The 114,306-nt window shown below is 73.9% G+C and carries 97 protein-coding genes, 1 pseudogene and 1 riboswitch (1 of these 99 only partly in view); of the genes and pseudogenes, 67 read left to right on the top strand and 31 right to left on the bottom strand.

The annotated features are described in order from the left end of the window. From pyrR to ACIGW4_RS25630, 14 genes are all read left to right on the top strand, one after another. On the top strand, positions 1–169 hold the 3' portion of the coding sequence (pyrR, locus tag ACIGW4_RS25695) for a bifunctional pyr operon transcriptional regulator/uracil phosphoribosyltransferase PyrR (RefSeq protein ID WP_123450343.1). It extends 395 nt beyond the left edge of the window; 169 of the gene's 564 nt are visible here — the last part of the coding sequence; the start codon falls outside the window, past its left edge; its stop codon occupies positions 167–169. An 83-nt stretch (positions 170–252) separates the two neighbouring features. After that, entirely contained in the window at positions 253–1,233 is a 981-nt protein-coding gene (locus ACIGW4_RS25690) for an aspartate carbamoyltransferase catalytic subunit (RefSeq protein ID WP_123450341.1), read from the top strand. Positions 1,234–1,235: 2 nt separating this feature from the next. Next, positions 1,236–2,522 (top strand): dihydroorotase, encoded by a 1,287-nt coding sequence (locus tag ACIGW4_RS25685; protein WP_123450339.1) that lies wholly within the window; start codon positions 1,236–1,238, stop codon positions 2,520–2,522. After that, positions 2,519–3,100 (top strand): hypothetical protein, encoded by a 582-nt coding sequence (locus tag ACIGW4_RS25680; protein ID WP_123450337.1) that lies wholly within the window; start codon positions 2,519–2,521, stop codon positions 3,098–3,100. The genes ACIGW4_RS25685 and ACIGW4_RS25680 overlap by 4 nt, the downstream gene beginning before the upstream one ends. Then, positions 3,097–4,239, top strand: coding sequence for a glutamine-hydrolyzing carbamoyl-phosphate synthase small subunit (carA, locus tag ACIGW4_RS25675; RefSeq protein WP_123450335.1), 1,143 nt, complete (start codon positions 3,097–3,099; stop codon positions 4,237–4,239). The genes ACIGW4_RS25680 and carA overlap by 4 nt, the downstream gene beginning before the upstream one ends. Beyond that, entirely contained in the window at positions 4,232–7,540 is a 3,309-nt protein-coding gene (carB, locus tag ACIGW4_RS25670) for a carbamoyl-phosphate synthase large subunit (RefSeq protein WP_398714128.1), read from the top strand. Before carA ends, carB begins: the two co-directional genes overlap by 8 nt. Positions 7,541–7,613: 73 nt before the next feature. Beyond that, entirely contained in the window at positions 7,614–8,723 is a 1,110-nt protein-coding gene (locus ACIGW4_RS25665) for a quinone-dependent dihydroorotate dehydrogenase (RefSeq protein WP_123450331.1), read from the top strand. Then, positions 8,720–9,556: an orotidine-5'-phosphate decarboxylase gene (pyrF, locus tag ACIGW4_RS25660; protein ID WP_123450329.1), complete on the top strand. Its 837-nt coding sequence runs from the start codon at positions 8,720–8,722 to the stop codon at positions 9,554–9,556. Before ACIGW4_RS25665 ends, pyrF begins: the two co-directional genes overlap by 4 nt. A gap of 297 nt (positions 9,557–9,853) precedes the next feature. Further along, positions 9,854–10,177, top strand: a complete 324-nt coding sequence (locus tag ACIGW4_RS25655) for an integration host factor (RefSeq protein WP_030693098.1) — start codon at positions 9,854–9,856, stop codon at positions 10,175–10,177. Between the two features lie 73 nt (positions 10,178–10,250). After that, positions 10,251–10,814, top strand: coding sequence for a guanylate kinase (gmk, locus tag ACIGW4_RS25650; RefSeq protein ID WP_123450327.1), 564 nt, complete (start codon positions 10,251–10,253; stop codon positions 10,812–10,814). 28 nt (positions 10,815–10,842) lie between these two features. Continuing rightward, positions 10,843–11,115: a DNA-directed RNA polymerase subunit omega gene (gene rpoZ, locus ACIGW4_RS25645; protein ID WP_005319902.1), complete on the top strand. Its 273-nt coding sequence runs from the start codon at positions 10,843–10,845 to the stop codon at positions 11,113–11,115. A gap of 111 nt (positions 11,116–11,226) precedes the next feature. Then, the gene (gene coaBC, locus ACIGW4_RS25640; protein WP_185094486.1) at positions 11,227–12,438 is read left to right on the top strand and encodes a bifunctional phosphopantothenoylcysteine decarboxylase/phosphopantothenate--cysteine ligase CoaBC; all 1,212 of its coding nucleotides are present in this window, start codon (positions 11,227–11,229) and stop codon (positions 12,436–12,438) included. 278 nt (positions 12,439–12,716) lie between these two features. Then, positions 12,717–13,925 carry a methionine adenosyltransferase gene (gene metK, locus ACIGW4_RS25635; RefSeq protein ID WP_123450324.1) on the top strand — a complete coding sequence of 403 codons (1,209 nt, stop codon included), beginning with the start codon at positions 12,717–12,719 and terminating at the stop codon, positions 13,923–13,925. Positions 13,926–14,019: 94 nt separating this feature from the next. Continuing rightward, positions 14,020–16,149 (top strand): primosomal protein N', encoded by a 2,130-nt coding sequence (locus tag ACIGW4_RS25630; RefSeq protein ID WP_399583023.1) that lies wholly within the window; start codon positions 14,020–14,022, stop codon positions 16,147–16,149. A 244-nt stretch (positions 16,150–16,393) separates the two neighbouring features. On the opposite strand, the gene ACIGW4_RS25625 is transcribed toward ACIGW4_RS25630, so the two are convergent. Then, positions 16,394–16,912 carry a hypothetical protein gene (locus ACIGW4_RS25625; RefSeq protein WP_123450320.1) on the bottom strand — a complete coding sequence of 173 codons (519 nt, stop codon included), beginning with the start codon at positions 16,910–16,912 and terminating at the stop codon, positions 16,394–16,396. A gap of 229 nt (positions 16,913–17,141) precedes the next feature. Between ACIGW4_RS25625 and fmt the strand changes: the two genes are divergently transcribed. The 7 genes from fmt to ACIGW4_RS25590 all read left to right on the top strand — a co-directional run bounded on the left by fmt (position 17,142) and on the right by ACIGW4_RS25590 (position 23,925). Further along, a complete protein-coding gene (fmt, locus tag ACIGW4_RS25620) occupies positions 17,142–18,074 on the top strand; it encodes a methionyl-tRNA formyltransferase (RefSeq protein WP_123450318.1) in 933 nt (310 codons plus the stop codon). 70 nt (positions 18,075–18,144) lie between these two features. Further along, positions 18,145–19,557, top strand: coding sequence for an RsmB/NOP family class I SAM-dependent RNA methyltransferase (locus tag ACIGW4_RS25615; protein ID WP_398712913.1), 1,413 nt, complete (start codon positions 18,145–18,147; stop codon positions 19,555–19,557). 150 nt (positions 19,558–19,707) lie between these two features. Further along, complete coding sequence (gene rpe, locus ACIGW4_RS25610) at positions 19,708–20,391, top strand: ribulose-phosphate 3-epimerase (RefSeq protein WP_041128223.1); 684 nt, start codon at positions 19,708–19,710, stop codon at positions 20,389–20,391. Between the two features lie 134 nt (positions 20,392–20,525). Continuing rightward, positions 20,526–21,575 carry a sugar-binding transcriptional regulator gene (locus ACIGW4_RS25605; protein WP_185094737.1) on the top strand — a complete coding sequence of 350 codons (1,050 nt, stop codon included), beginning with the start codon at positions 20,526–20,528 and terminating at the stop codon, positions 21,573–21,575. A gap of 55 nt (positions 21,576–21,630) precedes the next feature. Beyond that, positions 21,631–22,062: a ribonuclease domain-containing protein gene (locus ACIGW4_RS25600; protein ID WP_123450312.1), complete on the top strand. Its 432-nt coding sequence runs from the start codon at positions 21,631–21,633 to the stop codon at positions 22,060–22,062. After that, positions 22,049–22,417: a barstar family protein gene (locus ACIGW4_RS25595; RefSeq protein ID WP_123450310.1), complete on the top strand. Its 369-nt coding sequence runs from the start codon at positions 22,049–22,051 to the stop codon at positions 22,415–22,417. Before ACIGW4_RS25600 ends, ACIGW4_RS25595 begins: the two co-directional genes overlap by 14 nt. Positions 22,418–22,482: 65 nt before the next feature. Then, the gene (locus ACIGW4_RS25590; protein WP_399583020.1) at positions 22,483–23,925 is read left to right on the top strand and encodes a GuaB1 family IMP dehydrogenase-related protein; all 1,443 of its coding nucleotides are present in this window, start codon (positions 22,483–22,485) and stop codon (positions 23,923–23,925) included. Positions 23,926–24,578: 653 nt separating this feature from the next. On the opposite strand, the gene ACIGW4_RS25585 is transcribed toward ACIGW4_RS25590, so the two are convergent. After that, positions 24,579–25,574 (bottom strand): GDSL-type esterase/lipase family protein, encoded by a 996-nt coding sequence (locus tag ACIGW4_RS25585; protein ID WP_399583054.1) that lies wholly within the window; start codon positions 25,572–25,574, stop codon positions 24,579–24,581. 354 nt (positions 25,575–25,928) lie between these two features. Between ACIGW4_RS25585 and ACIGW4_RS25580 the strand changes: the two genes are divergently transcribed. Both ACIGW4_RS25580 and ACIGW4_RS25575 read left to right on the top strand, forming a co-directional pair. Continuing rightward, positions 25,929–27,416 (top strand): amino acid permease, encoded by a 1,488-nt coding sequence (locus ACIGW4_RS25580; RefSeq protein ID WP_359590885.1) that lies wholly within the window; start codon positions 25,929–25,931, stop codon positions 27,414–27,416. Between the two features lie 10 nt (positions 27,417–27,426). Beyond that, a complete protein-coding gene (locus ACIGW4_RS25575; protein WP_030691274.1) occupies positions 27,427–27,882 on the top strand; it encodes an Lrp/AsnC family transcriptional regulator in 456 nt (151 codons plus the stop codon). 75 nt (positions 27,883–27,957) lie between these two features. Here the strand turns inward: ACIGW4_RS25575 and ACIGW4_RS25570 are convergent, their stop codons facing one another. Next, complete coding sequence (locus tag ACIGW4_RS25570) at positions 27,958–28,512, bottom strand: Repetin (RefSeq protein WP_359590886.1); 555 nt, start codon at positions 28,510–28,512, stop codon at positions 27,958–27,960. A 286-nt stretch (positions 28,513–28,798) separates the two neighbouring features. Here ACIGW4_RS25570 and ACIGW4_RS25565 point away from each other — a divergent pair, with 286 nt between their 5' ends. Then, positions 28,799–29,605, top strand: coding sequence for a carbon-nitrogen hydrolase family protein (locus tag ACIGW4_RS25565; protein WP_123450302.1), 807 nt, complete (start codon positions 28,799–28,801; stop codon positions 29,603–29,605). A gap of 59 nt (positions 29,606–29,664) precedes the next feature. Next, complete coding sequence (locus tag ACIGW4_RS25560; protein WP_398712923.1) at positions 29,665–31,362, top strand: flavin monoamine oxidase family protein; 1,698 nt, start codon at positions 29,665–29,667, stop codon at positions 31,360–31,362. A gap of 13 nt (positions 31,363–31,375) precedes the next feature. On the opposite strand, the gene ACIGW4_RS25555 is transcribed toward ACIGW4_RS25560, so the two are convergent. The 3 genes from ACIGW4_RS25555 to ACIGW4_RS25545 form a co-directional block, all read right to left on the bottom strand. Further along, positions 31,376–32,083: a DUF5995 family protein gene (locus ACIGW4_RS25555; protein WP_399583016.1), complete on the bottom strand. Its 708-nt coding sequence runs from the start codon at positions 32,081–32,083 to the stop codon at positions 31,376–31,378. A gap of 73 nt (positions 32,084–32,156) precedes the next feature. Then, a complete protein-coding gene (locus ACIGW4_RS25550) occupies positions 32,157–33,551 on the bottom strand; it encodes a uracil-xanthine permease family protein (RefSeq protein WP_399583014.1) in 1,395 nt (464 codons plus the stop codon). A gap of 110 nt (positions 33,552–33,661) precedes the next feature. Further along, positions 33,662–34,876: an MFS transporter gene (locus ACIGW4_RS25545; protein ID WP_123450294.1), complete on the bottom strand. Its 1,215-nt coding sequence runs from the start codon at positions 34,874–34,876 to the stop codon at positions 33,662–33,664. A 148-nt stretch (positions 34,877–35,024) separates the two neighbouring features. On the opposite strand from ACIGW4_RS25545, the gene ACIGW4_RS25540 reads away from it, so the two are divergent. Continuing rightward, on the top strand, positions 35,025–36,149 hold the full coding sequence (locus ACIGW4_RS25540) for an ROK family transcriptional regulator (RefSeq protein WP_123450292.1): 1,125 nt from the start codon (positions 35,025–35,027) through the stop codon (positions 36,147–36,149). A 153-nt stretch (positions 36,150–36,302) separates the two neighbouring features. On the opposite strand, the gene ACIGW4_RS25535 is transcribed toward ACIGW4_RS25540, so the two are convergent. Next, the gene (locus ACIGW4_RS25535) at positions 36,303–38,672 is read right to left on the bottom strand and encodes a chitinase C-terminal domain-containing protein (protein WP_399583012.1); all 2,370 of its coding nucleotides are present in this window, start codon (positions 38,670–38,672) and stop codon (positions 36,303–36,305) included. A gap of 244 nt (positions 38,673–38,916) precedes the next feature. Continuing rightward, positions 38,917–39,047, top strand: a riboswitch (FMN riboswitch). Between the two features lie 173 nt (positions 39,048–39,220). Between ACIGW4_RS25535 and ribD the strand changes: the two genes are divergently transcribed. The 10 genes from ribD (at position 39,221) to ACIGW4_RS25485 (ending at position 47,952) form a co-directional block, all read left to right on the top strand. Next, positions 39,221–40,300, top strand: a complete 1,080-nt coding sequence (gene ribD / locus ACIGW4_RS25530) for a bifunctional diaminohydroxyphosphoribosylaminopyrimidine deaminase/5-amino-6-(5-phosphoribosylamino)uracil reductase RibD (protein ID WP_123450289.1) — start codon at positions 39,221–39,223, stop codon at positions 40,298–40,300. A 2-nt stretch (positions 40,301–40,302) separates the two neighbouring features. Then, complete coding sequence (locus tag ACIGW4_RS25525; RefSeq protein ID WP_123450287.1) at positions 40,303–40,911, top strand: riboflavin synthase; 609 nt, start codon at positions 40,303–40,305, stop codon at positions 40,909–40,911. After that, positions 40,908–41,543: a nicotinamide riboside transporter PnuC gene (pnuC, locus tag ACIGW4_RS25520; RefSeq protein ID WP_359590891.1), complete on the top strand. Its 636-nt coding sequence runs from the start codon at positions 40,908–40,910 to the stop codon at positions 41,541–41,543. The genes ACIGW4_RS25525 and pnuC overlap by 4 nt, the downstream gene beginning before the upstream one ends. Then, positions 41,540–42,817 (top strand): bifunctional 3,4-dihydroxy-2-butanone-4-phosphate synthase/GTP cyclohydrolase II, encoded by a 1,278-nt coding sequence (locus ACIGW4_RS25515; RefSeq protein WP_123450282.1) that lies wholly within the window; start codon positions 41,540–41,542, stop codon positions 42,815–42,817. The genes pnuC and ACIGW4_RS25515 overlap by 4 nt, the downstream gene beginning before the upstream one ends. A gap of 40 nt (positions 42,818–42,857) precedes the next feature. Further along, positions 42,858–43,343: a 6,7-dimethyl-8-ribityllumazine synthase gene (gene ribH, locus ACIGW4_RS25510; RefSeq protein WP_053643767.1), complete on the top strand. Its 486-nt coding sequence runs from the start codon at positions 42,858–42,860 to the stop codon at positions 43,341–43,343. Positions 43,344–43,378: 35 nt separating this feature from the next. Further along, positions 43,379–43,660, top strand: a complete 282-nt coding sequence (locus tag ACIGW4_RS25505; RefSeq protein ID WP_399583008.1) for a phosphoribosyl-ATP diphosphatase — start codon at positions 43,379–43,381, stop codon at positions 43,658–43,660. 60 nt (positions 43,661–43,720) lie between these two features. Then, the gene (gene hisG / locus ACIGW4_RS25500) at positions 43,721–44,569 is read left to right on the top strand and encodes an ATP phosphoribosyltransferase (RefSeq protein ID WP_123450278.1); all 849 of its coding nucleotides are present in this window, start codon (positions 43,721–43,723) and stop codon (positions 44,567–44,569) included. Between the two features lie 104 nt (positions 44,570–44,673). Then, positions 44,674–45,126: a PH domain-containing protein gene (locus ACIGW4_RS25495; RefSeq protein WP_398712934.1), complete on the top strand. Its 453-nt coding sequence runs from the start codon at positions 44,674–44,676 to the stop codon at positions 45,124–45,126. A 241-nt stretch (positions 45,127–45,367) separates the two neighbouring features. After that, complete coding sequence (locus tag ACIGW4_RS25490) at positions 45,368–46,879, top strand: hemolysin family protein (protein ID WP_399583005.1); 1,512 nt, start codon at positions 45,368–45,370, stop codon at positions 46,877–46,879. Then, positions 46,876–47,952: a hemolysin family protein gene (locus ACIGW4_RS25485; RefSeq protein WP_399583003.1), complete on the top strand. Its 1,077-nt coding sequence runs from the start codon at positions 46,876–46,878 to the stop codon at positions 47,950–47,952. The genes ACIGW4_RS25490 and ACIGW4_RS25485 overlap by 4 nt, the downstream gene beginning before the upstream one ends. 104 nt (positions 47,953–48,056) lie before the next feature. Here the strand turns inward: ACIGW4_RS25485 and ACIGW4_RS25480 are convergent, their stop codons facing one another. Both ACIGW4_RS25480 and ACIGW4_RS25475 read right to left on the bottom strand, forming a co-directional pair. After that, positions 48,057–49,976, bottom strand: coding sequence for an AAA family ATPase (locus ACIGW4_RS25480; RefSeq protein ID WP_399583053.1), 1,920 nt, complete (start codon positions 49,974–49,976; stop codon positions 48,057–48,059). A gap of 331 nt (positions 49,977–50,307) precedes the next feature. Further along, positions 50,308–50,937, bottom strand: a complete 630-nt coding sequence (locus ACIGW4_RS25475; RefSeq protein WP_123450270.1) for a uridine kinase — start codon at positions 50,935–50,937, stop codon at positions 50,308–50,310. A gap of 224 nt (positions 50,938–51,161) precedes the next feature. On the opposite strand from ACIGW4_RS25475, the gene ACIGW4_RS25470 reads away from it, so the two are divergent. The 6 genes from ACIGW4_RS25470 (at position 51,162) to ACIGW4_RS25445 (ending at position 57,029) form a co-directional block, all read left to right on the top strand. Further along, the gene (locus ACIGW4_RS25470) at positions 51,162–52,565 is read left to right on the top strand and encodes a peptidase C39 family protein (RefSeq protein WP_399583002.1); all 1,404 of its coding nucleotides are present in this window, start codon (positions 51,162–51,164) and stop codon (positions 52,563–52,565) included. Positions 52,566–52,640: 75 nt separating this feature from the next. Continuing rightward, on the top strand, positions 52,641–52,787 hold the full coding sequence (locus tag ACIGW4_RS25465) for an SCO1431 family membrane protein (RefSeq protein WP_123450266.1): 147 nt from the start codon (positions 52,641–52,643) through the stop codon (positions 52,785–52,787). 268 nt (positions 52,788–53,055) lie between these two features. Continuing rightward, entirely contained in the window at positions 53,056–54,228 is a 1,173-nt protein-coding gene (locus ACIGW4_RS25460; RefSeq protein ID WP_399583000.1) for an acyl-CoA dehydrogenase family protein, read from the top strand. A 116-nt stretch (positions 54,229–54,344) separates the two neighbouring features. After that, positions 54,345–54,584, top strand: coding sequence for a hypothetical protein (locus ACIGW4_RS25455; RefSeq protein WP_398712965.1), 240 nt, complete (start codon positions 54,345–54,347; stop codon positions 54,582–54,584). Positions 54,585–54,865: 281 nt separating this feature from the next. Further along, positions 54,866–55,927 (top strand): hypothetical protein, encoded by a 1,062-nt coding sequence (locus tag ACIGW4_RS25450; protein ID WP_399583051.1) that lies wholly within the window; start codon positions 54,866–54,868, stop codon positions 55,925–55,927. A gap of 10 nt (positions 55,928–55,937) precedes the next feature. Then, complete coding sequence (locus ACIGW4_RS25445) at positions 55,938–57,029, top strand: phosphotransferase family protein (RefSeq protein WP_399582999.1); 1,092 nt, start codon at positions 55,938–55,940, stop codon at positions 57,027–57,029. 9 nt (positions 57,030–57,038) lie between these two features. On the opposite strand, the gene ACIGW4_RS25440 is transcribed toward ACIGW4_RS25445, so the two are convergent. Next, positions 57,039–57,407, bottom strand: coding sequence for a hypothetical protein (locus ACIGW4_RS25440; protein WP_123450258.1), 369 nt, complete (start codon positions 57,405–57,407; stop codon positions 57,039–57,041). A 225-nt stretch (positions 57,408–57,632) separates the two neighbouring features. Here ACIGW4_RS25440 and ACIGW4_RS25435 point away from each other — a divergent pair, with 225 nt between their 5' ends. The 4 genes from ACIGW4_RS25435 to fxsA all read left to right on the top strand — a co-directional run bounded on the left by ACIGW4_RS25435 (position 57,633) and on the right by fxsA (position 61,686). Further along, positions 57,633–58,073, top strand: a complete 441-nt coding sequence (locus tag ACIGW4_RS25435) for an Lrp/AsnC family transcriptional regulator (RefSeq protein WP_123450256.1) — start codon at positions 57,633–57,635, stop codon at positions 58,071–58,073. A 66-nt stretch (positions 58,074–58,139) separates the two neighbouring features. Next, positions 58,140–59,777, top strand: a complete 1,638-nt coding sequence (locus ACIGW4_RS25430) for an amidohydrolase (protein ID WP_399582996.1) — start codon at positions 58,140–58,142, stop codon at positions 59,775–59,777. A 465-nt stretch (positions 59,778–60,242) separates the two neighbouring features. Then, positions 60,243–61,019, top strand: coding sequence for a polyprenol monophosphomannose synthase (locus ACIGW4_RS25425; RefSeq protein ID WP_030691310.1), 777 nt, complete (start codon positions 60,243–60,245; stop codon positions 61,017–61,019). A 73-nt stretch (positions 61,020–61,092) separates the two neighbouring features. Next, a complete protein-coding gene (gene fxsA, locus ACIGW4_RS25420; RefSeq protein WP_359590904.1) occupies positions 61,093–61,686 on the top strand; it encodes an FxsA family membrane protein in 594 nt (197 codons plus the stop codon). A 107-nt stretch (positions 61,687–61,793) separates the two neighbouring features. On the opposite strand, the gene ACIGW4_RS25415 is transcribed toward fxsA, so the two are convergent. The 4 genes from ACIGW4_RS25415 to ACIGW4_RS25400 all read right to left on the bottom strand — a co-directional run bounded on the left by ACIGW4_RS25415 (position 61,794) and on the right by ACIGW4_RS25400 (position 65,424). Then, on the bottom strand, positions 61,794–62,168 hold the full coding sequence (locus ACIGW4_RS25415; RefSeq protein WP_015032218.1) for an RNA polymerase-binding protein RbpA: 375 nt from the start codon (positions 62,166–62,168) through the stop codon (positions 61,794–61,796). A 255-nt stretch (positions 62,169–62,423) separates the two neighbouring features. Further along, entirely contained in the window at positions 62,424–63,794 is a 1,371-nt protein-coding gene (locus tag ACIGW4_RS25410; RefSeq protein WP_398712973.1) for an MFS transporter, read from the bottom strand. A gap of 41 nt (positions 63,795–63,835) precedes the next feature. After that, entirely contained in the window at positions 63,836–64,600 is a 765-nt protein-coding gene (locus ACIGW4_RS25405) for a glycerophosphodiester phosphodiesterase (protein ID WP_123450248.1), read from the bottom strand. Beyond that, entirely contained in the window at positions 64,597–65,424 is an 828-nt protein-coding gene (locus ACIGW4_RS25400) for a YitT family protein (protein ID WP_399582993.1), read from the bottom strand. Before ACIGW4_RS25400 ends, ACIGW4_RS25405 begins: the two co-directional genes overlap by 4 nt. A gap of 64 nt (positions 65,425–65,488) precedes the next feature. Between ACIGW4_RS25400 and ACIGW4_RS25395 the strand changes: the two genes are divergently transcribed. Continuing rightward, positions 65,489–66,988 carry a PLP-dependent aminotransferase family protein gene (locus ACIGW4_RS25395; RefSeq protein WP_123450247.1) on the top strand — a complete coding sequence of 500 codons (1,500 nt, stop codon included), beginning with the start codon at positions 65,489–65,491 and terminating at the stop codon, positions 66,986–66,988. A 220-nt stretch (positions 66,989–67,208) separates the two neighbouring features. Here the strand turns inward: ACIGW4_RS25395 and ACIGW4_RS25390 are convergent, their stop codons facing one another. Both ACIGW4_RS25390 and ACIGW4_RS25385 read right to left on the bottom strand, forming a co-directional pair. Continuing rightward, the gene (locus ACIGW4_RS25390) at positions 67,209–69,038 is read right to left on the bottom strand and encodes a hypothetical protein (protein ID WP_399582992.1); all 1,830 of its coding nucleotides are present in this window, start codon (positions 69,036–69,038) and stop codon (positions 67,209–67,211) included. Positions 69,039–69,075: 37 nt separating this feature from the next. Next, a complete protein-coding gene (locus ACIGW4_RS25385) occupies positions 69,076–69,270 on the bottom strand; it encodes a hypothetical protein (RefSeq protein WP_030691317.1) in 195 nt (64 codons plus the stop codon). Positions 69,271–69,743: 473 nt separating this feature from the next. Between ACIGW4_RS25385 and ACIGW4_RS25380 the strand changes: the two genes are divergently transcribed. The 6 genes from ACIGW4_RS25380 to ACIGW4_RS25355 all read left to right on the top strand — a co-directional run bounded on the left by ACIGW4_RS25380 (position 69,744) and on the right by ACIGW4_RS25355 (position 79,357). Next, a complete protein-coding gene (locus tag ACIGW4_RS25380; protein WP_123450245.1) occupies positions 69,744–70,136 on the top strand; it encodes an ankyrin repeat domain-containing protein in 393 nt (130 codons plus the stop codon). A 256-nt stretch (positions 70,137–70,392) separates the two neighbouring features. After that, positions 70,393–71,808, top strand: coding sequence for a HEAT repeat domain-containing protein (locus ACIGW4_RS25375; protein WP_123450243.1), 1,416 nt, complete (start codon positions 70,393–70,395; stop codon positions 71,806–71,808). Positions 71,809–72,109: 301 nt separating this feature from the next. Further along, on the top strand, positions 72,110–73,231 hold the full coding sequence (locus ACIGW4_RS25370; protein ID WP_399582989.1) for a glycosyltransferase family 4 protein: 1,122 nt from the start codon (positions 72,110–72,112) through the stop codon (positions 73,229–73,231). Beyond that, positions 73,228–74,412: a glycosyltransferase gene (locus tag ACIGW4_RS25365; protein ID WP_399582987.1), complete on the top strand. Its 1,185-nt coding sequence runs from the start codon at positions 73,228–73,230 to the stop codon at positions 74,410–74,412. The genes ACIGW4_RS25370 and ACIGW4_RS25365 overlap by 4 nt, the downstream gene beginning before the upstream one ends. Positions 74,413–74,798: 386 nt before the next feature. Further along, positions 74,799–75,767, top strand: coding sequence for an SGNH/GDSL hydrolase family protein (locus ACIGW4_RS25360; RefSeq protein WP_399583049.1), 969 nt, complete (start codon positions 74,799–74,801; stop codon positions 75,765–75,767). Next, positions 75,764–79,357, top strand: coding sequence for a hydantoinase B/oxoprolinase family protein (locus ACIGW4_RS25355; RefSeq protein ID WP_399582985.1), 3,594 nt, complete (start codon positions 75,764–75,766; stop codon positions 79,355–79,357). The genes ACIGW4_RS25360 and ACIGW4_RS25355 overlap by 4 nt, the downstream gene beginning before the upstream one ends. A 13-nt stretch (positions 79,358–79,370) precedes the next feature. Here ACIGW4_RS25355 and ACIGW4_RS25350 read toward each other — a convergent pair whose 3' ends face one another. The 4 genes and pseudogenes from ACIGW4_RS25350 to ACIGW4_RS25335 form a co-directional block, all read right to left on the bottom strand. Then, on the bottom strand, positions 79,371–80,234 hold the full coding sequence (locus ACIGW4_RS25350) for a biotin-dependent carboxyltransferase family protein (protein WP_399582983.1): 864 nt from the start codon (positions 80,232–80,234) through the stop codon (positions 79,371–79,373). Then, positions 80,231–80,851, bottom strand: a complete 621-nt coding sequence (locus tag ACIGW4_RS25345) for an allophanate hydrolase subunit 1 (protein WP_398712987.1) — start codon at positions 80,849–80,851, stop codon at positions 80,231–80,233. Before ACIGW4_RS25345 ends, ACIGW4_RS25350 begins: the two co-directional genes overlap by 4 nt. Beyond that, a complete protein-coding gene (locus ACIGW4_RS25340; RefSeq protein ID WP_399582982.1) occupies positions 80,848–81,612 on the bottom strand; it encodes a LamB/YcsF family protein in 765 nt (254 codons plus the stop codon). The genes ACIGW4_RS25345 and ACIGW4_RS25340 overlap by 4 nt, the downstream gene beginning before the upstream one ends. 59 nt (positions 81,613–81,671) lie before the next feature. Beyond that, positions 81,672–82,073: pseudogene (locus ACIGW4_RS25335) on the bottom strand (MFS transporter); the annotation flags it as partial. A gap of 221 nt (positions 82,074–82,294) precedes the next feature. Between ACIGW4_RS25335 and ACIGW4_RS25330 the strand changes: the two are divergent. From ACIGW4_RS25330 to ACIGW4_RS25310, 5 genes are all read left to right on the top strand, one after another. Then, complete coding sequence (locus ACIGW4_RS25330; protein ID WP_399583048.1) at positions 82,295–82,966, top strand: GntR family transcriptional regulator; 672 nt, start codon at positions 82,295–82,297, stop codon at positions 82,964–82,966. A 109-nt stretch (positions 82,967–83,075) separates the two neighbouring features. Continuing rightward, positions 83,076–84,620 (top strand): hypothetical protein, encoded by a 1,545-nt coding sequence (locus ACIGW4_RS25325; protein WP_399582981.1) that lies wholly within the window; start codon positions 83,076–83,078, stop codon positions 84,618–84,620. A 404-nt stretch (positions 84,621–85,024) separates the two neighbouring features. After that, positions 85,025–85,237, top strand: a complete 213-nt coding sequence (locus tag ACIGW4_RS25320; protein ID WP_148086860.1) for a hypothetical protein — start codon at positions 85,025–85,027, stop codon at positions 85,235–85,237. After that, positions 85,234–86,136, top strand: a complete 903-nt coding sequence (locus ACIGW4_RS25315) for a hypothetical protein (RefSeq protein ID WP_359591964.1) — start codon at positions 85,234–85,236, stop codon at positions 86,134–86,136. Before ACIGW4_RS25320 ends, ACIGW4_RS25315 begins: the two co-directional genes overlap by 4 nt. 57 nt (positions 86,137–86,193) lie before the next feature. Further along, on the top strand, positions 86,194–90,912 hold the full coding sequence (locus ACIGW4_RS25310; protein WP_399582978.1) for a hypothetical protein: 4,719 nt from the start codon (positions 86,194–86,196) through the stop codon (positions 90,910–90,912). A gap of 82 nt (positions 90,913–90,994) precedes the next feature. Here ACIGW4_RS25310 and ACIGW4_RS25305 read toward each other — a convergent pair whose 3' ends face one another. Next, complete coding sequence (locus ACIGW4_RS25305) at positions 90,995–91,249, bottom strand: hypothetical protein (RefSeq protein ID WP_359591966.1); 255 nt, start codon at positions 91,247–91,249, stop codon at positions 90,995–90,997. A gap of 568 nt (positions 91,250–91,817) precedes the next feature. Here ACIGW4_RS25305 and ACIGW4_RS25300 point away from each other — a divergent pair. From ACIGW4_RS25300 to ACIGW4_RS25285, 4 genes are read left to right on the top strand one after another with little or no spacing between them, the layout of a single operon-like run. Then, positions 91,818–94,715 carry a nitrate- and nitrite sensing domain-containing protein gene (locus tag ACIGW4_RS25300; protein WP_399583047.1) on the top strand — a complete coding sequence of 966 codons (2,898 nt, stop codon included), beginning with the start codon at positions 91,818–91,820 and terminating at the stop codon, positions 94,713–94,715. Next, a complete protein-coding gene (locus tag ACIGW4_RS25295) occupies positions 94,712–95,161 on the top strand; it encodes a roadblock/LC7 domain-containing protein (RefSeq protein ID WP_123450214.1) in 450 nt (149 codons plus the stop codon). Before ACIGW4_RS25300 ends, ACIGW4_RS25295 begins: the two co-directional genes overlap by 4 nt. A 10-nt stretch (positions 95,162–95,171) precedes the next feature. Beyond that, positions 95,172–95,597 carry a DUF742 domain-containing protein gene (locus tag ACIGW4_RS25290; protein ID WP_123450212.1) on the top strand — a complete coding sequence of 142 codons (426 nt, stop codon included), beginning with the start codon at positions 95,172–95,174 and terminating at the stop codon, positions 95,595–95,597. Then, a complete protein-coding gene (locus tag ACIGW4_RS25285) occupies positions 95,578–96,183 on the top strand; it encodes an ATP/GTP-binding protein (RefSeq protein ID WP_123450210.1) in 606 nt (201 codons plus the stop codon). The genes ACIGW4_RS25290 and ACIGW4_RS25285 overlap by 20 nt, the downstream gene beginning before the upstream one ends. A gap of 49 nt (positions 96,184–96,232) precedes the next feature. Here ACIGW4_RS25285 and ACIGW4_RS25280 read toward each other — a convergent pair whose 3' ends face one another. The 3 genes from ACIGW4_RS25280 to ACIGW4_RS25270 all read right to left on the bottom strand — a co-directional run bounded on the left by ACIGW4_RS25280 (position 96,233) and on the right by ACIGW4_RS25270 (position 98,777). Further along, entirely contained in the window at positions 96,233–97,390 is a 1,158-nt protein-coding gene (locus ACIGW4_RS25280) for a lipid-transfer protein (RefSeq protein ID WP_399583045.1), read from the bottom strand. Between the two features lie 26 nt (positions 97,391–97,416). After that, positions 97,417–97,890, bottom strand: coding sequence for a Zn-ribbon domain-containing OB-fold protein (locus tag ACIGW4_RS25275; protein WP_123450208.1), 474 nt, complete (start codon positions 97,888–97,890; stop codon positions 97,417–97,419). A 65-nt stretch (positions 97,891–97,955) separates the two neighbouring features. Further along, on the bottom strand, positions 97,956–98,777 hold the full coding sequence (locus ACIGW4_RS25270; protein WP_399582976.1) for a M15 family metallopeptidase: 822 nt from the start codon (positions 98,775–98,777) through the stop codon (positions 97,956–97,958). Here ACIGW4_RS25270 and ACIGW4_RS25265 point away from each other — a divergent pair. Next, complete coding sequence (locus tag ACIGW4_RS25265) at positions 98,776–99,336, top strand: NUDIX domain-containing protein (RefSeq protein ID WP_123450206.1); 561 nt, start codon at positions 98,776–98,778, stop codon at positions 99,334–99,336. The genes ACIGW4_RS25270 and ACIGW4_RS25265 overlap by 2 nt on opposite strands. 40 nt (positions 99,337–99,376) lie before the next feature. On the opposite strand, the gene ACIGW4_RS25260 is transcribed toward ACIGW4_RS25265, so the two are convergent. Next, a complete protein-coding gene (locus ACIGW4_RS25260; protein ID WP_399582974.1) occupies positions 99,377–101,818 on the bottom strand; it encodes a glycoside hydrolase family 31 protein in 2,442 nt (813 codons plus the stop codon). Positions 101,819–102,033: 215 nt separating this feature from the next. On the opposite strand from ACIGW4_RS25260, the gene ACIGW4_RS25255 reads away from it, so the two are divergent. Continuing rightward, positions 102,034–104,007: an acetoacetate--CoA ligase gene (locus tag ACIGW4_RS25255; RefSeq protein WP_359591969.1), complete on the top strand. Its 1,974-nt coding sequence runs from the start codon at positions 102,034–102,036 to the stop codon at positions 104,005–104,007. A gap of 57 nt (positions 104,008–104,064) precedes the next feature. Here ACIGW4_RS25255 and ACIGW4_RS25250 read toward each other — a convergent pair whose 3' ends face one another. Next, on the bottom strand, positions 104,065–105,153 hold the full coding sequence (locus ACIGW4_RS25250; RefSeq protein ID WP_399582972.1) for a CU044_5270 family protein: 1,089 nt from the start codon (positions 105,151–105,153) through the stop codon (positions 104,065–104,067). Further along, positions 105,150–106,103, bottom strand: coding sequence for an RNA polymerase sigma factor (locus ACIGW4_RS25245; protein ID WP_398713001.1), 954 nt, complete (start codon positions 106,101–106,103; stop codon positions 105,150–105,152). Before ACIGW4_RS25245 ends, ACIGW4_RS25250 begins: the two co-directional genes overlap by 4 nt. A gap of 132 nt (positions 106,104–106,235) precedes the next feature. Here ACIGW4_RS25245 and ACIGW4_RS25240 point away from each other — a divergent pair, with 132 nt between their 5' ends. After that, positions 106,236–107,876, top strand: a complete 1,641-nt coding sequence (locus ACIGW4_RS25240; RefSeq protein ID WP_399582970.1) for a serine protease — start codon at positions 106,236–106,238, stop codon at positions 107,874–107,876. 87 nt (positions 107,877–107,963) lie between these two features. On the opposite strand, the gene ACIGW4_RS25235 is transcribed toward ACIGW4_RS25240, so the two are convergent. Then, on the bottom strand, positions 107,964–109,283 hold the full coding sequence (locus ACIGW4_RS25235; RefSeq protein ID WP_399582968.1) for an aminotransferase class I/II-fold pyridoxal phosphate-dependent enzyme: 1,320 nt from the start codon (positions 109,281–109,283) through the stop codon (positions 107,964–107,966). Positions 109,284–109,328: 45 nt separating this feature from the next. Between ACIGW4_RS25235 and ACIGW4_RS25230 the strand changes: the two genes are divergently transcribed. Continuing rightward, on the top strand, positions 109,329–110,618 hold the full coding sequence (locus tag ACIGW4_RS25230) for an MFS transporter (RefSeq protein WP_399582966.1): 1,290 nt from the start codon (positions 109,329–109,331) through the stop codon (positions 110,616–110,618). 23 nt (positions 110,619–110,641) lie between these two features. After that, positions 110,642–111,532, top strand: a complete 891-nt coding sequence (locus ACIGW4_RS25225; RefSeq protein WP_399582965.1) for a hypothetical protein — start codon at positions 110,642–110,644, stop codon at positions 111,530–111,532. A 69-nt stretch (positions 111,533–111,601) separates the two neighbouring features. On the opposite strand, the gene ptsP is transcribed toward ACIGW4_RS25225, so the two are convergent. The 3 genes from ptsP to ACIGW4_RS25210 form a co-directional block, all read right to left on the bottom strand. Beyond that, complete coding sequence (gene ptsP, locus ACIGW4_RS25220; protein ID WP_399582963.1) at positions 111,602–113,272, bottom strand: phosphoenolpyruvate--protein phosphotransferase; 1,671 nt, start codon at positions 113,270–113,272, stop codon at positions 111,602–111,604. Positions 113,273–113,352: 80 nt separating this feature from the next. After that, a complete protein-coding gene (locus ACIGW4_RS25215; RefSeq protein ID WP_123450187.1) occupies positions 113,353–113,802 on the bottom strand; it encodes a PTS glucose transporter subunit IIA in 450 nt (149 codons plus the stop codon). A gap of 284 nt (positions 113,803–114,086) precedes the next feature. Beyond that, on the bottom strand, positions 114,087–114,306 hold a 220-nt coding region (locus tag ACIGW4_RS25210; RefSeq protein WP_359591978.1), incomplete at its 5' end, for a hypothetical protein.

Genomic DNA, 114,306 nt, shown 5'->3' with positions numbered 1-114,306 from the left:
CGCCGTCCAGCTCGCGGTCCTCGTCGACCGCGGCCACCGCGAACTTCCGATCCGCGCCGACTACGTCGGAAAGAACCTCCCCACGTCGCTGAGGGAGACGGTCAAGGTCCAGCTCGCCGAGGAAGACGGTCGCGACACCGTCCTGCTCGGCAGCAAGCCCGCCTCCTAACCGGACCGGCACCCCAGACGGGGCCGGGGCACAGCCCTGCGCACCCGCATGCCCTCACCCTCCCACCACGGAGCGAAACCCCGATGATGCGTCACCTCATCTCGGCCGCCGACCTCACCCGCGACGACGCCGTCCAGATCCTCGACACCGCCGAGGAGATGGCCCGGGTGGCCGACCGGCCCATCAAGAAGCTGCCGACCCTGCGCGGCCGGACCGTCTGCAACCTCTTCTTCGAGGACTCCACCCGCACCCGGATCTCCTTCGAGGCCGCCGAGAAGCGCCTCTCCGCCGACGTGATCAACTTCGCGGCCAAGGGCTCCAGCGTCTCCAAGGGCGAGTCCCTCAAGGACACCGCGCAGACCCTGGAGGCCATGGGCGTCGACGCGGTCGTCATCCGGCACGGCGCCTCCGGCGCCCCGTACCGGCTCGCCACCTCCGGCTGGATCGACGCCCCCGTCATCAACGCCGGCGACGGCACCCACCAGCACCCCACCCAGGCCCTCCTCGACGCCTTCACCATGCGCCGCCGCCTCGTCGGCCGCGACGCCGGCCTCGGCCAGGACCTCGCCGGCAAGCGCATCACCCTCGTGGGCGACGTCCTGCACAGCCGGGTCGCCCGCTCCAACGTCGACCTGCTCCACACCCTCGGCGCCGAGGTCACCCTGGTGGCCCCGCCCACCCTGGTCCCCGTCGGCGTCGAGACCTGGCCCTGCGACGTCTCGTACGACCTCGACGGCGTGCTGCCGAAGTCCGACGCGGTGATGATGCTGCGTGTGCAGCGCGAGCGGATGAACGCCGCCTTCTTCCCGACCGAGCGCGAGTACTCGCGCCGCTACGGGCTCGACGGCGAGCGGATGGCGAAGATGCCCGAGCACGCCATCGTCATGCACCCCGGCCCCATGGTCCGCGGCATGGAGATCACCGCCGAGGTCGCCGACTCCGACCGCTGCACGGTCGTCGAGCAGGTCGCCAACGGCGTCTCCGTCCGGATGGCCGTCCTCTACCTGCTTCTGGGCGGCAACGAGTCCGCCACCACCCCCGCCCGTACCGAGGAGAGCAAGTGACCATGAGCAAGACCCTTATCCGCGGTGCGAAGGTCCTCGGCGGCGACGTCCAGGACGTCCTCATCGACAACGACACCATCGCCGAGGTCGGCACCGGGCTCTCCGCCGAGGGCGCGACCGTGATCGAGGCCGACGGACTGATCCTGCTGCCCGGTCTGGTCGACCTCCACACCCACCTGCGCGAGCCCGGCCGCGAGGACTCCGAGACCGTCCTCACCGGCACCCGCGCCGCCGCCTCCGGCGGCTACACCGCCGTCTTCGCCATGGCCAACACCCACCCGGTCGCCGACACCGCCGGCGTCGTCGAGCAGGTCTACCGCCTCGGCAAGGAGTCCGGCTACTGCGACGTCCAGCCCATCGGCGCCGTCACCGTCGGCCTGGAGGGCAAGAAGCTCGCCGAGCTCGGCGCCATGCACGACTCCGCCGCCGGCGTCACGGTCTTCTCCGACGACGGCAAGTGCGTCGACGACGCCGTCATCATGCGCCGCGCCCTGGAGTACGTGAAGGCCTTCGGCGGCGTCGTCGCCCAGCACGCCCAGGAGCCCCGCCTCACCGAGGGCGCCCAGATGAACGAGGGCGTCGTCTCCGCCGAGCTCGGCCTCGGCGGCTGGCCCGCCGTCGCCGAGGAGTCGATCATCGCCCGCGACGTCCTCCTCGCCGAGCACGTCGGCTCCCGCGTCCACATCTGCCACCTCTCCACCGCCGGCTCCGTCGAGATCGTCCGCTGGGCCAAGTCCCGCGGCATCGACGTCACCGCCGAGGTCACCCCGCACCACCTCCTCCTCACGGACGAGCTGGTCCGCTCGTACAACCCGGTCTACAAGGTCAACCCGCCGCTGCGCACCGAGAAGGACGTCCTCGCCCTGCGCGAGGCGCTGGCCGACGGCACGATCGACATCGTCGCCACCGACCACGCCCCGCACCCGCACGAGGACAAGGACTGCGAGTGGGCCGCGGCCGCCATGGGCATGGTCGGCCTGGAGACCGCCCTCTCCGTCGTCCAGCAGACGATGGTCGAGACCGGCCTCCTCGACTGGGCCGGCGTCGCCGACCGGATGTCCTTCGCGCCCGCCCGCATCGGACGGGCCAAGGGCCACGGACGCCCCGTCTCGGCAGGTGAGCCCGCGAACCTGACGCTGGTCGATCCGGCTTACCGTGGTGTCGTGGACCCCGCGGACTTCGCCTCCCGCAGCCGCAACACCCCCTACGAGGGCCGCGAGCTGCCGGGACGCGTCACCCACACCTTCCTGCGGGGCCGGGCAACGGTCGTGGACGGGAAGCTGGCGTGACACCACTCATCGCAATCGCCGCAGAGGCTGCCGAACAGAAATCGGCGGAGGTGACCGACTGGGCCGGGCGGCTCGGCTGGGTCGCCGGACTGCTCCTCTTCGTCGCCTTCGTGTACTGGCTGATGCGCCAGGGATGGAAGTGGCGAGGCAGCCTCCAGTCGGACCTGCCCGGGCTTCCCACCGCGCCCCCGGCGCCCGGTGAGGCCACACTGACTCTCAGCGGGCGCTACCACGGGTCCACGACCGCCGGGCAGTGGCTCGACCGGATCGTCGCCCACGGCCTCGGCACCCGCAGCCGCGTCGAGCTCACGCTCACCGACGCCGGGATCGAGGTCGTCCGCCCCGGAGCGAACGACTTCTTCGTACCGGCCGCCGCCCTGCGCGGCGCCCGCCTCGACAAGGGCATCGCCGGCAAGGTCCTCCCCGAGGGCGGGCTCCTGATCATCACCTGGGAGCACGGCGGCAAGCAGCTCGACTCCGGCTTCCGCTCCGACCGGGCGGCCGAGCACACCGCCTGGGTCGAGGCCCTCAACTCCATGAACGCCGTATCCACCACGACGGAAGGCATCGCACGATGACGACCTCCACCAGGGGAGCCGCCAAGGTTCCCGCCGTACTCGTCCTGGAGGACGGCCGCATCTTCCGCGGCCGCGCCTACGGGGCCGTGGGGGAGACCTTCGGCGAGGCCGTGTTCTCCACCGGCATGACCGGCTACCAGGAGACCCTCACCGACCCGTCGTACCACCGGCAGGTCGTGGTCATGACCGCCCCCCACGTCGGCAACACCGGCGTCAACGACGAGGACCCCGAGTCCGGCCGCATCTGGGTCTCCGGCTACGTCGTCCGCGACCCCGCCCGCGTCTCGTCCAACTGGCGCTCCCGGCGCTCGCTGGACGAGGAGCTGCGCGACCAGGGCGTCGTCGGCATCCAGGGCATCGACACCCGCGCCCTCACCCGCCACCTGCGCGAGAGCGGCGCCATGCGCGTCGGCATCTTCTCCGGCAACGCGCTCCCCGACGAGGGCACCATGCTCGCCGAGGTCCGCCGGCAGCCCGAGATGAAGGGCGCGAACCTCTCCGCCGAGGTCGCCACCCAGGAGACGTACGTCGTCCCCGCGATCGGCGAGAAGAAGTTCACCGTCGCCGCCGTCGACCTCGGCATCAAGGGCATGACCCCGCACCGGATGGCCGAACGCGGCATCGAGGTCCACGTCCTGCCCGCCACCGCCACCGCCGAGGACATCTACGCCGTCCAGCCCGACGGCGTGTTCTTCTCCAACGGCCCGGGCGACCCGGCCACCGCCGACGGACCCGTCTCCGTCATGCAGGCCGTCCTGGAGCGCAAGACGCCGCTCTTCGGCATCTGCTTCGGCAACCAGATCCTCGGCCGTGCCCTCGGCTTCGGCACCTACAAGCTGAAGTACGGCCACCGCGGCATCAACCAGCCGGTCCAGGACCGCACCACCGGCAAGGTCGAGGTCACCGCGCACAACCACGGCTTCGCCGTCGACGCGCCCCTCGACGAGGTCTCCGAGACCCCCTACGGACGGGTCGAGGTCTCCCACGTCTGCCTGAACGACAACGTCGTGGAAGGCCTCCAGCTGCTCGACCAGCCCGCCTTCTCCGTCCAGTACCACCCCGAGGCGGCCGCGGGCCCGCACGACGCCGCGTACCTCTTCGACCGCTTCGTGACCCTCATGGAGGCCGAGCGTGCCTAAGCGCACCGATATCCAGTCCGTCCTGGTCATCGGCTCCGGCCCGATCGTCATCGGCCAGGCCGCAGAGTTCGACTACTCCGGCACCCAGGCCTGCCGCATCCTCAAGGCCGAGGGCCTGCGGGTGATCCTGGTCAACTCCAACCCGGCCACGATCATGACCGACCCGGAGATCGCCGACGCCACCTACGTCGAGCCGATCACCCCCGAGTTCGTCGAGAAGATCATCGCCAAGGAGCGCCCCGACGCCCTCCTGCCCACCCTCGGCGGCCAGACCGCGCTCAACACCGCGATCTCCATGCACGAGCAGGGCGTCCTCGAGAAGTACGGCGTCGAGCTCATCGGCGCCAACGTCGAGGCCATCCACAAGGGCGAGGACCGCGACCTCTTCAAGGGCGTCGTCGAGGCCGTCAAGGCCAAGATCGGATACGGCGAGTCCGCCCGCTCCGTCATCTGCCACTCCATGGACGACGTCCTCAAGGGCGTCGAGACGCTCGGCGGCTACCCCGTCGTCGTCCGCCCCTCCTTCACCATGGGCGGCGCCGGCTCCGGCTTCGCCCACGACGAGGAGGAGCTGCGCCGCATCGCCGGCCAGGGCCTGACGCTCTCCCCGACCACCGAGGTGCTCCTGGAGGAGTCCATCCTCGGCTGGAAGGAGTACGAGCTGGAGCTCATGCGCGACAAGAACGACAACGTCGTGGTCGTCTGCTCCATCGAGAACTTCGACCCCATGGGCGTCCACACCGGCGACTCGATCACCGTCGCCCCGGCGATGACGCTCACCGACCGCGAGTACCAGCGCCTGCGCGACATCGGCATCGCGATCATCCGCGAGGTCGGCGTCGACACCGGCGGCTGCAACATCCAGTTCGCGGTCAACCCGGACGACGGCCGGATCATCGTCATCGAGATGAACCCGCGCGTCTCCCGCTCCTCGGCGCTCGCCTCCAAGGCGACCGGCTTCCCGATCGCCAAGATCGCGGCCCGTCTCGCCGTCGGCTACACGCTGGACGAGATCCCGAACGACATCACGGAGAAGACCCCGGCGTCCTTCGAGCCCACGCTCGACTACGTCGTCGTCAAGGCCCCGCGCTTCGCCTTCGAGAAGTTCCCGCAGGCCGACTCCACCCTCACCACCACCATGAAGTCCGTCGGCGAGGCCATGGCCATCGGCCGCAACTTCACCGAGGCCCTCCAGAAGGCCCTGCGCTCCCTGGAGAAGAAGGGCTCGCAGTTCACCTTCACCGGCGAGCCCGGCGACAAGGCCGAACTGCTCCGCGAGTCGGTCCGCCCGACCGACGGCCGCATCAACACGGTCATGCAGGCCATCCGCGCCGGCGCCACCCCGCAGGAGGTCTTCGACGCCACGAAGATCGACCCCTGGTTCGTCGACCAGCTCTTCCTGATCAAGGAGATCGCCGACGACCTGGCCGCCGCCGAGAAGCTCGGCCCCGAGCTGCTCGCCGAGGCCAAGCGCCACGGCTTCTCCGACGCCCAGATCGCCGAGATCCGCGGCCTGCGCGAGGACGTCGTCCGCGAGGTCCGGCACGCCCTCGGCGTCCGCCCGGTCTACAAGACGGTCGACACCTGCGCCGCCGAGTTCGCCGCCAAGACCCCGTACTTCTACTCGTCCTACGACGAGGAGACCGAGGTCGCCCCGCGCGAGAAGCCCGCGGTGATCATCCTGGGCTCCGGCCCGAACCGCATCGGCCAGGGCATCGAGTTCGACTACTCCTGCGTCCACGCCTCCTTCGCCCTGAGCGACGCCGGCTACGAGACCGTGATGGTCAACTGCAACCCGGAGACCGTCTCGACGGACTACGACACCTCCGACCGCCTGTACTTCGAGCCGCTGACGCTGGAAGACGTGCTGGAGATCGTCCACGCCGAGACCCTCGCCGGCCCCGTCGCCGGTGTCGTCGTCCAGCTCGGCGGCCAGACCCCGCTGGGCCTGTCGCAGGCGCTCAAGGACAACGGCGTGCCGGTCGTCGGCACCTCCCCGGAGGCCATCCACGCCGCCGAGGACCGCGGCGCCTTCGGCCGCGTCCTCGCCGAGGCCGGGCTCCCCGCGCCGAAGCACGGCACCGCGACCACCTTCGCCGGCGCCAAGGCCATCGCCGACGAGATCGGCTACCCCGTCCTCGTACGCCCCTCGTACGTGCTCGGCGGCCGCGGCATGGAGATCGTGTACGACGAGGCCCGCCTGGAGTCGTACATCGCCGAGTCCACCGAGATCAGCCCCACCCGGCCGGTCCTGGTCGACCGCTTCCTCGACGACGCCATCGAGATCGACGTCGACGCGCTCTACGACGGCGAGGAGCTCTACCTCGGCGGCGTCATGGAGCACATCGAGGAGGCCGGCATCCACTCCGGCGACTCGGCCTGCGCCCTGCCCCCGATCACCCTCGGCGGCTTCGACATCAAGCGCCTGCGGGCCTCCACCGAGGCCATCGCCAAGGGCGTCGGCGTCCGCGGCCTGATCAACATCCAGTTCGCCATGGCCGGCGACATCCTCTACGTCCTGGAGGCCAACCCGCGCGCCTCCCGGACCGTCCCCTTCACCTCGAAGGCGACCGCCGTGCCGCTCGCGAAGGCCGCCGCCCGCATCTCGCTCGGCGCCACCATCGCCGAGCTGCGCGCCGAGGGCCTGCTGCCGAAGAACGGCGACGGCGGCACCCTGCCGCTCGACGCGCCGATCTCCGTCAAGGAGGCCGTGATGCCGTGGTCGCGCTTCCGCGACGTGCACGGCCGCGGCGTCGACACCGTCCTCGGCCCGGAGATGCGCTCCACCGGCGAGGTCATGGGCATCGACGCGGTCTTCGGCACGGCCTACGCCAAGTCGCAGGCCGGCGCCTACGGCCCGCTGCCCACCAAGGGCCGCGCGTTCATCTCGGTCGCCAACCGCGACAAGCGCTCGATGATCTTCCCGGCCCGCGAGCTCGTCGCCCACGGCTTCGAACTCCTCGCCACCTCCGGCACCGCCGAGGTCCTCAAGCGGAACGGCATCAACGCCACGGTCGTCCGCAAGCTCAGCGAGGGCGAGGGCCCCGACGGCGAGAAGACCATCGTCCAGCTCATCCACGACGGCCAGGTCGACCTGATCGTCAACACCCCGTACGGCACCGGCGGCCGCCTCGACGGCTACGAGATCCGTACGGCCGCGGTGGCGCGCAGCGTCCCCTGCCTCACCACGGTCCAGGCGCTCGCCGCGGCCGTCCAGGGCATCGACGCGCTGAACCGCGGCGACGTGGGCGTCCGCTCGCTCCAGGAGCACGCGGAGCACCTGATCGCGGCCCGCGACTAGCAAGCCCGTACGAGGAGGGGGACACCGGCAGGACATGCGGTGTCCCCCTCGTCATGACCTGGAGCGACACCCCATGTACAAGTTCTTCTTCAACCTGGTCTTCAAGCGGATGGACCCCGAGCAGGCCCACTACACGGCCTTCCGCTGGATCCGCCTCGCCGCCCGTGTCCCGGTGCTCCGCACCTTCGTCGCCGCCGTCCTCGCGCCCCGGTACAAGGAGCTGCGCACCGAGGCCCTCGGCCTGCGGATGCACGGCCCCTTCGGGCTCGCCGCCGGCTTCGACAAGAACGCCGTCGCCATCGACGGCATGTCGATGCTCGGCTTCGACCACGTAGAGATCGGCACCGTCACCGGCGAGGCCCAGCCCGGCAACCCCAAGAAGCGCCTCTTCCGGCTCGTCCCGGACCGCGCCCTGATCAACCGCATGGGCTTCAACAACGAGGGCTCCGCCGCCGTCGCCGCCCGCCTCGCCGCCCGCAACCCCGTCTTCAAGACGGTCGTCGGCGTCAACATCGGTAAGACCAAGGTCGTCCCCGAGGCCGAGGCCGCCGCCGACTACGTGAAGTCCACCGAGCGCCTCGCCGCCCACGCCGACTACCTCGTCGTCAACGTCTCCTCCCCGAACACCCCCGGGCTGCGCAACCTCCAGGCCACCGAGTCCCTGCGCCCGCTGCTCACCGCCGTCCGCGAGGCCGCCGACCGCACGGTCACCGACCGCCGGGTCCCCCTCCTCGTCAAGATCGCCCCCGACCTGGCCGACGAGGACGTCGACGCGGTCGCCGACCTCGCCCTGGAGCTCGGCCTCGACGGCATCATCGCCACCAACACCACCATCGCGCGCGAGGGCCTCGGCCTGAAGTCCGACCCCGCGCTGATCAAGGAGACAGGCGGCCTGTCCGGCGCGCCCGTCAAGGAGCGCTCCCTGGCCGTCCTGCGCCGCCTCCACGCGCGCGTGGGCGACCGCCTGGTCCTGGTGGGCGTCGGCGGCATCGAGAACGCCGAGGACGCCTGGCAGCGCATCCTCGCCGGCGCCACCCTCGTCCAGGGCTACAGCGCCTTCGTCTACGAGGGCCCCTTCTACGCCCGCGCGATCCACAAGGGCCTCGCGGCGCGCCTTGCGGCCTCCCCGTACGCCACCCTCGCCGAGGCCGTCGGCGCCGACAACCGAAAGGCCGCCTCGTGACTCTCTCCTTCGGCACCCGCCTGCGCTCCGCCATGGACGAGCGCGGCCCGCTCTGCGTCGGCATCGACCCGCACGCCGCCCTGCTCGACTCCTGGGGCCTGACCGACGACATCGCCGGCCTGGAGCGCTTCACCTTCACCGTCGTCGAGGCCCTCGCCGAGACCGTGGCCGTCTTCAAGCCGCAGTCCGCCTTCTTCGAGCGCTTCGGCTCGCGCGGCATCGCGGTCCTGGAGCGCGCCACCGCCGATCTGCGCGCGGCCGGCGGCCTGGTCGTCATGGACGCCAAGCGCGGCGACATCGGCTCCACCATGGCCGCCTACGCGGAGACCTTCCTGCGCAAGGACTCCCCGCTCTTCTCCGACGCGCTGACGGTCTCCCCGTACCTCGGCTACGGCGCCCTGAAGCCCGCCGTCGACCTGGCCCGGGAGTCCGGCGCCGGCCTCTTCGTGCTGGCCCTCACCTCCAACCCGGAGGGCGCCGAGGTCCAGCGGGCGGTCCGCGAGGATGGCCGCACCATCGGCGCGACCATGCTCGCCCACCTCGCCGAGGAGAACGCGGGGGAGACCCCGATGGGCTCCTTCGGCGCGGTCGTCGGCGCCACCCTCGGCGACCTGTCCTCCTTCGACCTGGACATCAACGGGCCGCTCCTCGCCCCCGGCATCGGCGCCCAGGGCGCGACCCCCGCCGACCTCCCGGCCGTCTTCGGCGCGGCGGTCGGCAACGTCGTCCCGAACGTCAGCCGCGGGGTCCTGCGCAACGGTCCGGACGTGGCCGCCCTGCGGGACTCGGCGCACCGCTACGCGGACGAGATCCGCGCGGCCGTCGCCGGCTGACGCGTCTCCCGGACAATCCGCAGGTGGGAGGGGCGGGGCCGCTCGAAGGTGAGCCGTCTCACCACTTGACGAAATCTTGGCCCAAAACCGGGTCGATATGCCGGAAAAGTCCTGGTCGGTCGATGCTGACCAGGACTTTTCCGCTGTTCTCGCTGACTGGAGCGGCCTTGGCCGCTAGTCTCCGGGGCAGAGCAGGCGTTCAACGGTCACTCCGTTGATCGTTGCTCCACTGGTGTGGGGCGTCCAGGTTCCTCACCGGTCCGTATCCGACAGATCGACATCCGAGGTGACGTAGGCGTGGCTCTTCCGCCCCTTACCCCTGAACAGCGCGCAGCCGCGCTCGAAAAGGCCGCCGCGGCTCGCCGGGAGCGGGCCGAGGTCAAGAATCGACTCAAGCACTCCGGCGCCTCCCTCCACGAGGTCATCAAGAGCGGCCAGGAGAACGACGTCATCGGCAAGATGAAGGTCTCCGCGCTGCTCGAGTCGCTCCCCGGCGTCGGCAAGGTCCGCGCCAAGCAGATCATGGAGCGCCTCGGCATCTCCGAGAGCCGTCGCGTCCGTGGTCTCGGCTCCAACCAGATCGCCTCCCTGGAGCGCGAGTTCGGCAGCACCGGCGCCTGATCCGGTGGCCGGCCCGGCCTCCGATCCGGGACATGCGTCCCGGGCATGCCGGTAAAGCTGGAATAATCGCTGCATGGCAGCAGAGGTACGTCCGCGGTTGACCGTGCTCTCCGGCCCCTCAGGGGTCGGCAAGAGCACGGTCGTCGCTCATATGCGCAAGGTCCACCCCGAGGTCTGGCTCTCGGTGTCGGCGACGACTCGGAAGCCCCGCCCCGGCGAGAAGCACGGCGTCCACTACTTCTTCGTCGCGGACGACGAGTTCGACAAGCTGATCGCCAACGGTGAGCTCCTCGAGTGGGCCGAGTTCGCGGGCAACCGCTACGGCACCCCCCGTGGCGCCGTCCTGGAGCGCCTCGACGCGGGCGAGCCCGTGCTCCTGGAGATCGACCTCCAGGGCGCCCGCCAGGTGAAGGACTCCATGGAGGAGTCCCAGCTGGTCTTCCTCGCCCCGCCGAGCTGGGAGGAGCTGGTCCGCCGGCTCACCGGCCGCGGCACCGAGTCCCCCGAGGTCATCGAGCGCCGGCTGCAGGCCGCGAAGGTCGAACTGGCCGCCGAGTCGGAATTCGACACCACCCTCGTCAACACCTCCGTCGAGGACGTCGCGCGCGAGCTGCTAACGTTGATGCACGTTGTCTGATCTTTTTTCCATCTTCGGAAGGTAGAGCGTGTCCTCTTCCATCACCGCGCCCGAGGGCATCATCAACCCGCCGATCGACGAGCTGCTCGAGGCCACGGACTCGAAGTACAGCCTCGTGATCTACGCGGCCAAGCGCGCGCGGCAGATCAACGCGTACTACTCCCAGCTCGGCGAGGGCCTGCTGGAGTACGTGGGTCCGCTCGTCGACACCCACGTCCACGAGAAGCCGCTCTCGATCGCCCTGCGCGAGATCAACGCGGGTCTGCTGACGTCCGAGGCCATCGAGGGCCCCGCACAGTAAGCACGCGGCGCTTGTAACGCTTGTCACCACAGGCCCGGCGGAACATCCGCCGGGCCTGTGGTGTCTCATGGAGTCGTACGCATCCGAGTGCGGGGAGCAACAGTGAGCGTGGTGGCCGAGCCGAAGGTCGTCCTGGGCGTGAGCGGCGGCATCGCCGCCTACAAGGCGTGCGAGCTGCTGCGCCGACTGACCGAGTCGGGCCACGACGTGCGCGTCGTGCCCACCGACTCCGCCCTCCACTTCGTCGGCGCCGCCACCTGGTCCGCGCTCTCCGGCAACCCGGTCTCCACCGAGGTGTGGGAGAGCGTCCACGAGGTCCCGCACGTGCGGATCGGCCAGGCCGCCGACCTCGTCGTCGTCGCCCCCGCCACCGCCGACATGCTCGCCAAGGCCGCCCACGGCCTCGCGGACGACCTGCTCACCAACACGCTGCTCACCGCGCGCTGTCCGGTCGTCTTCGCCCCCGCCATGCACACCGAGATGTGGGAGCACCCGGCGACCCAGGAGAACGTGGCCACCCTGCGCCGCCGCGGCGCCGTCGTCATCGAGCCGGCCGTCGGCCGCCTCACCGGCGTCGACACCGGCAAGGGCCGGCTCCCCGAACCGGGGGAGATCTTCGAGGTCTGCCGCCGGATCCTCGCCCGCGGCACCGCCGCCCCCGACCTCGCCGGACGCCACGTCGTGGTCAGCGCGGGCGGCACCCGCGAGCCCCTCGACCCCGTCCGCTACCTGGGCAACCGCTCCTCCGGGAAGCAGGGCTACGCCCTCGCCAAGGCCGCCGCCGCCCGCGGCGCCCGGGTCACCCTCGTCGAGGCGAACACCGGGATCGCCGACCCCGCCGGAGTCGACGTGGTCCACGTCGGCACCGCCGTCCAGCTCCGCGAGGCCGTCCTCAAGGCCGCCGCCGACGCCGACGCGGTCGTGATGGCCGCCGCCGTCGCCGACTTCCGCCCGGCCGTCTACGCGCCGGGGAAGATCAAGAAGACGGACGACGGGGGCGCGCCCACGATCGAACTCGTCCGCAACCCCGACATCCTCGCCGAGCTGTCCGCCGACCGCGCCCTGCCCGGCCAGGTGGTCGTCGGTTTCGCCGCCGAGACCGACGACGTCCTCGCCAACGGACGCGCCAAGCTCGCCCGGAAGGGCTGCGACCTCCTCGTCGTCAACGAGGTCGGGGAGCGGAAGACCTTCGGCTCCGAGGAGAACGAGGCCGTCGTCCTCGCCTCGGACGGCGCCGAGACCCCCGTGCCGTACGGCCCGAAGGAAGCGCTCGCCGAAACGGTCTGGGACCTCGTCCTGCCGCGGCTGCGCCCCGCGACCTGACACATCCCCGCCGCCTCCGCGACGCCGCGCAGGGGGGCGTGAACCGGCCTCCAGGAAGGCGCGAAACACCGCCTGACGAGTGATTCGCGCCCCACCCGGATGGGCAGGTCTGCCTTGCCGGAGACCGGTTCCGCCCGCCCACCGGCATTCGCCAGGCGAGACACCTGGTCCATTGCACGACCACGACCGATAGACTGTTCGTGGAACGTCGCGGGGCGCAGCCCCCTGCCGGTCCGCGTCACGAGTAGCCAGCAGCCGCTGCAACCCCAGGGAGCGTTGTGTCCCGTCGTCTGTTCACCTCGGAGTCCGTCACCGAGGGCCACCCCGACAAGATCGCTGACCAGATCAGCGACACCATTCTCGACGCACTGCTGCGCGAGGACCCCACCTCGCGCGTCGCCGTCGAGACGCTGATCACCACCGGTCTGGTGCACGTCGCCGGTGAGGTGACCACCAAGGCGTGGGCGGACATCCCGACCCTCGTCCGGAACAAGATCCTCGAGATCGGTTACGACTCCTCGAAGAAGGGCTTCGACGGCGCCTCCTGCGGCGTGTCGGTGTCCATCGGATCCCAGTCCCCGGACATCGCCCAGGGCGTGGACACCGCGTACGAGAAGCGGGTCGAGGGCGACGAGGACGAGCTCGACAAGCAGGGCGCCGGCGACCAGGGCCTGATGTTCGGCTACGCGTCGGACGAGACCCCCGAGCTGATGCCGCTGCCGATCCACCTGGCGCACCGCCTCTCCCGCCGCCTCACCGAGGTCCGCAAGAACGGGACCATCCCGTACCTGCGCCCCGACGGCAAGACCCAGGTCACCATCGAGTACGACGGCGACAAGGCCGTCCGCCTCGACACGGTCGTCGTCTCCTCGCAGCACGCCTCGGACATCGACCTCGAGTCGCTGCTCGCGCCCGACATCCGCGAGTTCGTCGTCGAGCACGTCCTCAAGCAGCTCGTCGAGGACGGCATCAAGCTCGACACCGACGGCTACCGCCTGCTCGTGAACCCGACCGGCCGCTTCGAGATCGGCGGCCCGATGGGCGACGCCGGCCTCACCGGCCGCAAGATCATCATCGACACCTACGGCGGCATGGCCCGCCACGGCGGCGGCGCCTTCTCCGGCAAGGACCCGTCCAAGGTCGACCGCTCGGCCGCCTACGCCATGCGCTGGGTCGCCAAGAACGTCGTCGCCGCGGGCCTCGCCTCGCGCTGCGAGGTCCAGGTCGCCTACGCCATCGGCAAGGCCGAGCCCGTCGGCCTCTTCGTCGAGACCTTCGGCACCAACACCGTCGAGACCGAGAAGATCGAGAACGCCATCGGCGAGGTCTTCGACCTCCGCCCGGCCGCGATCATCCGCGACCTCGACCTGCTCCGCCCGATCTACTCCCAGACCGCCGCCTACGGCCACTTCGGCCGCGAGCTGCCGGACTTCACCTGGGAGCGCACCGACCGCGTGGACGCCCTGAGGAAGGCCGCCGGCCTGTAGTCCCAGGCAGTACGCGACCGGAGCCCGGTACCCCGTGGGGGTGCCGGGCTCCGGCCGTCCCCGGCTGTCGGTGGGGTCTGGTAGGTATGGGGCTGTGAGCAGCGAGAACGAGAAGTCCGAGGAGCACGAGCAGCTCGCGCTCATCCGGGAGACCGTCCGGAAGGCGAAGGTGCCGCGGGCCAAGCCGCGGACCTGGCGGGGGGCCGCGCTGGCCAAGGAGCTGCCGGTCGCGCGGGTCGTGGTGAACAAGGGGGCGCTCCACCTCGACCAGTTCTTCGACTACGCGGTCCCCGAGGAGCTGGACGAGGCCGCCCGGCCCGGGGTGCGGGTGCGGGTGCGGTTCGGGGCGGGGGCCCACCAGGTCAAGAACGGGCGGCGCGAGGGCGGGCGGCTCATCGACGGGTTCCTCGTCGAGCGGCGGGCCACCTCGGACTACTCCGGGCCGCTGGCCGCGCTCGCCGACGTCGTCTCGCCCGAGCCGGTGCTCGGACCCGGGCTGCTCGGCCTCGCCCGCGCCGTCGCCGACCGGTACGCGGGCAGTCTCGCCGACGTGCTCCAGCTCGCCGTGCCGCCGCGCAGCGCCAAGGCGGAGGGCCGGCCCTCGCCCGCGCCGCTGCCGCCGCCGAGGGCGCCGGAGCCGGGGAGCTGGACGCGGTACGAGCGCGGGTCGGCGTTCCTGGACTCCCTCGCGCGCGGCGGGGCGCCCCGCGCCGTGTGGAACGCGCTGCCGGGACCGTACTGGGCCCAGGAGATCGCCCGCGCCGTCGCCGCCACCCTCGCCTCCGGGCGGGGCGCACTCGTCGTCGTCCCCGACGGGCGGGCCGCCGGCCGGGTCGACGCGGCGCTGACCGAGGTCCTGGGGGAGGGGCGGCACGCGCTGCTCACCGCCGAGGCGGGCCCCGAGAAGCGGTACGCGCGGTGGCTCGCCGTCCGGCGCGGCGCCGTGCGGGCCGTCGTGGGCACCCGGGCCGCCATGTTCGCGCCCGTGCGGGACCTCGGCCTCGTCGTCATCTGGGACGACGGCGACGGCAGCCACAGCGAACCGCACGCCCCCCAGCCCCACGCCCGCGAGGTGCTGCTGCTGCGCGCCGCCCACGACCGGTGCGCCTTCCTGCTCGGCTCCACCAGCTGCACCGTCGAGGCCGCGCAGCTCGTCGAGTCCGGCTGGGCCCAGCCCCTCGTGGCCGGCCGGGACCAGGTGCGGATCGCCGCGCCGCTCGTGCGGACCGTCGGCGACACCGACCTCGCCCGCGACGAGGCCGCGCGGGCCGCCCGGCTGCCCACGCTCGCCTGGCAGGTGGTCCGGGAGGGCCTCAAGAGCGGGCCGGTGCTCGTCCAGGTCCCCCGCCGGGGGTACGTGCCGAGGCTGGCCTGCGAGCGCTGCCGCACACCCGCCCGCTGCGGGCACTGCGCGGGACCCCTGGAGGCCCCCGAGCAGCAGGAGCTGCGGTGCGGCTGGTGCGGCCGCGGCGCCCCCGACTGGCACTGCGCGGAGTGCGGCTCGACCCGGCTGCGGGCCCAGGTGGTCGGGGCCCGGCGGACCGCGGAGGAGCTCGGCCGGGCGTTCCCCGCCGTCCCCGTACGGACCTCCGGACGCGACCACGTCCTGGACAGCGTGCCCGGACGCCCCGCGCTCGTCGTCTCCACCCCCGGAGCCGAGCCCGTCGCCGAGGGCGGCTACGCGGCCGCGCTGCTCCTCGACGGCTGGGCCATGCTCGGCCGGCCCGACCTGCGCGCGGGCGAGGAGGCGCTGCGCCGCTGGATCGACGCGGCCGCGCTGGTCCGCGGCCAGGCCGAGGGCGGCACCGTCGTCGTGGTCGCCGAGCCGACCCTCCGGCCCGTCCAGGCGCTCGTCCGCTGGGACCCGGCCGGGCACGCCCGACGGGAGCTGGCCGAGCGGGCCGAGCTGGGCTTCCCCCCGGTCTCCCGGATGGCCGCCGTGACGGGGCCGCCGGAGGCCGTCGAGGACTTCCTCGCGGCGGCCGGGCTCCCCGCCGACGCCGAGGTCCTCGGGCCCGTGCCGCTGCCCGTCGTCCGCCCCGGCGGGCCCCGCAGGCCGGGCGACCCGCCACCGGGCGAGCAGTGGGACCGGGCCCTGGTCCGGGTCCGGCCGGGCAGCGGGGCGGCCCTCGCGACCGCGCTCAAACAGGCGCGGGCCGGGCGCCTCGCGCGGGGCGGCGGGGATCCGGTGCGGATCCGCGTGGACCCGCCGGACATCGGCTGACGGGGCGCTCCTGGAGACCGGAGGGGCAGCGCCCGAAGCCGGCGGGACGATGCCCTGAAGGCCGGCGGGACGGCGCCCCGAAGTCGGCGGGACGGCGCCCCGAAGTCGGCAGGACGGGGCCCTGGAGCCGACGGGACGACGCCCCGGAGACCGGAGGGGCGGCGCCCGGAGCCGGAAGGCGTCCCCCGGAAACGCCACGGCCGCCCGTCCCCGGTGGGGCGGGCGGCCGTGCGGTGTTCGGCGGTCAGGCGTTGCGCGGGCCGGGGAAGGCCGACGGGCGCGGGTCCTCGCGGAGGGCGGAGCTGCCCGAGGTGGGCTGCGGCGGCATCGAACGGGCGGCGGGGACCGAGGGGAGCGCGCGGGCCACGCCCGGCTCCGCCGCGTGGTCCTGGTCCACGGCCGCACCCGGCTGGGGCGTGCGCCGGGCGCCGTAGCGGCGGTGGACGGCCTGCTTGGTGACCCCGAGCGCGGAACCCACCGCGTCCCAGGAGAACCCGAGCGAGCGGTCGAAGTCGACCGCCGCGGTCACCAGGGTCTCGACGCTGTCCCGCAGCTCCTGGGCGAGGCGGACGGTCGGGGCGGGCGCGCGCCCGTAGACGACGAAGCCCGTGGACGGGCCGGAGCGGCGAGGACGGTAGACATTGCCCAGCTGGGCCGTGAGCGTGCGCAGTGCGTCCACCTGCCGCCGGACCCGCTCGATGTCCCGCACCAACAGATGCAGACTTGCCCGGGCTTGGGCGTCGTGGGTTGCGTGGTCGGCCATGTGAAAGCCTCTCGAACCGGCGTGTGAAGGGGGCGGGCCGCGGAGGGGGAACAGCGGCCCGATTCGGTCAATCTCTCTTGACCAACGCGCCACCGGGAGTTGGGTCACGCTGCGGGGGCGTACACGCATATGCGCGGGGCGCTCGTCCTCCCGTACGCCCCCTCCGTCTCGGCCGCCTAGACTGGTGCGCTGCCCACAACGCCCCCGGAGAGACAGGCAGTCGCCACCCATGAAGCTCGTCTTCGCAGGCACCCCCGAGGTCGCCGTTCCCGCCCTGGACGCCCTGCTCGCCTCCGGGCGGCACGAGGTGGCCGCCGTGGTCACCCGGCCGGACGCCCCGGCGGGGCGCGGCCGGCGGCTCGTCGCCAGCCCGGTCGCCCAGCGGGCCGAGGAGGCGGGCATCGAGGTCCTGAAGCCGGCCAGGCCGCGCGACGAGGAGTTCCTCGCCCGGTTGCGGGAGATCGCGCCGGACTGCTGCCCGGTCGTCGCGTACGGCGCGCTGCTGCCCAAGGTCGCGCTCGACATCCCCGCCCGCGGCTGGGTCAACCTGCACTTCTCGCTGCTGCCCGCCTGGCGGGGCGCGGCGCCCGTCCAGCACTCCCTGATGGCCGGCGACCAGGTGACGGGCGCCTCCACCTTCCTCATCGAGGAGGGCCTGGACTCCGGGCCGGTCTACGGCGTCGTCACCGAGGACATCCGCCCGACCGACACCAGCGGCGACCTGCTCACCCGCCTCGCCTTCGCGGGCGCCGGACTGCTCGCCGCGACCATGGACGGCATCGAGGACGGCACGCTCCAGGCCGTCCCGCAGCCGGTCGAGGGCGTCACCCTCGCGCCGAAGATCCAGGTCGAGGACGCCCACGTCGACTTCGCCGCCCCCGCGCTCCGGGTCGACCGCGTGGTCCGCGGCTGCACCCCGGCCCCCGGCGCCTGGACCGTCTTCCGCGGCGAGCGCCTCAAGCTGATCCAGGTCGCCCCCCTCCCGGACCGCACCGACCTCGCCCCGGGCGAGCTCGTCGTCGGCAAGAACAACGTGTACGCGGGCACCGGCTCGTACGCCGTGGAACTGCTCTGGGTCCAGCCCCAGGGCAAGAAGCCCATGAAGGCCGCCGACTGGGCCCGGGGAGTCCGGATCGCCCCCGGCGAGCGGCTCGGGGCGTAGGGCGCGGGCGGCTCCGCGGGCGACGTAGGCTGGGAGCGTTCGACCCCTCATTTCGTCACGCGGAGCACCTTTGAGCGAGCAGGCACGTCGCCGTCCCCACAAGCCCCACCGGCGGCCCCAGAAGGACCCCGTCCGGATGCTCGCCTTCGAGGCGCTGAGGGCGGTGGACGAGCGGGACGCCTACGCGAACCTGGTGCTGCCGCCGCTCCTCAGGAAGGCCCGGGAGAAGGGCGACTTCGACGGGCGGGACGCGGCGCTCGCGACCGAGCTCGTCTACGGGACGCTGCGCCGCCAGGGCACGTACGACGCGATCATCGCGGCCTGCGTCGACCGGCCGCTGCGCGAGGTCGACCCGCCCGTGCTCGACGTCCTCTCGCTCGGCGCCCACCAGCTCCTGGGCACCCGGATCCCGACCCACGCCGCCGTCTCCGCCAGCGTCGAGCTGGCCCGGGTGGTGCTCGGCGACGGACGCGCCAAGTTCGTGAACGCCGTCCTGCGGAAGATCGCGCAGCAGGACCTGGACGCCTGGGTGGAGCAGGTCGCCCCGCCGTACGACGAGGACGCCGAGGACCACCTCGCCGTCGTCCACTCGCACCCCCGCTGGGTGGTCTCCGCGCTGTGGGACTCCCTGGGCGGCGGCCGCGCCGGGATCGAGCGCCTCCTCGAGGCCGACAACGAGCGGCCCGAGGTCACCCTCGTCGCCCGGCCCGGCCGGGTCACCGTCGAGGAGCTGGCCGCCACGGCCGAGACCGAGCCCGGCCGCTGGTCGCCGTACGCCCTGCGGATGGCCGAGGGCGGCGAGCCCGGCGCCATCGAGGCGGTCAAGGAGGGCCGGGCCGGCGTCCAGGACGAGGGCAGCCAGCTCGTCGCGATCGCCCTCGCGAACGCTCCCCTGGAGGGCGGCGACACCCGCTGGCTCGACGGCTGCGCCGGCCCCGGCGGCAAGGCCGCGCTGCTCGGCGCCCTCGCGGCCGAGCGCGGCGCCTTCCTGCTCGCCTCCGAGAAGCAGCCGCACCGCGCCCGCCTGGTCGAGCGCGCCCTGGCCGGCAACCCCGGACCGTACCGGGTGATCGCCGCCGACGGCACCCGCCCGCCGTGGCGCCCCGGCTCCTTCGACCGGGTCCTCATGGACGTGCCGTGCTCCGGCCTCGGCGCCCTGCGCCGCCGCCCCGAGGCCCGCTGGCGCCGCCGCCCCGAGGACCTGGACGCCTTCGCCCCGCTCCAGCGCGCCCTGCTCACCGAGGCGCTCGGCGCCGTCCGCGTCGGGGGCGTGGTGGGGTACGCGACCTGCTCGCCGCACCTCGCCGAGACCCGGGTGGTCGTCGACGACGTCCTCAAGAAGGTGGGCGGCGCCGAGCTGATCGACGCCCGCCCGCTGCTGCCCGGCGTCCCGGACCTCGGCGACGGCCCGGACGTCCAGCTGTGGCCGCATCTGCACGGTACGGACGCCATGTACCTGGCGCTGCTGCGCCGGACCGCCTGAGTCCCGGCCGTCCGGCCGTTCGATCGCCCGACCGCAATCTCCCGGTCTGTACGGGTCCCGGACTCGTCGCTTCGTACCGAAACCGGTCTGGACCGGATCCGAAACCGCTCAGCGGCAAAGAAGTGCCCAAGAACGTGGGAGGCTTGGCTCATGGCGCAGATCAACCCCAGCATCCTGTCCGCGGACTTCGCCCGGCTCGCCGATGAGGCGAAGGCCGTCGGCGGCGCGGACTGGCTGCACGTCGACGTGATGGACAACCACTTCGTCCCCAACCTGACGCTGGGCGTCCCGATCGTGGAGTCGCTGGCCCGTGCGACGGACACCCCGCTCGACTGCCACCTGATGATCGAGGACCCCGACCGCTGGGCCCCGCAGTACGTGGAGGCGGGCGCCGGCTCGGTGACCTTCCACGTCGAGGCCGCCGCGGCACCGGTCCGGCTCGCCCGGGAGATCCGGGCCAAGGGCGCGCGCGCCTCGATGGCGCTCAAGCCGGCCACGCCCATCGAGCCGTACGAGGACCTGCTCCCCGAGCTCGACATGCTGCTCATCATGACCGTCGAGCCCGGCTTCGGCGGCCAGGCCTTCCTCGACATCATGCTCCCCAAGATCCGCCGCACTCGGGAACTGATCTCCAAGCACGGTCTGGAGCTGTGGCTCCAGGTCGACGGCGGGGTCGCCGAGTCCACGATCGAGCGGTGCGCCGAGGCCGGCGCCGACGTCTTCGTCGCGGGTTCCGCGGTGTACGGCGCGGCGGACCCGGCCGCGGCCGTCGCCTCGCTCAGGGCCCGCGCGGAGGCGGCGACCGCCTCCGCCGCGTGGGCGTGTGGCCACTGAGCCACCGGCGGATGAACGCGGTCCGTCGGGCCGCCGACAGGACTGATCAAGGCCCGCCGGATCTGACAGGATGAACGGCGAGTCCAGAGTGTGAACGACATCGGTATGTGACTTCCGTACGTGAACAGCGGTACGTGAACAGCAGTGAGGAGAGCGCGGTGGCGGGTATGTCGGCGGGACGGTCAGCCCTGCGGATGGGCCCCGCGGAGCTGGTGCAGGCGGCGGCCATGGCCCGCCGCTTCTACCTCGAGGGCAAGTCCAAGATCCAGATCGCCGAGGAGTTCGGCGTGAGCCGCTTCAAGGTGGCCCGGGTCCTGGAGACCGCACTGGAGCGCGACCTCGTGCGGATCGAGATCCGCGTACCGGCCGAGCTGGACGCCGAGCGCTCCGACGCGCTCCGCGCCCGCTACGGGCTCCGCCACGCCGTCGTCGTCGAGTCCCCGGCGGAGGGCGACGACGAGTCGCCCGACCCGGAGAACCTCGGCGAGGTCGCGGCCGACCTGCTCGGCGAACTCGTCACCGAGGGCGACGTCCTCGGCCTGGCCTGGGGCCGCTCCACCATCCACATGGCGGCGGCCCTCGACCGGCTGCCGCCCTGCACGGTCGTCCAGCTCACCGGCGTGTACGACGCCGGGACCGCCGAGCGCGGCTCCGTCGAGGCCGTGCGCCGCGCCGCCCAGGTCTCCGGCGGCGAGGCCCACCCCATCTACGCGCCCATGCTGCTGCCCGACCCGGCGACCGCGGCCGCGCTGCGCAGCCAGACCGGCATCGCGCGGGCCTTCGAGTACTTCGACAAGGTCACCGTCGCCTGCGTCTCCATCGGCTCCTGGGAGCCGGGCATCTCCACCGTCCACGACATGCTCTCCGACGCCGAGCGCGCCCACTACGCCTCGCTCGGCGTCGCCGCCGAGATGTCCGCGCACCTCTTCGACACCGAGGGGCGCCGGGTCGGCCGCGACCTCGGCGAGCGCTGCATCACCGTCGAGGCGGACCGGCTGCGCCGGATCCCCGAGGTCGTGGCGATCGCCGGCGGCCAGCGCAAGGCCGCCGCGATCGGGGCGGTGCTCCGCTCCGGACTCGTCACCAGCCTGGTCACCGACCGCGCCGCCGCGGACTACCTGCTCACCGAGTCCAGCCCGGGCACGCACCCGGCGCTGGAGCGCAGGGACCCCGACGGCAACTGAGCGAAGCCGCACGGCGGCCGGGGCCGGAGCCGTCCCGCAACGGTATGTTCGGGACATGCTGCTCCGGCCCCCGCGCGTGCTCCTCGCGCTCGTCCTCGCCGTCCTCCTGGCCGGCTGCTCCTCGGCCGGCGGCGGCGCCACGCCCGTGTCCCAGGCCCCGAGCCGTACGGCCGCGACCGCGTCCACCGGCACCTCGGGGCTCCCCACCGTGCGCACCTCGGAGCTGCCTCCCGAGGCGCGGCGGACGCTCGACCTCATCGCGCGCGGCGGCCCCTTCCCGTACGCCAGGGACGGCGCCGTCTTCTCGAACTTCGAGCGCGTCCTGCCCCGGCGCGAGCGCGGCTACTACCACGAGTACACGGTGCGGACCCCCGGCGAGCGCGACCGGGGCGCCCGGCGCATCGTCACCGGACGGAGCGGGGAGACGTACTACACGGACGACCACTACGAGACGTTCCGGGAGGTGGTCGCGGATGAGGATCGATGACGCCGTCGTCCTCGACCTGCACGGGGTCACCGACAAGACCGCCTTCATGAACCGCTGCGTGCGCGCGCTGCCGCTGCCCGTCTGGTTCGGACGCAACTGGGACGCCCTCGCCGACTCCCTCGCCGACATGCGCGAACCCATGGCGGTCGTCGTGACCGGCTGGCAGGCTTATGCCGAGGCCAGTCCCCAGGACTGGGCCATCGCCCAGGAGGTCTTCTCGGCGGCGGCCCGGGCCAGCTCCAAAGGCCTCGCGGTCCTCCTCTCGCTCGGTCATTTGGAGGATCCGACAGCACCCCCTGCCCAAGGCTCGGACGATTCGCCCGCACCGCCCGCGCCACCCCCCGTGGGACAATGAACTACGTGCTTTTTCCCCTGGCTGAAATGCCTAGGGGCCGATCCGAACGACTGGGATGTCAGCACGTGCGTTTCCTCAATGACGTCAAGCCGCCCTACGACCTGACGTACGACGATGTGTTCATGGTGCCGAGCCGCTCGGCCGTCGGTTCCCGCCAGGCCGTGGACCTCTCCTCCCCCGACGGGACCGGGACGACCATCCCGCTCGTCGTGGCCAACATGACCGCCATCGCCGGCCGCCGGATGGCCGAGACCGTCGCCCGCCGCGGCGGCCTGGTCGTCATCCCGCAGGACATCCCCATCGAGGTCGTCACCGACGTCATCTCGTGGGTGAAGAGCCGCCACCACGTGCTGGACACCCCGATCGTCCTGGAGCCGCACCAGACCGTCGCCGACGCGCTCTCCCTGCTCCCGAAGCGCGCCCACGACGCCGGTGTCGTCGTCGACGAGCACCGCCGCCCGGTCGGCGTCGTCACCGACGCCGACCTCTCCGGCGTCGACCGCTTCACGCAGCTCTCCGAGGTCATGTCCAAGGACCTGCTGCTCCTGGACGCCGACATCGACCCGCGCGAGGCCTTCAACACCCTCGACGCCCACAACCGCCGCTACGCCCCGGCCGTGGACGCGGACGGCAAGCTCGTCGGCATCCTCACCCGCAAGGGCGCCCTGCGCGCGACCCTCTACGCCCCTGCCGTCGACGACCGGGGCCAGCTCCGCATCGCCGCCGCCGTCGGCATCAACGGCGACGTGGCCGGCAAGGCCAAGCAGCTGCTCGACGCGGGCGTCGACACGCTCGTCATCGACACCGCGCACGGCCACCAGGAGTCGATGATCAGCGCGATCCGCACCGTGCGCGCGCTCGACCCGCAGGTCCCGATCGTCGCGGGCAACATCGTCGCCGCCGAGGGCGTCAAGGACCTCATCGAGGCGGGCGCGGACATCATCAAGGTCGGTGTCGGCCCCGGCGCCATGTGCACCACCCGCATGATGACCGGCGTCGGCCGGCCGCAGTTCTCCGCCGTCCTGGAGTGCGCCGCCGAGGCGAAGAAGTACGGCAAGCACGTCTGGGCCGACGGCGGCGTCCGTCACCCGCGCGACGTCGCCATGGCGCTCGCCGCCGGCGCGTCCAACGTGATGATCGGCTCCTGGTTCGCCGGTACGTACGAGTCCCCGGGCGACCTCCAGCACGACGCCAAGGGCCGTGCCTACAAGGAGTCCTTCGGCATGGCCTCGGCCCGCGCCGTCCGCAACCGGACCTCCGACGAGTCCGCCTACGACCGCGCCCGCAAGGCGCTGTTCGAGGAGGGCATCTCCACCTCGCGCATGTTCCTCGACCCGCAGCGTCCGGGCGTCGAGGACCTGATCGACTCGATCATCGCGGGTGTCCGGTCCTCCTGCACCTACGCCGGTGCGGCCTCGCTCGCCGAGTTCGAGGAGAAGGCGGTGGTCGGGATCCAGTCCGCGGCGGGCTACGCCGAGGGCAAGCCGCTGCACGCCAGCTGGAGCTGAACGCTCGCGCTGTAGCACGCCTCGGGCCCCGGGACCTCGCTTCCGGGGCCCGAGGCATTTCCGCGGGGCTGCGCCTGCCCCGCGCCCTTGTTGCGGGCGTGCGCCCGCCGGGGCGGTGCCCACGCCCACCCGTTGTGGGCTGCGCCCGCTGGGCCGGCCCCCGCCGCCCCCATGGTGGGCTGCGCCCGCGGGGCGGTGCCCACCCCCGCGCCCCCACTGCGGGCTGCGCCCGCCGGAGCGGTGCCCACCCCGTTGTGGGCAGTCGTTCCGCTGGGGCGGAACGGGTGGGCACAACGGACCCGCGCCCTGCCGACGCCAGAGGCTTCTGTGCCTGGACCCGCACCCCGTGTGCACCGCCACTGGTGGTGCGGGTCCAGGCGCGGGACGCGGAGGCGCCGCTTAAGGGCGCCGTCCCGTGTGCCCACCCGTCCCGCCCCAGCGGGACGATTGCCCACACGGGCAGGGGGGCACCGCCCCGCGCGGGCGCGGGCCCACGGGCGGGTGGGAGCCGTCCCGCAGGGCGCGGGCCCCGCGCGGGGGTGCGGGAGGGGCGCCGCCCAGCGGGGCCGGCGCCCGCACGGGCGGGGCAGCGCCCAGCCGGGTGAGCCCGCGCAGGGTTGCGGGAGGGGCGCCGCCCAGCCGGGGCACGGCTCTCACGCGTGTGGGGCCAGCACCCCCCGCAGCGCCCCCACCACCGCCCCCGCCAGCCGCGCGTGCCCCGCGTCGTTCGGGTGGAGGCCGTCCGCCAGGTGTTCCGGGCCGAGGAGGGCGCGGCCGGGGAGGACGTGGAGGTGGGGGTCGCCCTCGGCGGCCAGGTCGTGGCCCGCCCGCTCCATCGCCCTGCGCAGCTCCGTGAGGGTCGCGCCGAGGGCGTTGCGGGTGTGCTCGGCCTCCGGCCGCAGGACCGGGGAGAGGATCAGCAGAGGCGTGGACGGGTGTCCTCGGCGGACCAGGCCGACGAAGGCCCGGACGGTGGCGTAGAGCCAGTCCGCCGTCGCCGGCACCCGGGACCAGCAGTTGGTGCCGAACGCGAGGGTGATGACCTCGCCCGGGAGCCGCGCCAGCTGCTCGGCCAGCGGCAGCTCGCCCCTGGCCCCGCCCGCGTACCCCAGGTTGACCGGGTCGAGCCCGAGGAGCCGCCCGGCCGTCGCGGGCCAGGAGTGGGCGGGGCGGGTCGACCACCAGCCCTCGGTGATCGAGTCGCCGTGGACGAGCCAGCGGGGCCGGGCCGGGGCGGGGGAGAGGGCGCCGCCGAGGGCCCGCAGGGCGAGCGGAACGGGCGCCTGGCCCTCCGGGAGGTAGACGGTGAACACACCGCCGCCCGGGGGCAGCGGGAGGCGTACGACGGCCTCGGGCCCCGGGGCGACGCACGTCTCGCCGACGAGCCGGACGCCCTGCCAGAGGGCGAAGCAGTGGCGCAGCCCGCGCAGGGGGTCGTCGGGGCCCGGGACGGCCGCCCGGTAGCGGAGCTCCACCGCGCGCGTGCCGGGCGCGGCCGTGAACTCGATCCGTACGCCGATGGGCAGCGCGGCCCGCTCGGCGATGTCCCACGGCAGCCGCGCGAGGTCGTCGGGGTCGGCGCGTACGGGCCGGTCGCCGTCCAGCCAGGCCGTGCCGCGCAGGAACGGCGACGGGTCGAGCCAGTGCACCGAAGCCTCCGATCGCGGGTCGCCCGAGACGGTCGTCGGAGGCTCGCAGCGTGTGTCATTCCCCATGAGGAGTCCATACGCGTGCGCGGGCCGCTTCACACCCGGATGTGTCGATTCATGCGGGGGCGCGCAATGTTCGCCCGTCCGCGCCCGAAGAGCGCAATGATCATCCGGCACTGCGCAACAACCCTGCATTACGACTGCGAACCTTCGCCCCTTAGGCTCGTGCCTCGTACCAGGAGTGGCGGCGACCGCCTGCTCGGCGGTTTTCGTCCCCCGTGGGCATGCCCAGGCATGCCCGTGCACCGCCGCGGTCGCCTCCGTACCCACAGGCAGCGATAAGGAGCCTCCGCAGTGCTGGACCACGGCGCAGCCCCACCGGTCGACGACACGACCACCCCGAAGACCTCCGCTCTCGGCGCGCTCGTCCGCCGCAAGCCGGTAGAACGCCTGGTCGACGAGGGGGGCCAGGGAGAGGGCGGCAGCCTTCGCCGCTCGCTCTCGATGTGGCAGCTGACCATGATCAGCATCGGCGCCACGCTCGGCACCGGCATCTTCGTCGTCCTCGGCGGCGCCGTCCCGAAGGCCGGCCCGGCCGTCACGATCGCCTTCGTCATCGCCGGCCTCACGGCGCTCTTCTCGGCCCTCTCGTACGCCGAGCTGGCCGGCTCCATACCGGTCGCCGGATCCTCGTACTCGTACGCGTACGCAACGATGGGCGAACTCGTCGCCTGGGTCTGCGGCTGGTGTCTGGTCCTTGAGTACGGCGTCTCCGTCGCCGCCGTGGCCGTCGGCTGGGGCGAGTACCTCAACGAGCTGCTCGACGGGACCATCGGCGTCACCATCCCCGACGTGCTGTCGTCGGCCCCGGGCGAGGGCGGCGTCATCAACCTGCCCGGTCTGATCGTCGTCCTGCTCGCGATGGTGTTCCTGCTCGGTGGCGCCAAGGAGTCCGCCGTCGTCAACACGATCATGGTCGTGGTGAAGATCGCCGCGCTCGTGCTCTTCTGCGCGATCGGCTTCATGGGCTTCAAGTCCGGCAACTACAAGGACTTCATGCCGCTCGGCATGACCGGCGTCGGCGCCGCGAGCGCCAGCCTGTTCTTCTCGTACATCGGCTTCGACGCCGCCTCCACGGCCGGCGAGGAGGCGAAGAACCCCAAGCGCGACCTGCCCCGCGCGATCATGCTCTCGCTGCTGATCGTCACGGTCCTCTACGTCCTGGTCGCCGCCGTCGCGGTCGGGGCGTGGAACTGGAAGGAGTTCGAGGGCTCCGAGGCCACGCTCGCGGCGATCATGAACGACGTCACCGGCCAGACCTTCTGGGGCACGATGCTCGCCGCCGGCGCGGTCATCTCCATCGCCAGCGTCGTCCTGACCGTGCTCTACGGCCAGACCCGCATCCTCTTCGCGATGTCCCGGGACGGCCTGGTCCCCAAGGTCTTCGGCAAGGTCAGCGGCAAGACCGGCACGCCGCGCGTGAACACGGTCATCGTCTCGCTCTTCTGCGCCGTACTCGCCTCGGTCGTCCCGCTCTACAAGCTCGTCGACGCCACCAGCATCGGCACGCTCTTCGCCTTCGGCCTGGTCAACATCGCGGTCATCGTGCTCCGCTACACCCGCCCGGACATGCCGCGCACCTTCAAGGTGGCCCTCGGCCCGGTCTTCCCGATCCTCGGCCTGGGCTTCTGCGTGTACAACATGTTCGGCCTCGACGCCGTCACCTGGATGTACTTCGGCGGATGGATGGTCGCCGGGCTCGTGTTCTACTTCCTGTACGGCATTCGCCGCTCCCGACTGGCCACGGCCCCGGCCCTGGCAGAGGCTCCAGCAGAGAAGTGATCCACCCGTAGTGCGACTCAACGACCTCGACGAACGCATCGTCCACGCCCTCGCGGAAGACGCCCGCCGCAGCTACGCCGACATCGGCTCGCTCGTCGGACTCTCCGCGCCCGCCGTGAAGCGGCGTGTGGACCGGCTCCGGGCCGAGGGCGCCATCACCGGCTTCACCGTCCGGGTGGACCCGGCGGCCCTCGGCTGGGAGACCGAGGGCTTCGTCGAGATCTACTGCCGCCACAACACCTCGCCGGAGGACATCCGACGGGGTCTGGAGCGGTACCCCGAGGTGGTGTCCGCGTCGACCGTCACCGGTGACGCGGACGCCGTCGTCCAGGTCTTCGCCTCGGACATGCGCCACTTCGAGCGCGTCCTGGAGCGCATCGCGGGCGAGCCCTTCGTGGAGCGCACCAAGTCCGTCCTGGTGCTCTCGCCGCTGCTGCGGCGCTTCTCCTCGGGCTCACCGGCGTAAGGGCCGCGCGGCCGGGACGGTGCGGGCCGTGGTTCCCGCACCGTCCCTTCGCCCCGCCTACCCCCGTGGGGCGGTCTATTCGGTGGGGTACTCCAGCTGCCAGGGCAGCACCTTGAAGTCGCCCGTTCCGGCCAGCACCTTCTCGAAGGGCGCCGCGCTCAGGCACGGCGGGACCTCCAGGTTCGTCTCGCGCCCGACCCAGCTGTAGCCGAGGCGGTCGTGCTTGCCGTCGTCGTGCACCGAGACCCCGACCCGCTTGTTCCGGAACGCGTCCACGTCGGTCTCGATCACCTTGCCCGTCACCACGGCCACCTTCCCGCCCGTGGTGAGGCAGTCCACCTTCGCCACCGCGTAGCCGCCCTTCCCGTCCTTGTAGTGGCTGAACCGGAAGGTGCCGGTGGCGGCCTGCGGATCCTTGTTGTCCTTCGCCGCCAGATGCGCGTCGAAAGCGAACGTGATGTCGTCCCCGGCCGGCCGGTACAGCTTGGCCGTCCCGGTCAGCGCGGCGGCCTCCCGGACCGGGTGGGTCCCGTGCCCGCCGTCCCCGCCCGAGGCGACGGCCACACCCCCCGCCCCCAGCGTGAGCAGCACGGCGGCGGCTACGGCGACGATCTTCGTACGACGGTTCATCGTGGTCCCTTTCGGCAGGTCGTCCGGCGGTTCTTCCGGACGACCACCACTCTTCCGCCCGGGGCGCGCCCGGACGTCGGGCCGCGGAAGGGTCCTCGTCTCCGCCGCGCGGCGGGGGAGGGGTACGACCCGGGTCGGAGCCGTACGCAACGAATCGACGCGCCGCCCCCTGATCGCGCAACGGTTCGACGGTCGGTCCGCAACGCTGCCGCCTTGTCCCGACGGAGCGCGAAACCGTACCGTTTTTGACGTCTTCCCCCTGTACTCCGACCGTCGAGGATCGCCGATGCCCGCGCTGCGCACCGCCCTGCTCCAGAGCTCCGGTGAGCTCGGTGACGTGGCCGCCAACCTCAAGATCCTCGACGAGGCCGCCGCCCGCGCTGCGGCCGCCGGTGCGGACCTGCTGCTCGCCCCCGAGCTCTTCCTGACCGGCTACGCCATCGGCGCCGACCTCGCGCGCCTGGCCGAGCCGGCCGACGGCCCCTCCGCCCGCGCCGTCGCGGCCGTCGCCGTGCGCCACGGCCTGGCCGTCGGCTACGGCTACCCGGAGCGGGACACCGAGCGGCACGGCGTCCTGTACAACTCCGCGCAGCTCATCGGCGCCGACGGCGTCCCGCTGCTGCAGTACCGCAAGACCCACCTCTTCGGGGACTTCGAGCTGAAGTGGTTCACCCCCGGTGACCGCCCCGTCGTCCAGACGGAGCTCGGCGGACTCACCGTCGGCATGATGATCTGCTACGACGTCGAGTTCCCCGAGAACGTCCGGGCGCACGCGCTGGCCGGCACGGACCTCCTCCTCGTGCCGACCGCGCTCATGCACCCCGCCGAGGTCGTCCCCCTGTCCGTGGTGCCGGTCCGCGCCTTCGAGAACCAGCTCTACCTCGCGTACGCCAACCGGACCGGCCCCGAGGGCGACTTCGAGTTCGTCGGTCTCTCCACCCTGGCCGGCCCCGACGGCACCGCCCGGGCCCGCGCCGGACGCGGCGAGGAGCTCGTGCTCGGCGACGTCGACCCGGCCCTCCTCGCGGCCTCCCGCGCGGAGAACCCCTACCTGCGCGACCGGCGCCCGGGCCTCTACGGCTCCCTCGTCTGAGCCGCCGCCCCACCCCCTCCCCGCCTCACCCTTTTTTCCGTGCAAGGAGTCCGTACCCCATGACGTCCACGGTGCCCACGACCGCCGTCCCGCACAGCGACGGCCAGCCGCCGATCACCATGTTCGGTCCGGACTTCCCGTACGCCTACGACGACTTCCTGGCCCACCCGGCCGGGCTCGGCCAGATACCGGCCACCGAGCACGGCACCGAGGTCGCCGTCATCGGCGGCGGGCTCTCCGGCATCATCGCCGCGTACGAGCTCATGAAGATGGGCCTCAAGCCCGTCGTCTACGAGGCCGACCAGATCGGCGGCCGACTGCGCACCGTCGGCTTCGAGGGCACCGGCACCGAGGGCCTCACCGCCGAGATGGGCGCCATGCGCTTCCCGCCCTCCTCGACCGCGCTCCAGTACTACATCGACCTGGTCGGCCTGGAGACCAAGCCCTTCCCGAACCCGCTGGCCGAGTCGACCCCGTCGACCGTCGTCGACCTCAAGGGCGAGTCGCACTACGCCACCACCGTCGACGACCTCCCCCAGGTCTACCGCGACGTGATGAACGCGTGGAACGCCTGCCTGGACGAGGGCGCCGACTTCTCCGACATGAACCAGGCCATGCGCGAGCGCGACGTCCCGCGCATCCGCGAGATCTGGTCGAAGCTCGTCGAGAAGCTCGACAACCAGACCTTCTACGGCTTCCTCTGCGACTCCGAGGCCTTCAAGTCCTTCCGCCACCGCGAGATCTTCGGCCAGGTCGGCTTCGGCACCGGCGGCTGGGACACCGACTTCCCCAACTCCATCCTGGAGATCCTCCGCGTCGTCTACACCGAGGCCGACGACCACCACCGCGGCATCGTCGGCGGCTCGCAGCAGCTGCCGCTGCGCCTGTGGGAGCGCGAGCCGGAGAAGATCGTCCACTGGGCCCAGGGCACCTCGCTCAGCTCCCTGCACGACGGCACCCCGAAGCCGGCCGTCACCCGGCTGAACCGGACCGCCGGCAACCGGATCACGGTCACCGACGCCTCCGGCGACATCCGCACGTACCAGGCGGCGATCTTCACCGCCCAGTCCTGGATGCTGCTCTCCAAGATCGCCTGCGACGACTCGCTCTTCCCGATCGACCACTGGACGGCGATCGAGCGCACCCACTACATGGAGTCCTCGAAGCTCTTCGTCCCCGTCGACCGGCCCTTCTGGCTGGACAAGGACGAGGAGACCGGCCGGGACGTCATGTCGATGACGCTGACCGACCGGATGACCCGCGGCACCTACCTCCTGGACGAGGGCCCGGACAAGCCGGCCGTCATCTGCCTCTCGTACACCTGGTGCGACGACAGCCTGAAGTGGCTGCCGCTCTCGGCGAACGAGCGGATGGAGGTCATGCTGAAGTCGCTCGGCGAGATCTACCCGAAGGTCGACATCCGGAAGCACATCATCGGCAACCCGGTGACGGTCTCCTGGGAGAACGAGCCCTACTTCATGGGCGCCTTCAAGGCGAACCTGCCGGGCCACTACCGCTACCAGCGCCGTCTGTTCACGCACTTCATGCAGGACCGGCTGCCGGAGGACAAGCGGGGCATCTTCCTCGCCGGCGACGACATCTCCTGGACGGCCGGCTGGGCCGAGGGCGCGGTGCAGACGGCGCTCAACGCGGTCTGGGGCGTGATGCACCACTTCGGCGGCGGCACCGACGCCACCAACCCGGGTCCGGGCGACGTGTACGACGAGATCGCCCCGGTCGAGCTGCCGGAGGACTGAGTCCGTACGGCAGTCAGGGCCCGGCCAGGGGCGTGAGCAGCATCCGCCCCACCAGGCCCACCGACCGGTCGAGGCGTTCGGTGAACTCCTCGGCCAGGTCGGGCAGCCGCCGCAGCTGCCACAGCGAGCGGGCGGCGAGCCAGGCCCCGTCGCGGGCCCGGTCCAGGCTCCAGCAGCCGAGCAGATGCGTGAGCGGGTCCGCGACCTCCAGGAGGTCCGGGCCCGGCATCAGTTCCTCCCGGATGCGCTCCTCCAGGAGGACGAGGATGTCGCCGACCCGGTCGAACTCGTCCTCCAGATCGGCCGGCGCGCACTCCAGGATCCGGCAGGCGTCGACCACCGCGAGCGCCAGGTCGTGGCCGACGTGGGCGTTGATCCCGGCGAGCGCGAACTGCAGCGGCCGCACGCCGGGATGGCGCCGGTAGTGGAAGAGGGGCCGCCAGCAGGCCGGCGCGGGACGCCCGGCGGCGACGGCGTCGACCGCCGCGAGGTAGCGCTCGGCGAACCGCACGTCGAGGGTCGCGGCGGCCCGCCGGTCGGTGAAGGTGCCCGCCTCGATGGCGTGGCCGATCTCCTCGGTGACCGTCAGGTAGACCCGGTTGAAGACGGCGACCCCGTCGGCCGGGTGCCAGGCCGAGCGGAGTGCCCGCATCCGGTCCACCACGGGGTCGACCGCGACGAACTGCCCGATCCGTACTTCCGTCCCCTGGGTCTGCGCCATGGGGGCAGGCTCCCAGCCGCCGGGCCCGGGAGGGAGCTCCTCGGGCCCGGCTTACCCAGAACGGGCGAATCACTCAGTTCTTCGACACGTCGTCCGCGTCCGTCTCGTACGAGCTGGTGCCGGCGTCCAGGAGCGGTTCCTGGGTCTTGAGGTGGGCCGGGGCGAAGGCCCGCAGCACGTGGTAGCCGGTGATGACGACGATCGTGCCGAGCGCGATGCCGCCCAGCTCGAAGGTGTCGGTGAAGTGCAGCTTCACGCCGCCGACGCCGATGATGATGCCGGCGGCGGCCGGGACCAGGTTGAGCGGGTTGCGCAGGTCCACCTCGGCGTTGATCCAGATCTGGGCGCCGAGCAGGCCGATCATGCCGTAGAGGATCACGGTGATGCCGCCGAGGACGCCGCCGGGGATCGCGGCGACGACCGCGCCGAACTTGGGGCAGAGACCGAAGAGGAGTGCGAAGCCGGCGGCGGCCCAGTAGGCGGCGGTCGAGTAGACGCGGGTCGCGGCCATGACGCCGATGTTCTCGGAGTACGTGGTGTTGGGCGGGCCGCCCACGCCGGTGGACAGCATCGACGCGACGCCGTCGGCGGCGATCGCGGTGCCGAGCTTGTCGTCCCGCGAGGCGCCGGTCATCTCGCCGACGGCCTTGACGTGACCGGCGTTCTCGGCGATCAGCGCGATGACGACGGGCAGCGCGACCAGGATCGCGGACCACTCGAAGCCGGGGCCGTGCAGGGTCGGCAGGCCGATCCAGTCGGCCTGGGAGACGCCGGAGAGGTCGAGCCGCCAGTGGTCGGTGACCTGGCCGCTCGCGGACTGCGAGTGGATCTTTCCGAAGACGAGGTCGAAGACCCAGGAGATGCCGTAGCCGAAGATCAGGCCGAGGAAGATCGCGATCCGGGACCAGAAGCCGCGCAGACAGACCACGGCCAGACCGGTGAACAGCATCACGAGCAGGGCCGTCCACTGGTCCTGCGGCCAGTACGTCGACGCCGTGACCGGCGCCAGGTTGAAGCCGATCAGCATGACGACCGCGCCGGTCACGATCGGCGGCATCGCCGCGTGGATGATCCGCGCGCCGAACCTCCGGACGGCGAGACCGGCCAGGAAGAGCACCCCGCCGACGACGAACACCGCGCCGGTGACGGTGGCGCTGGTGCCGCCCGAGGCCCGGATGGCGGCGGCGACGCCGACGAAGGAGAGCGAGCAGCCCAGGTAGGACGGGACGGTGCCGCGGGTCGCGAGCAGGAAGATCGCGGTGGCGACACCGGACATCATGATCGCGAGGTTCGGGTCGAGACCCATGAGCACCGGGGCGACGAACGACGCCCCGAACATGGCGACGACGTGCTGGGCGCCGAGGCCGACCGTACGGGGCCAGGAGAGCCGCTCGTCCGGGCGGACGACGGCTCCCGGAGCGGGTGTTCTCCCGTCGCCGTGCAGGGTCCAGCGCACGCCGAGGTTCATGAGGTCGCTCCCGTTCTCCGGTTCCGGCGGCCGCGTCGGGACCGCAAAAGATCAGCCACATGCTATGCGCCGCCGCCGGACCGGGGCCCGCGAGCCGCCGCGCCCCCGCGCTACCCCACCGGCCCGGCGCTCTTCGCGGGCGCCGGCTTCCCCGAGGCCGCCTCCCGCTCTCCGGCCCCGAGCACGCCCGCGCCGAGCACCAGCCCCAGGGTCAGCAGGGTGACCAGGCCGAAGGAGAAGACCAGGGAGGTCGCGTCGGCGATGCCGCCGATCGCCGAGGGGGCGATGAGACCCGAGGTGTACGTGATGGTGGCGACGCCCGCGATGGCCTGGCTCGGGTTCGGGCCGCTGCGCCCGGCGGCGGCGAAGGCCAGCGGGACGACCACCGCGATCCCGAGCCCGATCAGTCCGAATCCGGCCATCGCGACGGCGGCGTGCGGGGCGAGGACCACCAGGACCCCGCCGAGGGTGGCGACGGCGCCCCCGACCCGTACGGTACGGACCGCCCCGAAGCGGTCCACCACGCGGTCGCCGGCCAGCCGGGCCACCGCCATCGTCAGCGCCAGGGCGGTCGTGGAGGCGGCCGCGAGCCCCGCCGAGCTGCCCAGCTCGTCCCGGAGGTAGACGGCCGACCAGTCGAGGCCGGCGCCCTCGGCGAAGACCCCGCAGAAGCCGATGGCGCCGATGACCAGCGCGGACCTCGGCGGCAGCGAGAAGCGCGGCGGCGGCTTCTCCTCCGGGGTGCTGCGCACGTCGAGCACGCCCTGGCAGAGGACCAGGCCGAGCGCGGTGAGCACGAGGGCGGCGACCAGGTGGTGCAGCCGGGCGTCGCCGCCGAGGTGGGCGGCGACCGTGCCGGCGGCGGAGCCGAGCAGGGCGCCGACGCTCCACATGCCGTGCAGGCCCGACATGATGGACCTGCCGAGCCGGTTCTCGGTCTCGACGCCGAGCGCGTTCATCGCCACGTCGGACATGCCGGCGGTCGCCCCGTACACGAGGAGCGCCCCGCACAGCCCCCAGACGTTCGGGGCCAGCGAGGGCAGCGTGAGCGAGAGGGTCCACAGGGCGAGCAGCCCGCGCAGCGCCGTGCGGGCGCCGAAGCGGTGGGAGACGGCCCCGGCGAGGGGCATCGCGAGGGAGGCGCCGAGCGCGGGGAAGGCGAGCGCGAGCCCGAGCTGTCCGGCGCTCACGCCCGCGTGCTCCTGGATCCAGGGGATCCGGGTCGCGAAGCTGCCGGTGACCGCGCCGTGGACGCAGAAGACGGCGGCGACGGCGAAGCGCGCCCGCCGGAGGCGATCGGTGCTGGTGACGGTCTCCGCCGCCATGGGCCCTCCCTGGGGTCGTGGTGTGCCGTGGTGCGTCGCGGTGCCTCGCGGTACGTCGCGGTGCGTCGCGTAAACTATCAGGAACCCTGCCTGATAAATAGGCCGCGGAGGCGGGTGCCCCTTCCCGCGCGTCTGAGAGGATCACCGCATGGCCGCATCCCCGAGCACCGCGCGAGCCATCAACGACCGGTCCGCCCTGCGACTGCTCCAGGACGAAGGCCCGTTGACGGCCACTCAGCTCAAGACGCTCACCGGACTCTCCCGCCCGACCGTCGCCGACCTCGTCGAGCGGCTCCAGGGCTCGGGTCTCGTCCACGTCGTCGGCGAGGCGGGGGCCGAGCGCCGCGGTCCCAACGCCAAGCTGTACGGGATCGTCGCCGACCGCGCCCACCTCGCCGCCCTGGACGTCCGCACCCGCTCGGTCTCCGTCACCGTCGCCGACCTCCTCGGCACCACGCTCGCCGAGGCCTCCGTCCCCGTCGGCGACGACAGCGGCACGGAACCCGCCGTCGAGAAGGCGGTCGCGCTCCTGGAGCGGGCCGTGCGGGAGGCGGGCGCCGACCGCCTGCACAGCGTCGCCGTCGGCGCCCCCGGGCTCATCGACCCCGCCACCGGCGAACTGCGCGACTCCTCGGGGCTGCCCGCCTGGCACCGCCGGCTCGTCGGCGTCCTCCAGGAACGGCTGCCCGCCCACGTCCTCGTCGAGAACGAGACCAACCTCGCCGCCGTCGCCGAGCTCCGCGAGGGCGCGGCCCGCGACCGCGAGGACTTCGTCCTGCTCTGGCTCGGCCAGGGCGTCGGCGCCGCCGTCGTCCTCGACGGCCGGCTGCGCCGGGGAGCCTCCGGCGGCGCGGGGGAGATCGGCTTCCTGCCCGTCCCCGGCACCTCCGGGCTCCCCTCGGCCACCGGCTGCGACGGCGGCTTCCACGAGCTGGCCTGCGCGGCGGCCGTCGGGGCCCTCGCCGCCGCCCACGGGCTCGACCCGTCCGACGCGCTCGGAGCGGGCCACGGACCCTTCCTCGACGCCCTGGCCCGCCGCCTCGCCGTCGGCGTGGCCGCCGTCGTCTCCGTCCTGGACCCCGGCTGCGTGGTCCTCGCCGGAGAGACCGGCCACGCGGGCGGCGCGGAGCTCGCCGCGCGCGTGGAGGCGGAACTCGTGGGGCTCTCCCCGCTCCGCACGGAGGTCCGTCCGACCGCCCTCGGCGACGCGGCGGTCCTCCGCGGCGCCCTCCTCCGAGCCCGGGACGCGGCCCAGGACGAGCTGTTCCCGTGACCCCCTGCTTCCCGTGGCCCCCTGCTCCCGTGCCCCCGGCCGGGAACGTGAACGCGACCGCGCCGCGCCCCGGACAGGGGAGCGCGGCGCGGTGGGCCCGGCGGCGGCAAGGGCCGTGAGGTTCCGCCGCCGGGGGTCAGGGGAGGGGGTGCGTCAGCAGGCGCCCAGGTCCTTCCAGACGCCCCAGTCGCCGGTCGTGCCCGGCTCCTCGTTCTGGGTCCACCACTGGGCCTTCCACTTGTGGCCCTTGTGGGAGACCTCGTTGCCCGCGTTGTAGACCGTGCCGGCCACGTACGCCGGAGCGGTGCAGCCCGTGGTGGGCGGCGTCGTCGGAGGCGTGGTCGGGGGAGTCGTCGGCGGGGTGGTGGGCGGCGTGGTCGGGGGCGTGGTCGGCGGGGTGGTGGTGCCCGGCTCCACGACCGTCGTGCCGCGCGCCAGGTCGCCGGCGAGGGCGTACGTCGTGCCGTTGATGTTCACCGTCCAGTTGGAGGGGGTGGACACCGGCAGGTAGTAGTTGAAGGCCAGGTCGATCGTCGCGCCCGGCGCCAGCGACTGCCAGGCCGGGAGCTTCAGGGAGACCCGGTGGAAGTCGCCCTTCAGGCCGCCCACGTTGGAGCCCGTGTGGTCGCTGCTGACGACCTTCGTGCCGAAGCCGGACTGGTCGGAGGCGTTGGCCGGCGCCGAGGTGCCGTAGTCGAACTGGAACTCCGTGCCGCCCGGCAGCGTCGTCGCCGTGTTGTTGGTGATCTTGATCTTCGGCGTGATCGGGTAGTTCGAGTCGCCCAGCTTGAAGTCGGTGAACTGGGTGTCGATCTTCACGGCCTGCGTCGGCAGTGCCTTGTTCGACTTCTTCGCGCCGTACGGGGCGGCCGCCTTGAACTTGTCGTACATCAGCGAGGTGAGCGTGGAGCCCATCTCGTACTGTCCCTTGGCCGCGTTCCAGGCGTAGTCGCCGGCCATCTCCCAGACCATGGTGCCGCCGATGCCGCGGTCGACCACGTAGTCGGCCTTCGCGGCCACGGACTGCTCGTCCTCGGTGGAGAGGAAGACCTTCTTCTGCGCGTTCCACAGCCACGGCGCGACCAGGGTCGCGTCGTACTTGCGGGCGTAGGTCCCGGTCAGCGTGGTGTTCGCCGGGAAGCCGTACCGGGTGACGTAGTCGCCGACGATCCCCTTCTCCAGGTTCTTGGCGTGCCACATCGGGTTGGAGCCGGCGGGCGACTCGGCGCCGTTGGTGTCCTTGTCGTGCCAGAGGTTGTCGATGCCGGTGGCGCCGTCGCCGCACTTGGTCAGGCCGGCCCCGGCCGGGCAGGTGGTCGCGGCGGCCTTGCCCCACAGGCCGTCGGTGCCGCCCTGCACGTTCTTGTGGCCGCGGGTGTAGTAGGGCAGGCCGATGTTGATGCGGCCGGCCGGCATGGAGCCGCGGAAGTAGTGGTACGCCCAGTCGGTGTTGAGGTAGCCGATGGAGCCGTACTGCGAGGAGCCGTAGACGTTGGCCGCGGCGAGCTCGCCGTCCTTGCCGTCGTCGAAGAGCGAGGCGTTGGGGCCGACGTACTCGTTCCAGGCGCCGTGCAGGTCGTAGGACATGATGTTGACGTAGTCCAGGTACTTCTGCATCTGGAACGTCTCCATGCCCCGCAGCAGGTAGCCGGAGGAGGGGGCGGCGACGGTCAGCAGGTAGTGCTTCCCGTCGGCGGCGCCGGCCGTGTCCAGCTTCTCGCGCAGGGACTTCATGAGGGCCGCGTAGCCCTGCACGAGCCCGGCGCGACGCCCGTTGGCGAGCTGCCAGTCCAGCGGATTGCCGGCGTCCTTCATGGTGGTCGGGTACTCGTAGTCGATGTCGACGCCGTTGAACCCGTACTTCCGGATGAAGTCGACGGCCGAGGCGGCGAAGGTGTCGATCCCGGCCTGGTTGACCGAACCGTCGGCGTTGGTGGCCATCGAGTAGAAGCCGCCCGAGTTCACCCGGTCGCCGTTGTCCGCGAAGTAGCCGCCGGTCTCCGCCCAGCCGCCGACCGAGATCAGCGTCTTGACGTTCGGGTGCTGCTTCTTGAACTTGTTGAGCAGGTTGAAGTGGCCCTTGTAGGGGTACGCCGGGTCCATCTCGGCGCCGGCGACACCGGGCCAGGTCATCCCGGTGGCGGCGTTCTCCGGGCCGTCCGTGCCCACGGAGAGCCTGTTGTCGCCGCCGATGTGGCCGAAGGCGTAGTTGATGTGGGTGATCTTGTCCCACGGGATGTCCTTGGCCAGGTACGCGGGCTGGCCGTTCTTGCCGGTGCGCCAGCCGGTGAAGTAGCCGATGACCCGGCGCTGGTGGTCCGCGCCCATCTTCTCGCGGCCCTCGGTGTCGTAGACCGAGCAGTAGGGGACGTCGACGCCGGGCGTCTTGTAGAGCCCGTCGGGGCGACAGGACTCGTTGTCGGCGGCGTACGAGACGCCGCCGGAGAGCGAGCTGAGCAGCAGCCCGGCGACGGCCGCGCCGGACGCGAGCAGCGAGGCTCTCCTGGTCGTGGGGGACAGCACGATCGGTTCCTCCTGGGGCGGGGGAAAACACGCAACGAACAAGGGGGTGGTACGTGTTGGGCCCGTGGAGTGCGCACGCCGACGGGCCGTTACCTCGGAGGTGACACGGAGATTAAGAGGACTAGACCAGTGCGTCAATAGGTCTGGACCATAGGAGGGTTCTGTGGGAGCCTGTGAGCCAGCCCACAGGGTTTCGGCCATATCGACCTCGACAGGTCGTGGCACACTGGCCCTGTATCAGCAGCAGCGCACTCCGGGGTCGGTGTAATTCCGAACCGGCGGTATAGTCCGCGACCCGTCCGCAAGCCAGCGGCCGGTTGACCAGGTGAGATTCCTGGACCGACGGTGAAAGTCCGGATGGGAGGCAGTGCGCGGCGGGCGACCCCTCACCGGGGGCGTGCCGGCCGTACGTCCGCTGGTCGCCGCTTTCCGTCGGCGTACCCGCAGACCTCCGGCCGTACCGGCACACCCCGTGCGAAGCGTCGTACCCGCTCTCTGTCGTCATCGACAGGCCCCGGAGTCCGTGCCCGAAGAGGCAGGAGGACCCGGTGGCCCAGCAGGCCGACATCACCGCCATGCGACGCGCCGTCGCGCTCGCCGCACGCGGTCTCGGCGCCACCAGCCCCAACCCGGTCGTCGGGTGCGTCATCACCGACGCCTCCGGCCACCAGGTCGGCGAAGGCTTCCACCAGCGCGCCGGCGGCCCCCACGCCGAGGTCCACGCCCTGCGCGCGGCCGGCGTCCTGGCCCGCGGCGGCACCGCGTACGTCACCCTCGAACCCTGCGACCACACCGGCCGCACCGGCCCCTGCTCCCAGGCCCTGATCGAGGCCGGGATCAGCCGGGTCGTGTACGCGGTCGGCGACCCGAACCCGCAGGCCACGGGCGGTGCCGACACCCTCCGCGCCGCCGGGGTCGAGGTCGAGCAGGGCCTCCTGGAGGCCGAGGCCGAGGCCGGCAACATCGCCTGGCTCACCTCCGTGCGCCACGGCCGCCCCTTCGTCCGCTGGAAGTACGCCGCCACCCTCGACGGCCGGATCGCCGCCGCCGACGGCACCTCCCGCTGGATCAGCTCCGCCGAGTCCCGCGCCGACGTCCACCGGCTGCGCGCCGAGGCCGACGCCGTCCTGGTCGGCGGCGGGACGCTGCGCACGGACGACCCGCACCTCGCCGTCCGCGGAATCGAGAACGCCACCCAGCCGCTGCGGGTCGCCCTCGACACCCGCGCCGAGCTCCCGCCCACCGCCCGGATCCTCGACGACGCCGCGCCCACCCTGCTGGTCGTCGGCGAGGACGCCGACACCCGGCACCTGCCCGACGCCGAACTGCTCCGGCTGCCCCTGCACGACGGCCGCGTCGACGTGCACGAGCTGCTCACCCGGCTGTACGAGCGCGGCATCCGCTCCGTCCTCCTCGAAGGCGGCCCCACCCTGGCGGGCGCCTTCGTCGCCGGGGGAGCCGTCGACCAGGTCGTCGGCTACCTCGCCCCGGTCCTGCTCGGCGCGGGCCCCGCCGCCCTCGCCGACTCCGGAATCTCCACCCTCACCGAAGCGTTGCGGCTCGACGTCACCGAGACCGCGCGCATCGGATCCGACCTCCGCATCACCGCCACCCTCAAGGGAGCCTGACCGTGTTCACCGGAATCGTCGAAGAACTGGGCGAGGTCGTCGCCGTCGAGCAGCTGGAGGACGCCTCCCGCTTCCGACTCCGCGGCCCCCTGGTCACGGAAGGCGCCCAGCACGGCGACTCCATCGCCGTCAACGGTGTCTGTCTCACGGTCGTCGAGTTCGGCGACGGGGAGTTCACCGCCGACGTCATGGCCGAGACCCTCAAGCGGTCCAGCCTCGGCGCCCTCGAAGTCGGCTCCCGGGTCAACCTGGAGCGGCCCATGGCCGTCGGCGGCCGCCTCGGCGGCCACATCGTCCAGGGCCACGTCGACGGCACCGGCACCATCCTGGAGCGGACCCCGTCCGAGCACTGGGAACTGGTCAGGGTCGGCCTGCCCGCCCACCTCTCCCGGTACGTCGTCGAGAAGGGCTCGATCACGGTCGACGGCGTCAGCCTCACCGTCGTCGAGGTCGCCGACGACTGGTTCACCATCAGCCTCATCCCGACCACCCTCGACCTGACCACGCTCGGCATCAAGCGCTCCGGCGACCCGGTCAACCTCGAAGTGGACGTCATCGCCAAGTACGTCGAGCGGCTGCTCGGCACCGACGCCAAGGAGAACGAGAAGTGAACTGGCTCAACTCCGAGGCGTTCACCGTCCTCGACCAGAAGATCATCTGGTCCGACATGATCGGCAACATCTTCGGACTCGCCGCCCTCGCCCTCGGATGGCGCCGCTCCGTCTGGACCTGGCCCGTGCAGTTCCTGGCCGGCCTCATCCTCTTCGGCGCCTTCTTCGGCCACCTCGCGGGCAGCGCCGGCAAGCAGGTCGTCGTCATGCTCGTGGCCCTCTACGGCTGGTGGCAGTGGCAGCGCCGCAAGGGAGAGGGGGCGGACGGCCAGATCGCCGTGCGCTTCGCCACCTGGGCCGAGCGCGCCGCCATGCTCGCCGCGGCCGCCGTCGGCACCGTCGCCGTGGCCCTGCTCTTCGAGGCCTTCCCGAACCTGTCCTGGGACCCGTGGCCCGACGCGTACATCTTCGTGGGCACCATCGTGGCCATGTACGCCCAGGCCCGGGGCATGGTCGAGTTCTGGTTCGCCTGGCTGCTTGTCGACCTGGTCGGCGTCCCGCTGAACTTCGCCAACGGCTACGCCTTCTCCGGCTTCGTCTACGTCATCTACGGCGCGCTCGTCCTGTGGGGCATGCGCGACTGGTGGCTGCGCTCCCGCACCACCACCGCCCTGGAAGGAGCCCACGCGTGAACGCCCATTCCCTCTGGGACGCCACCGACCTGGCCCTCGACCCGGTCGAGCAGGCCGTCCGCGACATCGCCGCCGGCCGCCCCGTCGTCGTCGTCGACGACGAGGACCGCGAGAACGAGGGCGACCTCGTCATCGCCGCCGAGAAGGCCACCCCCGAGATCGTCGCCTTCATGATGAGCGAGTGCCGCGGCCTGATCTGCGCCCCCATGGAGGACGAGGAGCTGCGGCGCCTCGAACTCCCGCAGATGGTCGAGCACAACACCGAGTCGATGCGCACGGCCTTCACCGTCTCCGTGGACGCGTCCCCCGCCCACGGCGTCACTACCGGCATCTCCGCCGCCGACCGCGCCACCACCCTGCGGATGCTGGCCTCCGGCCGCCACGAGCCCGGCGACTTCGTCCGTCCCGGCCACATCTTCCCGCTGCGCGCCAAGCCCGGCGGCGTCCTCGCCCGCAACGGACACACCGAGGCCGCCGTCGACCTCGCCCGCCTCGCGGGCCTCCGCCCGGCCGGCGCGATCGTCGAGATCGCCGGCGAGGACGGCGTGATGCTCCGCCTGCCCGAACTGATCCCCTTCGCCCGCAAGCACGGCCTGACGATCATCTCCATCGAGGACCTGATCGCCTACCGCCGCTCCGCCGAGCCGACCGTCCGCCGCGAGGCCGAGGTCCAGCTCCCCACCGCGCACGGCGAGTTCACCGCGTACGGCTACCGCTCCACCGTCGACGGCGTCGAGCACGTCGCCCTCGTCCACGGCGAGATCGGCGACGGCGAGGACGTCCTCGTCCGGGTCCACTCCGAGTGCCTGACCGGCGACATCTTCCAGTCGCAGCGCTGCGACTGCGGCCCCCAGCTGCAGGCCTCCATGGAGCGGATCACCGAGGCCGGCCGTGGCGTCGTCGTCTACCTGCGCGGCCACGAGGGCCGCGGCATCGGCCTGCTGTCCAAGCTGCGCGCGTACGAGCTCCAGGAACGCGGCCGCGACACCCTCGACGCCAACCTGGAGCTCGGACTGCCCGCCGACGCCCGCGACTACGCGGCCGGCGCGCAGATCCTCGGGGACCTCGGCGTCCGCAGCCTGCGCCTGCTGACCAACAACCCCGACAAGGTCGACGCCCTCACCCGGCACGGCCTCCGGGTCGAGGGCCGGGAGCCCATGCCGGTCCAGGCCGGCGAGCACAACCTCCGCTACCTGCGCACCAAGCGGGACCGGATGGGCCACGACCTGCCCTGGCTGGACGGCTCCCCGGCCTCCACCTGCGGCAACCAGTAACGACCACCCACCACGTACGTACGGAACGGCTAGGAGAGACATGAGCGGCAAGGGCGCACCCGTCCTCAGCGTGAAGAACTGCGGCGACCTCCGGGTCGCGGTCATCGCGGCGCAGTGGCACGAGAAGATCATGGACGGTCTCGTCGACGGCGCCCTGCGCGCCCTCGGCGAGCTCGGCATCGACGAGCCGACGCTGCTGCGCGTCCCCGGCAGCTTCGAGCTCCCGGTCGTGGCGAAGGTCCTCGCCGGACGCGGCTACGATGCCATCGTGGCGCTCGGCGTCGTCATCCGCGGCGGAACGCCGCACTTCGAGTACGTGTGCCAGGGCGTCACCCACGGCCTCACCCAGGTCTCGATCGACACCGGCGTGCCCGTCGGATTCGGTGTCCTCACCGTCGACAACGAGGAGCAGGCGCTCGACCGGGCCGGCCTCGAAGGATCCTCCGAGGACAAGGGCCACGAAGCGGTCACCGCCGCCGTCGCCACGGCCACCACCCTGCGGACGGTCAGCGAGCCCTGGCGCTAGTGACGCGACCCTCACCCCGTACTCTTAGGACCATCATGGCGAACGGAACCCGTAAAAGCTTCGAAGAGCTCTTCGTCGAGCTCAAGCTCAAGGCAGAGACCGGCGACCCGGCCACCTCCCGCACCGCGGAGCTGGTGGACAAGGGCGTCCATGCCATCGGCAAGAAGGTCGTCGAGGAGGCCGCCGAGGTCTGGATGGCCGCCGAGTACGAGGGCAAGGAAGCGGCCGCCGAGGAGATCTCGCAGCTGCTGTACCACGTCCAGGTGATGATGGTCGCCCGCGGGATCTCGCTCGACGACGTCTACGCCCACCTCTGAGCACGACCCGAAAAAGCCTCACACCCTCCCCAGAACTCCCAGGCAAAGGAAGCTCACCCCATGCTGCGCATCGCCGTCCCCAACAAGGGTTCCCTCTCCGGACCTGCGTCGGCAATGCTCCATGAGGCGGGCTACCGCCAGCGCAAGGAGTCCAAGGAGCTCGTCGTCATCGACCCCGACAACGAGGTCGAGTTCTTCTACCTGCGGCCGAAGGACATCGCGATCTACGTCGCCTCCGGGAAGCTGGACATCGGCATCACCGGCCGCGACCTGCTCCTGGACTCCGGAGCCAGCGCCGAGGAGATCCTCGCGCTGAACTTCGGCCGCTCCACCTTCCGCTACGCCACCCGCCCGGGCACCGCGAACGGCCCCGAGGACTTCGGCGGCATGACGATCGCCACCTCCTACGAGGGCATCGTCGCCAAGCACCTCGCCGACCAGGGCATCGACGCCTCCGTCGTCCACCTGGACGGCGCCGTCGAGACCGCGATCCAGCTGGGCGTCGCCCAGGTCATCGCGGACGTCGTGGAGACCGGCACCAGCCTGCGCAACGCGGGCCTGGAGGTCATCGGCGAGCCGATCCTGACCTCCGAGGCCGTCGTCGTCCGCCGCCACGGCGCCTCGGACGACCACCCGCAGGTGCAGCAGTTCATGCGCCGCCTCCAGGGCGTCCTGGTCGCCCGCTCGTACGTGATGATGGACTACGACTGCCGGGCCGAGCACCTGGAGCAGGCCGTCGCCCTCACCCCGGGCCTGGAGTCGCCGACCGTCTCCCCGCTGCACAACGAGGGCTGGGTCGCCGTCCGCGCGATGGTCCCCGCCAAGGAGGCGCAGCGGATCATGGACGACCTGTACGAGATCGGCGCCCGCGCCATCCTCACCACCGCCATCCACGCCTGCCGCCTCTGACGGCCGCCGGGCCCGCACGCCCACCAGGCCTCTGACGGCCGGGCCCGCGCCCACCAGGACCGCACGCCCACCAGGCACCTTCAGGCACCACCGAGGAACCCCCGATGTCCCAGACCGCACCGCCCGCCCTCCCGGTCACCTTCCGTCCCGGGCGCACCCGGGCCGTCCTGCTGACCATGAGCGTCGCGATCTTCGTGGTCATCACCGCCGTCGCGATGATGCTGGAGCGGCTGGGACCGGGGGAGCGCGCCAGCTTCGTGTTCACCGCCCTGCTGCTGTCCGGGGTCCTCGTCCTGCTCAGCCGCCCCAAGGTCGTCGCCGACGACGAGGGCGTCACGGTCGTCAACATCGTCAGGAGCCGGCGCCTCGCCTGGGCGGAGATCCTCAAGGTCAACCTCCGCCCCGGCGACCCCTGGGTCTTCCTCGACCTCAGCGACGGCACCAGCCTCCCGGCGCTCGGCATCCAGCCCGGCATCGCCAAGGAAGCGGCCATCCGCGACGCCCGCGCCCTGCGGCTCCTCGCGGACAGCCACGGGACGGGCTCGGAAACCTCCTGAGACCCCGAGTCGGACCGGGGCGAACCCCGGTCCGTCCCCCATCCGGGGCCGACCCCCTGCCCCTCGGGGCGTTCACGTGACTACTCTGGAGACGGTGGTGCCGAGCGGCACCACCGTCTCGCGTGTGCAGGGCCGCTGCCGCGGCCCGCGAGACCACCCTTCGACCCGAGGAGTGACTCCCTCCAGCAATGGACGGATCGTCCGGTAGTACATGCGCCGCCCCCTCCCTGGAGGCGGCGGCATGATCATCTCCCTTCTGCTGCTCTTCGCGGCCTTCGTCCTGATCCTCGCCAACGGCTTCTTCGTGGCCGCCGAGTTCGGCCTCGTGACCGTCGAGCGCGCCGAGGCCGAGCGGGCGGCGGCCGACGGCGACCGGCGTGCCCGCACCGTCGTCACGGCGCTGCGCGAGCTGTCCTTCCAGCTCTCCGGCACCCAGCTCGGCATCACGATCACCTCGCTGGTCGTCGGCATGCTCGCCGAGCCCGCGCTCGCCGGGCTGCTGCACGGGCCGCTCACCGCGACCGGACTGCCCGAAGGGGCCGTCTCCGGCATCTCGGTGGTGTTCGGCATGCTGCTCGCCTCCGCTGTCCAGATGGTGGTCGGCGAGCTCGTCCCGAAGAACTGGGCGGTCTCCCGGCCGCTCCAGGTCGCCCGCTTCGTCGCCACCCCGCAGCGCCGCTTCTCGGCGCTGTTCCGGCCGGTGATCTCCCTGCTCAACCGGGTCGCCAACCGGCTGGTCCGGCTCCTGGGCGTCGAGCCCACCGAGGAGCTGGACTCGGTCCGCACCCCCGGCGAGCTCGTCTCGCTGGCCCGGCACTCCGCCCAGGCCGGCGCGCTCGAACAGAACACCGCCGACCTCTTCGTACGGACCCTGACCCTCGGCGGCCTCACCGCCGAACAGGTCATGACACCGCGCGTGAAGGTCAGCGCCCTCCAGTGGGACGCCACCGCGGCCGACGTCGTCAACCTCACCCGGGCCACCGGCCTCTCGCGCTTCCCGGTCTACCGCGACCGCATCGACGAGATCGTCGGCATGGTCCACCTCAAGGACGCGCTCGCCGTCGCCCCGCACGCCCGCCTGCGCACCCCCGTCGGACGGATCGCGGTCCCGCCGCTCCTCGTCCCCGAGACGCTGCCCGCCCAGACGCTCCTGGAGCGGCTGCGCCGGGAGCAGCCGATCGCGGTGGTCGTCGACGAGTACGGCGGCACGGCCGGCGTCGTCACCCTGGAGGACATCGTGGAGGAGCTCGTCGGCGAGGTCCGCGACGAGCACGACACCGCCGCCGACGGGCGGCCCGAGCTGGCCGCGGCGCCCGCCGAGGACGGCCGCCCCGCGTGGGAGGCCGACGGCTCCTGCCGGGTCCACACCCTGCGCCGGATAGGCCTCGACGTGCCCGACGGGCCGTACGAGACCGTCGCCGGGCTCGTCGCCGACCTCCTCGGGCGCATTCCGGCCCCCGGGGACCGGGCAGAGCTGCCCGGCTGGCGGCTCTCGGTGCGCCAGGTCGACCGCTACCGCGCCGAGCGGGTCCGGATCGTCCGCACGGCCCCCGACCCGGACCTGACCGGGACACCGGCCTCCGGTTCGGACCTGGTGGGGGCCTCGGCCTCCGGCCCGAGCACGGCCGGGGCACCGGCCTCCGGTTCGGAGCCGGTCGGGGCCTCGGCCTCAGGGCCGGGCTCCGGGCCGGGCTCCGGGCCGGGCGCGGCGGGCGTCGCCCCGGTGCCCGTTCCGGCGGAGGCGGGCCGATGAGCACCCTGCAACTCCTCTTCGCCGTCCTCCTGGTCCTCGCCAACGGCTTCTTCGTCGGGGCCGAGTTCGCCCTCGTCTCCGTCCGGCGCAGCCAGATCGAGCCGCTCGGCGGCGCCAGGGCCAAGCAGGTCCTGCACGGCCTGGAGAACCTGCCGCAGATGATGGCCGCCGCCCAGTTCGGCATCACCGTCTGCTCCCTGACGCTCGGCGCCGTCGCCGAGCCGACCGTCGCCCGGCTCCTCGAACCGGTCTTCCACGTGGCCGGCGTCCCGGAGGGGCTGATCCACCCGCTCGGCTACGTCATCGCCCTCGCCGCGGTCGTCTTCCTCCACCTCGTCATCGGCGAGATGGTCCCGAAGAACCTGGCGATGGCGGACCCCGAGCGCACCGCCCTCTGGCTCGCCCCCGGCCTCGTCGGCTTCGCCCGGCTGTGCCGGCCGGTCACGGCCGCGCTCGGGGCCTGCGCCCGGCTGGTCCTGCGGGCGTTCAAGGTCGAGCCGAAGGACGAGGTGGAGGCGGTCTTCACCAGCGCCCAGCTCGGCCGCCTCGTGGAGGACGCGGGCCAGGCGGGGCTGCTCGACCCGGTCGAGCAGGAGCGCCTGGAGGACGCCCTCGAACTGGGCAGCCGCCCGGTGACGGACGTCCTCATCGCCCCCGCCTCCCTCGTCACGGTCCCGCCGTCGGTCACCCCGCGCGAGATCGAGGAGCTGACCGTACGGACCGGGTACTCCCGCTTCCCGGTCCGCGCCGAGGGCCGGACGACCTTCATGGGCTTCGTGCACGTGAAGGACGTCCTGGACCTGGAGGAGCGGGAGCGGGCGGTGCCGCAGCGGCTGTGGCGCCCGATGGCGACGCTCCGCGCGGAGCTGCCGCTCGACGACGCCCTCACCGTGATGCGCCGTGCCGCCACCCATCTGGCGCAGGTCGCGGACGGCTCGGGCCGGGTCCTCGGCCTGGTCGCCCTGGAGGACGTCCTGGAGATGCTGGTGGGCGAGGTCCGCGACCCCGCGCACCGCGTCCAGCCGGCCCCGGCACAGCGTGTCCAGCCGGCCCCGGCGCGCACGGCCCGGTGACCCGGGATCCGGGAGCCGGCGACCGGTGATCCGGGGCCCCTGTGACCTGGGGGCCCGGTGACCCAGGGCTCCGGTGCCCCTGGGCTCCGGTGATCCGTGGCCCCCTAGTACCCCGGCGGCTCCTGCTGCGGGCCGCGGTCGACCGGACCGCGGCCCGACAGGACCTCGCCGTACGCCTGCATGAGGTCGGCGAGCCGGAGGGTGGCGAGGTCCTCCCTGCCCGGGGTCCCCGGGTATCCGGAGAGCCGCAGGTCCCGGTAGGCGCAGGACTTCTCGTACAGGGTGCGCAGGAAGCGGCCGTTGCCGAGCTCGTCGATCCAGCCCTGGTCGACGACGTGCCCGCTGATCGAGCGGAGCTCGTCGAGCGCCTCCTCGTCCCAGCAGTCCCCGTTGGCCGCCGCGAGGACCTCGCCGATGGCGGTGAGTTCCAGCGGACGGTACGAGGGGAAGTCGACGCGGGTGGTGAACCGGGAGGACAGGCCGGGGTTGGTGCTGAGCAGCCGGTCCATGCCCTCGGGGTAGCCGGCCAGGATGACCACGAGGTGGTCGCGGTTGTCCTCGGCCCGCTTCAGGAGCACCTGGAGGGCCTCGTCCCCGTAGGCGTCGCCCTTGCTGTAGCCGGTGTTGGAGAGCGCGTAGGCCTCGTCGACGAACAGCACCCCGCCGACCGCCGAGTCGATCAGCTCGTTGGCCTTGACCGCCGTCTGGCCCAGGAACTCGCCGACCATGTCGGCCCGTTGGGCCTCCACGAGATGGTCGCCGCCGAGCAGCCCGAGGGCGTAGAACACCCGGCCGAGGATCCGGGCGACCGTGGTCTTCCCGGTGCCCGAGGGGCCGGAGAAGACGAAGTGGCGCTTGGGCGGCTGGACCGGAAGGCCCTGCCCGGCCCGGAGCCGTGCCATCTCCAGCTGGGCCGAGAGCGCTTTGACCTGGCGCTTGACCGGTTCGAGCCCGACCATGCCCTCCAGTTCGGCGAGCGCCTCCGCGAGGAGCGCCGGATCGGTGGGCCCGGCCGGGAAGCGCGGCGGCGCGGGCTGCCCGGGCAGCGGGGCCTTCTGCCGTACGGTCTCCGGCGGTACGACGGGGGCGGCCGGCGGCACCGGTTCGGGCGCGAGCCGCAGCCCGTCGCCGAGACCGCCGGCCTCGGGATCGGTGCCCGGCACGGTGTCCACCGCGTCCTGCCCGAGGCCCCCGCCGAGGGTGCCCATCGCGACCGTGGCGAGCCCGGCCGGGTCGTCCACCCCGTCGTAGCCCTCGAAGCCGTCGTACTCGGCGATCGCCGCGAGCCGGGCGGCCGTGTCCATGAACGCCGGGTCGATCCGGTGCACGGCCCGGTAGAGGGGCAGCGCGGCGGCGCTGCGCCCGGTGCCCTCGTGGGCGCGGGCGAGCCAGTAGCGCAGCTCCTTGCGCTGCGGCTGCTCGCTGCGGCACCGCATCAGCGAGGCCGACAGGAGCGGCTCGGCCTGGCTGTACATCTCCAGGCGCACCCGGGCCATGCCGCCGAAGAGCCCGGCCTCGATGCCGAGCAGCGGGTCGTCGACGAGGGGCTCGGTGTGCCGGACGAGCTGGTCCCAGTCCTTCACGAGATAGGCGCGGCAGGCGTGCAGGAAACGCACCTGCGGGTCGGTGTCGACCGGCGGGAGGCCCGCGAGGGCCCGGTCGAGCTCCGGCACATGGCGGCCGTCGAGCCAGTGGGAGGCGTGCGCGAGCAGCAGGTCGCGGGGGCTCTCCAGGACCGGTTGCACCCACCAGCCCAGCCAGTACCAGGAGTTGAGGGTGCGCCGGTACCGGGTCCGCTGCTCGCCGAAGCGCTCGCGGTTGCGGTACATGCGCAGCAGCGCGGTCGTGGTGTCGACCCGGAGCGCGTGCAGCCCGAGCCAGGCGTCCGCCATCCCGGGGTCGATCCGTACCGCCGTCCGGAACTCGTCCTCCGCCTGCGGATACGCGCCCATCGTGTAGGCGTCGACTCCGCGCAGCCAGGCGAGCTCGGCCGGGGCCTGCGAGCCCTGCGTGCCGATGTCCATCGGGTCCCCCACAACCGTCATCGCATGGACGGGATTTGACCGCACCTGGGGGCATCGTACCTGCGCAGGGGGTGCGCGCTTAAGGAGAAGCGCATGATCCGGAAGCGGTGACCCTGGGTGAGCGTCAGGGGGCGCGAAGGGGGTGGAAGGGGGCTCGGAGGGGGCTCGAAGAGGGCTTCCGAGGGCAGAACGAAGCCCCCGATCACGGGGGAACAACCGGGGGCTTCGTGTCCGCGGCGGCTCCGAAAAGCCGCACATTCAGAACGTAAGACCTGTACGCCCCCTCGGTCAAGCGAAGTTGAGGGACTTGCGGAGGCGGGCCTCCACCCCCTCAGATCACGGACGGGAAGCCGTCACCGTGCGTGATGATCTGGTGCGCGCCCGCTGTCACGGCCGGCCCTGGAAGCCAGTCGTACCCCTCCCGGCACTCCCGTACCAGGGTGTCGGCGAAGGGCCGCGAGGGGTCCTCGGCGAAATGGCGAGTCTCCGCCACGGTCCAGCCGTCCCAGAAGGAGGCCTGCTCCGAACCGTCGCGCCGCCGCCCGCGCGCCCAGGAGTCCTCGGCGGCGCGCTCCATCCACAGCAGCCACGCCAGGAACGGCCGCACCACCCGCCGGCCGGCGCCGACGCCCTCGACGAGGACCACCGGGGCCGGGGGCAGCGCCCGCGCCTCCCCGAAGCGCCGCAGCCGCCAGTCGTACGGGCGGTAGCAGGCGGTCTCGCCCCGGGAGAGCGGCTCCAGGACCTGCTCCCGCAGCCGGCCGGTCCACGCGAAGAGCTCCTCGTGGGTGGCGAGGTCGTCGAGGTGGAGGACGGGGGCGTCGCCGAGGGCGGCGGACAGCCGGGCCGCCAGGGTGGACTTGCCGGAGCCCGCGTGGCCGTCGACCGCCACCAGCCGGACCGGTCCGCAGGAGGGCGGCAGCCGGAGCAGCGCGCGGGCCGCGCGGTCGAGGTCGTTCATGGCCCCAGCGTAGGGGAGCGGGGGACCGTCGCAGGTCAGCGAGGTGCCGCCGCCAGTGGTGAAGACCAATATTGGTGCGGCGACGCGAGCCGAAGTGCTGGCGGAGGCCCCCGCCGGCCGGGATAGTGGGCCCGCGCAGCCCCGTCCGTCCACCGGTGCGGAGGCAGTACGCCCTGCCCCGGCACCGTCGCACGCCCACCGTTCTCGACTGGGGGTCACCGCCCATGACCAGCTCCACCCCGCGCAGAACCGTCCTCGCCGCGGCGCTCGCGGCCGCCGCGGGAACGGCCGCCGCCGCTCCCGCCACCGCCGCGGACCCCGCGACCGCCGCCGACCCCGGCCTCACCGCGCCCGACGGCGCGGCCGACGGCGCCGAGCGGGGCCACGCCCCCGCCGCCGGGCTCGTCGACAACCGCTTCTGGTCCTCGTACACGGACTGGAGGTGCGGTGCGGCGGCCGGTACGAAGGCGGTCGCCGGCCTCCGGCCCGGCCTGGTCCTCACCACCCCCGCCGGGCGCGTCGACTACACCGACCCGCACACCGGACGCACCTCCGCCTGGGAGTACGCGAGCTGGACCTCGCCCGTCCACACCCCGGCCGTGCCCGCCACCGAGGTCATCGCCTCCTGGAACGCCGCCACCCCGCCCGGCACCTGGCTCCAGGTCGAACTGTCCGGCACGTACTCCGACGCCACCACCACCCCCTGGTACGTGATGGGCCGCTGGGCCTCCGGCGACGGCGACATCCGCCGCACCTCGGTCGACGACCAGACCGACGGCAGGAGCACCGTCTGGACCGACACCTTCGCGATCGACGACGCCGCGAGCGGCCTGCGGCTGCGCTCGTACCGGTTGCGCCTCACCCTCTACCGCGCCCCCGGGACCGACCTCACCCCGACCGTCTGGCGGATCGGCGCCATGGCCTCGGACATCCCGGACCGCTTCACCGTCCCGGCCACCGAGCCGGGCCTCGACCACGAGCTGGACGTCCCGCGCTACTCGCAGAACACCCACGTCGGCCAGTACCCCGAGTACGACAACGGCGGCGAGGCCTGGTGCAGCCCGACCTCCTCCCAGATGATCGTCGAGTACTGGGGACGCCGCCCCTCCGCCGAGCAGCTGGCCTGGGTGAACCCGGCCTTCGCCGACCCACAGGTCTGCCACGCGGCCCGCTTCACCTACGACCACCAGTACCAGGGCTGCGGCAACTGGCCCTTCAACGCCGCCTACGCGGCCGCCTACCCCGACATGAACGCCGTGGTCACCCGGCTGCGCTCGCTCACGGAACTGGGATTGCTGGTCCGCGTCGGCATCCCGGCCATAACGTCCCAGTCCTTCCGCAAGGAGGAACTGACCGGAGCCGGCTACGGCACCTCGGGCCACCTGATGACCGTCATCGGCTTCACCGCGGACGGCGACGTCATCGCCAACGACCCGGCCTCCCCCAGCAACGAGGCCGTCCGCCGGGTCTACCGGCGGCGCGAGTGGGAGAACATCTGGCTCCGCACCAAGCGCTACAACGCGAGCGGCAAAGTGGTGTCCGGCACAGGAGGGGTCTGCTACCTCTACTTCCCCGAGCGCCCCTCGGCCGCGCAGCGCAAGGCGCTGGAGGCCCTCGGCATCATCTGACGCGGCCCGGCGGCCCCGGGGGACGTGACCGACGTCTCTACCCCCGGGCCGCCCCGGTGTCGCAAGGTGGTCGGCATGACCTCCACCACCCTCCCCCGCCTCCTCGTCCGCGCTCGGACGGGCGGCCCCCGCGACGACGGCCCCAAGATCCTGGAGCACGTCCTCGGCTGGACCCTGGTCGTCCTGCTCGCCGTCCTCGTCACCCGGGCGGGCCTCATGTGAGGTCGCCGTGACCGGCGGCCGTCCGCGCGGATCCCCGGCGTCGGCTCGGCCCGCCGCTCGTGTGCGTGCTCGGAATCGGCTCGGCCCGGCGTCCGTGTCCGTTCTCGGCGGCGGCCCTGCGACCGTGTGCACCTCCGGCGTCGGCTCCGCCCGGCAACCGTGTGCATCCCCGGTGTCCGCGTGATCCTCCGGGCCGGAACGGGCATACTCCCCGCGATCTCGGCACTCCGCGCGCACCCGTGCGCCCGGCAGGGAGGAGCGTCCGGCCATGACCGACAGCGCCGCGGACGGCGTGGAACGCCGGCTGCCCACCGACGAGGCCCGGGAACTGCTCTCCCTGGTGCGTGACATCGCCCGGCGTGAGATCGTCCCGCGCGCCGCCGAGGAGGAGGCCGCCGGCCGCTTCCCTCGCGAGCTGTTCGCGCTGCTCTCCCGCTCCGGGCTGCTCGGACTGCCGTACGACCCCGAGCACGGCGGGGGAGGTCAGCCGTACGAGGTCTACCTCCAGGTCCTGGAGGAGCTCGCCGCCGCCCGGCTCACCGTCGGGCTCGGGGTGAGCGTCCACACCCTGGCCTGCCACGCGCTCGCGGGCTTCGGCACCGACGAGCAGCGGGCCGCGCACCTGCCCGCGATGCTGGGCGGCGGCCTCCTCGGCGCGTACTGCCTCTCCGAACCCTCCGCCGGATCGGACGCGGCGGCCCTGCGGACCCGCGCCGTCCGGGACGGCGGGGACTGGGTCGTCGACGGCACCAAGGCCTGGATCACCCACGGCGGGATCGCGGACTTCTACACGGTCATGGCCCGTACCGGCGGGCCGGGCGCGCGCGGCATCACGGCCTTCCTGGTGCCGGGGGACGCGCCGGGGGTGGGCGCCGCCCCGCCCGAGCGGAAGATGGGCATGAAGGGCTCCCCGACCGCGCAGCTCCACTTCGACGGGGTGCGGGTCGCCGACGACCGGCGTCTCGGCGCGGAGGGGCAGGGCTTCGCGATCGCGCTCGACGCCCTGGACTCCGGACGGCTCGGCATCGCCGCCTGTGCCGTGGGGCTGGCCCAGGCGGCCCTGGACGAGGCCGTCGGGTACGCCAGGGAGCGCCGCCAGTTCGGCCGGTCGATCGCCGACTTCCAGGGGCTGCGCTTCCTGCTCGCCGACATGGCCACCCGGATCGAGGCGGGCCGGGCGCTGTACCTGGAGGCGGCGCGGCTCCGGGACGAGGGGCGGCCCTTCGGGCGGCGCGCGGCGATGGCCAAGCTCTTCTGCACGGACGCCGCCATGCAGGTCACGACGGACGCGGTGCAGGTGCTCGGCGGCTACGGCTACACGGCGGACTTCCCCGTGGAGCGGTATCTGCGCGAGGCGAAGATGCTCCAGATCGTCGAGGGGACCAATCAGATCCAGCGCGTGGTCATCGCCCGTCACCTGGTCGGACCAGAGTCCCGCTGACGCGTACGGTGCGGTCCGCCCAGACCGGTCCGGCGGCGAGCCTGGTCCACTCCTGGTCGCGGTGGCCGGGCAGGGTGCGGCCCTGGCTGGCCCAGAGGGAGAGCACGTCCCGGTAGATGGGCGGGTCGGCGGGGGGCTTCACCTGCGGCTGGGTCTGCGCCTGTCCCTGCATCGGCACGGGGACCGGGACGGGCACGGGGGGCGGCGCGGACCTGGTGGTCGGCGCGGACCTGGTGGTCGACGCCGTCATGGAGGCCGACGCCGCCATGGTGGTCGGCGCGGGCGCCGGGGAGAGCGCCGGTGCCGGGGCGGGAGCCGGTGCCGGGCTCGGTGCCGGCTCCGTCGACGGCGACTGAGGAACCGATTCTTCACCGTGCGGTTCGGCCTGCCGGTGCCGACCGTAACCGCTGGGAGTGGTGTACAGCGTGGTCATGCCCGAACCAACGCGTCCCGACGGCCGGGGTCACCGCCGAGCGGATTCGAGCGGCAGTTCGCCCGGTACCCGGTGCACGACTCTGGCCCCCCGAACGGGACCTGACGTACCGTCATATCCCACTCGCCGCTCAGGAGGTCAGCCGTGGACGACGACCGGCCCGTCGCGCTCGACGAATACCCCGTGCACCAGGCACCGCTCTCGATGAAGCACCACGTCAGCGGCGACCGGAACGCCTACGACCGGTGCATCTTCCACGTCTTCGACCACACCGGCCGGGCCCTGCTCATCGCCGGTCTCGGCGTCTACCCCAACACCGGGGTCGTCGACGCCTACGCCACCCTGCGCACCGGCGACCGGCTGCACGCCGTCCGCGCCTCCGACGCCCTCGGCGACGACCGGACGGACCTCTCCGTCGGCCCGCTGACCATCACCGTCGACGAACCCCTCCGACGCCTCTCCCTGCACTGCGCGGCCGACCCCGACGACCCGGACGGGCTCTCCTTCGACCTCACCTGGACCGGCGACTTCCCCGCCGTCTGGGAGCCCCACCACACCCAGCGCCACGGCGGCCGGCTCACCCTCGAAGGCCGCCGCTTCGTCCAGGCCGGACACTGCGCGGGGACCATCAGGGCCGGCGGCGAGGAGTTCGCCGTCACGGCGGGGGAGTGGACCGGCACCCGCGACCGCAGCTGGGGCGTCCGCCCCCTCCCCGGCGAAGAACCCGGCCGCGCCGCCGAGTTCCGTCCCGAGGGCTTCTACTGGCTCTGGATCCCGATGCGCTTCGAGGACCGCTTCCTCATGGTCATCGCCCAGGAGGAAGCCGACGGCTACCGCACCCTCAACGAGGCCCTCCTCGTGCGGAACGGCCACCGCGACACCCAGCTCGGCTGGCCCCGCACCGACATCACGTACCGCCCCGGCACCCGCCACCCCGAGCGGGCCACCGTCCACCTCGCCGACCCGGCCGGAAAGCCACTGGAGATCGGCGTCGAGATCCTCGCCTCCTCCCCGCTCGCCGTCGGCGCCGGCTACCCGCCCGCCACCGACTGGCAGCACGGCAGCTGGCAGGGCCGCGGCTGGACCGACCGCCGCGTCTACGACCTCTCCGACCCCGCCGCCCACCCCGTGGCCGCGTACGGCGTCACCGACCACGCCGCCCGCTTCACCCTCGACGGCCGCACCGGGTACGGCATCTTCGAACACGGCTCCTTCGGCCGCCACGACCCCAGCGGCTTCGCCGACCACACCTCGACAGCCGGCTGAGGAGGCCGATGTGGCAACCGCCCCGCGTCCCCGCACCACCACCCGCGACCCCGAGGAGCTCGGCCGGCGGCTCACCGCCTGGCTGGACCGGCGGCTGCCCGGTGCCAGGGTCACCGGCCTCGCCGTCCCCGGCTCCAACGGCATGTCCAGCGAGACCCTGCTCTTCGACCTCGACCACCCGGACGCCCCCGTCCGCGGCTGCGCCCTGCGGCTCGCCGCCGACCCCGCCGCGTACACCGTCTTCCCCGTCTACGACATGGCGCGCCAGCACCGGGTGATGCGCCTCGTCGGCGAGCACACCGACGTCCCCGTGCCGCGCGTGCTCTGGCTGGAGGAGGACCCGGAGCCGCTCGGCGCCCCCTTCTTCGTGATGGCCCGCGCCGAGGGCCGCGTCCCGCCGGACGTCATGCCCTACACGTACGAGGGGAACTGGCTGCACGCCGCCACGGACGCCGAACGCGACCACCTGGAGGCCGAGTCCGTCTCCGTACTGGCCAGGCTGCACGACCAGTTCCCCGCGAAGGAGGCCGAGTTCCTGCTGCCCGAAGGCGCCGGGAGCCCACTGCGCCGGCACGTCGACGCCCAACGCGCCTACTACTCCTGGGTCGTGGAGGGACTCGCACCCTCACCCCTCATCGAGTCGGCCTTCGACTGGCTGGAGGAGCACTGGCCGGCCGACGAGGGGCCCGCCGTCCTCGGCTGGGGCGACGCGCGCATCGGGAACATCGTCTACGACGGATTCACGCCCGCCGCCGTCCTCGACTGGGAGATGGCGGCGTACGTCCCCCGCGAGGTCGACCTCGGCTGGACCGTCTACCTGCACCGCTTCTTCCAGGACCTGACCGTCGGCTTCGGCCGGCCGGGGCTGCCCGACTTCCTGCGGCGCGACGCGGTCGAGCGGCGGTACGCGGAACTGACCGGCCACACCCCGCGCGACATGGAGTTCCACACGCTCTACGCGGCGCTGCGGCACGCGATCGTGATGCTCAGGATCGCGTACCGCCAGGCCCACTTCGGCGAGGTCGAGGTGCCCGGTGACCCCGACGGCCTGATCCTGCACCACGCCACGCTCGCGGCGATGGTGCGGGGAAGCTACTGGTAGCCGGACGACTCAGGCCGCGCGCCGCATCTGCGGCACCCGGATCGGACGCGAGCCCGGACCGCCGACGTGCGAGAAGGGCTGCGTGCGCCAGTCGAGGCCCTGGGGGAGCGTCAGGAGCAGTGCGGTGTCCTGCTCCTGGACCCCCAGCACGTCGTCGGCGGGGCGGGCGTCCGCGGCCGGGAGGCCCGTGCCCGGGCAGACCGTCAGGACGAAGGGGTTCCACGGCGACGGGCAGAGCGCGTGCTCCGGCAGCGCGTCCTCGTCCGCGAGCAGCGCGATGGGCTGCACGCACTCCGGGCAGACGACCCGGAACATCTCAAAGGTGTCGTACGCGTCGAGCTCGTCGGACGTGTCGACCGATTCAACAGGCTCCTGCATTGGGAATCTCCCCCTCGGCTGGGTCGGCCGGATCTGTGCGGCCTCGACCACAGCAAGCACTTCCCATGCGGAACTCCGCATAACCGTGAGGCGGCGCCCCGGGCCGGGCGCAAACCTGTGGCGTTCGTCACATGCCCGTCGCAGGTGCCCCGTGACGGCCCATAGCGCCCCATACGGGCCGCCCCCGGCTGTGCCCCCGGCCCCGCGGAGCAATAGGGTCACCGCATGGAGGAGCTGGATCGTCAGATCGTGGAGTTGCTCGTCAAGGACGGGCGCATGAGCTACACCGACCTGGGCAAGGCCACGGGCCTGTCCACGTCGGCGGTGCATCAGCGCGTCCGCCGGCTGGAGCAGCGCGGGGTCATCCGCGGCTACGCCGCCGTCGTCGACCCGGAGGCCGTGGGCCTGCCGCTCACCGCCTTCATCTCGGTCAAACCCTTCGACCCCAGCGCCCCCGACGACACCCCCGACCGGCTCGCCGACATCCCGGAGATCGAGGCCTGCCACAGCGTCGCGGGCGAGGAGAACTACATCCTCAAGGTCCGCGTCGCCACCCCGCTGGAGCTGGAGCACCTGCTCACCCGCATCCGCTCCCAGGCCGGGGTCTCCAGCCGCACGACCGTCGTCCTGTCCACGCCGTACGAGGCCAGGCCGCCGCGCATCTGACGTGCCCGGGGCCACCGGGGGGACCTGCCGGACGAACCGCGTCCCGGCAGGTCCTAGCCTGGTGCCATGAGCGAGTCCATGCCTCCCGCGTCTCCCGGCGACCACCGCACCGTGCTGCTGCGCGGTGGAGAAGTCCACAGCCCCGCCGACCCCTTCGCCACCGCCATGGTGGTGGAGCGCGGTCACGTCGCCTGGGTGGGCTCGGAGGGCGCGGCCGACGCCTTCGCGTCCGGCGTGGACGAGGTCGTCGACCTGGAGGGCGCGCTCGTCACCCCGGCGTTCGTCGACGCGCACGTGCACACCACCGCCACCGGCTTCGCCCTCACGGGGCTCGACCTGTCCTCCGCCGCCTCGCTCGCCGAGGCCGCGGAGCTGATCCGGGCGCACGCCGCCGCCCGCCCCGAGGACCGCATCCTCATCGGCCACGGCTGGGACGCCTCCCGCTGGCCCGAGCGCCGCCCGCTCACCCGGGCCGAGCTCGACGAGCTCACCGGCGGCCGCCCGCTCTACCTGACCCGGATCGACGTCCACTCGGCCGTCGTCACGACCGCCCTCCTCGACCTCGTGCCCGGCATCCGCGACCTGGACGGCTTCCACGACGGGCAGCGCCCGCTCACCGGCGACGCCCACCACGCCGTGCGCGCGGCCGCCTTCGCCGCCGTCTCCCCGCTCCAGCGCACCGAGGCGCAGCGCGCCGCCCGGCTGCGGGCCGCCTCCCTCGGCATCGGCACCCTGCACGAGTGCGGCGGTCCGCAGATCTCCTCCGAGGAGGACTTCACCGGACTCCTGGACCTCGCGCGCGAGGAGGCAGGGCCCCGGGTCGTGGGCTACTGGGCCGACCTCGACGTCGAGCGGGCGAGGGCCCTGGGCGCCCTCGGCGCGGCCGGCGACCTGTTCGCCGACGGCTCCCTCGGCTCCCACACGGCCTGCCTCCACGAGCCGTACGCCGACCACGCCGGGCACAGCGGCTCGGCCCACCTGGACGCGGCCACCATCGCCCTGCACGTCGTCGCCTGCACCGAGGCGGGCCTCCAGGCCGGTTTCCACGCCATCGGGGACGCGGCGGTGACCGCGGTCGTCGAGGGGGTCAGGACCGCCGCCGAGAAGCTCGGCCCGGCCCGGATCCGGGCCGCCCGGCACCGCGTCGAGCACGTCGAGATGCTCACCCCCGAGACGATCGCCGCCTTCGCCGAACTGGGCCTCACCGCCTCCGTCCAGCCCGCCTTCGACGCCCTCTGGGGCGGCGAGGAGGGCATGTACGCCGACCGGCTCGGCGCCGAGCGGGCCCGCACCCTCAACCCGTACGCCGCGCTGCTGCGCGCCGGGGTGCCGCTGGCCTTCGGCTCCGACAGCCCGGTCACCCCGCTCGACCCGTGGGGCACCGTCCGGGCCGCCGCCTTCCACCGGACCCCCGAGCACCGGATCTCCGTCCGGGCCGCCTTCACCGCCCACACCCGGGGCGGCTGGCGGGCCGTGGGCCGGGACGACGCGGGGACGCTGGTCCCCGGCGCCCCCGCCGACTACGCGGTCTGGCGCACCGAGGAGCTCGTCGTCCAGGCGCCCGACGACCGGGTCGCCCGCTGGTCCACCGACCCGCGCTCCGGAACGCCCGGTCTGCCCGATCTGTCGCCCGGCGCGGATCTCCCCGTCTGCCTGCGGACGGTGGTGCACGGGCAGACGGTGTTCGTACGGCCGAACGACTGATACAGGGGCATTTCGGACCCCGGGCGACGTTCCGTACGTCTGTCCCCGACCTGCGGATTCTCCCCTCCGGCCTGGCCTTTTGAGGGGTCTCCGCAGGTCAAGTCGGTGTTGACAGTCGCCCGCCGGGGGCGGGTAGGTTCACCGCGTCCACCACAGGACGTCCGACCGGACCGCCCCCACGCCGCAGCCGAACGCCGCCCGCGCCTCGGCCGCGAGGGAAGGTCTCTCCGGCGGAAGGTGCGACCCGGGTGGGGCCCGGACGTTCAGTAGACAACGGCTCTCGGTCGACCCGCAGCCAGCGGATCCCAGGTCGGACCGAAGGACGTCGGGCCCCGCACCGCACCTCGCCCGCCCCTGTGGCCCCTTCCGTCCGGTCTGTCACCCGGACCACTCGACCCGCCGCACCGGAGCACGCCGGAGACCTCGCTATGGTGGGGTCCTGCGTATGTATCCGAAGGGGCAGTAGTGAACGACGGTGGCCAGAGGCGTTACGGCCCGCTCGGCAAGGCCTTGGTGATCATTCCGACCTACAACGAGGCGGAGAACATCAAGCCGATCGTGGCGCGGGTGCGGGAAGCCGTGCCCGAGGCGCACGTTCTCGTCGCGGACGACAACAGCCCCGACGGCACGGGCAAGTTCGCGGACGAGATCGCGTCCGAGGACGACCACGTGCACGTCCTGCACCGCAAGGGCAAGGAAGGGCTCGGCGCCGCCTACCTCGCCGGTTTCCGGTGGGGCATCGAGCACGGCTACGGCGTCCTCGTCGAGATGGACGCCGACGGCTCCCACCAGCCCGAGGAGCTCCCGCGGCTGCTCACCGCCCTCAAGGGCGCGGACCTGGTCCTCGGCTCCCGCTGGGTGCCGGGCGGCCGGATCGTGAACTGGCCGAAGTCCCGCGAGTTCATCTCCCGGGGCGGCAGCCTCTACTCGCGCGTGATGCTCGACGTGCCGATCCGCGACGTCACCGGCGGCTACCGGGCCTTCCGCAAGGAGACCCTGGAGGGCCTGGGCCTGGAGGACGTGGCCTCGGCGGGCTACTGCTTCCAGGTCGACCTGGCCCGCCGCGCGGTCGCCGCCGGCTTCCACGTGGTCGAGGTCCCGATCACCTTCGTGGAGCGCGAGGTCGGCGACTCGAAGATGAGCCGCAACATCGTCGTCGAGGCGCTGTGGCGGGTCACCGGCTGGGGCCTGACGGCGCGTGCGGAGAAGGTCGGCAAGCTGCTCGGCCGCAAGCCCTCCTGACGTCCGTACGGCTCCTTCCGTACTGATCCTTCCTTTACGACGTTCCGGCGGGGCGCCAGGCACACTGGGGTCCATGACGACCGGCGTACCGCCTTCCCCCGCCCCCAAGCGCTCACGCGCGCGTACGTTCCTCCCGCTCGGCGTCGCCGCCTGGCTGGTCCTGGAGATCTGGCTGCTCACGGTGGTGGCGGGCGCGGCGGGCGGGCTGACCGTCCTCGCCCTGCTCGTCGGCGGTGCCGTGCTCGGCGCCGCCGTGGTGAAGCGGGCGGGCCGTCGCGCCTTCCGCAACCTCACCTCGACCTTCCAGCAGGCCCAGGCGGCCGCGCGGACGGGCGTGGCGCCCTCGCCCGCCGACCGGGCCGGCGCGGACGACCGCAACGGCTTCCTGATGCTCGGCGGCCTGCTCCTGATGATCCCCGGCCTGCTCTCGGACGCGGCCGGTCTGCTCCTGCTGATCCCGCAGGTCCGCTCGTTCCTCGGGCGGTACGCGGAGAGGGCCGTCGAGCGCCGGATGGGCGCCGCACCTCCCGGCAGCCTCCAGGACGCCTTCCAGCAGGCCCGTATCCACCGCCCGGACGGAAAGGTGGTGCAGGGTGAGGTCATCCGCGAGGGGGCGCCCCAGGGCCCCCGTCGGCCCGAGGGGCCCCGTCCGCCGCTGACGCCCTGATCCCACGGCCGTGCCCCCGCCCTTCCGGGAGGGGGCACGGGAACGCCGCGGGGCCCGGTACACGATGTGTACCGGGCCCCGCGGCGTGGTGCTCTCGCGGCGGTCCGCTAGGCGGACTTGCGGCTGTCGCGCGGATGCACGGCGATGTTCATGGCACCGGAGCGCAGGACGGCCAGCCTCTCGGCGAGGACCTCCTCCAGCTCCTCGCGGGTGCGGCGCTCCATGAGCATGTCCCAGTGCGTACGCGCAGGCTTGCCCTTCTTCTCCTCGGGTCCGTCCCCGTCCACCAGGAGTGCCTGGATTCCGCAGACCTTGCACTCCCACTCCGGCGGAATCTCCGCCTCGACCGAGAAGGGCATCTCAAAACGATGTCCCTTCTCGCATGCGTACTCCACCGCCTGGCGCGGGGCCAGATCGATGCCGCGGTCGGTCTCGTAGCTCGTCACCACGAGGCGCGTGCCGCGAAGAGCTCGCTCACTCATGAATCGTGCCTCCCGGGCTTGTCGCCCACAGGACAGGTGTCGCTGTCGTCGTTATCCGGTCAACGTCCGGTCGGCGGTAAAGATTCCCGTGCCGGGTCATGCGTCGCCCGTCGTGCCGCCCCTTGTTGTACCCACCAGTGCCCGTTTTGTCACATCTGGCGGCAGATGTGACCCGGTGTCTTCACCAAAGCAGCACGCAGTAACGGTCCGCCTGGCAGGCCAAACGCGTACACTACCGCCCTTTCACCGCCACGTCTAAATACGCTCGGGTATCGCGTTCCCCGCGGCCTCCACCGCACGCCTGACCGGAACCCGGGCGAGCAGCGTGAAGCCGACGGCGAAGAAGATCACCAGGGAGATGATGGCATCCCGGTAGCTTCCGGTCAGCTGATACGCGAGACCGAACACCAGCGGACCCAGCCAGCTGAGCCCCCGGTCGCTCATCTCGTACGCCGAGAAGTACTCCGCCTCCTTGCCGCGCGGCACCAGATGCGAGAACAGCGAGCGCGACAGGGCCTGGCTGCCGCCCAGGACCAGGCCGATCGCGGCCGCCAGGAAGTAGAAGAACACCGGCGAGCCGGCCGGCAGGAAGTACCCCGCCGCCAGGATCAGCGTCCAGACCGCCAACGAGCCCAGAATCGTTTTCTTGGCGCCGTACGACCGGGCGAGTCGCCCCATCCCGAGGGCCCCCGCCACCGCCAGCACCTGCACGAGCAGGACCGCCGTGATGAGCGTCGTCTGGTCCAGGTCCAGCTCCTCCGAGCCGTAGATCGAGGCCTGCGAGATCACCGTCTGCACGCCGTCGTTGTAGATGAGGTACGCGAGCAGGAAGGAGAGCGTCAGCGGATGCCGGCGCATGTCCCTCAGCGTGGCCCGCAGCTGGCCCCAGCCGCTGCCCACCGCGCCCTCGCCGGACCGTTCGGACCCCGCCGGACGGGCCCGCCGGTCGCGCAGCCGGCGCAGCGGCACCAGCGTGAAGGCGCCCCACCACACACCGGCCGAGGCCAGACAGACGCGGACCGCCTCGCCCTCCGTGAGGCCGAAGGAGTCGTGCCCCGAGTAGAGGACCAGGTTCAGGACGAGGACCAGCGCGCCCGACGTGTAGCCGAAGGCCCAGCCGCGCGAGGAGACCGCGTCCCGCTCGTCCGGCTCCGCGATCTGCGGCAGATAGGCGTTGTAGAGCACCATCGAGACCGACAGCGAGGCGTTCGCCACGATCAGCAGGAACGCGCCGAGGAGATACCGATCGCCCGCCAGGAAGAACATCCCCGCCGTGGCCGTCGCCCCCAGGTAGGCCGATGCCGCGAGCAGCGGCTTCTTCCGGCCCGTCCGGTCCGCGACCGCGCCGACCAGCGGCATCGCCAGGATCGCGACCACGAGCGAGGCCGACACGGTGTACGCGAAGAGCGAGCCCGCCCGCACCGGGATCCCCAGCGGGTGCACGAAGCCCTCGGCATCGGCCGCGGCCCGTGCCACCGACGTCAGGTAGGGGCCGAGGAAGACGGTGATCACGCTCGTCGAGTAGACCGAGCACGCGAAGTCGTAGAAGTACCACCCCCGCTGCTCGCGCCGCCGCTCGGCGGGGCCGGCGGCGTACTCCTCCGGCTCGATGGTGTCAGCGGTCACGGCCGCGCCCTCCTCGTTCGTCCCCGTGGCCGGGACGCGGCTCAGACCCACGCTCCCCGATCGGTGAGCACGCCGCGCAGCGTCTCCAGGTGATCGGTCATGATGCCATCGACACCCAGGTCGAGGAGAGAGTTCATCCGGGCCGGATCGTTCACCGTCCACACGTGGACCTGGAGTCCGCGCGCGTGCGCCTCCCGCACGAACCGGCGGTCGACCACCGGGACCCCGGCCTGGCGCTCCGGGACCTGCGCCGCCACCGCCCCGGCCCGCAGCGCCGCCGGGATCCCCCAGGAGCGCAGCCGCAGCCCGACCACTCCGCGCACCCCGTACGAGGTGGCCAGGACGGGGCCGGCCATCCGCTGGGCCCGCGCCACCCGGGACTCGGTGAAGGAGCCCACGCAGACCCGGTCCCAGGCCTTCCTCCTGCGGATCAGGTCGATCAGCGGGTACAGGGCCGACTCCGCCTTGACGTCCACGTTCCAGCGGGCCTCGGGGAACTCCTCCAGGAGGTCCGCGAAGAGCGGCAGCGGCTCCTTGCCGGCCACGCGGGCCTCCCGCACCGCCGCCCACGGCAGGTCGCGGATCCGGCCCGCGGCGTCCGTCACCCGGTCGAGGGTGGAGTCGTGGAACGCGACGAGCGCCCCGTCGGAGGTCGTGTGCACGTCGGTCTCGAAGTAGCGGTAGCCCGCCGCGGCGGCCCGGCGGAAGGCGGCCGCGGTGTTCTCCAGGCCGTCCGCCGTGCCGCCGCGATGGGCGAACGCGAGAGGGGAGGGGTGGTCGAGGTAGGGGTGGCGTACGCGAGTCACGGCCGCAGTATGGCGCCTTCCGGTGTCCCGATGGCGACCGAGGAGGGGACGGAGTCCGGCCCGGGGGTGAGCACGGGGCCGCCGGGGCCGGGCGTCGCACCGGCGGGAGCGGGCCCGGAAGCGGCCGTCGCGCCGCCGGGAACGGTGCCGGAGGCGGGCGCCGCCCCGGTGGAGTCCGGCTCCGGGAGGGCGAACCAGCGCAGGAAGAACTGGGCGAGCGGGCCGATCGCGAGCGCGTACAGGACCGTGCCGACACCGACCGAACCGCCGAGCAGGAAGCCGGTGGCGACCACCACGACCTCGATCGCCGTCCGCACCAGCCGGATGGACCGGCCGGTGAGCCGGTGCAGACCGGTCATCAGGCCGTCGCGCGGACCGGGCCCGAACCGCGCCGCGATGTACAGGCCGGTGGCGACACCGTTGAGGGCGATGCCGAGCACGAGCAGCGGCACCTGCCCGGCCAGGCCGTGGACGTCCGGGACCAGGGCCAGGGTGCCGTCCATCGCCAGGCCGATCACGAACACGTTGGAGACCGTGCCCAGCCCGGGCCGCTGACGGATCGGGAGCCAGAGCAGCAGCACCAACGCGCCGACGACGATCGACACCACGCCGATGGACAGCCCGGTCTTCTCGGCGAGGCCCTGGTGCAGGACGTTCCAGGGCTCCAGGCCGAGCCCGCTGCGCACGAGCAGCGCCGAGCTGGCCCCGTACAGCGTCAGTCCGACGTACAGCTGGACGAGCCGACGGGTGAGGTGCCGGCCGCGAAGACCGGAGGCGATGGACAAGGAACTGCCCCCCAAGGTGGTGGTAGTGGACTGACTCATGCCACTCTGTGGCGGGGGATCGGATGTCAACCATGGCCAATTCGAGGAAGGTGGACTGATTTCCATGGCTCAGTGGACTTCGGCGGTGGGACCGGCTCAGCTCGCCCGGCAGCTCCAGGCGCAGCAGCCCCGGCCCGCCGGACCCGGGACCCGCAAGCCGCCCGCCTACCGCGCCCTGGCCGACGGCATCCGGCTGCTCGTCCTGGAGGGCCGCGTCCCGGTCGCCGCCCGCCTGCCCGCCGAGCGGGAACTCGCCCTCGCGCTCACCGTCAGCCGCACCACGGTCGCCGCGGCCTACGAGGCGCTGCGCACCGAGGGCTTCCTGGAGTCGCGGCGCGGCGCCGGCAGCTGGACCGCCGTGCCCGCCGGGAACCCGCTGCCCGCGCGCGGCCTCGAACCGCTGCCCCCCGAGGCCCTCGGCTCGATGATCGACCTCGGCTGCGCGGCGCTGCCCGCGCCCGAGCCCTGGCTCACCCGGAGCGTCCAGGGCGCCCTGGAGGAGCTGCCGCCCTACGCCCACACGCACGGGGACTACCCGGCCGGGCTGCCCGCGCTGCGGCAGATGCTCGCCGACCGGTACACCGCGCGCGGGATCCCCACCATGCCCGAGCAGATCATGGTCACGACCGGCGCCATGGGCGCCATCGACGCCATCTGCCACCTCTTCGCCGGGCGGGGCGAGCGGATCGCCGTCGAGTCGCCCTCGTACGCCAACATCCTCCAGCTGATGCGCTCGGCCGGCGCCCGGCTGGTGCCCGTCGCCATGGCCGAGGGCCTCGGCAGCTGGGACCTGGGCCGCTGGCGGCAGGTGCTGCGGGACGCGGCGCCCCGGCTCGCGTACGTCGTCGCCGACTTCCACAACCCGACCGGCGCGCTCGCCGGCGAGGACCAGCGGCGGCAGCTCGTCGAGGCGGCCCGCTCGGCCGGCACGGTCCTCGTCGTCGACGAGACCATGGCCGAGCTGCACCTGGACGAGGGCCTGGAGATGCCCCGGCCGGTCTGCGCCTTCGACCCGGCGGGCGCCACCGTCCTCACGGTCGGCTCGGCCAGCAAGGCCTTCTGGGCGGGCATGCGCATCGGTTGGGTCCGGGCCGCCCCCGACGTCATCCGTTCCCTGGTGGCCGCGCGCGCGTACGCCGACCTCGGCACCCCCGTCCTGGAGCAGCTCGGCGTGAACTGGCTCATGCGGACGGGCGGTTGGGAGGAGGCCGTGAGCCTGCGCCGCGAGCAGGCCCGGGAGAACCGGGACGCGCTCGTCGCCGCCGTCCGCCGGGAGCTCCCGGAGTGGGAGTTCGCGGTCCCGCGCGGCGGTCTGACCCTCTGGGTCCGCACCGGCGGCCTGTCCGGCTCCCGGCTCGCCGAGGCCGGGGAGCGGGTCGGCGTCCGGGTGCCCTCCGGGCCCCGCTTCGGTGTCGACGGAGCCTTCGAGGGCTTCGTCCGGCTGCCCTTCACGGTCGGCGGCCCGGTCGCCGACGAGGCGGCCGCCCGGCTGGCCGCCGCGGCCCGCCTGGTCGAGTCCGGCGCCGGCGGGGGCGCGGAGCCGCCGAGGTCGTTCGTGGCGTAGCGGTCCGCAGGGACGTGGGGGGGGGGGGGCCCCGGCGGGGGGGGGCCGCCCGCGGGGGGGGGGGCCGGGGGTCCCCCCCCCCCCCCCGGGGCGGGGGCCGGGGGAGGGGGGGGGGCGGCGCCCCGGTGGGGGGGGGGGGGGGGGGGGCCCCCGGGGCGGGGGGGGGGCCCCCCCCGGGCGGGGGGGCCCCCCCTCCTCAGGTGTGCGGTCCGTTCCTTCCTCAGCCCTCCGCCGGGACGGGCGCGTGGAAGGGGGCCGGGCCGGAGCCCGGTTCGGTGCGGGGCGCCGGCGCCGGTTCGGGGGCCGGACCGGGGGCCGTCTCGACCACGGCGGCCGAGATCGTCACCGTGTCCTGGGTCGTGACCGGGGCCGGGGACTTGACGGCGACCGCGTCCTGAGCCGCGACCGGGGCCGGGGTCTTGACGGTGACGGTGTCCTGGGTCGTGACCGGGGCCGGGGACTTGACCGTGATCACGGGCAGGTTCGCGGGCGGGGCCGGGGCTGTGGCCACGGGCGGGTTCGCGGGCGGGGGCGGGGCCGTGACCGGGCTGCGCTCCGGGAGCAGGTCCAGGACCGCCTGCCGGTGCGCCTCGCTCGTCGCGTCGTCGTACGGGTCGGGCGTGGCCGGCACCTGGAGCCGCAGGACCGGGCCGGTGCCCAGGCGCGCGTAGCCACGGCCCGCCGGGACGTCGGGCGTCGGCGTGGTGTGCGGCCGGGCGCCGAGGACGGCCGCGATCTGCTCCGGGGCGGCGGGGCCGAGGACGATCCGGGCCCGCGTGTGGGCCAGTACCGCCTCGCTCAGCGTCTCCGTGCTGTCGAACTGCTCGGCCACCACCACGGTGACCTGCGCCGTGCGCCCGTGCCGCAGCGGCACCTGGAGCAGTTCCTGCGGGTCGGGGCGGCCGTCGGCGGCGGCCAGGTGACCCAGGACGCTCGGCCGGTCGAGCAGGATCCACAGCGGCCGGCGGGTGTCCTCGGGCGCGGGCTGACCGGCCTGCCGGGCCCGGTTCGCGGCGATCAGCCGCCGCTCCGTCTCGTGCGCCGCCCACTCCAGGGCGGCGAGGGCCCCGGAGAGCCCGCACTCGACCGCGAGGACGCCGGCGCGGCCGGTCAGGCACGCGTACTCGCCGGTGCCGCCGCCCTCGACCACCAGCACGTCCCCGTGGGGGAGGGCCTGGAGCGCGATCGAGCGCAGCAGGGAGGTGGTGCCGCTGCCGGGCTGCCCGACGGCGAGCAGGTGCGGCTCGGTGGAACGGGGACCGGTGCGCCAGATGACGGCCGGTGCGTCCTCCGTGCCGTCCGCCGAGACGACCGGCACGGTCCGCTGCACGGCGTCGGCGTCGGTGAACCCGAGGACGGTCTCGCCCGGCACCGTGACGAAGCGCTGGGCGGCGATGGTGGTGGGCAGGGCGGGCAGCACGCTCATGACGAGCCGGTTGCCCTCCTCGTCCCAGTCGAAGCGGTACTCGCGGCCGCGCCCCGACTTGGCGTGCAGCAGCTGCTCGACGCGGGCGCGGGCGGCCGGTTCGCCGTCGGTGAAGTACGGGGGGTACGCGATCTTCAGCCGGGTCAGCCGCCCGTCCTCGTCGAAGGCGTACTCCCCGAAGGCGCCGCTCCACTCGCCGCCGTGGGCGAAGAGCGGTTCGGGGTCCTCCGGCACGGAGAAGTACGGCACGAGTGCCTCGTACAGGCCCTTGAGCCGGGCGATCTCCGCGTCGTCGGGTCCGGTCTTCACGACCGGACGCTCCCGGCCCAGCCAGGCGGCCACGGCCATGAGCAGCACGAGCGCGAGGAGCGGCCCGTACGGCATGAGGGCGACGACCAGGACGCAGGCCGCGACCAGGAGCAGCGTGGGACCACGCCGCTCCTTGGGGGTCGCGGCCCACTTGGCGCGCGCGGTCGCGGCCAGCTTCCGCAGACCACGCGAGACCGTGATCAGCGGGTGGAGCACGTCGGTGGCGCTGTCGGCGGCCGTGCGCGCGATCTCTCGACTGCGAGCGATCTGTGCGCTGCCGCTGCTCAGAATGCGGGGGAGTGGTCGCCGGGCCACGAAGTACTCCTGAATCGGTGGAAGGGACTGAAGGGCGTCAGAACTTGATCCCGCCCAGGAGGCCGGCGAGGCTCTGGCCGCCCGCCGTGATGCTCGGGGCGATGGCGGTGCCCGCGAGGTAGAAGCCGAACAGCGAGCTGACGAGGGCGTGCGAGGCCTTCATCCCGTCCTTCTTGAAGAACAGGAAGCAGATGATGCCGAGCAGGACCACGCCTGAGATGGACAGGATCATTGGTTGTTCTCCTGGTTGAGGGGACAGTCACCATGAGTTCTTCCAGATTCACAGCAAGTATCTATGTGATTAAAGGTGCATTAGGGTGAAAAACTGCTGATTTCACTTGACCGGCGGACGGCAGACGCCCGCCGGGTGGCGGAACGCCCGGCGTGCGCTAGGGGGTGTCTTGCCGATCAGGCCGGGCTCGCGGCGTCTGGCACCGCGCCTCGCCGCGTTGTCGTCGGTCGACAACGCTCCGCGTTGCCTCCCTCCTCCGCCTTGCGATGCACGGCACCAGACGCCGCTCCCTGATCCGGCCTGATCGACAAGACACCCCCTAGGGACGGGTCCCGGGGGGCGGGACGACGTGATCTTTGCCGCCGCGGGGCGCGGTCATGTCGCCGGACGGGCAGTACCCTGTCGATTCACTCGTACGGCCGCGCTTGCCGTGCACAGGCCGACAACGCAGGAGAGAGAGGCGGTTCCACCCGATGAGCGAGACTCCGGACCCCGAGGTCGTCGAGCTGGCGTCGAAGGTCTTCGACCTCGCGCGCGCGGGTGACGCCGACGCCCTCGCCGCCTACGTCGACGCGGGCGTCCCCGCGAACCTCACGAACGACAAGGGCGACACCCTCGTCATGCTCGCCGCCTACCACGGCCACGCCGCCGCGGTCACCGCCCTCCTGGAGCGCGGCGCCGAGGCCGACCGCCCCAACGACCGCGGCCAGACCCCGCTCGCCGGCGCCGTCTTCAAGGGCGAGGACGCCGTGATCCGCGCCCTCCTCGCCGCCGGCGCGAATCCGGAGGCAGGGACTCCGTCCGCGCTCGACACCGCCCGCATGTTCGGGAAGACCGAACTCCTGGAGCTCTTCGGATCCAGGTGAACGGCGGCTGAACCCCAGGTGGGAGCAGCGTCGTAAATGTGGTCGCGGTGGCGAAATGGGTGGGTCATCATGACGTCGGGCCCGGCAAAACGGGCCACCGACGAGAGGCTGAGGAAGATGATCACAAGCAGGCGGACGACGACGGGCGGCCCCGAATGTTGCCGCGCGGCCTAGGCGTACGGGCGATGTACCGCCCGACCGGGCTCCCCCCGGTATCCCCCGGTCGTGTCGACAGCTTGATGTGAGGCGTCTTCCCATGTTCGAACCAGTCATAGCGCCGAGCGGCACCCTGCTCGGCCTGCTGCAGCGGGGCCGCGGCGACGGCACCCTGCACGCGCTCGCCGCGCCACGCGCCGAGGCCCTCGCGGCCCTCAACCACTGCGTTCTCGACGACCCCCGCCACGACTGGCAGGTCGAGAACCGCTCCCTCTACTACGCCCGTCTCTACCTGGACCTCCACGGAGGCCTCGACGAGATCGAGGCGCACCTCCTGGGCGCCGAGGACCACCTCGACACCGAGGAGTCCCGGACCGGGCTCGCGCTCGCCGTCCTCGGGCACCTCGCCTCCTACGGGCGCCAGGACGCCCTGCTGCTGCTCCGGCGGTACGCGGCGACCGGTGCGAACTGGGCCTGGGCCCTGGACGAGCTGGCCCTCCGCGACGACGACGCCGGACTCCGCGCGCTCGCCCTGCCCGTACTGGCCCGCTTCCCGGCCGACGCGGACGGCGACGCCGAGCTGGCGCGCACCGTCCGCGACGCCTTCGAGCCCCGCCCCTGGCGGCTGTGGGCCGAGGACCCGCGCGAGGCCGTCGGCGCCCGGGTGAGGGCCGCCCGGGAACAGGGCTCCTTCGACCGCTGGCAGCGCCAGATGCGCCCCGCCGGGCCCCGCCCCGGCTGGAGCGTCCGGGCCGTCCTCGACTGGGCGCAGGAGGGGTACGAGCGCGGAGCCGTCCTCCACGGCCCCGCCGCCCGCTGCCTGACCGCCGTCGCCGGACCCGAGGACCGGCCCGAGCTCCTCGCCGCCGCCCGGCACGGCGCCCCCGGAGCCCGCGGCGCCGCCCTGCACCACCTCGCCGAGTCACGGGACCCCGCCGTCCTCGACCTCGTCGAGGCCGCGGCCGACGGCGACTCCCGCGAGGTCGCCGACGCCGCCGTCGCCGCCTACCGGCGGATGTGCGGCGAGGACGCCGTCGCCCGCGCCCGCGCGTGGGTCCGGCGCACCGACGCCCTCGGGACGGCCGCCGCCGAGGTCCTCGCCTGCCGGGGCACCGCCCAGGACGCCGGCCTCGTCCTCGGCGCCCTGCGCGACACCGTGCGCTCCGCGGGCCCCGACGCCCCCGAGCTCGCCTGCCTCGTCGACGGCGCCGGACGCCTCGGCATCGCCTGCGCGGCGCCCGTGCTGCGCCACGTCTACCGCGAGACGACCTCCTCCCGGCTGCGCGGCCACGTGGCCCGCGCCCTCGCCGCCACCGACCCCACCTTCGCGACCGGCTTCGCCGTCGAATGCCTCTGGGACTGCGAGGAGACCACCCGCGAGGTCGCGGCCCAGCACGCCGAGACCGGTGACGTGCGCGTCGCCGAGCGATTGCGCCGCCTCGCCGCGGACCCGGCCGAAGAGGTCGAGGTCCAGGCGGCGGTACGCAACCGGATAGGGCCGGACCTCCAGGTCTGACCCCGGCCCGGGGCAGCGACGGGTCCGACCAACCCCTCCCGGCCCGACCCCGCGCACCCGAGCCACCCGCCCCCGACCCCCGGGACGGCGCGGCCTGCGGCGGAGAACCCGCCGACCGTGGCCCCGTCCCGGGGGTCGGGGCGTTTCCGGGGCGGGCCCTGTTCCGGTCCCCGGGGGAAACGCTCACGGGACTCCGGGGCGGGGCCTCCTCCGGTCCCCCGGGGCAAACGCTCATGGGACGTTCCCTCCCCGTCCAGATCCACGTCGGCGGGGGCACGCCGGGCGCGACGACAACACCCGTATGCGTGTCGTCATCGTCACCGAATCCTTCCCTCCCGACGTCAACGGTGTGGCGCACTGCGCCCTGCAGACCGCGCGCCACCTCGTCCGGCGGGGGCACACCCCGCTCGTCATCGCCCCCGCCGTCGCCGACCCGGCCGCGGACGCCGACGCCCCCTGCGCCGTCGTCCGGGCGCCCTCCCTCCCCCTGCCCGGCTACCCGCAGGTACGCGTCGCCCTGCCCAGCCGCCGGGTCGCCGCGGCCATCGCCGCCCACCGCGCCGACCTCGTCCACCTCGCCGGGCCGTTCGTCCTCGGCGTGCGCGGGATGACCGTCGCCGCCCGGCTCGGCATACCCGCCGTCGCCGTCTACCAGACCGACCTCGCCGGCTACGCGCGCACGTACGTCGGGACCGGCGAGGGCGCCACCTGGCGCCGCCTCCGCGCCGTGCACGGCGCCGCCGACCGCACCCTCGCCCCCTCCTCGGCCGCCGTGCGCGACCTGGAGGCCCACGGCATCGGCCGCATCCGGCTCTGGGGACGCGGAGTGGACACCGCCCGCTTCCGCCCCGGACTGCGCGACACCGCCCTGCGCCGGGAGCTCGCCCCCGACGGGGAACTCCTCGTCGGCTACGTGGGCCGCCTGGCGCCCGAGAAGCGGGTGGACCTGCTCGCCGGAGCCTGCGCGCTCCCCGGCGTCCGGGTCGTGGTCGTCGGCGACGGACCCAGCGGGCCCGCCCTGCGCGCCGCCCTGCCGGGCGCCCGCTTCCTGGGCCGCCGCACCGGCGACGACCTCGCCCGGATCTTCGCCTCGCTCGACGTGTTCGTCCACACCGGCCCGTACGAGACGTTCTGCCAGACCGTCCAGGAGGCCATGGCGAGCGGGGTCCCCGTCGTCGCCCCGGCCGCCGGCGGACCCCTGGACCTGGTCGACCACGGCCGCACCGGGCTCCTCGTATCCCCGGACGATCCGGACGCCCTGCGCGAGGCCGTCGCCGCGCTCGCCGCCTCGCCCGACACGCGCGCCGCCCACGGCCGGGCCGGACGGGCCGCCGTCGAGGGCCGCACCTGGGAGGCGCTCGGCGACGAGCTGATCGGCCACTACCTGGAGGTGCTGCGCGAGCGGACGGCGGTGGCGGCATGAGCGGCACCCGTACGGGAGACGGCACCGGACTCCGGATCGTGCGGCTCGCGAACTTCGTGACCCCCACGTCCGGCGGCCTGCGCACCGCCCTCGACCAGCTCGGCCGCGGCTACCTGGCCGCGGGACACGAGCCCGTCCTCGTCGTCCCCGGCGACACCGCGGGCGACCGCCGCACCGAGCAGGGCCGGGTCGTCACCCTCCCCGGCCCCGTGCTGCCCGGCACCGGCGGCTACCGGGTCCTCGCCGACCGGCGCCGGGTCCGCCGGCTCCTCGACGAACTCGCCCCCGACCGGATCGAGGTCTCGGACCGCACCACGCTGCGGTGGACGGGGGAGTGGGCACGACGCGCGCGCGTGCCGTCGGTCATGGTCTCCCACGAGACCGCGGACGGGGTGCTGCGCACCTGGGGCGTGCCGCCCGCCCTCGCGGCCGGAGCCGCGGACCGGCTCAACCGCCGCACCGCGTGGACCTTCGCTCGGATCGTGTGCACGACGGAGTGGGCCGAGCGCGAGTTCGTACGGATCGGGGCGCGCAACGTCGTACGGGCCCCGCTCGGCGTGGACCTGGACCGCTGCCGGCCCGGTCGCCGCGGCGCCGTGCCGCGCGCCCGGTACGCCGGCGGGGAGCGGGTGCTGCTCCTGCTGTGCTCGCGCCTCTCGGTCGAGAAGCGGCCGGGCACGGCCCTGGACACCCTGGAGGAGCTGCGGGCCTCGGGGGTCGCGGCGGCGCTCGTGGTCGCGGGGGACGGGCCGCTGAGGGGCGCCCTGGAGCGGCGGGCGCGCGAGCGGCGGCTGCCCGTGCGGTTCCTCGGGCACGTGGCCGACCGTGAGGCCCTGGCGGACCTCCAGGCGGCGGCCGACGTGTGCCTGGCTCCGGGACCCGCCGAGACGTTCGGCCTCTCCGCCCTGGAGGCCCTGGCCTGCGGGACCCCCGTCGTGGTCAGCGCCTCCTCCGCCCTGCCCGAGGTCGTGGGAACGGCGGGGGCGTCCGCCGCCGGCACGCCGGCCGCCTTCGCCGACGGGGTACGGAGCCTCCTCGCGGTCCCGGAGGGCGTCCGCCGCCGGGCCGCACGCGCGCGTGCGGAGCTCTTCTCCTGGGACCGCGCCGTCACCGCCTTCCTCCACGCCCACGACGCCCTCCCGGAGGTTCGGCCGCGCGTCCCCGAGGAGGCCCGCCGATGACACCGAGGACGGCGGGGACGGGGACGGCGGGGACGAGGACGGCGGGGACGAGGACGGCGGGGACGAGGACGGCGGGGACGAGGACGGCCGCTCCACCCACCCCGAAGCAGGCCCCCGGGGTCCCGGAGGCCCTGGGCCCCGACACCCAGGAGGCCCTGCTCGCCGTGCCCGGAGACCCGGCGGCCCCGGGCACCGCCTCCGCGCGGCTTGCCGGGCCTGCCGGGGCCGGGCCCGCCGGGCTTGCCGCGCCCGCCGGGCCTGCCGGGCCTGCCGGGCTTGCCGAGGCCGGGCCTGCCGCGCCCTCCGCCTCCGCGCGGCACGCCGCGCCCGAGCGCGCGCCCGTTCCGCCGGCCGCGCCCCGGGGCCCGGCCCCCCCGGTCCCCGAGGTGGAGGGCGGCGCCCCCGCCGAGGGCCCCGGAGCCGCGCCCCTGCGGTTCGCCGTCCTCGGCGACTCGCTCAGCGAGGGCGTCGGGGACCGGGTCGGCGGCGCCTGGCGCGGGTGGGCGACGCTGCTCGCCGAGGGACTCACGGCCGAGGGACTCAGGCCCGATGGGCTCAGGTCCGAGGGGCTCAGGTCCGAGGAGCTCGCGGCCAAGGGGCGCGGGGACGGGAAACAGGGGCCGGGGGCGCCGGGACGGGGCACGGCCTTCCTGAACCTCGCCGTCAGCGGCGCGCTCAGCGCGGACGTCGCCGACGTCCAGGCGCCCCGCGCCCTCGCGTTCCGGCCGCACCTCGCCTCCGTCGTCGTCGGCGTGAACGACACCCTGCGCCACACCTTCGACATCGCGCTCCTCGCCCGCCGCCTGGACCGGGTCTGCGCCGACCTCGACGCCGTCGGAGCCGTACTCCTGACGGCCTGTCTCCCCGACCCCGGCCGGATGCTCGGCCTGCCGCCGCCCCTGGCCCGCCCGCTCGCCCGCCGCCAGCGCTCCGTCAACGCCGTCGTGCACGCCCTGTCCGACCGGTACGGAGCCGTCCACCTGCACCTGGCCGACCCCGTCTGGACCGAGGACCGCACCCTGTGGAGCGCCGACCGGCTGCACCCCGGCGAGCGCGGCCACCGGGCCGTCGCCGCCGGCTTCCACCGGCTCCTCGCCGCGCGGGGACTCGCCCACGGCGCGCCGCCCTCGACGGAGCCCGACCGGCCGTCTCCGACCCGGGCCGAGGACCTGCTCCGGCTCGCCACCGCCGGCACGGGCTGGGTCCTGCGCCGTAGCCGCGACCTGCTCCCGCAGCTCCTCCTGCTCGCCGGCGCCGAACTGCGCCACTGGGCCGACGGCACCGGCACGGCGCCCCTCGACGCGCGCGCGGACGACGCCCTCACGGCCGCGCTCGCGGCCACAATGGGGAGATGAGCGGGCGCTGGGAGTTCTGGATCGACCGGGGCGGCACCTTCACCGACGTCGTCGGGCGACGGCCCGACGGCCGGCTCGTCAGCCGCAAGGTGCTCTCCCACGACCCCGCCCGCCGGCAGGACGCGGCCGTCGCCGGCGTCCGCCTCCTCCTCGGCCTGGACCCCGGCGAACCCGTCCCCGCCGACCGCGTCGCCGTGGTCAAGATGGGCACCACCGTCGCCACCAACGCCCTCCTGGAGCGGCGCGGCGAGCCGACCGTGCTGCTCATCACCGAGGGCTTCCGCGACGCGCTCCGCATCGCCTACCAGAACCGGCCCCGGCTCTTCGACCGGCACATCGTGCTGCCCGAGGCGGTGTACGCGCGCGTGGTCGAGGTCCCCGAGCGGGTCGACGCGCACGGGAACCTCGTCCGCCCGCTGGACGAGGCCGCCGTCGCGGCGGCACTCGCCGCCGCGCACCGCGACGGCTTCCGCTCCGCCGCCGTCGTCCTGCTGCACGGCTACCGGCACCCCGAGCACGAGGTCCGGGTCGCGGCGGCGGCCCGCGCCGCCGGCTTCACACAGATCAGCTGCTCGCACGAGGTCAGCCCGCTCATCAAACTGGTCCCGCGCGGGGACACCACCGTCGTCGACGCCTACCTCTCGCCGATCCTGCGCCGGTACGTCGACGAGGTCGCCCGCGAACTCGCCGGAATCCGCCTCATGTTCATGCAGTCCAACGGAGGACTCCGCGAGGCGGCCCACTTCCGCGGCAAGGACGCCGTCCTGTCGGGCCCGGCGGGCGGCGTCGTCGGCATGGCCCGCACCTCGGCGCAGGCGGGGCACGACCGCGTCATCGGCTTCGACATGGGCGGCACCTCCACCGACGTGTCGCACTACGCCGGCGCCTTCGAGCGTGAACTCGGCACCCAGGTCGCCGGGGTGCGGATGCGGGCGCCCATGATGAGCATCCACACCGTCGCGGCGGGCGGCGGCTCCGTCCTCCACTACGACGGGCGCCGCTACCGGGTCGGCCCCGACTCGGCCGGCGCCGTCCCCGGCCCCGCCTGCTACCGCCGCGGCGGACCCCTGACGGTCACCGACGCCAACGTCATGCTCGGGCGCGTCCAGCCCGACCACTTCCCCGCCGTCTTCGGCGAGACCGGCGACCGCCCGCTCGACGCGGAGGTCGTACGGGAGCGGTTCACCGCCCTCGCCGAGGAGGTCGGCGGCGGCCGCACCCCCGAGGAGGTCGCCGCGGGCTTCCTGGAGATCGCCGTCCTCGGCATGGCCAACGCCGTCAAGAAGATCTCCGTGGAGCGCGGCCACGACGTCACCCGGTACGCCCTCACCAGCTTCGGCGGCGCCGGCGGCCAGCACGCCTGCGCCGTCGCCGACGCCCTGGGCGTCGACACCGTCCTCGTACCCCCGCTGGCGGGAGTGCTCTCGGCGTACGGGATCGGGCTCGCCGACGCCACCGCGATGCGGGAGCGGTCCGTCGAGGCCGAGCTCGACGCCCCCGGCACCCACGCGCGCGTGACCGCGCTCTGCGCCGAACTCGCCGACCGCACCCGCGAGGAGCTCCGCGCCGACGGACTGCCGGACGAGGCGATCACCACGCACGCACGCGTGCTCCTGCGGTACGCGGGCACGGACGCGAGCCTCCCCGTCGACCTCGCACCGCCCGACGGGCTGAGAATCGCGTTCACGGACGTCCACCGGGCGCGGTACGCCTTCACCCTGGACCGGCCGCTCGTCGTCGAGGCCGTCACCGTCGAAGCCGTCGGAAGCGCCGGTCCGCACGGGCCGGTCCTCGTCGACGCCACGGAGCGGAACGGCCCCCTCGCTCCCGTGGCCACCGTCCGGATGCACAGCGCCGGCATCCCCCACGACGCCCCGCTCCACCGGCGCGAGGACCTGCGGCCGGGCGACGCCGTCGACGGGCCCGCGATCCTCGCCGAGGCCGACGCCACGACCGTCGTCGACACCGGCTGGCGGGCCACCGCGACCGACGGCGGCCACCTCCTGCTGCGCCGCGTCTCCCCCCGCCCCGCGCGCGTGGCCGCCGGCACCGACGTGGACCCCGTCCTCCTGGAGGTCTTCAACAACCTGTTCATGTCCATTGCCGAGCAGATGGGCGTCCGCCTGGAGAACACCGCCCAGTCGGTCAACATCAAGGAACGCCTCGACTTCTCCTGCGCCCTCTTCGACGCCGAGGGCAACCTGATCGCCAACGCGCCCCACATCCCCGTCCACCTCGGCTCCATGGGGGAGTCCATCAAGGAGGTGCTCCGCCGGCGCGGGGACGACCTGCGCCCCGGCGACGTGTACGCGATCAACGATCCGTACCACGGCGGCACCCACCTCCCCGACGTCACCGTCGTGACACCGGTGTTCGACGACGCGGGGGACGAACTCCGCTTCCTCGTCGCCTCCCGGGGGCACCACGCCGAGATCGGCGGCATCACCCCCGGCTCCATGCCCGCCTTCAGCCGGACCGTCGACGAGGAGGGCGTCCTCTTCGACAACTGGCTGCTGGTGCGCGACGGGCGCCTCCGCGAGACCGAGACCCGCGCCCTGCTCACCGGCGCCCACCACCCTTCCCGCGACCCGGACACCAACCTCGCCGACCTGCGCGCCCAGATCGCCGCCAACGAGAAGGGCATCGAGGAACTGCGCCGCACGGTCGAGGAGTTCGGGCTCGACGTCGTCCAGGCCTACATGCGGCACGTCCGCGCCAACGCCGAGGAGTCCGTACGGCGCATCGTCGCCCGCCTCCGGGACGGCGAGTACCGCTACGAGACCGACGGGGGAGCGGTGATCCGGGTCGCCGTCCGGATCGACCGCGAACGGCGCTCCGCGCTCGTCGACTTCACCGGCACCTCCGCCCAGCTGCCCGGGAACGCCAACGCGCCCACCGCCGTCGTCATGGCCGCCGTCCTGTACGTCTTCCGCACCCTGGTCGACGAGGACATCCCGCTCAACAGCGGCTGCCTGGAGCCCCTGGAGGTCCGCGTCCCGCCCGGCTCCATGCTCGCCCCCGTCCACCCGGCGGCCACCGTCGCGGGGAACGTCGAGACCTCCCAGGCCGTGACGGGCGCGCTCTACGCGGCCCTCGGCGTCCAGGCCGAGGGCTCCGGCACCATGAACAACGTCACCTTCGGCAACGCGCGCGTGCAGTACTACGAGACCGTCGCGAGCGGCTCGGGCGCGGGCGACGGCTTCGACGGCGCCGACGCCGTCCAGACCCACATGACCAACTCCCGCCTCACGGACCCCGAGATCCTGGAGTGGCGCCACCCCGTCCGGGTCGACGCCTTCGCGGTACGGGAGGACGGCGGCGGGCGCGGCCGATGGCGCGGCGGCCACGGCGTGGAGCGGCGCCTGCGCTTCCTGGAACCGATGACGGTGGCCCTCCTCACCGGCCACCGCAGGGTCCCGCCGTACGGGATGGCCGGAGGCGAGCCGGGCGCCCTCGGCGAGAACCTCGTGGAACGCGCCGACGGCACCGTCGAGCACCTCGAAGGCGCCGCCACCACGGAGGTGGGCCCCGACGACGTCCTGGTCCTGCGCACCCCCGGCGGCGGGGGCTACGGCCCGCCGCCCCTCTGAGGGCGTCCAGTGGTCACCCCACCGGCACGAACCGCACCGGTGTCCCCGGAACCGCCTGCGCCGCCGCGCCCAGGTCGGCCTCCCGCACCACCGCGACCACCGGATAGCCCCCGGTCGTCGGATGGTCCGCCAGGAACACCACCGGGCGCCCGTCCGGCGGCACCTGCACCGCGCCCAGGACCATGCCCTCGCTCGGCAGCTCGCCCGGCCGGGTCCGTTCCAGGGCCGGGCCCTCCAGACGCAGACCGATCCGGTTGCTCGCCGGAGAGACCCGGTACGCGCGCGTGGAGAAGGTCCGCAGCGCCTCGGCGGTGAACCAGTCGTCGCGGGGGCCGAGCCGGACGCGCAGGACGAGCTCCGCCGCCGGGCCCGGCCACGGCGGGACGTCGACCGGCCGCCGTACGCCCGTGTCCGCCCCCAGCGGCAGCACCGTCCCCTCCGCGAGCGGCGCGGGCCCGAGGCCCGACAGCAGGTCGGCGGAGCGGCTGCCGAGCACCGGCTCGACGGCGATCCCGCCGCCGAACGCCACGTACGAACGCAGTCCGCGCACGGCCGCGCCCACCTCCAGGACCGACCCGGCGCCGACCCGGACCGTCGTCCCCCAGGCGGCCGGACGGCCGTCCACCCGGACCGGGCACGGCGCGCCGCCCACCGCCACGGTCACCGCGCACCGGGGCCGCAGCGCGCACCCGTCGACGGTGGTCTCCAGGACCGCCGCGCCCTCCGGGTTGCCGACGAGCCGGTTGACGAGGCGTGCGGCCGCCGGGGCGAGGGCGCCCGAGCGGGGCACGCCGAGGTGCGCGTACCCCGTTCGCCCCAGGTCCTGGACGGTGGTCAGCGCCCCGGCCCGGACCACGGCGACGGCCCGGTCGTTCATCGCCCGTCCCCCGCCGTGAACCGGACCCGGGTGCCGGGCGCGAGCAGCGCGGCCGGGTCCCGCCCGGAGTCCCACAGCACCACGTCCGTGGTGCCGATCAGCTGCCAGCCGCCGGGGGAGGAGCGCGGGTACACCCCCGTGTACGGGCCGGCCAGGGCGACCGACCCGGCCGGAACGGCCGTCCGCGGGGTGGCCCGGCGGGGCACCCCGTACCGCTCGCCGAGGCCGGTCAGATAGCCGAAGCCGGGCGCGAACCCGCAGAAGGCGACCCGGAACTCGGCCGCCGTGTGGATCCGCACCGCCGCCTCCACGGACACTCCCCAGAGCGCGGCGACCTCCGGCAGGTCGGGCCCGTCGTAGCGCACCGGCACCTCGACGGCCGCGCCCACGCGCGCGTGGAGCGGCGCCGGCTCCCAGCCGGCCAGTTCGGCCGCGAGCCGCTCCGGATCGTCCACCCCGTCGAGGAGCACCGTCCGTGCCGCCGGCACGATCTCCCGTACGGCGGGCAGCGCGCCGGCCGCCCGCCGCCGCAGCAGCTCGGCGTGGAAGGCCTCGGTCGCGTCGCCGCCCTCCAGCTCCACCAGGAGGGCCCGTTCGCCCGCCCTCAGCACCCTCACGCGAAGGCCTCCACGCGCACGCCGGAGGCTTCGAGCCGCTCCCGGACCCGTCGGGCGAGGTCCACGGCGCCCGGGGTGTCCCCGTGCAGGCAGAGCGACCGGGCCCGCACGGCGACGGAGTTTCCGCAGTGTGCCGTGACGACCCCGGACCGGGCCATGGACACCGACCGCTCGACGACCTCGTCCGGATCCGTGACGACGGCTCCCTCCCGCCCCCGTGGCAGCAGGGAGCCGTCCGCCCGGTAGGCCCGGTCGCCGAAGGCCTCGGCGACGACCGGCAGTCCGGCCGCCGCGGCGGCCTCGTGCAGCCGGGAGCCCGGCAGCCCGAGGACCGGCAGCGTCCGGCCCGCGAGCAGCACGCCGTCGACGACCGCCGCCGCCTGCTCCGCGTCCCGGACCACCCGGTTGTAGAGCGCCCCGTGCGGCTTCACGTACGAGACCCGCGAGCCCGCGGCCCGGGCGAAGACCTCCAGGGCGCCGATCTGGTACGCCACTTCGGCGGCCAGCTCCGCCGCCGGGACGTCCATCGCCCGCCGGCCGAAGCCGGCCAGGTCGCGGTAGGACACCTGGGCCCCGATCCGTACCCCGCGGGCCGCCGCGAGCTCGCAGACCCGCCGCATGGTGACCGCGTCCCCGGCGTGGAAGCCGCAGGCCACGTTGGCGCTGGTGACGACGGACAGGAGCTGCTCGTCGTCGGTCAGCGTCCAGCGGCCGAAGCCCTCGCCGAGGTCGGCGTTGAGATCGATCGGGACCGGGGTCATGGGGTGTTTCCTCTCTCACCTGGTGGTGCGGTGGTGGTCCGTGCGGGGGGACGTCATACGAGTTCCCTCCCGCGGGTCTCGGGGAGTCCGAACAGGGCGAGCACGGCCAGGCCGTGGCCGACGGCGCCGAAGACCGGCGCCCCGCCCACGCCCCGGCCCCCGGCGAGGAAGCCGACCAGGGTCGGGAAGACGGCTCCGGCGAGCGCGCAGCCGATCGCCGAGACGACGGGGGTGACGGTGGTCAGGAGGCCGGTCCGGCCCTTGCCGAGGCCGAAGTGGGCGGCGATCGCCACCATCGACAACGGCAGGGCGAGGAAGTCGTAGGGGTCCAGGGCGTATCCGCCGAACGCGCCGCCGAAGGCGCGCCGGCCGCGCGGCCCGAGGCCGCGCAGCCAGGCGAACGCGCCCGTGTCGTGGGGCCGTTCGCCCTGGGAGTGCTGCCGGGTCTGTGCCGTGCCCATCTGCACCTCGCAGGAGGAGGAGGCGTGCCCGAGAGACGTACCGGGGAACCGTGCGGTGCCGTCAAGGTAGAGGATTGTTCAACGATCCGACAAGAGGAGTGTTGTCGCTCCCCCGTTTCTGCGGTTGACTCGACCGTCCCGCGACCGACCCGGCCACGGGCGGACGGAAGGGGCGAGGCGCTGTGGACGTGAGCGGGACCGGCGGGCTGACGGACGACCGCATGCTGCTCGGGCGCACGAGCACGGCCGAGCGGGTCGCGGACATCCTGCGCACCCGGATCGCGGAGGGCTACTTCCCGCCCGGCTCCCGGCTCTCCGAGGAGAGCATCGGCGGCGCCCTCGGCGTGTCCCGCAACACGCTCCGCGAGGCCTTCCGGCTCCTCACCCACGAACGCCTGCTCGTCCACGAGCTCAACCGGGGCGTCTTCGTCCGCGTCCTGGCCGTGGGTGACGTGGACGACATCTACCGCACCCGGCGGCTCGTCGAGTGCGCCGTCGTACGGGGCCTGGGGCAGCCGCCGTTCCCCGTCGAAGCCCTCGCCGCCGCCGTCGCCGAGGGCGAGGCCGCGGCCCGCGCCGACGACTGGGCGGGCGTCTCCACGGCCAACATCCACTTCCACCGCGAACTCGTCGCCCTCGCCGGGAGCGCCCGCACCGACGAGCTGATGCGCGGCGTCCTCGCCGAACTCCGCCTCGCCTTCCACGTCGTCGACGACCCGCGCGCCCTGCACGAGCCCTATCTCCGGAGGAACCGGGAGATTCTGGACGCCCTGCGCGCCGGTGAACGGGCCGCGGCGGAGCGGCTCCTCGCCCGCTACCTCGACGACTCCCGCGCCCGGGTCGCCGCCGCCTACGCCCGGGCCGTCGACGACCCGACGGGCCCCGCCGGCTGACGGCGGAGCCCGCGCGAGGCGCCGAGGGGCCGCGTATGGGACCACGAGGGGGCCGGTCGTATCTGCGCCGTTTCGACCGTTGTCAGGGTGAGGACCTAATCTGTGCACCGTGACTTCGCCTGCCTCGACGGACCTCGCTCCGCCCCAGCTCAGCGCGGGGCCGCGCCCCGCTCAGGGCCCGGCCGCCGACGAAGGGCTCGCGCGGCGGCTCCGCGCGCTCGCGTGCACCGCCCCGCTGCACGACCTCGACGCGCGCAAGGCGAACCTGGCCGGCGAGTACACGGTCTACGCGATGGCCGAGGTGGCCCTCGCCGCGATCGACCTCATCACGCTGAACATGGACTTCGACACCGGAGCCGACCACGAGCAGATCGTCGCCCGACTGCTGCCCCGCGTCGCCGCCCAGGCACCCACCCGCCCCGCCGCCGAGCACGAGCGCGTCGCCCGCTGGGTCCTGGAGAACCTGATCAACGTCGGCAGCGTCGACCGCGGCTTCCGCGCCGTCTACGGCACCTTCGGCACCGACGGCGTCTACGTCCGCCGCGACTACGACTTCAAGCTCATCGAAGAGGTCCCGGGCTACGGCGGCGGGGTCTACCTCCGCACCACCGACGAAGCGGTCAACGTCCTCGTCGGAGCCCTCGACACCGATGTCACCAGCGCCCAGATCGCCGCCGAGGTGAAGCTGGAGGTCCTCATCAACCGGGGCCGCCTGGCCGACGCCCAGCTCGCCGCCGAGCAGGCGCGCTACCGGACCGTGCAGTACGCCGAGACCCTCCGCAAGACCCTGGAGGCCACCCGGCGCAACGTCCGCGCCGTCGACTGGCTCCACACGGTCCCCGACATGATCGCCGAGGCGCTCGACCACGTGGCCGACCGCTACCGCCACGAGAACGCGATCCTCACCAACATCCGCAAGGCCCGCGACGAGGCCGAGGCCACGAACGACGCGAAGACCGCGGAGCACAAGCGGCGCGCCGCCGAGCTCGTCGACATAGTCAAGGACTGCATCCGCCGCCACACCCAGCTCCAGTCCCGCCTCCTCGAAGCCGGGCCCCTCTTCCGCGCCGAGCAGGACCGGCAGGCCTTCGCCGCCCCCACCGCGTACACCGGACTCGACCTGTACGGTCAGCTGGTCGCCCCCCTCCTGCCGCTCCCCGTCGAGCAGGCCACCCGCGTCACCGACGCCTTCTTCGCCCACGGCACCGGACTGCGCACCCCCGCCTCCGTCCGCCTCGGCGACCTCGTCGACCTGCTCCTCACCCCGCCCGTCGAGCGCGAGCACCTCGGCGCGGAGATGCCCGAGCCGGACCTCATCGCCACCCCCGACGACTCCCGCTTCAGCGAGGAGCAGCTCGCGAGCGCCATGCGCCTGCTCGACCTGGAGCACGACGCCCCGCGCCGCCTCTCCGGCCTGCTCGCCGAGGCCCGCCGCCTCGACCCCGACCTTCCGTACCTCGTCGCCCTCCTCGCCGTCCACGCGGCGAGCCCCCCGGTCGGCACCGCCTACCGCCAGGGAGAGGAGCGCCTGCTCTTCGCCGTCGACGACGGCACCCCGCTCGACGACCCCGAGTTCGGCGGCGCCGACCTCATCGTCGGTACGGCGATGCTCGACGCGGCGGGCATGGCCGCGGACCGCACGGAGGCCTCGTGACCCTCGTCCCCCCGGCAACCTCCACCGACCCCGCTCCTCCCGGCGTCCCGGCGCCCGCCCCGGTGACGGACGCCGTTCCGGAACCGGCGACCGCGCCGGAGCCCACCGCCGTACGGGAGCGGGAGGCCGCACCGGAGCCGGAAACCGCACCCCGGTCGGAAACCGCACCCCGGTCGGAAACCGCACCCCGGTCGGAAACCGCCCGCGAGCCCGAGGCCGCACCTCGTCCTGAGACCGCGCCCCGCCCCGAAGCCGCACCGCGGCCGGAAGCGGCGCTCCGACCCGAGCCCGCGTCCGCACCGGCCACGGCCGGGGCCCCCGCGCCGGCTCCTGCCGAGGCCCCCGCCCCCGCGCCGGCCCCCGCCGGGGCCCCCGTGCCCGCCGGGCGGCCGCGGTTCGGGACCGTGTCGGTGCCGGAGCCGGCCCGCACCCCGCCCGCGCGGCGCCGGGACCTGCCGTCCGTGCGCGCCGTGCGGCTCACCGACGAGCCGCCCGCGCCCGTCGACCGCCCGGGCCCCGCCGCACAGGCGTCCGTCACCCCCGTCCCGCTGCCCGTACCCCGACCCGCCCCCCGCGCCGTACCGACCGAGAGCCGTACCGAGGAGCCCCAGCCGTGAGCGAAACCCACGCCGAGTACACCGACGCGTGGAGCGAGCAGGAGCCCCCGCAGCCCCCGGCCGCGACCACCGCCTCCGCCGTCACCCCCGCGGACGCCGCCGACGCGGCCCGGCTCGTCTCCTTCGGCCTCCAGCCCAAGCTGCTCCCGGCCCGCGACGCCGAGTACACCGAGCTCCTGCGCCGCTACCGAGAGGACCCCGCCTTCGCGCGCCTCGCCGACGCCGTCGCCACCGGCCTCGGCCTCGTCGTCCTGGAGGTGTCCCCGCGCGCCGGCATGGCCGTCACCGCGGGCGAGGACTCCGTCTTCGCCGTCCGCATGGGCGACTACGCCCGCCGCGCCAACACGGACTCCGCCGACCGCTTCCTGCACGGCCTCGCCCACCTCGCGATCGCCGCCATGGCCTTCCCCCGGCCCGAGGACCTCGCCGACGACGCGTACATCGGCCGGCTCACCGTCAACGGCGTCGACGCCTTCGTGCGCCAGGCCTGCCTGCGCCTGGAGCAGCGCGCCGAGGAGCAGGGCGAGAACACCGACCCGGCCTCCGACGCCCCCGGCCTGGAGGCCGCCTGGCGGACCTACGCCCGCCGCAGCGCCACCGGAGCCACCAAGGACGCCCGCCGCCTCGCCGGTTCCACCACCGGCATCGTCGGCAAGGCCGCCGCCTTCCTCACCGACTCCGGCTTCCTCCAGCGCACCGGCGACGAGGGCGGCGGCTCCTACCGCACCACCGCCCGCTACCAGCTCCAGGTCCGCGACATGGCCGGCTCCGCCGCCATGGCCGAGCTCCTGGACCTCGGCGTCGTCCCCGTCAGCGACGGCTCCGCGACCCTCCTGCCGCCGCCCGAGGGCGACGACCTGGAGATCGCCGCCGACGCGGGACTGCCGTTCCATGCGTGACCGCCCCGCGTAACCGCCCCCGCGCCACCACCCCCTCCCAGTACGAGAGTCCGCCGCATGTACGAGCTGTCCCGGGTCCGCCTCTACTCCATCGGTCCCGCCGGTGCGCGCTACGCCGACACCGTCCTGGACCTGCGCGGAGTCGGCGCGCCCGTGCCCCACCCCGCCCCCACCCAGGCGGAGTTCTTCGAGGAGGAGCCGGTCGGCCCGCCGCGCCGCCCGGCCCCCGCGGGCGTGCTCTTCCTGGAGAACGGCGGCGGCAAGTCCGTCCTCCTCAAGCTGATCTTCTCGGTCATGCTTCCCGGCCACCGCAACACCCTCGGCGGCGCCAGCTCCGGCGTGCTGCGCAAGTTCCTCCTGGCCGACGACTGCGGCCACGTGGCCCTGGAGTGGCAGCACACCCTCACCGGCGAACTCGTCGTCGTCGGCAAGGCCAGCGAGTGGCGGGGCCGCCAGGTCTCCAACGACCCGCGGAAGTTCGCCGAGGCCTGGTACTCCTTCCGCCCCGGCCCCGGGCTCAGCCTGGACAACCTCCCCGTCGCCGAGGCGACCTCCGTCCGCCCGCCCGTCGAGGGCGCCTCCGGCGCCACCGGCCGCCGCCGCACCATGAAGGGCTTCCGCGACGCGCTCACCGAGGCCGGGAAGGCGTACCCGCACCTGGAGGTCGTCTGGGAGGAGATCCACGACCGCTGGAACGAGCACCTCGGCGACCTCGGCCTCGACCCCGAACTCTTCCGCTACCAGCGCGAGATGAACGCCGACGAGGGCGAGGCCGCCGGCCTCTTCGCGGTCAAGAAGGACTCCGACTTCACCGACCTGCTGCTGCGCGCCGTCACCGACACCCGCGACACCGACGGCCTCGCTGACCTCGTCGGCGGCTTCGGCAACAAGCTCGGCCGCCGCGCCGAACTGACCGCCGAGCGCGACTTCACGGCCGGCTCCGTCGACCTCCTCGGCCGGATCGTCGAGGCCGCCGGGACCCGTGCCCACGCGCGCGAGGTCCACGCGGGCGCCGAGCGCCGCACCCGCACGCTCGCCCGCAGGCTCTCCGCCCGCGCCGCCGAGGAACGCGGTCGCGCCGCCGAACTCGCCCAGCAGGTCACCTCGGCCGGGCACGCCGTCGCCGAGGCCGAGGCCGCCCGCGGCCGCAGCTCCCTCATCGCCGCCGAACTCGCCTACCGGCACGCCTCCCTGGCGCTGACCGCCGCCGAGAAGGGCGCCGCCGCCCAGCGCCGCGAACTCACCGACGCCCGCACCCTGCACTCCGCCTGGCAGGCGACCGAGGCGGTGCTGCGCCACCGGGCCGCCGGCGACCGCTCCGCGCGCGTGGCCGCCGCCATCCGCGAGGCCGAGCGCGACGCCGCCCCCGCCCTGGCCGCCCGCGCCAAGGCCGCCGCCGACCTCGTACGGGCCCTCGCCGCCGCCGCCGAGGAGGGCGAGCGCCACGCGGCCGAGGAGGAGGAGCGCTCCACCGCCCTCCAGGAGGCGAGCGAGACCGCCCACCGGGACGCCACCGCCGCCGCCACCGAGGCCCAGCGGGCCCGCAGCGAGGCCGGCCACCTGCGCCAGCGGCTCGCCGAGGTCGAGCAGGAGACCGCCGAGGCCGTCCGGGCCGGCTGGCTCGACGACACCGCCCCGGACGCCGACCCGGCCCGCGCCGCCCTCGCCGCGAGCGACGCCGAGAAGACGACGGTCGCCGCCTGGGACACGGCCCGCGAGGCCGCCCGCACCGCGGCCGAGCGCGCCCGGGAGGCCGCCGGCGCCGAGTCCCGCGCCGAACTCGCCGCCGCCCGCGCCGCGGACGCCGCCGAGGCCGCCGGGAACGCCTACGACGCGGAGCGCCGCGCCGCCGAGTCCCTCGCCTCCGAGGAGCGGCTCGCCGAACTCCTCAGCCTGCCGTCCTCCGGCTCCCCCCTCCCGGGCCAGCGCGCCGCCGGCTCCGGTTCCGGGGCCCCCGAGGAAGGCGCGGGCGCCGGGACCGGGCCCCAGGGCCCGCTCACCGTCACCGAGTTCGACCGGTACGCCGACGAGCTGCGCGGCCTGCTCGACCAGGCCGTCGCCTCCGCCGAGAGCCGGCTCTTCGAGCTGCGCACCGCCGCCGCCGACGACTCCCGCATCCTCGGCGCCCTCGGCGACGGCGGCCTGCTGCCGCCCGGCCCCGACGTCCTCGCCACCGTCGAGTACCTCGGCGAGCACGGCATCCCCGCCCTCCCCGGCTGGCGCTACCTCGCCCAGGCCGTCGACCCGGCCGACCACGCGCGCGTGCTCGCCGCCCGCCCCGAGCTCGTCGACGGCGTCGTGATCACCGACCCCGTCTCGTACGGACGCGCCCGCGAGGTCCTCGGCACCGCCGCCCTGCTGCCCCGCTCCGCCGTCGCCGTCGGCACCGCCGCCGCCCTGCTCGCGCCCGTACCCGCGCAGGAGGCGGCCGACGACACCGGCGTCTTCCTGGTGCCGCCGAACCCGGCCATGCACGACGAGCACGCCGCCGACGAGGAGCGGCACGCGCTGCGCGCCCGCGCCGCCGCCCGCGACGAGGAGATCCGCACCCTCGCCGGCCGCCTCGCCGGCGACCGCGCCCTCGCCTCGCGGATCGGCGCCTGGCGCGCCGACTGCCCCTTCGGGATGCTCGCCGAGCTCGCGTCCGTCGCCACCACCGCCCGCGAGACCGCCGAGGCCGCGGCCGCCGCCCTCGACGAGGCCCGCGCGGCCCGCACGGAGGCCGACGAGGCCGCCGCCGAGGCCGCCCGGCTCCGGGACGAGCGCCAGGAGGCCGCCCAGCGGGCCCGCCGGGCCGCCGACGCGCTCGCGGGTCTCGCGTTCCGGCTGCGCGAGCGGTCCGCCTGGCAGGCGAAGCTCCGCGAGCTCGCCGACGACGCCACCGAGGCCGAGGCCCGCGCCCAGACCTGCCTGGAGCGCGCCCGCGCCGCCGACGAGGACCGCCGCGCGGCCCAGCGCGCCGCCGACGACGCCCACCGCACCGCCCGCGCCCTGCGGGCCGAGCGCGCCGAGATCGCCGGCGCCCCCGAGAACCTCCCCGAGGAGGAGCCGGGCGCGCCCCGCGCCGCGCTGCCCACCCTCCGCGAGGCCTACCGCGCCGCCTCCCAGGTGTACGAGAAGGTCGGCGTCGGCGCCGACCTGCGCGCCGAGCAGGCCCGCGCCGAGAGCGACGAGTCCGCCGCCCTCGCCGAGCTCGACCGCCTCACCAACAAGGTCCGCACCCGCGCCGAACAGCTCCTGGAGTCCACCGACGGCGCCGACGGCCCGTCCCGGCAGGCGGCCGTCGCCCGTGCCGAGGCCCTGGTCCAGATGCTGGAGACCCGCGCCTCGGAGGCGAGCGAGAAGCTCGGCCGGCTCCGCGGCGAGGCCGAGCGGCTGGCCCCCGAGGACGGCGAGGCGCACACCGAGCTGCCCGAGGAGCTGGTGCCCGCCGACGCCGAGAAGGCCCAGGCCCTGCTCCGTACCGCGACCACTGAACTCGCTTCCCGCACCGACGCCCTGGAGGCGGCGCGGGCCGCCCACGCCCGGCTGCTCCGGGACCACCGGGCCGCCGAGGACGCGGCCGGCGGCTTCGACGAGACGGCGGCCCTGCTGCGCGACCTGCTCCGCGACCACGCGGACGAGGAGCGGGAGGAGACCGAGCCGTACCCGGGCAGCCTGGAGGAGGCCCGCACGACGGCCGCCGAGGCGCGCCGCGCCCTGCGCGCCTGCACCGCCGAGCTGTCCGCCGCCGACGCCGCCGTGCGCGAGGCGAGCGACATCCTCGTCCGGCACGCCAACTCCACCCGCTACGAGCAGGTCCGCACCCCCGCCCGCCAGCAGATCCGCGAACTGCCGGCGTCCGCGCTGCCCGAGCACGCCGCCAAGTGGGCCGAGGCCTTCGCGCCCCGGCTGCGGGTCCTCACCGACGAGCTGGAGCAGCTGGAGCGCAACCGGGACTCGATCGTGGACCGGCTGCGGGGCCTCGTGGAGTCCTCGCTCGCGACGCTCCGCTCCGCCCAGCGGCTCTCCCGGCTCCCCGAGGGCCTGGGCGAGTGGTCGGGCCAGGAGTTCCTCCGCATCCGCTTCGAGGAGCCCGACCAGGCCACGCTCGCCGAGCGGCTCGGCGAGGTCGTCGACGAGGCGACCCGCGCCGCCGTCAAGAAGAACTCCGACCTGCGGCGCGACGGCATGTCGCTGCTCCTCAGGGGCGTCCAGGCGGCGCTCGAACCCAAGGGCGTCTCGGTCGAGATCCTCAAGCCGGACGCGGTGCTGCGCGCCGAGCGCGTCCCCGTCGGGCAGATGGGCGACGTCTTCTCCGGCGGCCAGCTGCTCACCGCGGCCATCGCCCTGTACTGCACGATGGCGGCGCTCCGCTCCAACGACCGGGGCCGCGACAAGCACCGGCACGCGGGCACGCTGTTCCTCGACAACCCGATCGGCCGCGCCAACGCCACGTACCTCCTGGAGCTCCAGCGGGCCGTGTCGGACGCGCTGGGCGTCCAGCTCCTCTACACGACGGGCCTGTTCGACACGACCGCGCTCGCCGAGTTCCCGCTGGTGATCCGGCTGCGCAACGACGCGGACCTGCGGGCCGGACTGAAGTACATCAGCGTGGAGGAGCACCTGCGCCCCGGGCTGCCGCAGCCTGCCGCGGAGGGGGAGACGATCCACGGCGAGATCACGGCGACGCGGATGTTCCGCCGCCACCAGTCCGACGACGCGGCTCCGGCGGACGCGGCTCGGGCGGACGCGGCTCCGGCTCCGGTGGACTCGGTTCCGGGGGGCGGGGCCTAGTCCCCGGTCGTACGACGACGGAGCGGCCCGGCCCCCCGCGGGGGGCCGGGCCGCTCCGTCGTCCCAGCCGTTCCGGCGTCCTTCACGCCGCTTCGGACAGCGGCGCCGTCTCCGTCCGGTCCTCGCCGCGCCGCGCCCGGATCGGAGGGCGGGCCGTGCTGCTCGGCTCCGACACCACGCCGTTGCGCTGGAGCCACACCTGACGGGTGATCCAGACGTCGAGAACGCTCCAGGTGGCCACCACCGTCGACGCCACCGCGGTGACGGTCACCGGGAACGCCGGCCACGCGCCCGCGACCGTGCAGAGGAAGGCCACCACGGCCTGAATGAGTGTCACCGACGTGATCATCACGGCCCGCACGGCGGCGTTGCGCACCGGATCGGGCATCCGCCGTCGGCCTCGCTCCTCCTCCACCCACAACTGCCGCGCCGACCGCGCCTCGTGTTCCATTGTCCCGTCACTCCCCACCACTGAACGACCTCAGGGACGGCTGCCCGCCTTGAGCGCCTTTACACGGAAGCGCCTTTACACGGACAGAAACCTCCCCGTACACATTGACGCACGAGAGAGGCAAAAGGTTTCGCCCGGGGTGGGGGCGAACGAGGCCCGCGCACCGGCGGAACGGACAGTTCCAGCCATCCGTGCAGGCCGGAGAAATGGCACACCATCAGGTGTCCTACGCCACAGTGGTCAATCCCAACTCCAGCAATACCAGGACATCTCATGATCAAGGATCACTCGACAGGCTGAAAATCGCTCGGACACGCCTTCGGAATGGCCGTGATGCAGTAGTAGGCTCGCGCCGCCGTTTGTTGAAATTCAAGGTTGACGCCGCGTGTTGACGCCGGCGATCACGAACGTGAAGGACCCCCGTGGCGAGACGGGGGCCGAGCTGGGGGAGGCCATGCGCTTTCGCGGGAAGTCCATCCGCAGGAAGATCGTGGCGTTGCTGCTCGTACCGCTCGTCTCCCTCACCGGCCTGTGGGGTTTCGCCACGGTCCTGACGGGCCGCGAGGCCGACCAGCTCCTCGACGTCGGCTACATCGTCGACAAGGTCGGCTACCCCCTGGAGGACACCGCCCGGGTCATCCAGATCGAACGCCGCCAGTCGCTCATCTACCTCGCCGACCCGCGCGGCTCCAACGCCCTCGCCTCCCTGCGCGAGACCCGCCGCGCCACCGACCGGCAGATCGCCCGCATCCGCGCCAACGCCGCCGACCCCGGCGTGCGCGAGGAGATGCGGCCCGTCACCACCCAGCGGCTCAACTCCCTCCTCGACGCGTTCGACGGCCTCGCCTCGCTGCGCCGCTCCGTCGAGACCCGCGGCATCGGCCGCATGCAGGCCCTCGAGTTCTACAACCGGCTCGTCGACCCCTGTTACAGCTTCCTCATCACCCTCCACGCCCTCGAGAACGTGGAGATGGACAAGCAGGGCCGCGCCCTCGTCGGCATCACGCGTGCGCGTGAGCTGCTCTCCCGAGAGGACGCCCTCGTCCTCTCGGCGCTCGTCGCGGACCGCGTCACCCCCGAGGAGACACGCGCGATATCCGACCTCGTCGCCAACCGCGTGGCGTTCTACGAGGTCAACCTCGAACTCCTGCCCTCCGCCGAGCGCGAGCGCTTCGAGAAGTACTGGCGCAGCCCCGACACCCAGCCGCTGCGCACCGCCGAGAACGCGATCATCGAAGAGGGCCCCACCGACACCCCCCGCGCCATCACCGCCGAGCGCTGGCAGGACCAGGCCAGTCCCGTCCTCGACGACCTCGCCCGCGAGAACACCGCCGCGGGCGACCGCTACCAGGAACGCGTCAAGCCCGCCGCGTACAGCGTCCTCCTCAAGGTCGGCGTCGCCGGCGTCCTCGGCTTCCTCGCCCTGCTCGCCTCGATCGTCATCTCCGTCCGCATCGGCCGCGTCCTCGTCCGCGACCTCCGCCGCCTGCAGAAGGAGGCCCAGGAGGTCTCCGGCGTCCGACTGCCCAGCGTCATGCGGCGCCTCGCCGCCGGCGAGCAGGTCGACGTCACGACCGAGGTGCCCCACCTGCGGTACGGGGAGGACGAGGTCGGCCAGGTCGGCCAGGCCCTCAACACCCTCCAGCGCGCCGCCGTCGAGGCCGCCGTCAAGCAGGCGGAACTCCGCCGCGGCGTCTCCGAGGTGTTCGTCAACCTCGCCCGCCGCAACCAGGTCCTGCTCCACCGCCAGCTGACCCTCCTCGACACCATGGAGCGGCGCACGGAGGACACCGACGAGCTGGCCGACCTCTTCCGCCTCGACCACCTCACCACCCGCATGCGCCGGCACGCCGAGGGCCTCGTCATCCTGTCCGGCGCCGCCCCCTCCCGCCAGTGGCGCAAGCCCGTCCAGCTCATGGACGTGGTCCGCGCCGCCGTCGCCGAGGTCGAGGACTACGAGCGGATCGAGGTGCGCCGCCTGCCCCGCCTCGGCGTGGGCGGACCCGCCGTCGCGGACCTCACCCACCTCATCGCCGAACTCCTCGAGAACGCCACGGTGTACTCGCCCCCGCACACCGCCGTCCAGGTCCTCGGCGAGCGGGTCGCCAACGGCTTCACCCTGGAGATCCACGACCGCGGCCTCGGCATGAACCCCGACGCCCTGCTCGACGCCAACCTCCGGCTCGCCGAGACCCCCGAGTTCGAGCTCTCGGACACCGACCGGCTCGGCCTCTTCGTCGTCAGCCGCCTCGCCCAGCGCCAGAACGTCCGGGTCTCCCTGCAGACCTCCCCGTACGGCGGGACCACCGCGGTCGTCTTCATCCCGGCCGCGCTGCTCACCGACGCCCCCGAGACCCAAGGCGCCGGATTCCGGCTCGACCGAAAGGCCCTGGACGAGCGCGGGCGCCCGGGGCGGACCGACGACGCGTCCGCCGACGGCGGCGCCCTGCCCACCCGCAGGCCCGCCCTCACGAAGGTCCCCGACGTGACCGAGGCGCCCGGACCGCTGGACGGCCCCGTCGAGCTGGAGGCCCCGCTAGGCACCGAGGACTTCGACGTCCTCCTCGACCGGTCCGCGGACCTCCTCGACAGCGACAGCGAGCGCGGCGGCCTCTTCCGCCCCCGCGACCGGCGCCGCACGGGACGCGCGCCGGCCGGCGAGCAGCACGAGCAGGCCCCGGACCGGACGACGGGCCGCGGCGAGCAGGACGCGCCCGCCGACGGCACGCGCCTCGGGCCCGCGCGGCTGCCGCGCCGCCGCACCCCGACGCTCGTCGTGGACCACGGCCGCCGCCTCGACGAACCGGACGGCGCCCACGCCCAGGCCGACCGCGCGCACCCGCAGCCGGGCCGCGCCCACGCCCAGGCCGACCGCGCCCAGCCGCAGCCGGACCGCGCGCACCCGCAGGAGCACCGCGCGGACTTCCCGCAGGACGACCGGCGCGGAGCGCGGCCGGGCGACCGGCCGGGGCTCCCGCACGGCGACGGGCGGGGCGTCCTGCCGGGGCCGGGCGCCGGTCCCGTCCTCGTCCCCGTACCACCGGAGGGACCCGTGCCGCCGGAGAGCCCGGAGCAGTTCGGCGGCCTGCCCCGCCGCGTCCGCCAGGCCAGCCTCGCGCCCCAGCTGCGCGAGGCCGAGGGCCCGGCCGGCCGCGGCGCGGGAAGCCGCGCCGACGCCCGTACGGGCACCGGAGCGCGGTCCGAGGGGCCCGACTCCTTCGAGCGCGACGCCGAGGAGGTGCGCGCCCGCATGGCCGCCATGCAGCGCGGCTGGCAGCGCGGCAGGCGGGACACCACAGAGCCGGACGACCCGACAGCACCAGGAACGACACCCGAGGGGGACGGTCGATGACCGCACCGAACGCCGCAGCAACCAGCACGACCTCCGGACCCGGACGCGGAAACGGCGAGCTGAACTGGCTCCTCGACGAGCTCGTCCAGCGCGTCGGCTCCATCCGCAAGGCCCTGGTGCTCTCCAGCGACGGACTCCCCACCGGTGCCTCCCAGGAGCTCACCCGTGAGGACGGCGAGCACCTCGCCGCCGTGGCCTCCGGCTTCCACAGCCTCGCCAAGGGCGTCGGCCGCCACTTCGAGGCGGGCAAGGTCCGCCAGACGGTCGTCGAGCTGGAGGACGCCTTCCTCTTCGTCACGGCCGCCGGCGACGGCAGCTGCCTGGCGGTGCTCGCGGACGCCGACTCGGACGTCGGCCAGGTCGCCTACGAGATGACGCTGATGGTGAAGCGGGTCGGGGCCCACCTCACGACGGCTCCCCGGACCGGCCTGCCCTCGGGAGGGTGAGTGGGACGGCATGAGTGACGAAGCCGAGCGCGGCCGGCGGGAACGGGGCCAGACCCCCGGCCCCCACCACTGGTTCGACGACGAGGCCGGGCCGGTGGTCCGTCCGTACGCGATGACCCGCGGCCGGACGAGCGCCGCCGGCCGCCACCGGCTCGACCTGATCGCGGTGGTCGTCCCCGAGCCCGCCGCCGACGACCCCGGCCGGGACCAGACGCTCTCCCCGGAACACGTGGAGATCGTCGAACGCTGCTCCGAGCAGCCCCAGTCGATCGCCGAGCTCGCCGCAGGACTCGACCTCCCCGTCGGGGTGGTACGGGTCCTCGTCGGCGATCTCGTCGAGGACGAACTCGTCCACGTGACCCGCCCCGTTCCGCCGGCCGAGCTGCCGGACGTGAGCATCCTTCGCGAGGTGATCAATGGCCTTCGGGCGCTCTAGCCGCAAGAAGTCGTTCGTCGAGCCGGTGACCCTGAAGATCCTCGTCGCCGGCGGGTTCGGGGTCGGCAAGACGACACTGGTGGGCTCGGTCAGCGAGATCAGGCCCCTGCGGACCGAGGAGATCCTCAGCGAGGTGGGGCGGCCCGTCGACGACCTGCACGGCGTCGAGACCAAGACGACCACCACGGTCGCCATGGACTTCGGCCGGATCACCCTCCGCGAGGACCTCGTCCTCTACCTGTTCGGCACCCCGGGACAGGACCGCTTCTGGTTCCTGTGGGACGAGCTGGCCCAGGGCGCCCTGGGCGCGGTCGTCCTCGCGGACACCCGCCGCCTGGAGGACAGCTTCGCCGCCATCGACTACTTCGAGCGGCGCGGCATCCCGTTCACGGTGGCCGTCAACTGCTTCGAGGGCGCCCAGCGGTACCCGGCGGAGAGCGTGCGCGGCGCGCTCGACCTGGACCCCGAGGTGGAGCTGCTGATGTGCGACGCCCGGGACCGCGAGTCCGTGAAGAACGTCCTCGTGGCGGTCGTCCAGCACGCCCTGGTCCTCGCGGACCGCGGCCCCGCCGCCGTCACGACCTGACGGCGGGGGCGCCCGGCGCGCGGCCGGGCCCACCACGGCCCCGGCCCGCTCAGCGCACCGCCACCACCGCCGAACCGTGGCCGAACAGGCCCTGGTTCGCGGTGATCCCGGCCCTCGCCCCCGGCACCTGCCGGTCGCTGGCCGTGCCGCGCAGCTGCCAGGTCAGTTCGCAGACCTGCGCGATCGCCTGGGCGGGCACCGCCTCCCCGAAGGAGCCGAGGCCACCGCTGGTGTTGACCGGCAGGCGCCCGCCGAGGGCAGTGGCGCCCTCCCGCAACAGCTTGGCGCCCTCGCCCCGCGGGCAGAGCCCGATGTCCTCGTACCACTCCAGCTCCAGGGCCGTGGACAGGTCGTACACCTCCGCGAGGGACAGGTCCCCGGGCCCGAGCCCCGCCTCCTCGTAGGCGGCGCGGGCGATCGAGGCGCGGAAGGCGTGCGGGGCGGGGGAGACGGCCGCCGCCGAGTCGGTCGCGATGTCGGGGAGGTCGAGCACCGCCTCGGGGTACGTGGGGGAGACGGTGGACACCGCCCGGATCCGGACCGGGTCGGGGTGCCCGTGCCGGCGCGCGAACTCCATGCCGGACAGGACGAGCGCGGCGCCGCCGTCCGAGGTGGCGCAGATGTCGAGGAGCCGCAGCGGATCGGCGACGACGGCGGAGGCCGCGACCTCCTCGGCGGTCACCCGCCTGCGGTAGCGGGCCAGCGGATTGAGCGCCCCGGCCGCCGCGTTCTTCACCTTCACCCGGGCGAAGTCCTCGGCCGTGTCGCCGTACAGCGCCATCCTGCGGCGCGCGTAGAGCGCGAAGTACGCCGGGTTGGTCGCCCCGAGCACCCGGAACCGCAGCCAGTCCGGGTCGTCGGGCCGCTCGCCGCCGGCCGGGGCGAGGAACCCCTTCGGCGTCGCGTCCGCCCCGACGACCAGGACCACGTCCGCGAGCCCCGCCAGGATCTGGGCGCGGGCGGCGCCGATGGCCTGGGCGCCCGAGGCGCAGGCGGCGTACACGCTGGTGACCCGCGCCCCCTGCCAGCCGAGGGCCTGCGCGAAGGTCGCCCCCGCCACGTATCCCGGATATCCGCACCTCATGGTGTCGGCGCCGACGACCGAGTCGACGTCGGACCACCGCAGACCGGCGTCGGCGAGCGCGGCGCGGGCGGCGGCCGTCCCGTAGGAGACGAAGCTCCGGCCCCATTTGCCCCAGGGGTGCATCCCGGCCCCGAGGACGGCGATGTCGTTCACGACCGCTCCTCCCGGTCCGCCGTGGTGACCGGCCGCCAGTTCCAGGTGGTCCAGGTGTGCTCCTCGTCCTCGTTCAGGACGCCCGGCACCACCTCGACCTCCATCCCGACGGCGAGGTCGGCCGTCGTCACGCCCGGCGCCGCCTGCCCGAGGACCACCATCGCCTCGGCCGCGAGCTCGACGGCGACGAGGGTGTACGGCTCCCAGGGCGCGTCCGGATCGGAGACGTACGGGGCGGGCGGGCGGTACCGGCCGTCGGTGTACGACCAGACCCGGCCGCGCGGCGAGAGCGGCACCTCGGGCAGCTCGCCGCCGCCCGGGCAGCCGGGGTTGCGGCACCCGTCGTCCTCCCGCGGGAAGAAGACCGACGCGCAGGCCGTGCAACGGGTGCCGAGCAGCCGGAACTCCGCCTCCGGCACGGTGTCGTCGGTGAACCAGCCGGCCACCACCGGTCTGCGCGTCCGTGCCATCGGGACCTCCCGTGATCTGACGAAGCGTCAGAAGTGTGCCACGGGCGGCCGGTGCTGAGAAGGGCTCAATGCCCGGCCACCGACCTCCGGGCCACGGGGAAGTCGAAGAACGTGGCCGGGAACGGCTCCGGCTTGAAGGTGAAGTGCCACCACTCCTCGGGCAGGTTCACGAACCCCTGCTCGGCGAGCGCGCCCTTGAGCAGCTGCCGGTTGGCCCGCTGCTCGCCCTGGATCCGCGGGTCGTCGGTGTGCGAGCGCGTGTCGAAGCAGTCGTACCCGGTCCCCATGTCCACCGAGTTGTCCGGGAACCGCTCCCGCCGGGGCGCCCAGCACTCCACCAGCTCCTCACCCGGCACGTACGCGCGCGTGGGCACCGCCGGCAGCCGCACGATGGTGAGGTCCACCGTGGAACCCCGGCTGTGCCCGGACCTCTCCGCGATGTAACCGTCCGCGAACAGCCTCGACTTGTCGACGAGCGGATAGAACTCCTTCTTCATCCGCTCGTCCTCCAGGTCCTTCGCCCAGCGCACGAAGTGGTCCACGGCCCGCTGCGGCCGGTAGCAGTCGTACACCTTCAGCGTGTACCCCCGGGCGAGCAGCCGGAGCTGCGCGCGGTGCAGCGCCTCGGCCGCCGGACGGGTCAGGATGCACAGCGGCTGCCGGTAGCCGTCCACCGGCTCGCCGACGAAGTTGTGCGCGGTCGTGTAGCGCATCTCCTGGAGGATCGTCCGGTCCACGGAGCCCAGGGCCACGAACTCCCGTGGCGCCTTGGGCTCCGGCGCGGCCGAGGCCGGGGGAGCGGGGGCGGCGACGGCTCCGGTGACGGCGAGCAGCCCGGCCGCGGCCGTGACGGCGAGGGTACGGAGGGCGGTTGCGAGTCCTGTCATGCGCACCGTCTATCAGTTCCGGCAGCGCCGGGAAAGGGCGATCGCGTACGGTCGGGCCGTGAAGGACACCCACTGCTCCGCCTGCGGCGCCGCCCACCTCCCCGACGCCGGCTGGCCCCGCACCTGCCCGGCCTGCGGCCACACCGCCTACCGCAACCCGCTGCCCGTCGCCGTCGCCCTCCTCCCCGTCACCGACGCCACGGGAACGGGCCTCGTCGTCGTCACCCGCACCATCGAACCCGCGCGGGGCGGAGTCGCGCTGCCCGGCGGCTTCATCGACCACGACGAGGACTGGCGCGCCGCCGTCGCCCGCGAACTGCGCGAGGAGACCGGCATCCCCGCCTCCGCCGAGGAGGTCCGCCTCGCCGACGCCCTCAGCTCACCGGCCGGCCACCTCCTCCTCTTCGGCCTCCTCCCGCCCCGCCCGGCCGCACAGCTCCCGCCGTCGGCCCCGACGGACGAGACGAGCGGCCACCATGTGCTCAGGGCCCCCGGTGAGTTGGCCTTTCCACTGCACACGGAGGCGGTACGGAAGTGGTTCGGCGGAGCCTACGGGTGACCCGGTGGCGGATGCCGGACCCGCCCACCGGATCCCCCCCTCACAGCCCCCGCACCCGCACCGCCGGCCCCGGCTCCTCCACCCCGTCGTCCGTGACGCGCTCCACCACCACCCGGCCGTCCACGAGCCGCGACTGGTACCGCTCGATCGAGGCCGGCTCCCAGCCGTCCCCGGTGTCCCGCACGACGAGCCCGCCACCGGTCCGCCCCGCGGCGGGCGCCCACACCTCCAGGACGAGCTCGTCCCCCTCGCCCCGCACGGGCAGCACGGCCCCCGCCCGGGCCAGGACCGGCACCCGGGAGAGCGGCGCGTCGAGCAGGACCTGCCCCGGACCCTCGTACGCCCGCCCCGTCGCCGTGTCGTACCAGCGCCCGCGCGGCAGCCGCACCGCCCGCCGGTCCGCGCCCCGCGTCAGCACCGGCGCCACGAGCAGCGCGTCGCCGAGCAGGAACGCGTCCTCGCAGTCGCGCAGCGCCCGGTCCTCGGGCGTCCCCCACCACACCGGGCGGACGTACGGCGCGCCCGTCATCCGGGCCAGCCGGGCCAGCGTCGTGAAGTACGGCCGCAGCCGCTCCCGTTCGGCCAGCGCCACGCGCGCGTGCTCCAGGACCTCGGGACCGAACTCCCACGGCTCCCGCCGCCCCGCGTCGATCGCCGCGTGCGTACGGAAGAAGGGCAGCCACGCGCCCAGCTGGTACCAGCGCAGGAACAGCTCCGGTGAGGGACTGCCGTCGAAACCGCCCACGTCCGGCCCCGAGTAGGGCACCCCGCACAGCCCCAGGCCCAGGACGAGGGAGAGCGAGGCCCGCAGCCCCGGCCACCCCGTCGCCACGTCGCCGGACCAGGTGCCCCCGTACCGCTGCATGCCCGCCCAGCCGGAACGCGAGAAGAGGAAGGGCCGCTCGTCGGGGCGCAGCCGGCACAGCCCCTCGTACCCGGCCCGGGCCATCGCGAGACCGTACACGTTGTGCGCCTCCCGGTGGTCGCCGCCCCGGCCCTCCAGCGCGTGCCGCGTCGAACGGGGCAGTGTCGGCTCGCCGAAGGGGACGAAGGACACCGGCTCGTTCATGTCGTGCCACACCCCCGCGAAGCCCTGCCGGAGGCGCTCCTCGTACAGGCCGCCCCACCACTCCCGCACCGCGGGGTCCGTGAAGTCCGGGTAGGCGCACTCGCCGGGCCACACCACCCCGCGCGCCTCCTGACCGCGCGCGTCCTTGACGAAGGCGTCCACCGCCACCCCGCCGTCGTACACCGGGTCGCCCGGTTCGGCCTTCACCGCCGGGTCCACGATCGACACCAGGCGCACGCCCTGCTCCCGCAGCTCCTCCGCGAGCCCCGGCAGATCGGGGAACCGCTCCCGGTCGACCGTGAACACCCGGTGCCCGTCGTAGTGATCGATGTCCAGGTGCAGGGCGGACAGCGGCAGCCCCCGCTCCCGGTACCCGGCCACCACCCGCCGCACCTCCCGCGCGCTGCCGAAGCCCCAGCGCGCGTGCTGCGGCCCGAGCGCCCAGGACGGCGGCAGCGCGGGCGCGCCGGTCAGCGCCGCCCAGCCGTGCAGGACGCGCGCGGGGGTGCCGACGACCACCCAGCAGCGCAGCGGCCCGCCCGTCATCCGCACCTCGCTCGTCCCCGGCCGGTCGTGCCCGGAACCGGCCCCCTCCTCGCCCTCGGCCAGGGTGACCCGGCCGTCCCAGGAGTTGTCGTGGAACGCCAGGTGCGTCCCCGCGTCCGAGACCACGAACTGGACGGGCATGGTCAGGTAGAGCGGATCGTCGCCGGGACCGAAACCCCGCTGGGGGTCGGTGTTCCACAGCCGGTACGTGCCGTCCCGCAGGCGCGGCCCCGCCGCCCTCCCGCCGAGCCCGAAGAACCGGGCGTCGGCCGGCACCTCGCTGCGCTGCACCCACCGCCCGCCCCCCGCCGCCGGTCCGGCACTCCCGTCCGCCGCGGGCCCGGCGCCGTCGCCCGCCACCGCCCCCGTACGACCGCCCGCCCCCGGTCCGGCGTCCTCGGCCGCCACCGGTTCCCACCAGCGCGGCGGCAGGTCCCGGCGGAGCAGCACCCCGCCCGGAGTCCGGAGCTCCACCGCCCCGTGCCGGGAGACCGTCACCGTCACCCGCTCCGACACGATCCGCCACCCGCCGTGGGTGTCCGGTTCGAGGGAGGCCCGCGGATCCGCGTCGGGCGCCTCGCCCGCCAGGGCGTACGAGGGAAGCGGTTCCGCCCCGTCCCACCCCCAGAACACCGTGCCGCCCGACGACACGCGGATCAGGAGCGAGGACCGGGCGAACCGGACGGTCCCCCCGCCCGGAGCCGGCTCCGCCTCCACCGCGAGCCCCGGCACCCTGGCCCGCTCCGCCCCCCTGGGCGGCAGCCCCCACGCGTCCGTACGGCGCTGCCGCCACGCCGACCACACCGCCCGCATGCCCTGCACCGAACCGAACACCTTCATCGAACGCACCAGTTCACGACCGTCCATGCAGCTCAGCCTGCCACCCGCCGGAGCGCGAACCGGTTCCGTTCAGCTGCCGTTCACCCGTGGTGGGAGCACATGTTCAACTGCCCGACCATGGGCGGGCAGACCTGGTGCGATCGACGATCACATGGCATCGTCCTGTCAGCCGCGTCACGCGCACACCCCCGCACGTGCGCGAGACACACGCAGACCCGCGTACAGCCAGGGAGACGCCCCAAATGACATCCGCAGCGCCGACCGAGCCGCTCTGGCAGCCGGACGAGGAACGCATCGCCACGGCCGCCGTCACCCGCTTCCAGACCTGGGCCGCCGAGCACCACGGCGCCCCGGCCGAGGGCGGGTACCCGGCGCTCCACCGCTGGTCGGTCGAGGAGCTGGAAGCCTTCTGGCAGGCCGTCGTCGAGTGGTTCGACCTCCGCTTCTCCACCCCGTACGAGCGGGTCCTCGGCGACCGCTCCATGCCCGGCGCCGACTGGTTCCCCGGAGCCACCCTCAACTACGCCGAGCACGCCCTGCGCGCCGCCGACGAGCGCCCCCATGACACGGCCCTGCTCCATGTGGACGAGACACATGAGCCCACACCGATCACCTGGGGCGAGCTCCGCCGCCAGGTCGGCTCCCTCGCCGCCGAGCTCCGCGCCCTCGGCGTGAACCCCGGCGACCGCGTCAGCGGCTACCTGCCCAACGTCCCGCAGGCCGTCGTCGCCCTCCTCGCCACCGCCGCCGTCGGCGCCGTGTGGACCTCCTGCGCCCCCGACTTCGGCGCCCGCAGCGTCCTCGACCGCTTCCAGCAGGTCGAGCCGGTCGTCCTGTTCACCGTCGACGGCTACCGCTACGGCGGCAAGGAGCACGACCGCCGCGACACCGTCGCCGAACTGCGCGCCGAGCTCCCCACCCTCCGCGCCGTCGTCCACATCCCGCTCCTCGGCACCCCGGCCCCCGAAGGCACCCTCGACTGGGCCGACCTGGTCGCCGCCGACGTCGAGCCGGTCTACGAGCAGGTGCCGTTCGCGCACCCGCTGTGGGTGCTGTACTCCTCCGGCACGACCGGTCTGCCGAAGGCGATCGTGCAGTCCCAGGGCGGCATCCTCGTCGAGCACGTCAAGCAGCTGGGCCTGCACTGCGACCTCGGCCCCGAGGACGTGTTCTTCTGGTACACCTCCACCGGCTGGATGATGTGGAACTTCCTCGTCTCCGGCCTCCTCACCGGCACGACCGTCGTCCTCTACGACGGCAGCCCCGGCTACCCCGACACCGCCGCCCAGTGGCGGGTCGCCGAGCGCACCCGCGCCACCCTCTACGGCACCTCCGCCGCGTACGTGATGGCCTGCGCCAAGGCGGAGGTCCACCCCGGCCGGGACTTCGACCTCTCCGCCGTGAAGTGCGTCGCCACCACCGGCTCCCCGCTGCCCCCCGACGGCTTCCGCTGGCTCCACGACGAGGTCCGCGAGAACCTGTGGATCGCCTCCGTCAGCGGCGGCACGGACGTCTGCTCCTGCTTCGCGGGCGCCGTCCCCACGCTGCCCGTCCACATCGGCGAGCTCCAGGCCGCGGGCCTCGGCACCGACCTGCAGTCCTGGGACCCCTCCGGGAAGCCCCTGATCGGCGAGGTCGGCGAACTCGTCGTCACCAACCCCATGCCGTCCATGCCGATCCACTTCTGGAACGACCCGGACGGCAGCCGCTACCGCGACAGCTACTTCGAGATGTTCCCGGGCGTGTGGCGCCACGGCGACTGGATCACGATCACCGACCGCGGCTCGGTCGTCATCCACGGCCGCTCGGACTCCACCCTGAACCGCCAGGGCGTCCGGATGGGAAGCGCCGATATCTACGAGGCCGTCGAGCGCCTCCCCGAAATCCGCGAGTCCCTGGTCATCGGCCTGGAGGAACCGGACGGCGGCTACTGGATGCCGCTCTTCGTGCACCTCGTGGACGGCGTCGCCCTGGACGACGAACTGATCGACCGCATCAAGCGGACGATCCGCAGCGAACTCTCCCCGCGCCACGTCCCCGACGAGATCATCGAGGTCCCGGGCGTCCCGCACACCCTCACCGGCAAGCGCATCGAGGTCCCGGTCAAGCGCCTCCTCCAGGGCACCCCGCTGGCCAAGGCCGTAAACGCCGGCTCGGTCGACGACCTCGGCCTCCTCCACTTCTACGAGACCCTCGCGGCCAACCGCCGGGGCTGAGCACACGACCGGGGCCCGCCGATCCGACCGGATCGGCGGGCCCCGGTCCTTCTCCGGTCAGTCCTTCGGCAGCTCGCCGCGCGCGGGGGCGGCCGCCTTGGCGAGCACGGCCGAGACGCCGAGGACCGTCCCCGCCCGCCCGGCCGACGTGTCCTCGGTGAGCACCGTGCGCTCGCCGAGGAACGCCGACGTCGTCCGGTCGAAGATCCACTGGGTCTGCTCGCCGTGGGAGGCACGGGCCACCGCGACGCCCTCGCGGCCGGCCGCGTCCTTCGCGGACGGCAGCACGGTCACCCCGGGGATCCGCGCCGCCGCCTCGTACAGCGCGGCGGTGACCTTCGGCGGCGCCCAGGTCTCGGCGAGCAGGGTCCCGATCGCGGTGAACGCCCGCTGATCGGCGTCGCCCCCGTCCGCGCGCGTCTGGTCCCGGATCAGACGCAGCAGCACCGCAGGATCCGTGGGAAGGGCCGCCACGTACGCGTGCGTCGGGTTCGTGACGGAGGGCGGAGCCGTCTCCATGCTGGTCTTCCGGGGCGTGGCCCCGGGGTGGTCCAGCTCGTACACGGGTGCCTCGGCGCCCAGTTCCGTGTCGGCGGCGCCGGGCTCGCGCAGCAGACCGGGCCGGCTGCCGTCGACGGAGAGCCACACCTCGCGCCGGTGCGCGGCCGGCAGCACGGCGGTGCCGCCGGCCGCGTCGCGCCCCGCGTGGGCGACGAGGCTCCTGACGTAGACGTACCCGCCGGGCCGGGCGTCCGGCGCGGGAGCGGACGCCGCGGCGAGCGCGGCACCGGACAGGATCCGCACGGCCTCGGGCGAGGGGGCCTGCCCGACGGAGACGCGGCCGGGGGTCCCGGTGGAGCCGTCCTGGGGCGCGAGCACGGCCACTCCGGCGACGACCGCGCAGGCGGCCATCGGCGCGGCGATCCAGCCGAGCCGCAGCCCCTGGCGGGGACGGCGCGCACGCGTCGGACGGGCGGCCGTGGCGTCCCCGCCGGCCAGGGCGGTCCGCAGGACGGCGTGCCTGAGGTGCTGGTTCCGCTCGGCCGTCAGATCGGGCACCGGAGGCGGGGGCAGCAGCTCGGTGAGCTCGGCACGCAGGAGCTCGTCCGCGTCGGCGCGCGGCGGGCGGGGGGCGAAGGCGTTCATGCCTGGTTCTCCGAGGTGGGTCGGGGCGCGGGGGCCGGGCGGACGGACGAGCGGACGGAGAGGGAGCCGGGTACGGCGGGGGAGGGGGGAGCGGGTGCCGCTGCGGGACCGGGCACCGGCCCGGGCACGGACGCGGGCGCCACCAGGAATCCGGTCACGACTCCCGACGACTGCACCGGCACCCCGGGGGATCCGGACGCCCTGGTGGTTCCAGGCCTTCCCGGGGCTCCGGACGCCTCGGGAGCTCCGGACGTCCCGAGGGCTCCGGACGCCCCGGCGGCCCCGGGCGCCGCGACGGAACCGCGTGTCCCCTCGGCGGCGGAAGGCGGGCCCTCCGTCCCGGCCGGAGGGCCGCCGGGGGCGGAGCGTCCGGCCGAGCGGACGGCGGCAGCGGCGGACCTCTCCCGGCGCCGCGCCGCGCGCAGTTCGGCCTCGGCGAGCTTCCGGAGCCGTTCACGGGCCCGGGACAGCCGGGAGCGGACGGTGCCGACCGGGATTCCCAACGCCTCCCCGGCCGCGGCGTAGTCCAGACCCGCCCACACCACGAGCGTGAAGACCTCGCGCTCGCGCCGCCTGAGCTTCCCGAGCGCGACGCGGGCGGCCCGGATCTGCTCCGTGTCCGTCATCCGGCCGAGGACGTCGTCGGCGAAGTCCGGCAGGACGCCGCGCTCGGGGATCCTGGCGAGCGCGGCGTCCCGCCTGCGGGCCTCGCGGGCCGCGCCGCGCATGATGTTGGTCGCGATGCCGAGCAGCCACGGACGCAGGCTGCCGCCGTCGGCGTGCACCTTCCCGCGGCAGCGCCAGGCCTCCAGGAACGCGGCGGACACGACGTCCTCCGCGGCCGCCCGGTCCCCGCAGACCCGGTAGGCGTAGTGGTACAGCACGCGTGCGTGCTCGTCGTACGCCTCGCCGAGCGCCGTGGGGTCCCCGGCGCGGAAACGATCTCTCATAGGTGATTCCACATCTGGCACTGGGCGATGGTTCGGCGGGGTTCCCGTGACCTGGACCACAGGCCCCCACCGCACCCCGACGATGTGGCCCAGGTCACGGGAACGCCCCGCCCGTCGGGAGCAGTGCTGGGCATGAACGATTCCTCGACACACAGCCGTACGCCCGACAGCACCGTCGGCCCCCGTACCGCCGAACCCCGTACCGCGGGCCGCCGCACCGTCCTGCGCGCCCTGGCCCTCGCCGGAGTCCTCGCGGGCACGACCTTCTCCGCCCTGCCCCCGGTCGCCGCGGCGGCCTCCGGGGCCCCCGAGACGCACACGCTGACGATCCGGCACCTCGACCGCGCGGGCCACGCCACCGGCGGGTACAGCACCCACGTCACCGGCATCTCGGGCCCCGGGGCCCAGGAGGAGGCCACGCCCTACGACGAGTCCGGCACGGTCACCCTCCGCCTGCCCGAGGGGCGCTACCTGCTCGACTCCACGCTGTACGGCACCGATCCGGCGACCGGCACCGACTGGGTGGTCCAGCCCCGCCTGGACCTGAACGGCGACACGACCGTCACCGTCGACGCCCGGACGACCGCCCCGGTGGACGTCCGTCCGCCGGAGCCGGGCGCGCGCCGCCTGAACGGCATCGGGTTCGTCGAGGTCACCCATGAGGGGACCACCCGCTCGGCGAACATCCTGACGGCCCGCGAGGGCCTGCGCGTGGCCCACCTCGGCCCGGCCTCGGAACCGGGTTCGGTCAAGGAGTGGTTCGACACCTACTGGTCCGGCACCCGCTCCGACTACGCACTCGGCTACACCTTCACCTCCGACCGCGCCCTCACCGGCCTCGTCCGGCACCCGGCGGCCGACAGGCTGGCCACCCTGAAGATCCGGGGTGCCGCTCCCGGGGGCGCGGGCGGCACCGGGTTCGTCTCCGTCCAGCCCAGCGCGGGCCCCACCGTCGGCCTCGCGCAGCCGCTCCAGCTCCCCGGCACCGCCACCGTCCTCGTCACCCCGGAGCGCGGTCTCTGGGACGTCGCCCTCACCGGCCCGGCCGCCCCCGAGACACCGCCCAACCGCTACGAGGAGAACGGAATCGCGGTCCACGCGGGCGCGACCACCACCCACACCTTCGACAACGCCGTCTTCGGCCCCGCCCTCGACACGAGGCCCGGTGCCCGGCCGGCCGGCGTCCGCGACGGCGACAGGATCGCGCTCGACCTCCCGCTGCTCGCCGACGGGGACGGCCACGCCCCGAGCGCACCGCGCTTCCGCACCGCGACCACCACGCTCCACCGCGACGGCGCCCTGATCGGCACCCGCCGGGGCGAGCCCGGCCGCGCCGAGTTCACGACCACCCCCGGAGCGGCCTCGTACCGGCTGACCGCCTCGGCGACCCGGGGCGACGGCTCGCCGTCGAGCGAGCGCGTCACCGCCTCCTGGACCTTCGCCTCGGCCGCCACCACCCGCCCGGCGGCCCTTCCCCTCAGCACCGTCCGCTTCGCCCCGGACCTCGCCCTCGACGGCACCGCCCCGGCCGGGACCGCGCTCCGCGTGCCGGTCACCGTCCAGGGCACGGCCGTTGAGGCCGGCGTCCGGTCCCTGACCGTGTCGGTGTCCACGGACAACGGCACCACCTGGACCCGGGTCCCTGTCCTCGACGGCCGGGCGGAATTCCGCACCCCCGGCCCGGGCCGGTCCGTCTCGCTCCGCGCCGAACTCACCGACGCCCGGGGCAACACGCTCACCCAGACCCAGCGCAACGCCTTCCGCACCCGCTGAACCGACACCGACCGGACGCTCCGGGGAGGGCCGACGCCCTCCCCGGAGCGTCCGCGCGTCCCGGCCACGCCACGGCCCGGCGGGTCGTCACCCGCCGTACGTCGCCTGAGCGTCCCCCAGGACCTCGGCGAAGTCCGCCGCGAGGCGCAGGGCGTCCGCGGGCGCGAGCGTCGCCGTCGTGATCCGTACGGCCGGCGGGGCCGCGATGCGGAACCGCGCCCCGGCGGCGACCCACCAGCCCTGCGTCCGCAGCCCGTTCACCACCGCCGACTCGTCCCGCACGGGCACCCACACGTTCAGACCGCTCGCCCCGACCGCATGGATCCGGTACGCGCCGAGCGCGCCGATCAGCGCCGCGCGCCGCTCCGCGTACGCCTCCTCGCCCGCCGCCACCAGTCTCCGTACCGCGTTGTCGGCGAGGAGACCGGCCACCGTCTCCTGCAGGACGTGACTGACCCAGCCCGAGGTCATCAGCATCCGTCCGTCGTGCCGTGCCAGCGTCACCGCGTCGCAGGCGACCCCGGCCCAGCGGAGATCGATGCCGAGGTGCTTCGACACGGTCCGCACCTGCGCCCACCGGGCCGGCCCCGCCGCTGCCAGGGTGTACGCCGCGGCTCCGCCGACCTCCGCGTTGTGATCGTCCTCGACGACGAGCACCTCCGGGAACTCCCGGAGCACCGCGGCCAGTTCGTCCCTACGCGCGCGCGTGAAGAACGCCCCGGTCGGACACTGGCCCCGCGGACTGCACACCACCGCGCGCGCCCCGCCCCGCAGCGCGGCCCGCAACGACTCCGGCACCAGCCCCTCGCCGTCCACCGCCACCGGGACCGTCCGCAGCCCCAACGCGGGCACCAGGTCGAGCAGATGGTGGAACCCGGGGTCCTCCACCGCCACCGCGTCCCCGGGCCGCAGCTCCGTCGACAGCAGTCGCGCGATGCAGTCGAGGGCGCCGTGTGCGAACGTCACGTGCTCCGCGGGCACCCCGTCCCGCTCGAACCAGGCCCTGGTCAGCGCCTCCAGGTGCGCGAGCCGCGGGGCGGCGCGATGGGACCCGTACACCGGGGCGACGGTCGCCGGGGGCCGCAGGACGGGGAGGAACGCCGGGTCCGGGTGTCCGCCGGCCAGGTCGACCAGACCGGCGGGCACGCGCGGCGGGCGCCGGGAGGCCACCGACGGCACCTCCGCGACCACGGTCCCGCCCCGGCCCCGCGTGACGATCAGCCCCCGCTGCCGCAGCTCCTTGTAGGCCGTGGCGACGGTCCCCGGACTCACCCCCAGCTCGTCGGCGAGCCGCCGCACCGGCGGTAGGGCGTCGCCCGGGGCGAGCCCGCCCTCGGACACGCCCCGCTCCACGGACGCGGCAATCCCCTTGGCCGTCGCCCCTTCGATCGCATATTGTGCTGCCACGTAATCAAGTATGTATCAATACAAAGCAGTCGGCAAGGGGGACCCATGAGCCGCAGCACCGCACGACCCGCCCGCCCACCCCTCAAGGACCGCGTCCCCGGCGGCACCGACGGCCGCCGCATGCTCCTCATCGGCTTCATCGACAAGTGCGGCACCGGACTCTGGGCCACGGCCATGGCCCTCTACTTCACCTACGTCACCGGCCTCGGCCTCGGCCAGGTCGGCCTCCTCATCGCCGTCTCCGGCGCCGCGGGCATAGCGGGCGCCCCCCTCGGCGGCCGCCTCGCCGACCGCTTCCCCCTCGTCCGCGTCATCATCTGCACCCAACTCCTCCGCGCCGCCGCCCTCCTCGCCCTCCTCACCACCGACGACTACCTGCTGCTCGTCCTCTTCTCCGCGGCCGGCGCCCTCCCCGACCGCGCCACCAACGTCCTCACCAAGCTCTACGCGGCCCGCGTCGCCGGCCCCGACCGCGTCCGCTACCAGGCCGTCAACCGCACCATCTCCAACATCGGCTGGACCCTCGGCGGCCTCGGCGCCGCCGCCGCACTCGCCGTCGGCACCACCACCGCCTTCCACCTCCTGCTCGTCGGCGACGCCCTGTCCTACCTCGTGATGGCCGCCCTCACCCTCCGCTGCGCCGAACCCCCCGCCCCCACCGCCTCACGCGTCGCCGCCGCCTCCACCGACCCGGCCCCCGCCACCAAGGCGTCCAACCCCTGGCGCGACCGCGGCTTCCTCGCCTTCACCACCGGCGACGCCGTCTTCTTCCTCCACGACTCGATCCTCCAGGTCGCCCTGCCGCTCTGGATCGCCCACGCCACCGACGCCCCCGTCGGCCTGGCACCGCTCCTGATGGTGGCCAACAGCGCCCTCGTCGTGCTCTTCCAGGTCCCCCTCTCCCGCTTCGGCACCACCACCGACGCCGCCCGCCGCCTCCTCGGTCCGCTGGCCGGCCTCTTCGCCGTCGGCACGCTCGCCCTCGCCGTCTCCGCCCTGGGCGGCCGCACCCTCGCGATCACCGCCCTCGTCACGGCCGCCGTCGCCCTCACCTTCGCCGAGATGATCCACACCATCGTGTCCTGGGAGATCTCCGTCGCCCTCGCCCCCGACGACGCCCAGGGCGCCTACCTCGGAGTCCACGGCCTCGCCCAGTCCACCCAGCGCTTCGCGGGCCCCCTCCTCATGACCGGCCTCGTCTCCACGGGCCCCCTGGCCTGGCCCCTCCTCGGCGCCGTCCTGGCCGCCACCACCGCCGCCCAGAACCACCTCGTCCGCCGACGCCTCACCGGAACGTCACTGTCAGTGCCGAAGGTTACGGTGAGTGAGCACTGATCGGAGCGTCACCAGGGGGAGACATGACCCGCACCGGCACCACCACCGCACACCTCCGCCGCGCCCTGCGCCGCGAGATCCCCAGCACCGTCGGACTCCTCGCCGACGAGCACGACTTCGCCGCCATGCGCCAGTACCGGACCTTCGCCTTCGACGACCACGCCACCTACCTCCGGCAGGTCGAGGCCCTCCTCAAAACCCTCTCGACCCAGGGCGGCCACACCACCGTCACCCTCTTCGACCCCGAGGAGTACGCGGCCTGGTGCGCCGAGACCGGCACCGACCCCGACCACCCCACGAGCCGCAGCCGGTTCACCGCCCACCTGGCCATCACCGGCGCCCGCGTCACCTACACCGGCCAGCCCCTCACCACCCTCCTCCCCGAACTCGTCGACACCGCCGTCCGCCAGGCCACCTGGGAGTACGCCACCACCGTCCTCGCCACCGCGGGCGACTGCGCCACCTGCGGCGAGGACATCGGCAAAGCCGCGTACGAGCGGGCGGGCCGCCTGCTCCTACGACTGCTCGAAGCCGCGGGACCCGGCACCCACCACCTCGTCTGCAGCGTCCAGGCCGCCGACGACCAACTCCTCGCCGTCCTCCACACGCACGGCACCACGCCCCCCGAGGACGCCACGGGCCCGGAGTTCACCGCCGTGCTCGCCACCGGCATCGCCCTCGCGGCACCCGGCGGAATCGTCCTGCGCACCACCACACCCGACGCCCCCGACCGGCTCCACGGCTGGCGCCTCACCGACGGCACCCTCACCCCGCTCACCGAGGCCGAGGTCTTCGCCGCCTACTGCACCGACGCCCGCACCGGCGAGCCCCTCTCCCCGGAACCGGGCGTCGAGTACCACGCCGGCCTCCCCCTCGCCCCCGACCCCGACGACGACTGGCCCGCCCACCACTGACCCCACCCACGACGAAGGGGCTCCCCGCCACCAGATGACGGAAAGCCCCTTCGCCGAGCACCTCGGGGATCACTCCCCGGACAGCACCGCCTGCGCGGCGAGCCGCGCCTCGTGCGCCGTGTCCGCGGCACGCGCCGCGGCCGCGGCCCGCTCGCACTGCGCCAGCGTGTACTTGGCCAGCGTCGCCCGCACGTACGGAATCGACGCCGCACCCATGGACAGGGAGGTGACCCCCAGACCCGTCAGCACACACGCGAGCAGCGGATCCGAAGCGGCCTCACCGCAGACACCACAGCTCTTGCCCTCGGCCTTGGCCGCCTCCGCGGACAGCGCCACCAGGTCGAGCAGCGCCGGCTGCCACGGATCCTGCAGCCGGGACACCGCACCCACCTGACGGTCGGCCGCGAAGGTGTACTGCGCCAGGTCGTTGGTGCCCAGCGACAGGAACTCGACCTCCTGGAGGATCGAGCGCGCCCGCAGCGCGGCCGAGGGGATCTCGACCATCGCACCGAACTTCGCCCGCAGCCCCGCCTCACGGCACGCGTCGGCGAACGCCTTCGCGTCCGTACGGTCGGCCACCATCGGAGCCATGACCTCGAGGTACACCGGCAGCCCCTCGGCCGCCTTCGCCAGCGCGGTCAGCTGCGTCCGCAGCACCTCCGGGTGGTCGAGCAGCGTCCGCAGACCCCGCACCCCGAGCGCCGGGTTCGGCTCGTCCGCCGGCGTCAGGAAGTCCAGCGGCTTGTCGGCACCCGCGTCGAGCACCCGCACGACCACACGGCCCTCGGGGAACGCCTCGAGAACCTTGCGGTACGCCTCGACCTGCTTCTCCTCCGACGGCGCCTTCTGGCTGTCGTCCAGGAAGAGGAACTCCGTACGGAACAGACCGACGCCCTCGGCACCGGCCTCCACCGCCGCGGGCACGTCCGCCGGACCGCCGACGTTGGCCAGCAGCGGCACCTTGTGACCGTCGGAGGTCGCGCCCGGACCGCTGGACGTGGCCAGCGCTGCCTTGCGCTCGGCGGCCGCCTTCGTCAGCTCCGCCTTCTTCTCCTCGCTCGGCTCCACGAAGATCTCACCGGTGGAACCGTCGACCGCGATGAGCGTGCCCTCGGCCAGCTCACCCGCGCCCGGCAGCGCCACGATGGCCGGCACGCCCAGCGCCCGCGCGAGGATCGCGCTGTGACTGGTCGGACCGCCCTCCTCCGTCACGAACCCGAGTACGAGGGTCGGGTCGAGCAGCGCCGTGTCGGCGGGCGCCAGGTCCCGCGCGATCAGCACGTACGGCTCGTCGCTGTCCGGCACGCCCGGCATCGGCACGCCGAGCAGCCGCGCGACGATCCGGTTCCGCACGTCGTCCAGGTCCGCGACCCGGCCCGCCATGTACTCGCCGGCACCCGCGAGCAGCTCGCGGTAGTGCGAGAAGGCGTCGTAGATCCCGCGCTCGGCCGTGCTGCCGACCGCGATCCGGCGGTCGACGTCGGCGATGAGCTCCGGGTCCTGGGCGATCATCGCCTGGGCCTCCAGCACCGCCTGGGCCTCGCCACCGGCCAGATTGCCCCGGGCGATCAGGTCCGCGGCCACGGCCTCCACGGCCTGACGGGCGCGCCCCTGTTCGCGCTCCGCCTCGTCCGGGGGGATCTGCTTGGCCGGCGGCTCCAGCACGGCCGTACCCATGTGCCGGACCTCGCCGATCGCCACTCCGTGGCTGACGCCGACGCCTCGCAGCGTTGTCTCCATCTCACCCGTCTCCGATTGAGCGACGGCCCCGGCCGCCGCGTTGAATGTCGAACTCGCGGTCGTCACGAGGACGGACCGGCTCAGTGCCAGCCGAAGAGCACGTCTTCGGCCTTCACATCGCCGTCCTCGACGAGATCGGAGAGCGAGTCCGCGGTGGCCTCCAGGGCCACGACGGGACAGATGGGGGACTTGCCGAGGGCCTCGACCGCGGCGGGGTTCCACCGGACGACGGCCTGTCCGCGCGTCACCCGGTCGCCCTTGGCGACGAGCAGCTCAAAGCCCTGCCCGTTGAGCTGGACGGTGTCGATGCCGAGATGCGTCAGCACCCCGTGCCCCTCGCCGTCGACGACGACGAAGGCGTGCGGGTGCAGGGAGACGATGACCCCGTCCACGGGGGAGACGGCCTCCGACGCCTCACGTACGGGATCGATGGCGGTACCGGGACCGACCATCGCACCGGAGAAGACCGGGTCGGGAACTGCGGCGAGACCGATGGCGCGTCCAGCAAGCGGCGACGTCACGGTTGTCATGGGAAGCCTCCCAGGGGCGGAGATCGTGTGGCGCCGTCACTGCCTGTCCTGGACGGCGCATACTGTTGTGCAGCGTATGTCATAGGAAGTCCCGGTTCCGCACGAGACGTACCAATTGTGCGGAGCTAGGGACTACCGGAACGATTTGCCTCTACTGACGGTGGGATGTACTGTCGTACTCCTGCCTGACCCCAACGCGGCCTTGAGTCGCGGGTCGGCAGCACCTATCAAGCCAGATCCTAACCCCAGTGGTCTACACCTCTGCGTGCTCGCAGGGGACGTGGTCAGGGGGACCGAGAAAGCCTGGTAATGTTCAACCCCGCCGGGAACGGAAAGCGCGAATAGCGAATTCCAATCCAGGCAGCCCGCTCCAGCGGGCGGCGGAAACGGAAATCGGGTCTGCTAAGCTGGAAACGAAGGAAGCGCCCGGAGGGCCCGGAAACGGGACCGAAGGAAGCGTCCGCACCTTGAGAACTCAACAGCGTGCCAAAAATCAACGCCAGA

Origin of the sequence: Streptomyces sp. NPDC053513 (assembly GCF_044544765.1) — a bacterium.
GTDB lineage: Bacteria > Actinomycetota > Actinomycetes > Streptomycetales > Streptomycetaceae > Streptomyces > Streptomyces litmocidini.
Note: the sequence above shows the minus strand (reverse complement) of the source record. Positions and strands in the feature narration are given on the sequence as shown.

Bases quoted from the DNA above. Each gene is read 5' to 3' on its own strand.
- ACIGW4_RS25690 (WP_123450341.1), top strand. From the start codon at position 253: ATGATGCGTCACCTCATCTCGGCCGCCGACCTCACCCGCGACGACGCC.
- ACIGW4_RS25685 (WP_123450339.1), top strand. From the start codon at position 1,236: ATGAGCAAGACCCTTATCCGCGGTGCGAAGGTCCTCGGCGGCGACGTC.
- carA (WP_123450335.1), top strand. From the start codon at position 3,097: ATGACGACCTCCACCAGGGGAGCCGCCAAGGTTCCCGCCGTACTCGTC.
- ACIGW4_RS25665 (WP_123450331.1), top strand. From the start codon at position 7,614: ATGTACAAGTTCTTCTTCAACCTGGTCTTCAAGCGGATGGACCCCGAG.
- gmk (WP_123450327.1), top strand. From the start codon at position 10,251: ATGGCAGCAGAGGTACGTCCGCGGTTGACCGTGCTCTCCGGCCCCTCA.
- ACIGW4_RS25625 (WP_123450320.1), bottom strand. From the start codon at position 16,912: ATGGCCGACCACGCAACCCACGACGCCCAAGCCCGGGCAAGTCTGCAT.
- fmt (WP_123450318.1), top strand. From the start codon at position 17,142: ATGAAGCTCGTCTTCGCAGGCACCCCCGAGGTCGCCGTTCCCGCCCTG.
- rpe (WP_041128223.1), top strand. From the start codon at position 19,708: ATGGCGCAGATCAACCCCAGCATCCTGTCCGCGGACTTCGCCCGGCTC.
- ACIGW4_RS25600 (WP_123450312.1), top strand. From the start codon at position 21,631: ATGCTGCTCCGGCCCCCGCGCGTGCTCCTCGCGCTCGTCCTCGCCGTC.
- ACIGW4_RS25595 (WP_123450310.1), top strand. From the start codon at position 22,049: ATGAGGATCGATGACGCCGTCGTCCTCGACCTGCACGGGGTCACCGAC.
- ACIGW4_RS25570 (WP_359590886.1), bottom strand. From the start codon at position 28,512: ATGAACCGTCGTACGAAGATCGTCGCCGTAGCCGCCGCCGTGCTGCTC.
- ACIGW4_RS25565 (WP_123450302.1), top strand. From the start codon at position 28,799: ATGCCCGCGCTGCGCACCGCCCTGCTCCAGAGCTCCGGTGAGCTCGGT.
- ACIGW4_RS25560 (WP_398712923.1), top strand. From the start codon at position 29,665: ATGACGTCCACGGTGCCCACGACCGCCGTCCCGCACAGCGACGGCCAG.
- ACIGW4_RS25555 (WP_399583016.1), bottom strand. From the start codon at position 32,083: ATGGCGCAGACCCAGGGGACGGAAGTACGGATCGGGCAGTTCGTCGCG.
- ACIGW4_RS25550 (WP_399583014.1), bottom strand. From the start codon at position 33,551: ATGAACCTCGGCGTGCGCTGGACCCTGCACGGCGACGGGAGAACACCC.
- ACIGW4_RS25545 (WP_123450294.1), bottom strand. From the start codon at position 34,876: ATGGCGGCGGAGACCGTCACCAGCACCGATCGCCTCCGGCGGGCGCGC.
- ACIGW4_RS25540 (WP_123450292.1), top strand. From the start codon at position 35,025: ATGGCCGCATCCCCGAGCACCGCGCGAGCCATCAACGACCGGTCCGCC.
- ribH (WP_053643767.1), top strand. From the start codon at position 42,858: ATGAGCGGCAAGGGCGCACCCGTCCTCAGCGTGAAGAACTGCGGCGAC.
- ACIGW4_RS25505 (WP_399583008.1), top strand. From the start codon at position 43,379: ATGGCGAACGGAACCCGTAAAAGCTTCGAAGAGCTCTTCGTCGAGCTC.
- hisG (WP_123450278.1), top strand. From the start codon at position 43,721: ATGCTGCGCATCGCCGTCCCCAACAAGGGTTCCCTCTCCGGACCTGCG.
- ACIGW4_RS25495 (WP_398712934.1), top strand. From the start codon at position 44,674: ATGTCCCAGACCGCACCGCCCGCCCTCCCGGTCACCTTCCGTCCCGGG.
- ACIGW4_RS25490 (WP_399583005.1), top strand. From the start codon at position 45,368: ATGATCATCTCCCTTCTGCTGCTCTTCGCGGCCTTCGTCCTGATCCTC.
- ACIGW4_RS25485 (WP_399583003.1), top strand. From the start codon at position 46,876: ATGAGCACCCTGCAACTCCTCTTCGCCGTCCTCCTGGTCCTCGCCAAC.
- ACIGW4_RS25480 (WP_399583053.1), bottom strand. From the start codon at position 49,976: ATGGACATCGGCACGCAGGGCTCGCAGGCCCCGGCCGAGCTCGCCTGG.
- ACIGW4_RS25475 (WP_123450270.1), bottom strand. From the start codon at position 50,937: ATGAACGACCTCGACCGCGCGGCCCGCGCGCTGCTCCGGCTGCCGCCC.
- ACIGW4_RS25470 (WP_399583002.1), top strand. From the start codon at position 51,162: ATGACCAGCTCCACCCCGCGCAGAACCGTCCTCGCCGCGGCGCTCGCG.
- ACIGW4_RS25465 (WP_123450266.1), top strand. From the start codon at position 52,641: ATGACCTCCACCACCCTCCCCCGCCTCCTCGTCCGCGCTCGGACGGGC.
- ACIGW4_RS25460 (WP_399583000.1), top strand. From the start codon at position 53,056: ATGACCGACAGCGCCGCGGACGGCGTGGAACGCCGGCTGCCCACCGAC.
- ACIGW4_RS25455 (WP_398712965.1), top strand. From the start codon at position 54,345: ATGGGCGGGTCGGCGGGGGGCTTCACCTGCGGCTGGGTCTGCGCCTGT.
- ACIGW4_RS25450 (WP_399583051.1), top strand. From the start codon at position 54,866: ATGAAGCACCACGTCAGCGGCGACCGGAACGCCTACGACCGGTGCATC.
- ACIGW4_RS25440 (WP_123450258.1), bottom strand. From the start codon at position 57,407: ATGCAGGAGCCTGTTGAATCGGTCGACACGTCCGACGAGCTCGACGCG.
- ACIGW4_RS25435 (WP_123450256.1), top strand. From the start codon at position 57,633: ATGGAGGAGCTGGATCGTCAGATCGTGGAGTTGCTCGTCAAGGACGGG.
- ACIGW4_RS25430 (WP_399582996.1), top strand. From the start codon at position 58,140: ATGAGCGAGTCCATGCCTCCCGCGTCTCCCGGCGACCACCGCACCGTG.
- fxsA (WP_359590904.1), top strand. From the start codon at position 61,093: ATGACGACCGGCGTACCGCCTTCCCCCGCCCCCAAGCGCTCACGCGCG.
- ACIGW4_RS25415 (WP_015032218.1), bottom strand. From the start codon at position 62,168: ATGAGTGAGCGAGCTCTTCGCGGCACGCGCCTCGTGGTGACGAGCTAC.
- ACIGW4_RS25400 (WP_399582993.1), bottom strand. From the start codon at position 65,424: ATGAGTCAGTCCACTACCACCACCTTGGGGGGCAGTTCCTTGTCCATC.
- ACIGW4_RS25395 (WP_123450247.1), top strand. From the start codon at position 65,489: ATGGCTCAGTGGACTTCGGCGGTGGGACCGGCTCAGCTCGCCCGGCAG.
- ACIGW4_RS25385 (WP_030691317.1), bottom strand. From the start codon at position 69,270: ATGATCCTGTCCATCTCAGGCGTGGTCCTGCTCGGCATCATCTGCTTC.
- ACIGW4_RS25380 (WP_123450245.1), top strand. From the start codon at position 69,744: ATGAGCGAGACTCCGGACCCCGAGGTCGTCGAGCTGGCGTCGAAGGTC.
- ACIGW4_RS25375 (WP_123450243.1), top strand. From the start codon at position 70,393: ATGTTCGAACCAGTCATAGCGCCGAGCGGCACCCTGCTCGGCCTGCTG.
- ACIGW4_RS25370 (WP_399582989.1), top strand. From the start codon at position 72,110: ATGCGTGTCGTCATCGTCACCGAATCCTTCCCTCCCGACGTCAACGGT.
- ACIGW4_RS25365 (WP_399582987.1), top strand. From the start codon at position 73,228: ATGAGCGGCACCCGTACGGGAGACGGCACCGGACTCCGGATCGTGCGG.
- ACIGW4_RS25355 (WP_399582985.1), top strand. From the start codon at position 75,764: ATGAGCGGGCGCTGGGAGTTCTGGATCGACCGGGGCGGCACCTTCACC.
- ACIGW4_RS25350 (WP_399582983.1), bottom strand. From the start codon at position 80,234: ATGAACGACCGGGCCGTCGCCGTGGTCCGGGCCGGGGCGCTGACCACC.
- ACIGW4_RS25340 (WP_399582982.1), bottom strand. From the start codon at position 81,612: ATGACCCCGGTCCCGATCGATCTCAACGCCGACCTCGGCGAGGGCTTC.
- ACIGW4_RS25330 (WP_399583048.1), top strand. From the start codon at position 82,295: ATGCTGCTCGGGCGCACGAGCACGGCCGAGCGGGTCGCGGACATCCTG.
- ACIGW4_RS25310 (WP_399582978.1), top strand. From the start codon at position 86,194: ATGTACGAGCTGTCCCGGGTCCGCCTCTACTCCATCGGTCCCGCCGGT.
- ACIGW4_RS25300 (WP_399583047.1), top strand. From the start codon at position 91,818: ATGCGCTTTCGCGGGAAGTCCATCCGCAGGAAGATCGTGGCGTTGCTG.
- ACIGW4_RS25295 (WP_123450214.1), top strand. From the start codon at position 94,712: ATGACCGCACCGAACGCCGCAGCAACCAGCACGACCTCCGGACCCGGA.
- ACIGW4_RS25290 (WP_123450212.1), top strand. From the start codon at position 95,172: ATGAGTGACGAAGCCGAGCGCGGCCGGCGGGAACGGGGCCAGACCCCC.
- ACIGW4_RS25285 (WP_123450210.1), top strand. From the start codon at position 95,578: ATGGCCTTCGGGCGCTCTAGCCGCAAGAAGTCGTTCGTCGAGCCGGTG.
- ACIGW4_RS25280 (WP_399583045.1), bottom strand. From the start codon at position 97,390: ATGCACCCCTGGGGCAAATGGGGCCGGAGCTTCGTCTCCTACGGGACG.
- ACIGW4_RS25275 (WP_123450208.1), bottom strand. From the start codon at position 97,890: ATGGCACGGACGCGCAGACCGGTGGTGGCCGGCTGGTTCACCGACGAC.
- ACIGW4_RS25265 (WP_123450206.1), top strand. From the start codon at position 98,776: ATGCGCACCGTCTATCAGTTCCGGCAGCGCCGGGAAAGGGCGATCGCG.
- ACIGW4_RS25270 (WP_399582976.1), bottom strand. From the start codon at position 98,777: ATGACAGGACTCGCAACCGCCCTCCGTACCCTCGCCGTCACGGCCGCG.
- ACIGW4_RS25260 (WP_399582974.1), bottom strand. From the start codon at position 101,818: ATGGACGGTCGTGAACTGGTGCGTTCGATGAAGGTGTTCGGTTCGGTG.
- ACIGW4_RS25255 (WP_359591969.1), top strand. From the start codon at position 102,034: ATGACATCCGCAGCGCCGACCGAGCCGCTCTGGCAGCCGGACGAGGAA.
- ACIGW4_RS25250 (WP_399582972.1), bottom strand. From the start codon at position 105,153: ATGAACGCCTTCGCCCCCCGCCCGCCGCGCGCCGACGCGGACGAGCTC.
- ACIGW4_RS25245 (WP_398713001.1), bottom strand. From the start codon at position 106,103: ATGAGAGATCGTTTCCGCGCCGGGGACCCCACGGCGCTCGGCGAGGCG.
- ACIGW4_RS25240 (WP_399582970.1), top strand. From the start codon at position 106,236: ATGAACGATTCCTCGACACACAGCCGTACGCCCGACAGCACCGTCGGC.
- ACIGW4_RS25230 (WP_399582966.1), top strand. From the start codon at position 109,329: ATGAGCCGCAGCACCGCACGACCCGCCCGCCCACCCCTCAAGGACCGC.
- ACIGW4_RS25225 (WP_399582965.1), top strand. From the start codon at position 110,642: ATGACCCGCACCGGCACCACCACCGCACACCTCCGCCGCGCCCTGCGC.
- ptsP (WP_399582963.1), bottom strand. From the start codon at position 113,272: ATGGAGACAACGCTGCGAGGCGTCGGCGTCAGCCACGGAGTGGCGATC.
- ACIGW4_RS25215 (WP_123450187.1), bottom strand. From the start codon at position 113,802: ATGACAACCGTGACGTCGCCGCTTGCTGGACGCGCCATCGGTCTCGCC.